At 64.5% G+C, this 112,564-nt stretch carries 105 protein-coding genes and 2 pseudogenes (2 of these 107 only partly in view); 53 read left to right on the forward strand and 54 right to left on the reverse strand.

Going from position 1 to position 112,564, the window contains the following annotated elements; genetic code table 11:
- On the forward strand, positions 1-310 hold the final stretch of the coding sequence (locus AB4Z51_RS07230; RefSeq protein WP_085403371.1) for a 16S rRNA (uracil(1498)-N(3))-methyltransferase. It extends 455 nt beyond the left edge of the window; the window shows 310 of its 765 coding nt (coding positions 456-765); its start codon lies off the left edge, out of view; its stop codon occupies positions 308-310.
- 51 nt (positions 311-361) lie between these two features.
- On the opposite strand, the gene AB4Z51_RS07235 is transcribed toward AB4Z51_RS07230, so the two are convergent.
- Positions 362-1,372 carry a helix-turn-helix domain-containing protein gene (locus tag AB4Z51_RS07235; protein ID WP_135214808.1) on the reverse strand — a complete coding sequence of 337 codons (1,011 nt, stop codon included), beginning with the start codon at positions 1,370-1,372 and terminating at the stop codon, positions 362-364.
- Between the two features lie 10 nt (positions 1,373-1,382).
- Positions 1,383-1,889 (reverse strand): hypothetical protein, encoded by a 507-nt coding sequence (locus AB4Z51_RS07240; RefSeq protein WP_063985619.1) that lies wholly within the window; start codon positions 1,887-1,889, stop codon positions 1,383-1,385.
- Positions 1,890-2,089: 200 nt separating this feature from the next.
- Between AB4Z51_RS07240 and AB4Z51_RS07245 the strand changes: the two genes are divergently transcribed.
- From AB4Z51_RS07245 to AB4Z51_RS07270, 6 genes are all read left to right on the forward strand, one after another.
- On the forward strand, positions 2,090-2,308 hold the full coding sequence (locus tag AB4Z51_RS07245; RefSeq protein WP_225048619.1) for a hypothetical protein: 219 nt from the start codon (positions 2,090-2,092) through the stop codon (positions 2,306-2,308).
- A 195-nt stretch (positions 2,309-2,503) separates the two neighbouring features.
- Complete coding sequence (locus AB4Z51_RS07250) at positions 2,504-3,655, forward strand: ATP phosphoribosyltransferase regulatory subunit (protein WP_441497194.1); 1,152 nt, start codon at positions 2,504-2,506, stop codon at positions 3,653-3,655.
- Positions 3,656-3,658: 3 nt separating this feature from the next.
- Complete coding sequence (gene hisG / locus AB4Z51_RS07255) at positions 3,659-4,636, forward strand: ATP phosphoribosyltransferase (protein ID WP_028153072.1); 978 nt, start codon at positions 3,659-3,661, stop codon at positions 4,634-4,636.
- A gap of 85 nt (positions 4,637-4,721) precedes the next feature.
- A complete protein-coding gene (locus tag AB4Z51_RS07260; RefSeq protein WP_063985621.1) occupies positions 4,722-5,768 on the forward strand; it encodes a glycosyltransferase family 2 protein in 1,047 nt (348 codons plus the stop codon).
- The gene (locus AB4Z51_RS07265; protein ID WP_085403374.1) at positions 5,765-6,610 is read left to right on the forward strand and encodes a ChbG/HpnK family deacetylase; all 846 of its coding nucleotides are present in this window, start codon (positions 5,765-5,767) and stop codon (positions 6,608-6,610) included. Before AB4Z51_RS07260 ends, AB4Z51_RS07265 begins: the two co-directional genes overlap by 4 nt.
- A gap of 125 nt (positions 6,611-6,735) precedes the next feature.
- On the forward strand, positions 6,736-7,596 hold the full coding sequence (locus tag AB4Z51_RS07270; RefSeq protein WP_085403375.1) for a DUF2076 domain-containing protein: 861 nt from the start codon (positions 6,736-6,738) through the stop codon (positions 7,594-7,596).
- A 73-nt stretch (positions 7,597-7,669) separates the two neighbouring features.
- On the opposite strand, the gene AB4Z51_RS07275 is transcribed toward AB4Z51_RS07270, so the two are convergent.
- On the reverse strand, positions 7,670-8,485 hold the full coding sequence (locus AB4Z51_RS07275; RefSeq protein WP_441497195.1) for a L,D-transpeptidase: 816 nt from the start codon (positions 8,483-8,485) through the stop codon (positions 7,670-7,672).
- Positions 8,486-8,799: 314 nt separating this feature from the next.
- Between AB4Z51_RS07275 and AB4Z51_RS07280 the strand changes: the two genes are divergently transcribed.
- Positions 8,800-9,579 carry a protein phosphatase CheZ gene (locus AB4Z51_RS07280; RefSeq protein ID WP_028157918.1) on the forward strand — a complete coding sequence of 260 codons (780 nt, stop codon included), beginning with the start codon at positions 8,800-8,802 and terminating at the stop codon, positions 9,577-9,579.
- A gap of 208 nt (positions 9,580-9,787) precedes the next feature.
- Here the strand turns inward: AB4Z51_RS07280 and AB4Z51_RS07285 are convergent, their stop codons facing one another.
- On the reverse strand, positions 9,788-10,309 hold the full coding sequence (locus AB4Z51_RS07285; protein WP_063985626.1) for a hypothetical protein: 522 nt from the start codon (positions 10,307-10,309) through the stop codon (positions 9,788-9,790).
- 329 nt (positions 10,310-10,638) lie between these two features.
- Between AB4Z51_RS07285 and AB4Z51_RS07290 the strand changes: the two genes are divergently transcribed.
- The 3 genes from AB4Z51_RS07290 to AB4Z51_RS07300 all read left to right on the forward strand — a co-directional run bounded on the left by AB4Z51_RS07290 (position 10,639) and on the right by AB4Z51_RS07300 (position 14,030).
- The gene (locus tag AB4Z51_RS07290; RefSeq protein ID WP_014491914.1) at positions 10,639-10,935 is read left to right on the forward strand and encodes a co-chaperone GroES; all 297 of its coding nucleotides are present in this window, start codon (positions 10,639-10,641) and stop codon (positions 10,933-10,935) included.
- Positions 10,936-11,043: 108 nt separating this feature from the next.
- The gene (groL, locus tag AB4Z51_RS07295) at positions 11,044-12,675 is read left to right on the forward strand and encodes a chaperonin GroEL (protein ID WP_071909505.1); all 1,632 of its coding nucleotides are present in this window, start codon (positions 11,044-11,046) and stop codon (positions 12,673-12,675) included.
- A 143-nt stretch (positions 12,676-12,818) separates the two neighbouring features.
- Positions 12,819-14,030, forward strand: coding sequence for a hypothetical protein (locus AB4Z51_RS07300; protein ID WP_135214806.1), 1,212 nt, complete (start codon positions 12,819-12,821; stop codon positions 14,028-14,030).
- Between the two features lie 135 nt (positions 14,031-14,165).
- Here AB4Z51_RS07300 and AB4Z51_RS07305 read toward each other — a convergent pair whose 3' ends face one another.
- Together AB4Z51_RS07305 and AB4Z51_RS07310 are read right to left on the reverse strand one after the other, a co-directional pair.
- Positions 14,166-14,564, reverse strand: coding sequence for an META domain-containing protein (locus AB4Z51_RS07305; RefSeq protein WP_063985629.1), 399 nt, complete (start codon positions 14,562-14,564; stop codon positions 14,166-14,168).
- A 242-nt stretch (positions 14,565-14,806) separates the two neighbouring features.
- Positions 14,807-16,471: an L-lactate permease gene (locus tag AB4Z51_RS07310; protein ID WP_441497196.1), complete on the reverse strand. Its 1,665-nt coding sequence runs from the start codon at positions 16,469-16,471 to the stop codon at positions 14,807-14,809.
- Positions 16,472-16,778: 307 nt separating this feature from the next.
- On the opposite strand from AB4Z51_RS07310, the gene AB4Z51_RS07315 reads away from it, so the two are divergent.
- Positions 16,779-18,542 (forward strand): ABC transporter ATP-binding protein/permease, encoded by a 1,764-nt coding sequence (locus AB4Z51_RS07315; protein WP_085403379.1) that lies wholly within the window; start codon positions 16,779-16,781, stop codon positions 18,540-18,542.
- 255 nt (positions 18,543-18,797) lie between these two features.
- On the opposite strand, the gene AB4Z51_RS07320 is transcribed toward AB4Z51_RS07315, so the two are convergent.
- From AB4Z51_RS07320 to AB4Z51_RS07335, 4 genes are all read right to left on the reverse strand, one after another.
- Positions 18,798-19,829, reverse strand: a complete 1,032-nt coding sequence (locus tag AB4Z51_RS07320) for a TorF family putative porin (protein WP_071909500.1) — start codon at positions 19,827-19,829, stop codon at positions 18,798-18,800.
- Between the two features lie 450 nt (positions 19,830-20,279).
- Positions 20,280-20,654, reverse strand: a complete 375-nt coding sequence (locus tag AB4Z51_RS07325; protein WP_071909499.1) for a histone — start codon at positions 20,652-20,654, stop codon at positions 20,280-20,282.
- A gap of 68 nt (positions 20,655-20,722) precedes the next feature.
- Positions 20,723-22,045, reverse strand: a complete 1,323-nt coding sequence (glcF, locus tag AB4Z51_RS07330) for a glycolate oxidase subunit GlcF (RefSeq protein ID WP_085403380.1) — start codon at positions 22,043-22,045, stop codon at positions 20,723-20,725.
- Complete coding sequence (locus AB4Z51_RS07335; RefSeq protein WP_085403381.1) at positions 22,042-23,280, reverse strand: FAD-binding protein; 1,239 nt, start codon at positions 23,278-23,280, stop codon at positions 22,042-22,044. Before AB4Z51_RS07335 ends, glcF begins: the two co-directional genes overlap by 4 nt.
- A 221-nt stretch (positions 23,281-23,501) precedes the next feature.
- Here AB4Z51_RS07335 and AB4Z51_RS07340 point away from each other — a divergent pair, with 221 nt between their 5' ends.
- The gene (locus AB4Z51_RS07340; RefSeq protein ID WP_094184315.1) at positions 23,502-23,987 is read left to right on the forward strand and encodes a putative quinol monooxygenase; all 486 of its coding nucleotides are present in this window, start codon (positions 23,502-23,504) and stop codon (positions 23,985-23,987) included.
- 45 nt (positions 23,988-24,032) lie between these two features.
- Here AB4Z51_RS07340 and AB4Z51_RS07345 read toward each other — a convergent pair whose 3' ends face one another.
- From AB4Z51_RS07345 to AB4Z51_RS07355, 3 genes and pseudogenes are all read right to left on the reverse strand, one after another.
- Entirely contained in the window at positions 24,033-24,662 is a 630-nt protein-coding gene (locus AB4Z51_RS07345) for an acyltransferase family protein (RefSeq protein WP_441497224.1), read from the reverse strand.
- Positions 24,602-25,195, reverse strand: a pseudogene (locus AB4Z51_RS07350) (acyltransferase family protein); the annotation flags it as partial. The gene AB4Z51_RS07345 and the pseudogene AB4Z51_RS07350, both read right to left, overlap by 61 nt.
- A gap of 26 nt (positions 25,196-25,221) precedes the next feature.
- A complete protein-coding gene (locus AB4Z51_RS07355; RefSeq protein WP_441497197.1) occupies positions 25,222-26,715 on the reverse strand; it encodes an FAD-linked oxidase C-terminal domain-containing protein in 1,494 nt (497 codons plus the stop codon).
- Between the two features lie 264 nt (positions 26,716-26,979).
- Here AB4Z51_RS07355 and cycA point away from each other — a divergent pair, with 264 nt between their 5' ends.
- A complete protein-coding gene (cycA, locus tag AB4Z51_RS07360; RefSeq protein WP_014491900.1) occupies positions 26,980-27,375 on the forward strand; it encodes a cytochrome c-550 CycA in 396 nt (131 codons plus the stop codon).
- Between the two features lie 118 nt (positions 27,376-27,493).
- On the opposite strand, the gene AB4Z51_RS07365 is transcribed toward cycA, so the two are convergent.
- Positions 27,494-28,450 (reverse strand): alpha/beta fold hydrolase, encoded by a 957-nt coding sequence (locus tag AB4Z51_RS07365; RefSeq protein ID WP_085403384.1) that lies wholly within the window; start codon positions 28,448-28,450, stop codon positions 27,494-27,496.
- 329 nt (positions 28,451-28,779) lie between these two features.
- Between AB4Z51_RS07365 and AB4Z51_RS07370 the strand changes: the two genes are divergently transcribed.
- The gene (locus AB4Z51_RS07370; RefSeq protein ID WP_063986707.1) at positions 28,780-28,962 is read left to right on the forward strand and encodes a hypothetical protein; all 183 of its coding nucleotides are present in this window, start codon (positions 28,780-28,782) and stop codon (positions 28,960-28,962) included.
- A gap of 7 nt (positions 28,963-28,969) precedes the next feature.
- Here the strand turns inward: AB4Z51_RS07370 and AB4Z51_RS07375 are convergent, their stop codons facing one another.
- The 3 genes from AB4Z51_RS07375 to ykgO form a co-directional block, all read right to left on the reverse strand.
- A complete protein-coding gene (locus AB4Z51_RS07375; protein ID WP_028147974.1) occupies positions 28,970-29,230 on the reverse strand; it encodes a hypothetical protein in 261 nt (86 codons plus the stop codon).
- Between the two features lie 124 nt (positions 29,231-29,354).
- Positions 29,355-30,002, reverse strand: a complete 648-nt coding sequence (locus AB4Z51_RS07380) for a tetratricopeptide repeat protein (RefSeq protein WP_441497198.1) — start codon at positions 30,000-30,002, stop codon at positions 29,355-29,357.
- A 106-nt stretch (positions 30,003-30,108) separates the two neighbouring features.
- Positions 30,109-30,234: a type B 50S ribosomal protein L36 gene (gene ykgO / locus AB4Z51_RS07385; RefSeq protein WP_006611362.1), complete on the reverse strand. Its 126-nt coding sequence runs from the start codon at positions 30,232-30,234 to the stop codon at positions 30,109-30,111.
- A 330-nt stretch (positions 30,235-30,564) separates the two neighbouring features.
- On the opposite strand from ykgO, the gene AB4Z51_RS07390 reads away from it, so the two are divergent.
- Entirely contained in the window at positions 30,565-31,449 is an 885-nt protein-coding gene (locus tag AB4Z51_RS07390; RefSeq protein ID WP_028147972.1) for an amidohydrolase family protein, read from the forward strand.
- A 98-nt stretch (positions 31,450-31,547) separates the two neighbouring features.
- On the opposite strand, the gene AB4Z51_RS07395 is transcribed toward AB4Z51_RS07390, so the two are convergent.
- The 3 genes from AB4Z51_RS07395 to AB4Z51_RS07405 form a co-directional block, all read right to left on the reverse strand.
- Entirely contained in the window at positions 31,548-32,045 is a 498-nt protein-coding gene (locus AB4Z51_RS07395) for a GlcG/HbpS family heme-binding protein (RefSeq protein WP_085403385.1), read from the reverse strand.
- Between the two features lie 38 nt (positions 32,046-32,083).
- A complete protein-coding gene (locus AB4Z51_RS07400; protein WP_085403386.1) occupies positions 32,084-32,677 on the reverse strand; it encodes a hypothetical protein in 594 nt (197 codons plus the stop codon).
- Between the two features lie 71 nt (positions 32,678-32,748).
- Positions 32,749-33,345: a superoxide dismutase gene (locus tag AB4Z51_RS07405; RefSeq protein ID WP_441497199.1), complete on the reverse strand. Its 597-nt coding sequence runs from the start codon at positions 33,343-33,345 to the stop codon at positions 32,749-32,751.
- A gap of 533 nt (positions 33,346-33,878) precedes the next feature.
- Here AB4Z51_RS07405 and AB4Z51_RS07410 point away from each other — a divergent pair.
- From AB4Z51_RS07410 to AB4Z51_RS07420, 3 genes are all read left to right on the forward strand, one after another.
- A complete protein-coding gene (locus AB4Z51_RS07410) occupies positions 33,879-34,610 on the forward strand; it encodes a haloacid dehalogenase type II (RefSeq protein ID WP_085403387.1) in 732 nt (243 codons plus the stop codon).
- Between the two features lie 41 nt (positions 34,611-34,651).
- Complete coding sequence (locus AB4Z51_RS07415; RefSeq protein ID WP_441497200.1) at positions 34,652-35,119, forward strand: YbaK/EbsC family protein; 468 nt, start codon at positions 34,652-34,654, stop codon at positions 35,117-35,119.
- Between the two features lie 193 nt (positions 35,120-35,312).
- The gene (locus AB4Z51_RS07420) at positions 35,313-35,675 is read left to right on the forward strand and encodes an adenylate/guanylate cyclase domain-containing protein (RefSeq protein ID WP_441497201.1); all 363 of its coding nucleotides are present in this window, start codon (positions 35,313-35,315) and stop codon (positions 35,673-35,675) included.
- A 218-nt stretch (positions 35,676-35,893) separates the two neighbouring features.
- Here the strand turns inward: AB4Z51_RS07420 and AB4Z51_RS07425 are convergent, their stop codons facing one another.
- Complete coding sequence (locus tag AB4Z51_RS07425; protein ID WP_085403389.1) at positions 35,894-36,247, reverse strand: hypothetical protein; 354 nt, start codon at positions 36,245-36,247, stop codon at positions 35,894-35,896.
- Between the two features lie 95 nt (positions 36,248-36,342).
- On the reverse strand, positions 36,343-37,329 hold the full coding sequence (locus AB4Z51_RS07430) for a tripartite tricarboxylate transporter substrate binding protein (RefSeq protein ID WP_085403438.1): 987 nt from the start codon (positions 37,327-37,329) through the stop codon (positions 36,343-36,345).
- A 150-nt stretch (positions 37,330-37,479) separates the two neighbouring features.
- On the opposite strand from AB4Z51_RS07430, the gene AB4Z51_RS07435 reads away from it, so the two are divergent.
- Entirely contained in the window at positions 37,480-37,737 is a 258-nt protein-coding gene (locus tag AB4Z51_RS07435; RefSeq protein WP_085403390.1) for a hypothetical protein, read from the forward strand.
- A 128-nt stretch (positions 37,738-37,865) separates the two neighbouring features.
- Here AB4Z51_RS07435 and AB4Z51_RS07440 read toward each other — a convergent pair whose 3' ends face one another.
- A complete protein-coding gene (locus tag AB4Z51_RS07440) occupies positions 37,866-38,387 on the reverse strand; it encodes an REP-associated tyrosine transposase (RefSeq protein WP_085403391.1) in 522 nt (173 codons plus the stop codon).
- 129 nt (positions 38,388-38,516) lie between these two features.
- Entirely contained in the window at positions 38,517-39,455 is a 939-nt protein-coding gene (locus AB4Z51_RS07445; RefSeq protein WP_085403392.1) for a LysR family transcriptional regulator, read from the reverse strand.
- 118 nt (positions 39,456-39,573) lie between these two features.
- Between AB4Z51_RS07445 and AB4Z51_RS07450 the strand changes: the two genes are divergently transcribed.
- From AB4Z51_RS07450 to wrbA, 3 genes are all read left to right on the forward strand, one after another.
- Positions 39,574-40,326: an SDR family NAD(P)-dependent oxidoreductase gene (locus AB4Z51_RS07450; protein WP_028147961.1), complete on the forward strand. Its 753-nt coding sequence runs from the start codon at positions 39,574-39,576 to the stop codon at positions 40,324-40,326.
- 50 nt (positions 40,327-40,376) lie between these two features.
- Complete coding sequence (locus tag AB4Z51_RS07455) at positions 40,377-41,075, forward strand: pirin family protein (RefSeq protein ID WP_085403393.1); 699 nt, start codon at positions 40,377-40,379, stop codon at positions 41,073-41,075.
- A gap of 165 nt (positions 41,076-41,240) precedes the next feature.
- Entirely contained in the window at positions 41,241-41,840 is a 600-nt protein-coding gene (gene wrbA / locus AB4Z51_RS07460; protein ID WP_441497202.1) for an NAD(P)H:quinone oxidoreductase, read from the forward strand.
- A 265-nt stretch (positions 41,841-42,105) separates the two neighbouring features.
- On the opposite strand, the gene AB4Z51_RS07465 is transcribed toward wrbA, so the two are convergent.
- Positions 42,106-42,990, reverse strand: a complete 885-nt coding sequence (locus AB4Z51_RS07465; protein WP_441497203.1) for a protein-L-isoaspartate O-methyltransferase family protein — start codon at positions 42,988-42,990, stop codon at positions 42,106-42,108.
- A 113-nt stretch (positions 42,991-43,103) separates the two neighbouring features.
- The gene (locus AB4Z51_RS07470; protein WP_014491880.1) at positions 43,104-43,580 is read right to left on the reverse strand and encodes an Lrp/AsnC family transcriptional regulator; all 477 of its coding nucleotides are present in this window, start codon (positions 43,578-43,580) and stop codon (positions 43,104-43,106) included.
- 122 nt (positions 43,581-43,702) lie between these two features.
- On the opposite strand from AB4Z51_RS07470, the gene AB4Z51_RS07475 reads away from it, so the two are divergent.
- Positions 43,703-44,242 (forward strand): RBBP9/YdeN family alpha/beta hydrolase, encoded by a 540-nt coding sequence (locus tag AB4Z51_RS07475; protein ID WP_085403394.1) that lies wholly within the window; start codon positions 43,703-43,705, stop codon positions 44,240-44,242.
- A gap of 21 nt (positions 44,243-44,263) precedes the next feature.
- On the opposite strand, the gene AB4Z51_RS07480 is transcribed toward AB4Z51_RS07475, so the two are convergent.
- The 3 genes from AB4Z51_RS07480 to AB4Z51_RS07490 form a co-directional block, all read right to left on the reverse strand.
- Complete coding sequence (locus tag AB4Z51_RS07480) at positions 44,264-45,406, reverse strand: GNAT family N-acetyltransferase (protein WP_441497204.1); 1,143 nt, start codon at positions 45,404-45,406, stop codon at positions 44,264-44,266.
- A 117-nt stretch (positions 45,407-45,523) separates the two neighbouring features.
- Complete coding sequence (locus AB4Z51_RS07485; RefSeq protein WP_441497205.1) at positions 45,524-46,876, reverse strand: O-antigen ligase family protein; 1,353 nt, start codon at positions 46,874-46,876, stop codon at positions 45,524-45,526.
- A gap of 39 nt (positions 46,877-46,915) precedes the next feature.
- Positions 46,916-47,983, reverse strand: a complete 1,068-nt coding sequence (locus AB4Z51_RS07490) for a glycosyltransferase (protein ID WP_441497206.1) — start codon at positions 47,981-47,983, stop codon at positions 46,916-46,918.
- A gap of 248 nt (positions 47,984-48,231) precedes the next feature.
- Here AB4Z51_RS07490 and AB4Z51_RS07495 point away from each other — a divergent pair, with 248 nt between their 5' ends.
- Positions 48,232-49,218 carry a glycosyltransferase gene (locus AB4Z51_RS07495; protein ID WP_085403441.1) on the forward strand — a complete coding sequence of 329 codons (987 nt, stop codon included), beginning with the start codon at positions 48,232-48,234 and terminating at the stop codon, positions 49,216-49,218.
- A 6-nt stretch (positions 49,219-49,224) separates the two neighbouring features.
- Here AB4Z51_RS07495 and AB4Z51_RS07500 read toward each other — a convergent pair whose 3' ends face one another.
- On the reverse strand, positions 49,225-50,253 hold the full coding sequence (locus AB4Z51_RS07500; protein WP_085403397.1) for a glycosyltransferase family 2 protein: 1,029 nt from the start codon (positions 50,251-50,253) through the stop codon (positions 49,225-49,227).
- Between the two features lie 396 nt (positions 50,254-50,649).
- On the opposite strand from AB4Z51_RS07500, the gene AB4Z51_RS07505 reads away from it, so the two are divergent.
- The 5 genes from AB4Z51_RS07505 (at position 50,650) to AB4Z51_RS07525 (ending at position 56,487) form a co-directional block, all read left to right on the forward strand.
- Complete coding sequence (locus tag AB4Z51_RS07505) at positions 50,650-51,450, forward strand: class I SAM-dependent methyltransferase (RefSeq protein WP_085403398.1); 801 nt, start codon at positions 50,650-50,652, stop codon at positions 51,448-51,450.
- A gap of 282 nt (positions 51,451-51,732) precedes the next feature.
- Positions 51,733-54,111, forward strand: coding sequence for an exopolysaccharide transport family protein (locus AB4Z51_RS07510; RefSeq protein WP_441497207.1), 2,379 nt, complete (start codon positions 51,733-51,735; stop codon positions 54,109-54,111).
- On the forward strand, positions 54,104-54,910 hold the full coding sequence (locus tag AB4Z51_RS07515) for a WecB/TagA/CpsF family glycosyltransferase (protein ID WP_085403400.1): 807 nt from the start codon (positions 54,104-54,106) through the stop codon (positions 54,908-54,910). Before AB4Z51_RS07510 ends, AB4Z51_RS07515 begins: the two co-directional genes overlap by 8 nt.
- A 19-nt stretch (positions 54,911-54,929) precedes the next feature.
- Complete coding sequence (gene galE, locus AB4Z51_RS07520; RefSeq protein WP_085403401.1) at positions 54,930-55,922, forward strand: UDP-glucose 4-epimerase GalE; 993 nt, start codon at positions 54,930-54,932, stop codon at positions 55,920-55,922.
- Positions 55,923-56,145: 223 nt separating this feature from the next.
- Entirely contained in the window at positions 56,146-56,487 is a 342-nt protein-coding gene (locus AB4Z51_RS07525; protein ID WP_063985656.1) for a hypothetical protein, read from the forward strand.
- On the opposite strand, the gene AB4Z51_RS07530 is transcribed toward AB4Z51_RS07525, so the two are convergent.
- On the reverse strand, positions 56,461-60,576 hold the full coding sequence (locus AB4Z51_RS07530) for a bifunctional diguanylate cyclase/phosphodiesterase (RefSeq protein ID WP_441497208.1): 4,116 nt from the start codon (positions 60,574-60,576) through the stop codon (positions 56,461-56,463). The two genes, AB4Z51_RS07525 and AB4Z51_RS07530, sit on opposite strands and share 27 nt — an antisense overlap.
- Positions 60,577-60,871: 295 nt before the next feature.
- Between AB4Z51_RS07530 and AB4Z51_RS07535 the strand changes: the two genes are divergently transcribed.
- The 3 genes from AB4Z51_RS07535 to AB4Z51_RS07545 are packed head-to-tail and all read left to right on the forward strand — an operon-like array spanning position 60,872 to position 64,111.
- On the forward strand, positions 60,872-61,924 hold the full coding sequence (locus AB4Z51_RS07535; RefSeq protein WP_085403403.1) for an Ldh family oxidoreductase: 1,053 nt from the start codon (positions 60,872-60,874) through the stop codon (positions 61,922-61,924).
- Positions 61,925-61,943: 19 nt separating this feature from the next.
- The gene (locus tag AB4Z51_RS07540; RefSeq protein ID WP_085403404.1) at positions 61,944-63,311 is read left to right on the forward strand and encodes an LLM class flavin-dependent oxidoreductase; all 1,368 of its coding nucleotides are present in this window, start codon (positions 61,944-61,946) and stop codon (positions 63,309-63,311) included.
- 14 nt (positions 63,312-63,325) lie between these two features.
- On the forward strand, positions 63,326-64,111 hold the full coding sequence (locus AB4Z51_RS07545) for a fumarylacetoacetate hydrolase family protein (protein ID WP_085403405.1): 786 nt from the start codon (positions 63,326-63,328) through the stop codon (positions 64,109-64,111).
- Positions 64,112-64,356: 245 nt separating this feature from the next.
- On the opposite strand, the gene AB4Z51_RS07550 is transcribed toward AB4Z51_RS07545, so the two are convergent.
- The gene (locus tag AB4Z51_RS07550; protein WP_014491864.1) at positions 64,357-64,812 is read right to left on the reverse strand and encodes an Lrp/AsnC family transcriptional regulator; all 456 of its coding nucleotides are present in this window, start codon (positions 64,810-64,812) and stop codon (positions 64,357-64,359) included.
- 152 nt (positions 64,813-64,964) lie between these two features.
- Here AB4Z51_RS07550 and AB4Z51_RS07555 point away from each other — a divergent pair.
- Both AB4Z51_RS07555 and iaaH read left to right on the forward strand, forming a co-directional pair.
- Positions 64,965-68,206 (forward strand): annotated as a pseudogene (locus AB4Z51_RS07555) (indolepyruvate ferredoxin oxidoreductase family protein).
- Between the two features lie 76 nt (positions 68,207-68,282).
- A complete protein-coding gene (gene iaaH, locus AB4Z51_RS07560; protein ID WP_085403407.1) occupies positions 68,283-69,701 on the forward strand; it encodes an indoleacetamide hydrolase in 1,419 nt (472 codons plus the stop codon).
- A 250-nt stretch (positions 69,702-69,951) separates the two neighbouring features.
- Here iaaH and AB4Z51_RS07565 read toward each other — a convergent pair whose 3' ends face one another.
- The gene (locus AB4Z51_RS07565; protein WP_085403408.1) at positions 69,952-70,860 is read right to left on the reverse strand and encodes a LysR family transcriptional regulator; all 909 of its coding nucleotides are present in this window, start codon (positions 70,858-70,860) and stop codon (positions 69,952-69,954) included.
- A 141-nt stretch (positions 70,861-71,001) separates the two neighbouring features.
- Between AB4Z51_RS07565 and AB4Z51_RS07570 the strand changes: the two genes are divergently transcribed.
- The 3 genes from AB4Z51_RS07570 to AB4Z51_RS07580 all read left to right on the forward strand — a co-directional run bounded on the left by AB4Z51_RS07570 (position 71,002) and on the right by AB4Z51_RS07580 (position 74,387).
- The gene (locus AB4Z51_RS07570) at positions 71,002-72,153 is read left to right on the forward strand and encodes an HlyD family secretion protein (RefSeq protein WP_085403409.1); all 1,152 of its coding nucleotides are present in this window, start codon (positions 71,002-71,004) and stop codon (positions 72,151-72,153) included.
- A gap of 115 nt (positions 72,154-72,268) precedes the next feature.
- Positions 72,269-73,885, forward strand: a complete 1,617-nt coding sequence (locus AB4Z51_RS07575) for an MDR family MFS transporter (protein ID WP_085403410.1) — start codon at positions 72,269-72,271, stop codon at positions 73,883-73,885.
- A gap of 40 nt (positions 73,886-73,925) precedes the next feature.
- Positions 73,926-74,387, forward strand: coding sequence for a carboxymuconolactone decarboxylase family protein (locus AB4Z51_RS07580; RefSeq protein WP_007615070.1), 462 nt, complete (start codon positions 73,926-73,928; stop codon positions 74,385-74,387).
- Between the two features lie 143 nt (positions 74,388-74,530).
- Here the strand turns inward: AB4Z51_RS07580 and AB4Z51_RS07585 are convergent, their stop codons facing one another.
- The 6 genes from AB4Z51_RS07585 to AB4Z51_RS07610 form a co-directional block, all read right to left on the reverse strand.
- On the reverse strand, positions 74,531-75,391 hold the full coding sequence (locus AB4Z51_RS07585) for a D-amino-acid transaminase (protein ID WP_063985665.1): 861 nt from the start codon (positions 75,389-75,391) through the stop codon (positions 74,531-74,533).
- Between the two features lie 186 nt (positions 75,392-75,577).
- On the reverse strand, positions 75,578-76,309 hold the full coding sequence (locus tag AB4Z51_RS07590; RefSeq protein ID WP_014491857.1) for an amino acid ABC transporter ATP-binding protein: 732 nt from the start codon (positions 76,307-76,309) through the stop codon (positions 75,578-75,580).
- 12 nt (positions 76,310-76,321) lie between these two features.
- Positions 76,322-77,014 (reverse strand): amino acid ABC transporter permease, encoded by a 693-nt coding sequence (locus AB4Z51_RS07595; protein ID WP_063985666.1) that lies wholly within the window; start codon positions 77,012-77,014, stop codon positions 76,322-76,324.
- Positions 77,015-77,018: 4 nt separating this feature from the next.
- On the reverse strand, positions 77,019-77,750 hold the full coding sequence (locus AB4Z51_RS07600; RefSeq protein ID WP_085403411.1) for an amino acid ABC transporter permease: 732 nt from the start codon (positions 77,748-77,750) through the stop codon (positions 77,019-77,021).
- A gap of 112 nt (positions 77,751-77,862) precedes the next feature.
- On the reverse strand, positions 77,863-78,774 hold the full coding sequence (locus AB4Z51_RS07605; RefSeq protein WP_063985668.1) for an amino acid ABC transporter substrate-binding protein: 912 nt from the start codon (positions 78,772-78,774) through the stop codon (positions 77,863-77,865).
- A gap of 100 nt (positions 78,775-78,874) precedes the next feature.
- On the reverse strand, positions 78,875-80,260 hold the full coding sequence (locus tag AB4Z51_RS07610) for a M20 family metallopeptidase (RefSeq protein WP_085403412.1): 1,386 nt from the start codon (positions 80,258-80,260) through the stop codon (positions 78,875-78,877).
- 284 nt (positions 80,261-80,544) lie between these two features.
- Between AB4Z51_RS07610 and AB4Z51_RS07615 the strand changes: the two genes are divergently transcribed.
- Positions 80,545-81,924 carry an LLM class flavin-dependent oxidoreductase gene (locus AB4Z51_RS07615; RefSeq protein ID WP_085403413.1) on the forward strand — a complete coding sequence of 460 codons (1,380 nt, stop codon included), beginning with the start codon at positions 80,545-80,547 and terminating at the stop codon, positions 81,922-81,924.
- Between the two features lie 229 nt (positions 81,925-82,153).
- Here the strand turns inward: AB4Z51_RS07615 and AB4Z51_RS07620 are convergent, their stop codons facing one another.
- Complete coding sequence (locus AB4Z51_RS07620) at positions 82,154-83,815, reverse strand: thiamine pyrophosphate-binding protein (protein ID WP_085403414.1); 1,662 nt, start codon at positions 83,813-83,815, stop codon at positions 82,154-82,156.
- 151 nt (positions 83,816-83,966) lie between these two features.
- On the opposite strand from AB4Z51_RS07620, the gene AB4Z51_RS07625 reads away from it, so the two are divergent.
- Complete coding sequence (locus AB4Z51_RS07625) at positions 83,967-84,398, forward strand: TfoX/Sxy family protein (protein WP_085403415.1); 432 nt, start codon at positions 83,967-83,969, stop codon at positions 84,396-84,398.
- On the opposite strand, the gene AB4Z51_RS07630 is transcribed toward AB4Z51_RS07625, so the two are convergent.
- From AB4Z51_RS07630 to AB4Z51_RS07645, 4 genes are all read right to left on the reverse strand, one after another.
- Positions 84,352-84,858, reverse strand: a complete 507-nt coding sequence (locus AB4Z51_RS07630) for a GFA family protein (RefSeq protein WP_441497209.1) — start codon at positions 84,856-84,858, stop codon at positions 84,352-84,354. The genes AB4Z51_RS07625 and AB4Z51_RS07630 overlap by 47 nt on opposite strands.
- Before the next feature lie 226 nt (positions 84,859-85,084).
- Positions 85,085-86,212 carry an alkene reductase gene (locus AB4Z51_RS07635; RefSeq protein WP_085403416.1) on the reverse strand — a complete coding sequence of 376 codons (1,128 nt, stop codon included), beginning with the start codon at positions 86,210-86,212 and terminating at the stop codon, positions 85,085-85,087.
- Positions 86,213-86,369: 157 nt separating this feature from the next.
- Positions 86,370-87,233 carry an outer membrane protein gene (locus tag AB4Z51_RS07640; RefSeq protein ID WP_441497210.1) on the reverse strand — a complete coding sequence of 288 codons (864 nt, stop codon included), beginning with the start codon at positions 87,231-87,233 and terminating at the stop codon, positions 86,370-86,372.
- A gap of 207 nt (positions 87,234-87,440) precedes the next feature.
- The gene (locus AB4Z51_RS07645) at positions 87,441-88,937 is read right to left on the reverse strand and encodes an aldehyde dehydrogenase family protein (protein WP_135214800.1); all 1,497 of its coding nucleotides are present in this window, start codon (positions 88,935-88,937) and stop codon (positions 87,441-87,443) included.
- 183 nt (positions 88,938-89,120) lie between these two features.
- On the opposite strand from AB4Z51_RS07645, the gene AB4Z51_RS07650 reads away from it, so the two are divergent.
- Positions 89,121-89,966: an SDR family NAD(P)-dependent oxidoreductase gene (locus tag AB4Z51_RS07650; RefSeq protein ID WP_441497211.1), complete on the forward strand. Its 846-nt coding sequence runs from the start codon at positions 89,121-89,123 to the stop codon at positions 89,964-89,966.
- Positions 89,967-90,125: 159 nt separating this feature from the next.
- On the opposite strand, the gene AB4Z51_RS07655 is transcribed toward AB4Z51_RS07650, so the two are convergent.
- The 6 genes from AB4Z51_RS07655 to AB4Z51_RS07680 form a co-directional block, all read right to left on the reverse strand.
- Complete coding sequence (locus AB4Z51_RS07655) at positions 90,126-90,332, reverse strand: hypothetical protein (protein WP_014491844.1); 207 nt, start codon at positions 90,330-90,332, stop codon at positions 90,126-90,128.
- Between the two features lie 73 nt (positions 90,333-90,405).
- Complete coding sequence (locus AB4Z51_RS07660; protein ID WP_441497212.1) at positions 90,406-90,819, reverse strand: Rieske (2Fe-2S) protein; 414 nt, start codon at positions 90,817-90,819, stop codon at positions 90,406-90,408.
- A gap of 21 nt (positions 90,820-90,840) precedes the next feature.
- Positions 90,841-91,953 (reverse strand): amidohydrolase family protein, encoded by a 1,113-nt coding sequence (locus AB4Z51_RS07665; protein WP_167768044.1) that lies wholly within the window; start codon positions 91,951-91,953, stop codon positions 90,841-90,843.
- A 71-nt stretch (positions 91,954-92,024) separates the two neighbouring features.
- Positions 92,025-93,086 (reverse strand): amidohydrolase family protein, encoded by a 1,062-nt coding sequence (locus tag AB4Z51_RS07670; RefSeq protein ID WP_085403420.1) that lies wholly within the window; start codon positions 93,084-93,086, stop codon positions 92,025-92,027.
- Positions 93,087-93,347: 261 nt separating this feature from the next.
- Positions 93,348-93,623: a YiaA/YiaB family inner membrane protein gene (locus tag AB4Z51_RS07675; protein WP_014491840.1), complete on the reverse strand. Its 276-nt coding sequence runs from the start codon at positions 93,621-93,623 to the stop codon at positions 93,348-93,350.
- 40 nt (positions 93,624-93,663) lie between these two features.
- Positions 93,664-94,359 carry a PspA/IM30 family protein gene (locus AB4Z51_RS07680; RefSeq protein WP_085403421.1) on the reverse strand — a complete coding sequence of 232 codons (696 nt, stop codon included), beginning with the start codon at positions 94,357-94,359 and terminating at the stop codon, positions 93,664-93,666.
- Between the two features lie 103 nt (positions 94,360-94,462).
- On the opposite strand from AB4Z51_RS07680, the gene AB4Z51_RS07685 reads away from it, so the two are divergent.
- Positions 94,463-95,071: a TetR/AcrR family transcriptional regulator gene (locus AB4Z51_RS07685; protein WP_085403422.1), complete on the forward strand. Its 609-nt coding sequence runs from the start codon at positions 94,463-94,465 to the stop codon at positions 95,069-95,071.
- A 114-nt stretch (positions 95,072-95,185) separates the two neighbouring features.
- Positions 95,186-96,640 carry a dihydropyrimidinase gene (gene hydA, locus AB4Z51_RS07690; protein ID WP_085403423.1) on the forward strand — a complete coding sequence of 485 codons (1,455 nt, stop codon included), beginning with the start codon at positions 95,186-95,188 and terminating at the stop codon, positions 96,638-96,640.
- A gap of 3 nt (positions 96,641-96,643) precedes the next feature.
- Here hydA and AB4Z51_RS07695 read toward each other — a convergent pair whose 3' ends face one another.
- Positions 96,644-97,321 (reverse strand): peroxiredoxin-like family protein, encoded by a 678-nt coding sequence (locus AB4Z51_RS07695; RefSeq protein ID WP_085403442.1) that lies wholly within the window; start codon positions 97,319-97,321, stop codon positions 96,644-96,646.
- A 97-nt stretch (positions 97,322-97,418) separates the two neighbouring features.
- Between AB4Z51_RS07695 and AB4Z51_RS07700 the strand changes: the two genes are divergently transcribed.
- Both AB4Z51_RS07700 and AB4Z51_RS07705 read left to right on the forward strand, forming a co-directional pair.
- Positions 97,419-98,309, forward strand: coding sequence for a LysR family transcriptional regulator (locus AB4Z51_RS07700; RefSeq protein ID WP_071909447.1), 891 nt, complete (start codon positions 97,419-97,421; stop codon positions 98,307-98,309).
- A 108-nt stretch (positions 98,310-98,417) separates the two neighbouring features.
- Positions 98,418-100,040, forward strand: coding sequence for an ABC transporter substrate-binding protein (locus AB4Z51_RS07705; RefSeq protein WP_085403443.1), 1,623 nt, complete (start codon positions 98,418-98,420; stop codon positions 100,038-100,040).
- Here AB4Z51_RS07705 and AB4Z51_RS07710 read toward each other — a convergent pair.
- The gene (locus tag AB4Z51_RS07710) at positions 100,016-101,380 is read right to left on the reverse strand and encodes a glycoside hydrolase family 3 N-terminal domain-containing protein (RefSeq protein WP_085403424.1); all 1,365 of its coding nucleotides are present in this window, start codon (positions 101,378-101,380) and stop codon (positions 100,016-100,018) included. The two genes, AB4Z51_RS07705 and AB4Z51_RS07710, sit on opposite strands and share 25 nt — an antisense overlap.
- A 189-nt stretch (positions 101,381-101,569) precedes the next feature.
- On the opposite strand from AB4Z51_RS07710, the gene AB4Z51_RS07715 reads away from it, so the two are divergent.
- The 3 genes from AB4Z51_RS07715 to AB4Z51_RS07725 are packed head-to-tail and all read left to right on the forward strand — an operon-like array spanning position 101,570 to position 105,370.
- Positions 101,570-103,066: a DUF4153 domain-containing protein gene (locus AB4Z51_RS07715; protein ID WP_085403425.1), complete on the forward strand. Its 1,497-nt coding sequence runs from the start codon at positions 101,570-101,572 to the stop codon at positions 103,064-103,066.
- A gap of 16 nt (positions 103,067-103,082) precedes the next feature.
- Positions 103,083-103,787, forward strand: a complete 705-nt coding sequence (locus AB4Z51_RS07720; protein WP_085403426.1) for a response regulator — start codon at positions 103,083-103,085, stop codon at positions 103,785-103,787.
- The gene (locus AB4Z51_RS07725; protein ID WP_085403427.1) at positions 103,784-105,370 is read left to right on the forward strand and encodes an ATP-binding protein; all 1,587 of its coding nucleotides are present in this window, start codon (positions 103,784-103,786) and stop codon (positions 105,368-105,370) included. The genes AB4Z51_RS07720 and AB4Z51_RS07725 overlap by 4 nt, the downstream gene beginning before the upstream one ends.
- Here the strand turns inward: AB4Z51_RS07725 and AB4Z51_RS07730 are convergent.
- A complete protein-coding gene (locus tag AB4Z51_RS07730; protein WP_007597071.1) occupies positions 105,367-105,507 on the reverse strand; it encodes a hypothetical protein in 141 nt (46 codons plus the stop codon). The genes AB4Z51_RS07725 and AB4Z51_RS07730 overlap by 4 nt on opposite strands.
- Before the next feature lie 79 nt (positions 105,508-105,586).
- On the opposite strand from AB4Z51_RS07730, the gene AB4Z51_RS07735 reads away from it, so the two are divergent.
- The 5 genes from AB4Z51_RS07735 to AB4Z51_RS07755 all read left to right on the forward strand — a co-directional run bounded on the left by AB4Z51_RS07735 (position 105,587) and on the right by AB4Z51_RS07755 (position 111,325).
- A complete protein-coding gene (locus AB4Z51_RS07735) occupies positions 105,587-106,156 on the forward strand; it encodes an alpha-ketoglutarate-dependent dioxygenase AlkB (protein ID WP_085403428.1) in 570 nt (189 codons plus the stop codon).
- A 328-nt stretch (positions 106,157-106,484) separates the two neighbouring features.
- Positions 106,485-108,107, forward strand: a complete 1,623-nt coding sequence (locus tag AB4Z51_RS07740; protein WP_135214797.1) for a flavin monoamine oxidase family protein — start codon at positions 106,485-106,487, stop codon at positions 108,105-108,107.
- Positions 108,108-108,127: 20 nt separating this feature from the next.
- A complete protein-coding gene (locus AB4Z51_RS07745; protein ID WP_094184312.1) occupies positions 108,128-108,643 on the forward strand; it encodes a hypothetical protein in 516 nt (171 codons plus the stop codon).
- 143 nt (positions 108,644-108,786) lie between these two features.
- On the forward strand, positions 108,787-109,719 hold the full coding sequence (locus AB4Z51_RS07750; RefSeq protein WP_085403430.1) for an alpha/beta hydrolase: 933 nt from the start codon (positions 108,787-108,789) through the stop codon (positions 109,717-109,719).
- Between the two features lie 382 nt (positions 109,720-110,101).
- Positions 110,102-111,325, forward strand: a complete 1,224-nt coding sequence (locus AB4Z51_RS07755) for an ABC transporter substrate-binding protein (protein WP_135214796.1) — start codon at positions 110,102-110,104, stop codon at positions 111,323-111,325.
- A gap of 353 nt (positions 111,326-111,678) precedes the next feature.
- On the opposite strand, the gene AB4Z51_RS07760 is transcribed toward AB4Z51_RS07755, so the two are convergent.
- Positions 111,679-112,564: the 3' portion of an adenylate/guanylate cyclase domain-containing protein gene (locus AB4Z51_RS07760; RefSeq protein WP_085398767.1), read on the reverse strand. It continues 677 nt past the right edge of the window; the window shows 886 of its 1,563 coding nt (coding positions 678-1,563); the start codon falls outside the window, past its right edge; it ends in the stop codon at positions 111,679-111,681.

Below are 112,564 nucleotides of genomic sequence, written 5' to 3' on the forward strand. Positions count from 1 at the left end.
GCTGGACCGGTATCTCAGTCAGCGCCCTGCCGACCGGCTGCTCATCTTCTGCGATGAGGCGGCGGAGGTCCAAAACCCCATTCAGAGCCTGCAAGACGCGCGCGAAGCCGGACATGACCAAGGCAGAATTGGCATCGACGCGCTGATCGGCCCCGAAGGCGGCTTTGCCGAAGAAGAGCGCGCCCTGCTGCTGCGGCAGCCGAAAATCCTGCGGCTGGCGCTGGGACCCCGGATCATGCGGGCCGACACGGCCGCGGTGGCGGCGCTGGCGCTGGTGCAGGCAGTGCTGGGCGATTGGGACGGCACCTAACCAAGCGAACCTAACGTCGATTCGCGCGCGGCGGCTCTACAGGTTCGCGCTTCAGATGACCTCTCGCTTCGACCGATGCAGGGTCTCGGACGGCAGCTCTCCGAAAGCCGCCCTGTAGCTCGCTGCGAACTCGCTCAGATGCCAGAAGCCATGGCCGATTGCGCAGGCCTTCACACTGCGACGAGCCGGGCCGGTGCGCAGCTGCTTTCGTACCGACCAGAGGCGCAAGACCCGGCTGTAGCGATGAGGGCTCATGCCGCAGATGGCCTGCGTCGCACTCTGGAGGGTCCGAACGGACACGCCCACCCGCTCTGCCAGTTCGGTCGTTTTGTGCCAGATCGCGAGATCGTGGCGGATCAATCGTTCCATCTCTGCGACGATCCGCTGATAGCTGTCCGTCGTGGAGTGCATGGGCCCGCGCTTCACGTTGGACCGAATGGCAGCATCCATTGCGGCGAACAGGGATTGTTCGACCGCCGTTCGCGACGTCGGCTCGTTCAGGAAGTCTGGATCATGTGCCGCGGTTTCAAGCGTCGTGGAAATCGAGCCATGCAGGGAGGCAAGTACTTCCGATGCCGGACTCAGCAAATGATAGCCGTCATCCAGCTGAGACCAGGGCTCGCGCTCGGGCGGGCTGAAATAGGCGACAGCCCACAAACGCCCCGCCGGCTCATAGACCAGGCAATCGGATCTCCCCTTGAGAACGAGTATGGAGCTGCCAATTGATTGCCCGTTGATGCGGGTGGAGGTCACATGGTCCATCGGCACCGCCACCGCGATGGCGTGCGCCAGATCATAACCGCGGATGATCCGCGGGAAGGTCTTCACCAGAGACAGCGTCAGGACCGGCAGGCTGAGCTGGGCACGCTTGATTGCAGTCGCCCCGGCCGACAGCGGCATGCTGGATGCGCCGACATATCTCTCACTCTCTCCGAAATGATCGATGTCGTACGATCGGAGCTCGAGAGCCGCGGATGGCTTGAGACCCTGGAACGACAGCAAGCCGTCTAATGCTGTTCTTTGCGTTCCATCGCGAGCAGTATCGAGAAGGCTTTGATCCATATCCTGCCGCTTACTTCGCCTTCCTTGTCGATGCAGCGCCCTTGGGGGCACGCAGATCATCCGGCCCGTTGATGCCGGCGCGCTTGAGATCGCGAAGCAGTTTTGTGAGCAGCAGCATATTAGTCTTCTGCAGTTCGTGATTGTTTCCAAACCTGAATGCGTTCTGCTCGGTCACGATGAGCCCGGCCTTGGTTTCGGCGAGAATCTTTCGTCTCTTAAGTCCCGTCACGCGACGGCGAACCGTCTCGAGCGGCAGGCTGAGGAAGCGAGAGAGCGCCGCGCGGGACACCCCTTGCTTGATCGCATCCGGCTCGACCGCGTGAATGCTGGAGAATCTCTCGTCCAGCGACGGATCGTTCATCACATTGATGACGTTCGCGTTGAGAATCGCATGAACGATCAGTAGGTCCAGCGGATCGAATTCGTCGTAGTGCCGGAACAGCTCGCTGATCGAAAACAGCATATAGGCCAGCGTGTGCCGCGAGACCGTCCGGATAGCGTCTGATGCATTGCGCATGAATCGAAACCAACATTCACATTGTAAGCGAAGGCAGCAGCGAACGGGTCATCCGCCATACCCAATATGAGTATGCGACGACTTGCCTGTCCTCCTCAATTTCTCAATGTGACGTTGAGCTTGCGGTTGCTGCATTGAGTCGCATGCGCGGACAAAAATCAGCGACGGGCAATGAGGCTGTCGCGCAGGACGACATGGCCATGGACGACGATGTTGCATCGGACAGGCGGCGACGCGAGGAGCTCGGGCTCATCAAGGCATTTCTCGGCATAAGGGACCCGAGCAGGAGGCAGAGAATTCTCGAGCTTGCCGAGGAGCTCGCAGATCACGCCGCGTCCGAAACCGCAGGGCTTGCCTTCGCCTCGACCGATGCATCGCTTGGCGATGCGCCCAGAGATCTCCCTGGCCAGACTGAGTGAAAACCAAGCCCTTCCCGCCCTAGGTATTAAAATACCCAAAATACCTTCTGACAGATCGCTGCGTTCCGCCTCCAAAGCCGTTAAGCGATTGATCCTTTGGAGGTCGAAACCGCTTTCGCGCCATGCTAAGGCCTGCGCCAATTCGCCTCCCTTCTTTCGCCCTGCCCGGTTCCACCGGGACGATGGACCCCTGTTATGACCGCGACTGCCACCTCAAATGCTGCCGGCTCCGCCGCCTGGGCGGATACGCTGCTCTTGTCGTTCGCGCAGGCCGGCTATGTCAGGGCCGAGCCCGCGATTCTGCAACCGGCCGAGCCGTTCCTGGACCTCTCCGGCGAGGACATCCGCAAGAGCCTGTACCTGACGACGGACCTGTCCGGCGAGGAGCTTTGCCTGCGCCCGGACCTGACCATTCCCGTCGCCCGCGACTACCTCACCTCGAGCCGCGCCGGCCAGCCGGCCGGGTTCAGCTATCTCGGCCCGGTGTTCCGCTACCGCAGCGGCCAGGCCAGCGAGTTTCTTCAGGCCGGCATCGAATCGTTCGGCCGCCAGGACCGCGCTGCGGCCGATGCCGAGATGCTGGCGCTGGCGCTGGAAGCGACCGCGGCCTTCGGTGTCCGCGATGTCGAGATTCGCACCGGCGACGTGGCGCTGTTCAACGCCCTGCTCGATGCGCTCGACCTCTATCCGGTGTGGCGCCGCCGCCTGGTCAAGGATTTCAACCGCAAGATCAGCCTGGAAAAAGATCTGGAGAAGCTGGCGGCCRCGACCACCGCGACCCGCAGCGAATATGAGGGTGTGCTGGCCGCGCTCGCCGGCTCCGACCGCAAGGCTGCGCTCGCCTTCGTCACCGATCTGATGTCGATCGCCGGCACCACCAATGTCGGGGGCCGCACCACGGCCGAGATCGCCGACCGTTTCCTGGAGCAGTCGACGCTGAAGGGCGGCGCGCTGCCGCGCGAGGCGATCGCCGTGCTCAAGCGCTTCCTGTCGATCGCGGGCAATCCCGACGATGCCGTCGCCGAACTCCGCGCGCTCACCACGGACGCGAAGCTCGACCTCAGCGCTGCCGTCGACCAGTTCGAAAGCCGGGTCGGCTTCATGGCCGCGCGCGGCATCGACGTGAAGCAGACGCGCTTTTCGACCGCGTTCGGACGCGGCCTCGACTATTACACCGGCTTCGAATTCGAGCTGCATCACAGGGGCAACGGCGCCGAGCCGCTGGTGGCCGGCGGCCGCTATGACGGGCTGATGACCCAGCTCGGATCGGCCGAGCCGATCCCCGCGGTCGGCTTCTCGGTCTGGGTCGACGCGCTGACCCGGATCGGCCGCAAGGTGGGAGCTTAAGTCATGAGCGCGCCATTCGTCCTGGCCGTTCCCTCCAAGGGCCGCCTGCAGGAAAACACCGAGGCGTTCTTCGCCCGCGCCGGGCTCAAGCTGTCGAAGGCCGGCGGTGCGCGCGACTATCGCGGCACGCTCGCAGGCCTCGACAATGTCGAGGTCGCCTATCTCTCGGCGAGCGAGATTGCTTCGCAACTGTCGCGCGGCTTTGCGCATCTCGGCGTCACCGGCGAAGACCTGGTGCGCGAGAACATCGCGGATGCCGACAAGCGCGTGTCCCTGATCGACGGGCTCGGCTTCGGCTATGCCGACGTCGTCGTCGCGGTGCCGCAGGCGTGGATCGACGTCCGCACCATGGCCGACCTCGACGACGTCACCACCGGCTTCCGCGAGCAGCATCACATGCGGATGCGGGTCGCGACCAAGTTCATCAACCTCACCCGCACCTTCTTCCAGAGCCACGGCATCACCGACTACCGCATCGTCGAAAGCGCGGGCGCGACCGAAGGCGCGCCCGCGGCCGGCAGCGCCGAGCTGATCGTCGACATCACCACGACCGGTGCGACGCTCGCCGCCAACGGCTTGCGGGTGCTCGACGACGGCGTGATCCTGCGCAGCCAGGCCAATCTGGTCGCCTCTAGGGATGCCGACTGGTCGCCGCAGGCGCGGGAGACCGCGCGCGTCATCCTCGATCACATCGCAGCAAGGGCGCGGGCCAACAAATACCGCGAGGTCCGCACCCGCTTCCAGCAATGCGACGCCGCCCTGCTCGGCGAAGCCCACGAGCGCTTCGGCGTCGAGGCCCCGTTCGGAGGGCCGACCTCGTCGGGCATGCTGACGCTGCACTGTCCGCCGGGTCAGCTCTATGCGCTGGCGAGCTTCCTGCGCGAGCATGGCGCCGAGACCGTCTCGGTGGTTTCGCTCGACTATGTGTTCGACCGGGAGAACCCGCTGTTCGCCAAGCTCGAGGCATTCCTGCGGCAGTGAGCCTCAGGTCCGTTCAGCGTAGCGACAGCAAACGGCAGCTACCATATGCTGTTGAGAACCATGGACGCCTCTGGAACCTTGATCAATGACGCTGGGCTCTGACGTTTCCGGCATGACGACCACCGCGGCCAGTGCCGCCGCGAAGGGGTTGTCGATTGTCGTCCCCGTCTACAACGAGGCGGCGGGCCTCGCCGCCCTGCACCAGCGCATCTGCGATCTCGCCAAGACCTTGCAGCAGCGCTATCGCTTGCGTTGCGAAGTCGTCTATGTCGACGACGGCAGCGCGGACGCGACGCTCTCGATCGCCCGGTCGCTGCCGGCCGACGCGGTCGACGTTCAGGTGGTGTCGCTGTCGCGCAATTTCGGCAAGGAAGCCGCGCTGATGGCCGGCCTCGACCATGCCCGGCTCGGCGCCGTGATGTTCATGGACGGCGACGGCCAGCATCCGCCGGCCCTGGTCGAGCAGCTGGTGCGGCACTGGATCGAGGACGGCTATGACGTCGTCTATACCGCCAAGGCGCATCGCGACAACGAGCCCTTCCTGCGCCGCGTCGCCGTGCGCGGGTTCTATTCGCTGATCAATTGGGGCGCGCGCCAAAAGATTCCTGAAGACGCCGGCGACTTCCGCCTGCTGTCGCCGCGCGCGGTCGCAGCGCTCAGGCAGCTGCCGGAGCGTAACCGCTTCTTCAAAGGCCTCGCGAGCTGGATCGGCTTCCGCCAAATCCGCGTCGATTACGAGCCCGCGCCGCGCACCCATGGTGTGACGACCTTCAGCGCCGCGCGCCTGCTCGGTCTTTCGATCGAAGGGGTGACCTCGTTCTCGGTGGCACCGCTGCGCTTCGCCAGCCTGCTCGGCGTCATCCTCGCCGGCGGCGCCTTCCTGTTCGGCCTCTCGATCCTCTGGGAAGTCTGGACCACGGGCAAGCAGGTGCCCGGCTATCCCTCGCTCGTGATCGGCCTGATGACCATCGGCGGCGTGCAGCTCATCATGATCGGCATCGTCGGCGAATATATCGGCAAGATCCTGTCCGAGCTGAAGGCGCGCCCGATCTACTTCGTCGCCGAGCACAGCGAAAAGCATTTCGAGACCGGGAAGGCCGACGACGCCTCGAAGAGGACGGCCGCCGAATGAGCGCGGCCGCGGGCCTGCGGCGGATCTGGCTCTGCGCCGACGATTACGGCATCAGCCCGGGCGTCAATCGCGCCATCCGCGACCTGATCGAACGCGGCCGTCTCAATGCCACCTCGGTGATGATGGTGGGACCGGCGATCGAGCGCGGCGAGATCGAGGCGCTCCAGACGGCGGCGAAAGCGAGCCCGCGCTGCGCGATCGGCTTGCACGTGACCTTGTCGGCGCCGTTCCGGCCGCTCACCATGCATTTCCGACCGCTGGACGGCGACATGTTCATGCCGTTCCCGAAACTGCTGCGCGCCGGCCTTGCACGCCGGCTCGACCGCGAATTCTTTCGCAATGAGGTCAGGGCGCAGCTGGCGGCGTTCGCGGAAGCGTTCGGGCGCGCGCCTGACTTCGTCGACGGCCATCAGCATGTGCAGCTCTATCCGCAGGTGCGCGACGGCTTTGTCGATGCGGTCAGCGAAGCCGCGCCGAAAGCCTGGGTCCGCCAGGGCGGGCGCGACCTGCCGCTCGTGCAGCGGCTGGCCTCACCAAAAGCCATGGTGCTCGATATCCTGAGCGCGCAATTCCGCCGCCGCGCCGCCAGCGCCGGCCTCAGCTTCAATCCCGGCTTTGCCGGCGCCTATGATTTTGCGCGCGAGGCCGATTTCGGCGCGCTGATGCGGCAGTTTCTGGAAGGCCTCCCCGATGGCGGCCTCGTGATGTGCCACCCCGGCTTCGTCGACGATGTCCTCACCGGCCTCGATCCGATGACCGACGTCCGCGAACGCGAGCATGCTTATCTTTCAGGCGATGGGTTTGCGCGCCTGCTGGCCGACAGCGGCGTCACGCTGGGGTGAAACCGGCGGAAAGCAAGCCGCTGGGCAGCTTGTCGCATACCGAAATTTAATCCGGCCGGCACTGTTGGGGCCACAATGGAACCCTACATCTGCCTCGCGCTTGGTTTGAGCGAGGGAGACTGATCATGACGCCGCAGGAACGCCAGCTCGTCGACGAGCTTTTCGACCGGCTTTCGAAACTGGAAAATGCACCGCGGGATCCCGACGCGATCGCCGCGATCTCCGACGGGCTGCGCAAGGCCCCCGGCGCGGTCTACGCACTGGTGCAGACCACGCTATTGCAGGACGAAGCGCTGAAGCGTGCTCATAACCGCATCCAGGAGCTGGAAGCGGCCCATGCGCCCGAGCAGGCGCAGTCCGGCGGCTTCCTCGATACCATGCGCGACTCGCTGTTCGGCGGAGGCCCCTCGCGCGGCTCGGTTCCGAACGTGCCGCCGCGTGACGCGCGGCCGGTCTGGAACACCGGTCAGGCGATGCCGCAGGCACAGCCCGGTTACGGCGCGCCGCCTCCTTATGGACAGGCCTACGGCCAAGGTCCAGGTCAAGCTCCGGGTCAGGGCTATGGCGCTCCGCCGATGGGCGGTGGCGGCGGCTCGTTCCTCGGCACGGCGGCGGCGGCCGCGGCCGGCGTCGTCGGCGGTTCGCTGCTGCTCTCCAGCATCCGCGGCATGATGGGCGGATCGCACCAGCAGGCCTTCGGCGACACCAACGCGCTCGGCGACCGCAGCGCTGGTGGAAGTCCCTGGGGCGGCAGCGACCAGTCCGGCGGCTCGCTCTCGCGCGATGCCGGTCTCAACGACATTGGCTCCAACCGCGACCGCGACGACGGTTCCCGCCAGGGCCTCACCGACCAGGCGTCGAACGACCGGGACAACAACAACGATCAGAACTACGACGACAACGACCACGACAACGGCAATATGGACATAGCCGACGACGACAGCGATTTCGGCGGCGGAGACGATGGCGGCAGCGACTACGCGTGAGGCTGCCCGATCAGCGCGACAAACAAAAACGGCCGCCCGGGAGGCGGCCGTTTTCATGTCGAGCGTCAGACGCTCACATCACCACGACCTTGGTGCCGACATTGACGCGGCCGTAGAGGTCGATGACGTCCTCGTTACGCATGCGGATGCAGCCTGAGGAGACGTTGGTGCCGATGGTCCAGGGCTCGTTGGAGCCGTGGATACGATAGAGCGTCGAGCCCAGATACATCGCGCGCGCGCCGAGCGGATTTTCCGGGCCGCCTTCCATGTGCCGCGGCAGGTCGGGCCGGCGCGCGATCATTTCCGCCGGCGGCGTCCAGTCCGGCCATTCGCGCTTGGCCGTGATCGACTTCACGCCGGACCAGGTGAAGCCGGGACGGCCGACGCCGATTCCGTAGCGCATCGCCCGGCCGTTGCCCTCGACCAGATAGAGGAACTTGTTCGGCGTATCGACCACGATGGTGCCGGCAGTTTCCTTGCCGCTATAGTCGACGGATTGCTTCTCGAATCTCGGATCGAACGGACGCTGGCGCGGATCGACCGCCTCCTGCTGGAGACCTGCGCCTTGCTGATATCCACCCTGCATCTGCGGCTCGCCCATCGGTGGCAGGCGGCGCTGGTCGTAATAGCCGGGCTGCTGCTGATAGACCGGCTGTTGCGGCGCGTAGGCCGGGCCGCGGCCGGGACCGTCACCGAACAGGAACTCGATGAAGCCGCCGCCCATATTCGCATTGGAGGCGACACGCACCGGCGCCGGCTGCACCTGCGGCTGGTAGAGCACCGCGGGCGGATTGTTCGGCACACTATTGTCGAAGGCGCTGGCGCTGTTCGCGCCGGCAATGAAGGTGCAAGCGCTGCCGAGCAGCGCGACAGACATTTTCTTGAACATCGACGTACTCTGTACTGTTTCGTCTAGATCCCATGCGTCGTGCAGAGCCGATGGCTGACCGGCGACCGCGACGTGGTCAATAAAGAGCAAAAGCCGTTTTGTTTGGTAAACGTATCAGCCGTTTCGATTCACCACGTCGCGAGCGAGGGTGCAATTTGRCGATCAGCGTTTATTTTCGATGAACGCCGCAGGCCCATGGTTAATCGCTTCCTTTCGCGCCGTCGCGTGCGGCCGCGCAACAGTTCCCGCTGTGAACCTCGTGTTAAATTGCTTCTGTCTACAAAGACGCGTGAGTGAGGTGGGGGGAGTTCCTGATGGCTATTCACCGCAAACGTTTTCGTGTCGAGGAGGCTATTGTCGGCGAGATGCCCAGCCCCGAAATGATTGAGGAGGCTGCGCCGATGCATAACGAGATCATGGCGGAGCTGCGTGCGATCCGCGCACAGATGGCGAAGGGCACCGTGCCCTTGTCCGGCAGCGCGGCCATGGCGGCGATCGACGCCTCCACCGCCCACGAGCTCTCTGAAGCTCGTACCATGCTCGATACCTACCGGGCGCAGATCGAGCAGTGCGAGAAGCTGAAGGTCGAGCTCGACCTCATCCACGACGCCATCGATCGCACCAAGCGCGAGATCGCGACGCTGCACGGCAAGAGCTTCGACGGCGGCGAAATGGCCAAGGTCAATGGCGAGCTCGGCGCGGTCGTCGGCGGCACCGAGCAGGCGACCCAGCAGATCCTCGAAGCCGCCGAATCGATCGACCAGGCGGCCAGCGCGATGTCCAAGGTGCAATCGGCCGATCAGCAGAAGCGGCTCGCCGACGACATCCAGGAACGCGTCATCTCGATCTTCGAAGCCTGCAACTTCCAGGACCTGACCGGCCAGCGCATCAGCAAGGTCATGACCACGATGAAGTTCATCGAGCAGCACATCAATGCGATGATGGAGATCTGGGGCGGCGTCGACGCGATCAAGGCCCATGTGCCCGCGCCGGCCGACACCCGCAGCGAGGACGAAAAGCTCCTCAACGGCCCCAAGCTCGCCGGCGACGTCGGCCACGCCTCGCAGGACGACATCGACGCGCTGTTCGACTGATCGGGCGCGGCATTACGGAAAAACAAAACGCCGGCGAGAGCCGGCGTTTTTTGTTTTTGGAGCATCCCCTCCACTGTCATCGCCCGGCTTGATGTTCAGCCCGGGACATGACCGGGCGATCCAGTATTCCAGAAACTGCGAGGCTAGAACCGAAAAGCCGCGGCGTACTGGATGCCCCGCCTTCGCGGGGCATGACGAAGTAGAGAGACTACGCCCTTGGCGCGCAGCGGACGTAGACCATGTTGCCGTAGCGGGTGGCGGCGTCCTTGTCGATGAAGCGGGTGATCAGGACGCGGCCGTCGAAGGAGACGATCTCGCGGTCCTGCTCGCCGGGGGTGGGCCCCGCCGGGCCGATGTAGTTCTTGCCGCTGGGCGAGCCCTTCAGCCGCAGCTCCTGCGGCGTCGCCTGGTCGGCGAGATGCATGATCACGCCGCCGGAGGAACCGGCGGTGATCACGTAGGGATTCTTGCACTGCGCCCGGGCCGCGGCCTCGGTGCGGGCACGGTCGGCCGGGTTCTGGAACGAGGCGAGACCCCAGCGGCCGACGATCTCGTCGGCGCGGATGCTCGCCGGCATTTCCGGGCCGGTGCCGGGCTCGGCCTCGGGCGGCGGCGAAGACGACGAGAACGACGGCAGGCTCATACCGCCGCCACAGGCGCCAAGCAGCAGCGCCAGGCAGGAGGCGGCCGCCAGATTGGCAACCGTGCGTGCGTGAGCTGACCTGATCATGACATTCCCCCGAGCAAACCGTCCCCCAAATGAGACCCCGACCGCATCCCTCCTGCAGCCAAGCGCAAAACCGCTGTCGGAGCAATGACGTCCTTTATACGCCAGCGCGACCAATATGTTTCTATAGACACGATCCTATATCCGCCTCACCAATCGCTTAACCACCCTTGCTTGACAGGATCGCGGCCAAGCCATATTTCCGGGCGCACTATTAGCACTCGGAAAGCCCGATTGCTAAGCGCGCCGTTCGATCCTCGGCAAGAGGGTGGACGGACGCCGCCCCTACCCACTTCCATTCCTTCCGAAGCGAGCCTCCAAAGGGAAACGTCATGGCTAAATCCAAATTTCGTCCGCTGCATGACCGTGTCGTGGTCAAACGTATCGACGCCGAGGAAAAGACCAAGGGCGGCATCATCATTCCGGACACCGCCAAGGAAAAGCCGTCCCAGGGCGAGGTCGTCGCCGTCGGCCCCGGCGGCCGCGACGAGGCCGGCAAGCTGATCCCGATCGACCTCAAGGTCGGCGACCGCGTGCTGTTCGGCAAGTGGTCGGGCACCGAGGTCAAGATCGACAACGAAGAGCTCCTGATCATGAAGGAGTCGGACATCATGGGCGTCATGGCCTAAAGCCGCCAGCCTGAACAGCCGCTGAATGTCATGCCCGGATCGCGCGATCCGGGCATTCGGTCATTCCGCAAGCGGCAGACACATCACGAAACACGAGGGATTGAAGAAATGGCTGCCAAAGACGTCAAGTTTTCCGGAGACGCGCGCGAACGCATGCTGCGCGGCGTCGACATTCTCGCCAACGCCGTCAAGGTGACGCTCGGTCCGAAGGGCCGCAACGTCGTCATCGAGAAGAGCTTCGGCGCACCCCGCATCACCAAGGACGGCGTCACCGTCGCCAAGGAGATCGAGCTCGAGGACAAGTTCGAGAACATGGGCGCGCAGATGCTGCGCGAAGTCGCCTCCAAAACCAACGACACCGCGGGTGACGGCACCACCACCGCGACCGTGCTGGCCCAGGCCATCGTGCGCGAAGGCGCCAAGGCTGTTGCCGCCGGCATGAACCCGATGGACCTCAAGCGCGGCATCGACACCGCGGTTACGGCTGTCATCAAGGACATCGAGAAGCGCGCCAAGCCGGTCGCCGCCTCCTCCGAGGTCGCCCAGGTCGGCACCATCTCGGCCAACGGCGATGCCGCCATCGGCAAGATGATCGCCCAGGCGATGCAGAAGGTCGGCAACGAGGGCGTCATCACCGTCGAGGAGAACAAGTCGCTCGACACCGAGGTCGACATCGTCGAGGGCATGAAGTTCGACCGCGGCTATCTGTCGCCCTACTTCGTCACCAACCCCGAGAAGATGACCGCCGAGTTCGAGGACGCCTACATCCTCCTGCACGAGAAGAAGCTGTCCGGCCTGCAGGCCATGCTGCCGGTGCTGGAAGCCGTGGTGCAGTCGGGCAAGCCGCTCGTCATCATCGCCGAGGACGTCGAGGGCGAGGCGCTGGCCACCCTGGTCGTCAACCGCCTCCGTGGCGGCCTCAAGGTCGCCGCCGTCAAGGCGCCGGGCTTCGGCGACCGCCGCAAGGCCATGCTCGAGGACCTCGCGATCCTCACCGGCGGCCAGCTCATCTCCGAGGACCTCGGCATGAAGCTCGAGAACGTCACGGTGAAGATGCTCGGTCGTGCCGGCAAGGTCGTGATCGACAAGGAGAACACCACGATCGTCAAGGGCGCCGGCAAGAAGCCGGAGATCGAGGCCCGCGTCGGCCAGATCAAGGCCCAGATCGAGGAGACCACCTCGGACTACGACCGTGAGAAGCTCCAGGAGCGTCTCGCCAAGCTCGCCGGCGGCGTCGCGGTGATCCGCGTCGGCGGCGCGACCGAGATCGAGGTCAAGGAGAAGAAGGACCGCGTCGAGGACGCGCTCAACGCCACCCGCGCCGCGGTGCAGGAAGGCATCGTCCCCGGCGGCGGCGTCGCGCTGCTGCGGGCCAAGAAGGCGGTGGGCCGTCTCACCAACGCCAATGCCGACGTCCAGGCCGGCATCAACATCGTGCTGAAGGCGCTGGAAGCCCCGATCCGCCAGATCTCCGAGAACGCGGGCGTGGAAGGCTCGATCGTGGTCGGCAAGATCCTGGAGAACAAGTCCGAGACCTTCGGCTTCGACGCCCAGAACGAGGACTATGTCGACATGGTCGAGAAGGGCATCATCGATCCCGCCAAGGTGGTCCGCACCGCGCTGCAGGACGCCTCGTCCGTGGCCGGCCTGCTGGTGACCACCGAGGCCATGGTCGCCGAAACGCCGAAGAAGGAAGCTCCGCCCGCCATGCCGGGCGGCGGCGGCATGGGCGGCTTCTAAGCCTCCGTTCCGTTACAATGTTGCGAAGGCCGCCTCCGGGCGGCCTTCTTTTTTGCCGACCCTGCCCCTTCTGCTTTCCAATTCAACCGGCGGCCAAAACCCACTACGGTGGCGCGCCGATTCGATTGCGCGAGGATTCATCGATGCGTGCGCTTCTGGTTTGTTCGACAGCCCTTTTGGCGGCCCTGCTTGCCGTCTCGCCCGATGTCGCATCGGCCCAGATGAAGCTGTCGCCGAAGGCCACGGCGCCGGGCGGGACGGAGACCCGCTATTTCACCTCGATTGACGGCCTGATGGACGGCAATGCCGACGTGATCCTGAAGGAGACGCGGCAGGGCAAGACGGTGACGGCGGCCGTGCTCGACGTCTGCTATCCCGTCGCAAAGAATTCCGACCGCAAGGACCGCTTCGTCGTCAATCTCCAGGTCGCGGGCCAGAACCTGACGGGCACGACCCAGAGCCTCGGCGAGAAGGCGCCCGTCACCGTCAAGCTGCTGCGCAAACAGTCCGGCGACACGTTCGAGTTCCGCGGCCAGATCGCGATCGGCCAGGCCGTGACCGAGGTCACCTCGCCCGACAATTCCGATCTCAGCGAGAAGGAATTTCAGGACAACCAGACCTCCGACGACGGCATCACGCCGCAGCCGAAGGATTTCACCGACGTCTCTCCGGAAGCGATCGCGGTCAAGGTCAAGCTGGATGCGGCGACCGAGTTCCTGAAGAGCCTGAAGGGCCAGGACGTCGAGGTGACGCTGGCGAGCCTGACCGTCGGCTGCGACGCGCTGCGTGCCGGCGAGCAGACCATCAACATGTCGGTCGATCCGGAACGCGCCGGCGCGCTGCTGGCGAAGTTCAAGGCGATGCCCGGCGTCACCGCGGCGGGCTGGACCGCGGGCATGACCGAGATGGACCGCACCATCCGCTTTCCCGCGGCCGACTGGCGCGACGGCGACAAGATCAGCCGGGACAAGCTCGCCTCAGCCGTCGCCGGCGTGATGAGCCGGACGCTTGCGGCAAAGCAGGTCTCGCACAGCTTCAACCCGGCCACCGGCAAGCTCAAGCTCGTCTTCAAGCGGCCGAACCAGGATTTTCCGGCACTCGAGCTCACCGACACGATCGAGGTTGCAGGCCTCATCTCGCCCGACAAGCCCGGCACGACCGACAAACTGATGCTTTGGATCGGCAGCCCCTCGACCACGACCGCCGATGAGAGCAGCGGCGCCAAGCTCAATCTCTCGGACGACGCTTCGGCCGACGAGGAAGGCGATCAGCCCGACGACAACGGCTCGATCGAAGCGCTCGCGAAAGAGCTGAAAGGCCAGCGCTGGGACGCCGACAAGTCGGTGTGGAAGTAGGCGTAGACACCCACTCTCGCCGTCATCGCCCGGCTTGACCGGGCGATCCAGTACTCCGAGACAGTTGTGGTTGAATCGAGAGGCCGCGGCGTACTGGGTGCCCCGGTCAAGCCGGGGCACGACAGCGATCGCGCCTCAATTCCCCGTCGTGCGAAAGCGCAGCGGCTTGGGACCGATCAGTGTCAGTACGTCGCCCTGACGCTTCCAGGTCTCGACGCTGCTGAGCGACGCGACGAGTTCGTCGTCGGCCTGCGCCCTGGCCGGCGGACAGGAACGGTCCTGGATCTGGCCGGGGACGAAGATCACCGTGTTGCCGGCGACCGAGAACTGGCCCTTGCCACCCTTGCACCAGAGCTCCAGCACGACTTCGCCATTGTCGCCGATCTCGATGTTCGGAATCCGCTTCGAGCCCGGCTGCGGCAGGGCCTCCAGCGTCATCTCGGTACCGAACGGAAAACCGTCCTCGGCACGCGCGAGCGTGGACATCGCGAGCATTGCAACCGCCAAACACGCCATCTGCTTGAGCGAAACCATGAGACCTCTCGACCGACCTGATTTGCGGCACGTTCTATAAGACGGCGGCGCTGTTGAGAAGGTTCGCGGAGGCTAAAGCGCGATGAGATTGGGACGAATCGTCATCGCGCTTCAGGTTGTTGTTTGAGCGTGATCTTTTCGGAAAACCGCTTCGCACTTTTCCGGATCATGCTTTAGATGCAAAAATCCCCGCAAGGCAGCGAAGCCCTGCGGGGATTTGCGTTGAAGCGAGGCGTGACCTGCTACTTCAGCACCATCGCCGTGAACGGCCAGACATAGGCCTGCAACGTCACGAACAGGCCGACCAGGGAGGCCAGCACGATCGAGTGCCAGAACACGAAGCGCAGGATCGTGCCCTCATGGCCGTACCAGTTGGTGGCAGTGGAGGCGACGACGATCGATTGCGCGTCGATCATCTTGCCCATCACGCCGCCGGACGAGTTCSCCGCAGCCATCAGGATCGGCGACAGGCCGAGCTGCTCGGACGTAATCTTCTGCAGATTGCCGAACAGCACGTTGGAAGCGGTGTCCGATCCCGTCAGCGCCACGCCCAACCAGCCGAGCAGCGTGCCGAAGAAGGGATAGAGCACGCCGGTTGCGGCAAAGGCGAGGCCGAGCGTTGCGTCGACGCCGGAGAGCCGCGTGAGCGTACCGATCGCGAGCATCGCCGAGATCGTGATCAGCGAGATCGCGCAGAGCCGGATGGTGCGGCCGTATTGGATCAGCAGCCTGCCGGGACCGACACCCATCAGGAAGCCGGAGATGATCGCGGCAATCAGCATGCCCGTGCCGGTGAAGGACAGGTAGGTGAAGCCGAACACCGCGCTCTCTTTGGTCGGCCCTGGCGCGACCGGCGGCATCTTGTTGATCATCTGATGCAGCTCGGGAACGGGATAGTTCCAGGTGAAGATCGAGTTCGCCCAGGTCTTGAAGCCGCCATTGCCCCAGACCAGCATCACGATGCAGACGATGATCCACGGCAGCAGCGCGCTGAACAGCTCGCTCTGCGTCAGCGGCGTCTTGTCGAGCGGCTTGGCCGCAGCCATGGTGGAGGCCGATTCATCGTTCCCGCGCAGCGCCGGCGACAACCAGAGCTGCCTGGGTTGCCACACCTTCAGGAACAGGATCAGCGCGCCCATCGAGATCAGCGACGCCCCGATGTCGACGATCCAGGGATTGATGAAGTTCGAGATCACGAATTGCGGGACCGCGAACGACACGCCGGTGACGAGGATCGCCGGCCAGACGTCCTTCATGCCCTTCCAACCCGCAAACGCCCACACCACCCAGAACGGCACGATCAGAGAGAAGATCGGCAACTGCCGTCCGACCATCGCGCCGAGGATGTAGGGATCAAGCCCGGTGACCGAGGCAAGACCCTGGATCGGCGTGCCCAGCGCGCCAAAAGCGACCGGCGCGGTATTGGCGATCAGCGACAGGCCGGAGGCCGCGAGCGGCGAGAAGCCGAGCCCGATCAGCACGGCGCCCGTGATGGCGACCGGCGTGCCGAAGCCCGAGGCTCCCTCGAAGAACGCGCCGAAGGAGAACGCGATCAGCAGCAATTGCAGCCGCCGGTCCTCGGTGACGCCGCCGACCGCGCGCTTGAGCAGCTCGAAGCGCCCGGTGGTGACCGTCACCTGGTAGAGGAAGATGACGTTGAGAACGATCCAGCCGATCGGGAAGAAGCCGGTCACGATGCCGAGGATCGAGGCGCGGATCGACATGTTCGCCGGCATGGTGAACACGAAGATCGTGATCAGGTTGGCCACGATCACGGCGATGATTGCAGCAATATGGGCCTGGACGCGACCGCTCGCGATCAGGATCAGCAGCGTGACGACGGGTATTGCCGCCGCGATCGTCGACAGCACCGGGCTGTGCAGCGGGTCATAGACTTGATTCCACATGGTCTTCCTCCCCCACGCCTGTTGCGGCAGGCGGCCCGCGTGGACAGCCGAACCTGCTTGACGCTGGAAGCGATAACCCCCGAGCTGGACGCGAATTCCTCGCGAGTGCGGCGGTTCCCGTCCGCTCACAAGCCCGCGAAGTCCCGGAGGCCCCCACCCCGCGCCGTTGTACCCATGCTAGGGTTGCAAGCTGCGACAAGCCAACGCAAATTGATGAACTTGCGACTTTAGTCTAAGCGCTTTCTGCCGTTGCCACAGCCATTTGGCCTATGGCCGTTGTGCACATCCCCTCAGGAGACAGAGCTCTGTGAAGAACATCAGCGCCACGCTCGCGATCGTCTGGCGAATCGCCGTCCCCTATTTCCGCTCGGAGGACAAGTGGGCAGGCTGCGGCCTGCTCGCCGCCGTGATCGCAATCGAGCTGGCGCTGGTCGCGATCGACGTGCTGGTGAACCAGTGGCAGAACCGGTTCTACAGCGCGCTCCAGAACAGCGACTGGGACGCCTTCGTCACGCAGATCTGGATCTTCATCGGCCTCGCCTTCACCGCGATCGCGCTGGCGGTCTACAAGCTGTACCTGAACCAGTGGCTCCAGATCCGCTGGCGGCAGTGGCTCACCCAACACTATCTCCGCGAATGGCTCGACGGCTCCACGCATTACCGCATGCAGCTCAAGGGCGATGCGGCCGACAACCCTGACCAGCGCATCACCGACGACGTCAAGAACTTCGTCGAGCAGACCCTGACGATCGGACTGGGCCTGCTCTCGGCGATCGTGACGCTGTTCTCCTTCGTGATCATCCTCTGGGGCCTGTCCAACGCCGCGCCGCTGCACCTGTTCGGCACCGATCTCATGATCCCCGGCTATTTGTGCTGGGGCGCGTTGATCTACGCGATCTTCGGCACCGCGCTGACGCACTGGATCGGAGCGCCGCTGGTCAATCTCAATTTCGAGCAACAGCGCTATGAGGCCGACTTTCGCTTCAACCTCGTCCGCGTCCGCGAGAATTCCGAGCAGATCGCGCTGCTCAAGGGCGAGGGCGCCGAACGCGGCGGTCTCTTCCGTCGCTTCGGCTTCGTGATCGGCAACTGGTACGCCATCATGAGCCGGACCAAGCGCCTCACCGCGTTCACGGCGAGCTATCAGCAGGCTGCCGTGATCTTTCCCTACGTGCTGGTGGCGCCAGCCTTCTTCGCCAAGAAGATCCAGCTCGGCGACATGATGCAGACGGCATCGGCCTTCTCGAGCGTCCAGGGTGCGCTGTCGTTCTTCGTGGTGGCCTACCGGGCGCTGGCGGAATGGCGCGCGATCGTCGCCCGTCTCGACGGCTTCGAGATGTCGGTGGCCTCGGCCGCACACCCGCCGACGCATGAGCCGACCATCGGCCTTGCACCATCCGGCAGCACGACGGCGATCGCGCTCAAGCAGCTGCTCGTGAAGCTACCGAACGGTGCGCCTCTGGTCGCAGCCGATGCCTTCACGATCCAACCGGCGGAGCGGGTCTTGGTGACCGGGCCGTCGGGCTCCGGCAAGTCGACGCTTTTCCGGGCCATCGCCGGCGTCTGGCCGTTCGGCACCGGCACCATCGCCATACCCGGGAAATCGAAGCTGATGATGCTACCGCAGCGCCCCTACTTCCCGATCGGCCCGCTAGGCGACGCGGTCATCTACCCGGCAGAACATGGCGCCGTCGCACCGGAGAAAATCCGGGACGCACTCATTGCGGTCGGCATGCCGAAGCTGGCCGAGCGACTCGACGAGGACGGTCATTGGAACAGGACGCTCTCGCTCGGCGAGCAGCAGCGCCTGGGGCTCGCGCGCGCCCTCCTGCACGTGCCGGATTATCTGTTCCTCGACGAGGCCACGGCGTCGCTGGACGAACCATCGGAAGCCCGGCTGTACCGGCTGCTGGCGGAGAAGCTGCCGCAGGCCACCATCGTCTCGATCGGCCACCGCTCGACGCTCGACGCCTTCCACACCCGCAAGGTGGCGTTGGTGAAGGACGGCGAGATCCACGTTCTCGGCAAGGACGGCGAGCCGGCCCAGGCGGAGCCGACCGCGGCGAGCTGAGGTGACACAACCAAGCCTGAGGCTAGCCTCGGTAGGACCTTCGTTGCAGCCACCCTTCGAGACGCCGCCTCCGGCGGGCTCTTCAGGATGAGGTCTGTAATCGCGGCAAGATCCTCGACCCTCATGGCGAGGAGCGCCGCCTGGCGGCGCGTGTCGAACCATGCAGGCCGAGCGCTCTCACAGACGAGCCCAAGCCCAAAGCAAAAGGGCGGCAGATTGCTCTGCCGCCCTCGTTAGGTCGTCTCGGGAAGAAACTTACTTCAGGTTGGTCATCGCCGTCAGGTCGACCGAGAGCTTGGCGACGCCGGCCGCGCTGCACCAGTTGGAGCCGAACGCCGTGGCCGCGTTCGCGCCGCCATTGATCGGCGTCACGAAACCGGGGCTGGAGTTGGTGGCCGAGAAGTCGCTGGTGAAGGCGTTGCAGTTACCCTTCGAGAGGTCGGTGTCGTAGTAGCGCAGATCGAGCGTGAACACCTTGTAGGTGAAGCCGACGCCGACGTTCCAGGTGTTGTAGCTCGGCTCCTTGATGCCGTTGGAGTACAGCGGGTCGCCGGCAATGCCGTAGAAGATGTCGGAGGTGCCGAGCCACTGACGGCCGAATTCACCCGACACATACATGCCGACGCCGCTGGCACCGAACGTGGTGCTCGGCGCGGTCCACTTGGCGGTGATCGAGGCGTAGTTACCCCAGGCGCCGAGGTTCAGGAAGTTCGGCGAATAGTACTCGTTGAAGCCAACGACCCACTGGTCGTTGATGTTGAGATTCAGCTTGGCATAGACTTCGTAGAAGCTTGCGTCCTTCTTGGCGAAGTTGCCGTTGATCGGAAGGCCGATCGCGCCCTGCGAATTGTCGAGGCCGGTGCCGCAATTGCCCTGGGCGAGGGTGCCCTGCGAACCGAAGCAGCTTCCGCCCGGATAGAGGTAGCCCCAGATACCGAAGTCGAAGGCGAACATGCCGAAGGTCGGGCGGATACCGCCGTAGATGTCGACTTCAGCCGCGGCGCGGTTCGGGAACGAGATGCTCTCCGCGGACGCACCGACGTAGAGCTGGAGGTCCTTGTTGACGTTGTAGCGCGGCTCGAAATAGGCGGCGACCGACGGGTTGTGGTTCGACTGAGTAACGCCGCGGAAGATGTAATCGCTCATGATGCCGGCGCCGAAGGCGACATCCCAGGGGTCAAAGGCGGGCGGCGGCGGGGCCTTCAGAGCCTTGACCGGCATGTCTGCCGCGAAAGCCGAACCCGTCACCATTGCCAGCGCCGTTGCCAACAAAGCCACTTTTTTCATTTCGATCCCCATCACCAGTTCTACCCAGTCGGTTTCCCGGAAGCCCCCCGGGCGTACGACGTGTCTGCAAAATTTCGTTACCGCGACAATCTGGATGGGAGGATGCGAACCGTGAAGCAAAAATCACGAGCATCTGCCGACTTTTTAGGCGTTCTGACGATTCTACAGAAGGTTGTCCGCCTGTGTTGCTTCTCGATCACATTATTTTCATTCCAAAGTGCACAGAGCCGCCCGGATTAATACGGGAGCCGCCGGTGCAGTGGTGCCTGTGCCACGAATCGGACTGACGCGAGAAACGACAACCGGGCGGCGACCATTGTGCCGATGCAAAAAGGCCGCAGCATCACCGCYGCGGCCTTCCTGTTGTCGGTCGTTGTCGTCGGGATGGACCCAGCCTTGGCCCTCACCTTGGACCTGACTTGGACCCTAACCGTGGGAGCCCCTCGGGGCCTAACCCTGCCCTTCGGCCGGCGTCGGCTCCGCAGAAGACGAAGGCATCGCCCAGCTTGTCTCGGCGGCGGGCTCCGGAGCCGGAGCCGCCACCGGCGCTGAGGGCTTCGGCGCAGGAGCTGCCTTCGCCTTCTTCGGCGCCGCTTTCTTTGCGGCCTTCTTCGGTGCAGCCGGCTTGGCAGCCTTCTTGGCCGACTTCTTCGCAGCCTTCTTGGCGGCCTTCTTCGGGGCGGCCTTCCTGGCAGATTTCTTCGCAGACTTCTTGGCAGACTTTTTCGCGGACTTCTTGGCTGCCCTCTTCGCGGTCTTCTTCGCCGCTACAGCCTTCTTGGCCTTTTTGGCCTTCTTGCTTTTTTTCTTCTTCGCTTTCGCCATCGTGGTCCTCCTGTTGCCGCCGAACAATGGTCGATCGGGCGTCTTCAGCCGTCACCTCCGGACGAAGGCTAGCTCGAGGCATTCAATGCCGGCCGCGACCCGCCCGTAGCCCAATCGAGAAGCTCAATCGTGTGTACGACCGGAACTGACGTGCCACTGGCAATCTGCACCATGCAGCCGATATTGCCCGCGGCAATCATGTCCGGCTTGACGCTTGCGATGTTGGCGACCTTGCGGTCGCGCAACCGGCCCGCAAGCTCGGGCTGGAGAATGTTGTAGGTCCCCGCCGAGCCGCAACACAAATGGCTCTCCGGCACATCTTTCACCACGAATCCATTCTTGGAAAGCAATTCTTTCGGAAGGCCCGTGATTTTCTGCCCGTGCTGCAACGAACACGCGGAGTGATAGGCGACGACGATATTGTCCTGTCGCGTAGTGGTCGCGAGCTCGAGGCCGGCAACGAATTCGGTGATGTCCTTGGCGAGCGTGGACACCTGCGCTGCATCGGCGGCAAACGCCGTGTCCTCGCGCAGGAGATAGCCGTAGTCCTTGATCACCGTGCCGCAGCCGGAGGCCGTCACCAGGATGGCGTCGAGCCCCTCGCCGGCCGCTTCCTTTCGCCACGCCGCGACGTTGGCGCGGGCCCGCGCCAACGCATCCTGGTCGTTGCCCAGATGGTGGGTCAGCGCGCCGCAGCACTGCTCGTCCCGGACCAGGACAACCTCGATGCCGTGGCGGGTGAGGAGGCTGATGGCGGCCTGGTTGATGCGCGGCGCCAGCACCTGCTGGGCACAGCCTTGCAGCAGCGCGACCCGGCCGCGCTTCTTGCCGAGTGCCGCGAATACGCTGCCGGGGAGCGGGCCGGGCGACGGCAGACGGTTCGGCGCCAGCGCCAGCATCGCCTTGAGGCGCTGGATCAGGCCGGGCGTCGCCGACGGCCGCGGCGTCGGCAGGAATACGGCAAGCGGACGGGCGAGGCGCGCCAGCCACATGCTGGTGCGGAAGAGCTGCGGATTCGGCAGGACAAAGGCCAGCACCTGGCGCAACAGCCGCTCGGTCAGCGGCCGCTGATAGCGCTGCTCGATCCTGACCCGGGCCTGGTCGACGAGGTGCATGTAGTTCACCCCCGAGGGGCAGGTCGTCATGCAGGACAGACACGACAGGCAGCGGTCGACATGCTTGACCACCTCGGCCGTCGGGGTCTGGTCCTTCTCCAGCATCTCCTTGATCAGGTAGATGCGGCCGCGCGGGCTATCGAGCTCGTCGCCGAGCAGCACATAGGTCGGACAGGTTGCAGTGCAGAAGCCGCAATGGACGCAGGCGCGCAGGATCTTGTCGGCTTCCGCGATGTCGGGGTCGGCGAGCTGCGCCAGTGAGAATTCGGTCTTCATGCCGCAGCGCCCCGCGTCAGCCGCCCCCGGTTGAGAATGGTTTTCGGATCGAAACTGGCGCGGACCCGATCGCTCAGCGCGGCAATGCCGGGCGCCTGCGGATGGAATACGTCGACACCGCGCCTGACGTCCTCGGCCGCCCGGATCAGCGTGGCGTGCCCGCCCACAGCATCCGCACGCTGGCGCACGGCCGGGGCATGCGCGTCAGCCTTCGGCGGCAGCGCGGCCCAGATCAGGCCGCCGCCCCAATCGTAGATGATGTCGCCGCCGGTCTCGCGCGCCAGCTGGGTCCCGAGCACCGCGCCGGAAGCCGGCGGACAAACGATCCGCCACACCGGCCAGGCCCCAACTGCACCGCCGGCCGCGAACGGCAGGACGTCGCGGATCGTGGCCCACAATGCGGCGGAGGCCACATCCTCGACCAGCGTCGCGGTTCCGAACGGCGCCAGCAATTCGCGCAGCGAGCCGGCGCGGTGCGCGGCGGACGCCGTGATGCCCTCGAGCCGCAGCACGGTTAGCGCTTCGCCCTGGCTGGCGATGTCGCCCAGCCCGTCGGTCTTCGCCCGGAAGGCCGATTTCGGCAGATGCGCGGCGGCGGAGACGTCGAAGGGCGAGCCGAGCGCCGCGGTCATCGCCTTGTTGGCGACGGCATCGTCGAGCCCGCGCAGCAGCAGCGTCCGCTCCGCTTCGGGCTTCGGCATCACCTTGAGCGTCACCTCGGTCATTACCGACAGCGTGCCCCAGGACCCCGCCAGCAGCTTGCAGAGGTCGTAGCCGGTGACGTTCTTCACCACCTTGCCGCCGGTCTTGAAGCTGTCGCCGAAACCGGAGACGGCGTGCGCCCCGAGCAGGTGATCGCGCGCCCCGCCCGCCTTGATCCGCCGCGGACCGGCGAGACCGGCCGCGATCATGCCGCCGATGGTACCCAACGCGGGCGTGCCGAGCAGCGGCGCGGTGTTCATCGGCTCGAAGGCGAATTGCTGGTTCTTGGCGTCGATCAGCGACAGCACGTCGGCCAGCGGGGCGCCGGCCTGGAGCGTGACGATCAGCTCGTTGGGTTCGTAGGAGGTGACGGCATTCAGCGCGGAGAGGTCGAGCACGGCGTTGGTCGCCATTGTGTGGCCAATGCTGCGCTTGCTGCCATGACCGATGATCTCGAGCGGCTGCTCGTTGGCAATCGCCGCGCGCACCACCTCTTCGACGTCTTTGGCGTCTCTGACCCTGAGCGTATCCACGGGAAAAGGCGGTAGCGAAATTCGCCGCCAAAATCAAATGCGGCGTGACGCCGGCGATCAGCGCCGGTGCAGTCGGGGATCCGGCACGGGCGACCACGACGCTTCGATCATGATCGAAGCGTTCACGACATCGACACTTCGACCAGCGGCGAACCAAAGCCGGCAGGCCCTCGCTACAAGCTTGCGCCGATCGCGATCGAGGCCAACCGATGGAGACAAGCATGCGATCGACACATCAGCGGCTGGTGCCGCGCGTCCACGAAGCGTTCAGCCGCAGGTCGGTGATCCGGGCCTTCGGAGCCGTCCTGGCGATCTATCTCTCGCCATGGGCGGCGGCGTCATCTCAAGCCCAGCAGCAAGGAGCAAGGACCATGAACCACTATGCCACGCAGAAATCCCTCAGCGACGCCGTCGACGGCGGCGGCCTGCTCGTCGTCGCGCAATGGGAGGCCAAGCCCGGCGAGGCCGACAAGGTCGCCGCGATCCTCGACCGCTTCCTGCCGGAGGCGCAGCGCGAGGAGGGCGTCAAGCTGTTCCTGATCTCGCGCGCCAGGGACAATCCGGCCCAGTTCCTGTTCTACGAGCTGTTCCGCGACGAGGCCGCGTTCAAAGCGCACCAGGAGAGCGCGCATTTCAAGACCTGCATCGCCGGCGAAGCCCTGCCGCTGCTGGCGAAGCGCGAACGGGCTCAATACGCACTCATGTAAACACCAGCTCGTATGCCGCGGTTCGATCTGGACCGCGGCATACGACTATATGATCGCGCGCAGCGGCGATCTGCGCAGGATCAGTGCCGAGACGGCCAAGCTGCCGATCGCGGCCAACATGGTCAGCAGGAGCGCCTTCGTGAGTGCGAAGAGCGGCAGTGCGTGCAGAAGCAGGGCAAAGCCGACCAGGATCGGCGGATGGATCAGGTAGACGCCGAAGGCGTTGTCCGAGAGCCATTTGGCGACCGGCCCTTGCGCGTCGAAATAGCGGCGGTAGACGGCCAGCATCAAGAGACCCATGCCGACGCAGACCAGCGCCTCCCACAGGCACTTCCCGGCACTGACGACGTTGAAGCCGCCTGCATAGAGCGCGGTGTCCCCCTGCAGGCCTCCCCCGAACAGCACGAGCGCTGCAAACAGCGGCACAGAGAGCGACAGCGCGAGCAGTCCCCAGCGGATACAGGAGCGCTCGGCAAGCCCAACCATCCAATTGCTGCGATAGCCGACGGCGCCGGCTGCGAACATGAGAGCGTATTGCGGAGATCGCCGGGGTGAACGTTGAGCACGGAGGTATCGGCGTGGATGGCGATGCGAACGGCGAAGGTGAACGCCGCCATGGCCGCAACGAACAGAACAATCCCCGTGCCGCACAGCGCAACCTCGGGCTCCCGCCATCCGGTCTGGCGGATCAGGCCATAGAGGAGCGAGACCAGCAGCAGCACCGCGCAAAACCACATCGGTCCCGTCTCGGAAAGCCATTCGCCGTCCATCAGATGGGTCAGCCATTGATGGCCGAAACCGCCCTTGCCCCAAGTCCATGACAGAAAATACTGCGTCAGCGGGCCGATCACCAACATGTAGAGCAAAGTCGGCAAGCCGAGCCTGATCAGCCGATCACGCGCAAATTTCGAAAGTCCTTTCCGATCGAAGGCGCCGACGGCGAAATAGCCGGCGATGAAGAACAGCGCGGCCATGAAGAAGGCCTGGAGGAAGCTCTGATAGATGCCGAAGAAGAGGGCCGTGCCGAAGCCGGTCTCCCGCCGGTCGACATAGTACCAATTGCCGAACGGACTGTAGGTGTCGGCTGCGTGCATGCTCAGCACGAGAATGATCATCGACCAGCGGATGTTGTCGATGAACAGCAGGCGCGACTTCGCCAGCGGCCTGCCCGGCGCTTCTTTCGTCACACTGATCCGAACGTCCGCCATGTCGCCGCCATGCCGGGTATCGACCGTCAGAACCGCGGAATGTCCGGAAACGCCACCTTCCCGGYGTGCACATGCATGCGGCCGAGCTCGGCGCAGCGATGCAGGGTCGGAAACACCTTTCCGGGATTGAGCAGGCCCTGCGCGTCAAAAGCGCATTTCAGGCGCTGCTGCTGGTTGAGGTCGATCTCGGTGAACATCTCCGGCATCAGGTCGCGCTTCTCGATGCCGACGCCGTGCTCGCCGGTGAGCACGCCGCCGAACTCGACGCAGGCGCGCAGGATGTCGGCGCCGAAGGCCTCGGCGCGCTCGATCTCGCCGGGCTTGTTGGCATCGTAGAGGATCAGCGGATGCAGATTGCCGTCGCCGGCGTGGAACACATTGGCGCAGCCGAGCTGGTACTTTTCCGACAGTTCGCGGATGCGGGCGAGCGCCTTCGGCAGCGCGCCGCGCGGGATCGTGCCGTCCATGCAGAGATAATCGGGCGAGATGCGGCCAACGGCCGGAAACGCCGCTTTGCGGCCGGCCCAGAACAAATTGCGCTCGGCCTCGGAGGTCGAGATCTGGCAGGTGGTCGAGCCGCAAGCATTCGCAATGGTCTCGACGCGCGTGATCAGCTCGTCGACCTCGATCTTGGGACCGTCGAGCTCGATGATGAGCAGCGCTTCGACGTCGAGCGGATAGCCGGCATGAACGAAGGCCTCGGCGGCGTGGATCGCCGGCTTGTCCATCATCTCCATGCCGCCGGGAATGATGCCGGCGCCGATGATGCGCGCCACGCATTCGCCGGCCGCCTCAACCTGCGCGAAGCCGACCATCAGCGCCCGCGCCGTCTCCGGCTTTTGCAGGATGCGCACCGTGATCTCGGTGATGACCCCGAGCAGACCTTCCGAGCCGGTGATGACGCCCATCAGGTCGTAGCCGGTGTTCTCCGCCGACTTGCCGCCGATGCGCAGGATCTCGCCGCTCATCAGGACAATCTCGCAACCGAGCACGTTGTTGGTGGTCATGCCGTATTTCAGGCAGTGCACGCCGCCGGAATTCTCCGCGACATTGCCGCCGATCGAGCAGGCGATCTGCGAGGACGGATCGGGGGCGTAGTAGAAGCCGGCATGCGCGACCGCCTGGCTGATGGCGAGATTGGTGACGCCGGGCTCGGTGACGACGACGCGGTTGTCGAAATCGATCTCGCGGATCCGCTTGAACTTGCCGAGCCCGAGCAGCACGCCATCTTCCAGCGGCAGCGCGCCCCCGGACAGCGAAGTGCCGGAGCCGCGCGGAACCACCTTGATCCCCTGCCCGGCACAATATTTCAGGACGAGCGAGACCTGCTCGGTGGTGTCGGGCAGCACCACGACCATCGGCGGCTGCCGATAGGCCGTCAGCCCGTCGGATTCGTAGGCCCGCATCTCGGAGGCGCTGTCGATCACGCCCTCGCCGGGCACGATTGCGCGCAATGCAGCCACGATCTCAGCGCGGCGCGCCAGCACGGCCTGGTCGCTCGCGGGCATCATGATGGCCATAACATATCCTTCCGACTCGTAGCCCACGATCAAATTATCGCGGCAAATCAACCACGTCCGCGCCTGTTTGGGTAGGCCATCCGAAAGTCGGAGCGGCCATCTTCGGCGAGTTCGCTCTGGGACAAGTAGGGCAGCATGAAACCTGTCATGGTTTCGCGGCTTGTCCAAGCCGGGCGGGCCTGCCAAAACCGGCGGGTCCGTCGTTTGCCGACCAGGCAAGACCGACCAGCCTAGACCCACCAGGGAAGAGACGAAGAGCACCCGATGACAAAACTGACTTTTGGCGCACTGATGATCCTCACCGTGACTGCCACCGCACCCGCCGCGATGGCGCAGGATGTTGCGGCCGGCAAATCGTCGTTCAACAAATGCCTGGCCTGCCACGCCATCGGCGAAGGCGCCAAGAACAAGGTCGGCCCCGAGCTCAACGGCCTCAACGGCCGCAAGTCAGGCACCGCACCGGACTACAATTATTCGGATGCGAACAAGAATTCCGGCATCACCTGGGATGAAGCCACGTTCAAGGAATACATCAAGGACCCCAAGGCCAAGATCCCCGGCACCAAGATGGCGTTCGCGGGCATCAAGAACGAGAACGAGATCAACAATCTCTGGGCCTTCGTCGCGCAGTTCGACAAGGACGGGAAAATCAAGCAGTAAGCGCGTGAACGGCGGCCGCCCGAGCTTCGGTTCTGATTGAGTCAGAACCGAAGCTCGGGCTTCTTGTTTCGACGCGTTTTCTTCACGCGAACCGGTATCCACTTCGCTCGAAAACGCCTTAATCGGCGGCCGCCTGCGCAGGGACGATTTTCCCGATCATCGTCTCGATTTCCGTCTTCACCAGATCCGGCACAGCGTTCTGCACCATGTGGCCGAGATCGGGCAGCACGATCAGCTTTGCACCCGGCACCATCGCGGCGAAGGGACGCGCGTGGATGGCGGTCTTCACCGTCTTGTCGGGCTCGCCGGCGATGATCGTGACCGGCGCCTTGATCTCGCCATAACGCGCAGCCTGCGCCGTCACCGCTTCCTTCAGCGTCACCAAATCATAGGCATTGGCGATGAACTCGCGCGGGCGCAGCAGCAGCGGCGTCGCGGAGTCCTGCACGAAACCATCCGGCATGGTCTGCGGCAGGAAGACGCTGCGCGCGCCGGCCTCGGCAACGAAATACCCCATCGGCAGCGTGATGGTATAGGCGAGCAGCCGGCCGATCACCGGCGTTGCGATGATCTCGTTGTAGCGGCCGACGCCGCCGCGCCAGGGATGGGTCACCGGCGCCAGCATGACGAGACCGGCGACGCGGCCGGGATGATCGAGCGCGATCCGCGCGCCGAGCGCACCGCTCCAGGAATGCACGACGAAGACCGCGCGATCGATCCCGAGCTTACGAAGCGCCTCGTCAATCATCCGGGCCTGGATCTCTGGCGTCGAATCCTGCCGCCGCATCCGCGTGCTCCAGCCGTGACCGGGACGGTCGATCAGGATGACGCGATGGTCTTTGGCAAGGAGGTCGCCGAGCGGACGCCGCATCGCTTCGAGATTGGAGCTCGCGCCGTGCAGCATCACGATCGGCATGCCTGAACCGCGCGGACCGATATCGACGACGTGAAGCACAGCGCCGTCGACCTCGACCATCCGGCCCTGGGGCGGAAAGGCGCGTTGCACGGCGAGGACGCCGGCCTGCGTGGCCAGCGCCAGCAGAACCAGCGCGGTCACGACTGACATCACAATCATGGGGAGAATCCGGGCGATCCAGGGCACCTGGCAGTTACGAGACTAGCGGGCGGCAGTTTCGCGCCGTGAGATCCCGCGCTCCACTTGAAATGCCGGGGCTGTGGATATGTGCATAATTCCAGCAGGAAAAAACGCAATAAAATCAATGGAATTCCTCGCAGCGCGCAAGCCTCGGGCCAGCTTCATGCAGTCGTCATCGCGGCTTCCATATAATCGCCACGGTCGGTTCCGCCATCTAGGCGCGGGTGGGCGCCGATCCTCCTCGCAAACTCCAAGGGGATGCGGGAAAGGCCGGCAGGATTTGTCCTGATTTGAACCGGAGAATGTCGATGAGCTTCAGATCCAAAGACACTGCGATCGACGAGATCGTGGCGAGCTGCAACGGTGACCTGCGCGGTGCAGTGCGGGCACTGCTTCTGATCAACGAGCATCTCGAGACGGAGCTTGCAAAGGCTTACGCCGCGGCCGCCGATCACGGCCTTGTCGAGCGCGCCGGTAGCGTCCTGCACTAAGTGCAGGCTAGTTCGTTCCGTCCTCGTCCTTTTCCTCGTCGGGTGTGACCGCAGGGCAGGCGCGGATCGTCGAACGGGCAAGCTTGGCATCGGCCCTGGATTTGTAGGGACCGTCGCCGAACCAGATGTCGCCGATGATCACGGGATTGCTGGTTACGATGTTGCATTTGCCGGTGGCGCGATTGCCGACCACCCAGAACAAGCCGTCGGCGAGGCTCACCGAGCCCGACGCGAGCAGCAATACACCTGCAAAGATCAAACGCTTCATGGCCGTGCTCCTGCCATGCAGGTAGGCCTGCGCGCGCTTCAACAATACCCCTGAGAACGCCGCACGTGTGATCGTGGTTAATCCGCGCACGCTGCAATCACTCGGGAAATGATCAACTTGTCCGCTAGATGTCGCGGCCTTCGACCTTCTCGGTCAGCGCCTTGACCTGCTCGGGGATCTTCTCGAGGTGCGGATTGACGGCCAGCGCCTTGCGGTAGGCCTCGAGCGCACGTTTCTCGTCACCGACCTCCTGCATGATCATGCCGAGGCCTGCGAGTGCGCCGAAATGGCGAGGCTCCCGGATCAACACCTCGCGGATGTCGGCAAGCGAGCGGCCGTAGTCATTCTGCATGTAGTAGAGCGTGGCGCGCCGGTTCCAGGCCTCGATGTAGTCGGGCCTGAGCTTGATGACCGAATCCAGCAGCTTGATCGCGATGTCGATCTTCTGCGCGTCGACCGCGGTCTTGGCCCGCGCCATCAACAGCGATGCGGTGTCGCTCGGGGTCTGGATCCAGATCGCCCAGATCYGCGCCTCGACATGCTTGGCGCTGGCCTCGTCGGGCGCGGCCTTGAGCGCGCCGAACAGGAAATCGAGATTCTTGCTGCGGTCGACCTTGGGCAGCTTGGCCGGCGCCTCCGGCAGCTTCTTCTGTTCCTTGCCGGGAGGGGCAGGCAGCTCTTTCTGCGCCAGGGCTGGCGTGGCGCCCAGCACAAGGGCCAGACACAGGGTGCGTGCGAAAGGGAAGCTCACTGCCAGGAATCTCACTGCCATGCGCAAAGTCTAAACGCGCAAAGCCGCCCTTGCAAAGCAAAGGCGGCGTCAAACTCGTGTGAGCCGTGGTCTTGCGGGGCGCGCGGAGGCGACCGCGAGGGCAATATCAGCCCTGGCGAGCCTTGAAGCGGCGCTGCACCTTGTTGATCACATAGACTCGGCCCTTGCGGCGGACCAGGCGGTTGGCGCGATGGCGACCGCGCAGCGATTTCAGCGAGTTACGGACCTTCATGGCAGAATCCTGAACGTTCGAAAGGCCGTGTTCGGCACTACCGTTTCGGCACGCGCGAATGTGGCAAAATGAGATCTTTCCCGCTGGCGGACCGACCGCCCGGGACGGGGCGGTTCTTAAGGCATGGGAGGACCGGATGTCAATGTTAACTGCCCGGTTCCGGGCCAGCAAATTCTGGAAAACAACCCCATGCAAAGTAGAAAGCAAAGTAGAAACGGCCGGATCGGCCCGATCTACGCATTTGTCGACTAGGGGCTTCGCTTCGACGACGTGCCTTGCCAAATTCGTTATATCATATAATCAATTCGTCAACCCGTCGGGAGGAAACCAATGCCGAAGCTGAAGCTGCCCAACATCGACGATGTCGTCGCCATCGACATCCACACCCACGCCGAGGAGCCCTGCGGCACCCATCCCGACGACGGCTATGACGATTTCCAGGCGCAGATGGCGGACTACTTCAAGTCGCCGCACAAGCATCCGCCGACCGTGCCGGAGACCGCGGCCTACTACCGCTCCAAGAACATCGCCGCGGTGATCTTTCCGGTCGATGCCGAGCGCGAGACCGGCTTCCGCCGCTACAAAAATGAGGAGATGCTGGAGATCGCCTCCGACCATCTCGACGTCCTCATTCCCTTCGTCTCGATCGACCCGCACAAGGGCAAGCTCGGTGTGCGCGAGGCGCGCAAGCTGATCGAGGAATACGGCGTGCGCGGCTTCAAATTCCATCCGACCATGCAGGGCTTCTACGCCAACGACCGCATGGCCTATCCGCTCTACGAAGAGATCAACAATGGCGGCGCGATCGCGCTATTCCACACCGGCCAGACCGGCGTCGGCTCGGGCATGCCCGGCGGGATGGGCATGCGGCTGAAATATTCGAACCCGATGTACATGGACGACGTCGCGGCAGATTTCCCCGACCTCAAGATCATCCTCGCCCATCCCTCCTTCCCCTGGCAGGAGGAAGCGCTGTCGGTCGCGACCCACAAGCCGAACGTCTACATCGACCTCTCGGGCTGGTCGCCAAAGTATTTCCCGCCGATCCTGGTGCGCTACATCAACTCGATCCTTCAGGACAAGATGCTGTTCGGCTCGGACTGGCCGGTGATCACGCCGGACCGCTGGCTGTCGGACTTCGCCAAGATCGAGATCCGCGACGAGATCCGGCCGAAGGTACTGAAGGCCAACGCGCGCAGGCTGCTGGGGATCTAGCCGCGTACTCATCGCCACGGCGCATTGAGGGCTTCGACCGGTTGCCGAAGCCCTCACGCTCAGGCGCTCAAGGCCTCGCTGAGGCGGGCAAGGCGGCCCTAAAACTCCAGCTTGTCGCGTATAGCGTCGATTCCGGCCCTGGCGCAGGCTTCGTCAGCATCACCGCCGGGCGCCCCAGACACACCGACGGCTCCGACCAGTGAACCGCCCGCTTCGACAATCAATCCGCCACCTATAATGACCGTGCCGGGGAGATTGCGGATACCGGCCTGCAGCATGCCAGGTTGGCTGACGGCATTCAGTTCGGTGGTGCTGGTACGGAATGTTGCTGCGGTCCACGCCTTGCCCGAGGCCGTTGAAACGGTGTGAGCACCTGCGAACCTGTCACGAAGGATCACCTGTGTCCCCCCGAAGCGATCGACGACCGCGACGGCGACCTGGTACCCGCGTGATCGGCAATCACCAAGCGATGCCCGGGCCAGATCAAGCGCCAGCTCGGGACTCAGGGATTTGTAGGTCGCGAGCGGCTCCTGCGCCATTGCCGGGTGCGCGAGCATCAACAGGACGGTGGCCGCAAGCAGGGTTCGAGCGAGCATGGTTTCTCCGACGTGAGAGGGTCGACGCCGATGTTAACCTAGTTCAGCGCACCGTATGTCAGGTCGTCGAATACGGTGACACTGTCGGCCTTGGTCCACAAGCCGATCATGCCGGCGTCCCTGATCGATTCGTCCTCGACCTCGAACATCGGCTTGCCGTCATACGTCACCTTGAATAGCTTTCCCGCGAATTCGCAACGTAGGGAATGCCATTGACCTGACGGCACCGATACCTTGACGCCATAGCCGCCTTTCCGGCCGACAATATCGAGCGCGCTGCGAACACCCTTGATCGTCTTGTAGAGCACAACATTGTCTTCAAGCGCGTTGGCCCGCACGACATAGTAATTGTCGGCATCCTTTGCGCGCCAGACAATACCGGCCGCACGATCCTCGGAGCCTGCGATCGCCTTGAACTTGACCTCGACGAACCCGTCCAGGATGCTGGTGCCGCTCCTGAGCGCCACTGGAAACGTCGCCTGACCGGATTGTTTCAGGACGTTCGGCTTGCTTGGCGCCGTCGACTCCACCTCGACCGTCCATTTGGGCTGGCCACGACCCGTCATCGTCAGCGTCCAGCCTTCGGGCGCTGCGCCGGTTGCTGCGTTGTCAAAATTTACAGTTTCTGCCATCGCGTTTCCTTCAACCAACAATAGGAACAACGCCGCCCCTAAGAGCGCTACGCTCGTTTTTTGCACGACGTCTAAGCTTCCCGCCTGTATTGATCGTACAGTGTTGCAGCGTTGTCCCATTTGATCGCTTCCATGTAGATGTCGACATACTTCGCGGCCGCCGCGCCATAATCCATGTGATAAGCGTGCTCATACATGTCGAGCACCAGTACTGGGCGTCCGCCGGCCAGCGTCGTCGTGTGGTCGGCGGCCCACTGATTGACCAGCCGCTTGTCGCGCGGCGAGTAAGAAAGAATCACCCAGCCGGAGCCGCCGCCTTCGGCCTTGCCCACGGCGGAGAACTCCGCGCGCCACCGCTCCATGCTGCCGAAATCGCGCGCGATCGCGTCGGCAAGTGGTGTGCTCGGCTTGCCGGCACCGCCGAGCCCGTCGAAATAGATTTCGTGGAGGATCATCGAGTTTGACGCGACGAGTTCCTCGCGCTTCAGGCCGTTGATGACGAAGTTCGGAGCTTTCGCGAAGTCGAGCTCGGCGAGTTGCGTTCCGATCGCGTTGAGTCGCTTTACGGCACCGACATAGTTGTTCTCGTAGTGGCTGACGAGCACCTTCTCCGAGATGCCGGCAATGGATTTCGGATCGAACGGCATCGGCTTGGGCTGGTATGTCATTGGCCTGGCTCCTGTTGGCTGATTGGCTTGCGCAAGGGCTTGCGTCCCCGCGAGTATTGCGGTCGATGCCGCGGCGGCCCCCACGCACCTGATGAAGTCTCGGCGGTCGGTATTCGTCGTCATGGAGCCCTCCACGTCATCGTCGTCCCCGACTTGCCCCGTGTGCTCGCTAGCTCTTGGTGCTCGCCGTCTTGTCGAGTGCGCAAATAGACCGCGCGGTCCTTGTCGATACGGACATCGACGAGGGTCGGCGCGCTGGCGGCACCAATTGACGGGACAATTTCTCTGATGAGATCGAGATGAAAGAAGACATGCGGCGTCCTTGGTGACCAGGACGCGATACTTGGGCATGTCGCCTCGCGGGGAGATCGCAAATCCCCGTACCCTGAATTAAACGCCTGCCGGCGGCAGTGTCAATCTGCTGCGCGAGGTCGACGGGGTGACGATTGTTTGAAGAAGGTTCCGACCTTGTCGAGTACCGGGCCGTTTCGGTATTGTCCGTGCGCCACCGCAAAGTCCCAAAGGAGCGAGCCATGAGCATCAAGGCCGTCGTCTTCGACGCTTACGGAACGCTCTACGACATCCAGTCCGTCGCAGAGATCACCGAGGATGCTTTTCCGGGCTATGGCGAGATCATCACGCAGGTCTGGCGGATCAAGCAGCTCGAATACACCTGGTTGCGCTCGCTGATGCGGCGCTACCAGGATTTTGCCGCCGTCACGCGCGACTCGCTCGCCTATACGCTGCGCCTGCTCGGCCTCGCCTATGAAGGCGAAGCGTTCGAGCGGGTGATCGAGAAATATCTGGATCTCGATCTCTATCCGGATGCAGCCGCCGCGCTTGCGGCGCTGAAGCCGCGAAAACTCGCCATCCTCTCGAATGGCAGTCCGGACATGCTGAATGCGCTCGTGCGCAATTCCGGGCTCGACCGTCTGCTCGATGCCACCATCAGCGTGGATGCGAAGAAGGTCTTCAAGCCGTCTCCAGAGGCCTACACGCTGATCGGCGAGGTGTTCGGCACCAGGCCGGATGAGGTTCTGTTCGTCTCGTCCAATCCCTGGGATGTCGCGGGCGCGAAGTCGTTCGGACTGAACGTCGCCTGGATCGAACGTGTGACGCCCGAGGCGATGGCGCTGGCTTGCGTCGAGAACGAACTCGTGGCACCGCTGACGATGTATAAGGCGATCCGGACCCAGATGGACGAGCTAGGGTTCGCGCCGGATCATCGTGTCCGCGCGCTCTCGGAACTGCCAACGGTCGCCTAAGCATCGCCGCCCGCCCATGAGTCTGGAATGAGCTGTTTGGAATGAGCCTTCAATCCGTTCGCGCCTTCTTCGCCGAGAAAGCCCCCGACATCTCCGTCATCGAATCCCCGATCAGCTCGGCCACGGTGCCGCTGGCCGCCGAAGCCTATGGCGTCGAGCCCGGCCGGATCGCCAAGACCCTGTCGTTGCGCATCGGCGAGCGTGTGATCCTGATCGTTGCCGCCGGCACCTCGCGCATGGACAACAAGAAGGTCAAGGCTGCGTTCGGCGGCAAGCCGAAGATGCTGGGGCTGGAGGAGGTTGCCGAGATCACCGGCCACGAGGTCGGCGGCGTCTGCCCGTTCGGACTGAAGTCACCGCTGCCGATTTATTGCGATGTGTCGCTGAAGRCGTTCGACGTGGTGGTGCCGGCCGCAGGCTCGACCCACAGCGCCGTGCGCATCACGCCCGAGCGGATGGCGGAGCTCACCGCGGCCGAATGGGTCGACGTCTGCGAGCACAGGCCTTAAGGCGGCTCCGGCCTGTCCTCGTGAACCACGGCGCGGAGGGCGACCTCACGCCAGGTCGGTTTTGGCACCTGGCTGGCTGCATTCGTTGCACGAGTATGACGGTTTCGGGACTGGACGACCGGTCGTTGAGCCGCGATGGGGCCAGATGCGATGCCTGATGCAATTGCCGGTCAGGGAGGCTACCATATGGACCATGACCGACGACAAGGTGAAACGACGATTGACCACCGTCCTGTGCGCTGACGTGCAGGGCTATTCTCGCCTCATGGAGGCAGACGAGACCGGAACGTTGGAGACGCTGCGCCGCTACCGCACTGCCTTTGCGGGACTGGTGGAGCGTCATGACGGCCGGATCGTGAATACCTGGGGCGATGCTGTGATCGCCGAGTTCGCCAGCGTCGTCGAGGCCGTGCAATGTGCGGTCGAAATTCGGAAACTGGCGCGCGATGGATTGACAGCAGGCACGAGCCATCCACCTGGATGGGCTTCGTCTCGGATTGGCTGGCGAAGCTGCCCCGCCCGGTTGCAGTGGCCCTCACGGTTTCGGGCTTTCTGATTCTGATCAACGTTTTCACCGGCATGCACAAGATCTGGTTCCATTGGCCGGTCGCAGCATTGCTCTTCGGTGCCCTCTTGCGGACAGCACTCCGGCAGCGACCCGAGCCGAACAGCAAGCGGGATCGCTAAACGAGTCGGGAGTGAGGCGGTCGCTTCAGGTCATGACTTGAGCATGACCTTTTCGGAAAATCGCATCACACTTTTCCGGATCATGCTCTAGTCGTTGTCATCATCATAGGGACGTGGTGGCGCGGCGACAGGCGGCGGCGCATTGTTGTAGCGCGGCGGCGGCACAGCCCGGCCGCGCGGGACCGGCTGCTGCGGCTGGGCCTGGTTGTTCGACTGGAACACCGCCCGGCATGCGCTCGAAAGCTGCGGCGTGTTCTGCTGCAGGCAGGTCACAATGCGGTTCGTGTCCGGAATCTGGTCGCTGCACAGGCGCCAGACATCCGGCGTGCACGCCATCTGCTGTTCCATTGTGCCGCGATAGTCCTGGGCTGATGCCGCGCCCTGCGCGACGATGCCGCTGACTGCAAGCGCCAGACCCATCGCAATTCGCTCTGTTCGCATGTCCCGATCCTTCTCGCTTTCCTTGATTTGTCTTCAATCAATGAGACGCGGTCAGGTTCTGAACCAACAAAAAAATGTGAAAATGCGGCGGGAACCTATTCCACCTTGCCGATCTTCTTCACCGCCGCGATCAGCCGCGCGCTGTCCGTCGCCACGAATTGCGAGAATGCCGGCGCGTCCTGATAGGCGGCCAGACTGCCCGAGGCCTCGAAGCTCCTGAGCACATCCGGACTCGTCATCACCTTCGCCATCGCTTCGCGCAGGCGGCTCGCGACCGGCGCAGGAAGAGCGCTCTGTGCAAAGAGCCCGGCCCAGATGTACATCTCGACGTCCTTGTAGCCGAGCTCCTGAAAGGTCGGAACGTCGGGGAAGCTCGCGATGCGCTGTGCGCCGCAATTGCCGAGCACGCGCAGCTTGCCGTCGTCGACCTGCGGCTTCAGGGTGCCGGGCGCGGCTGCTATCGCCTGCACGGTGCCGCTGAGCAGCGCGGTCAGCGCCGGGCCCGCGCCGCGGAACGGAACATGCAGCAACTTGATCTCGGCGCTGCTCGCGAACATCTCCATCGCGACATGCAGCGTCCCGTAAGGACCGGACGAGCCGTAAGTGATTTGGCCCGGCCGCTTCTTCGCATCCTCGACAAAATCCTGCGCCGTCTTCCACGGCGCCGAGGCCGGCACCGCGAGCAGCGTGGGATCGGCGAGGACGCGCGCGATCGGCATGAACTGCGAGACTTCGTACGCAACGGGTCGGTCGAACAGGCGATCGGCCTCGGGGAGCACCGCGAGCGAGGACAGCGTCATCAGCAGCGTGTAGCCGTCGGGCTCCGCGCGCGCCGCCGCAGCATTGCCGACCGATCCGCCGCCGCCACCGGCGCGGTTGTCGACAATGACGGGCTTGCCGAGGACCCGCTCCAGCGCCATCGCGACCGGACGCGCGGCAAGATCGGCCTGACCGCCCGCCGGAAACGGCACGATCATGGTGATGTTGCGCACCGGATAGGCTTGCGCGAAGGCCTTGTCAGGTAAAGCAGCCCGCAACAACGGCAATGCCGCAGCCGCGCGCAAGAGATCGCGTCGATCCATCATAGTCCCCTCGCCCCCGATTTTCTTTGTTTCGCTGGCAGCCTAACCGGCCGAGCGGCAAGAACAAGGCGTTTACGAAGTATTGACCATGTTCGGCCCGGCCCGGAACGCTTCCCTGAACCCGCTGTTGCCCTCTTGAGGGAGTGGGTGATGCGGAATCTTGCGACCATCGACGTCGCCCTGGACGAGATGCTGGTGAATCTCGCAGCGATCGTCTTGCGGCTTTCAAAGCCCGAATTGACGCGAACGCCGGAAGCGCGGCGCGCGCTGGCGCAATCGGTCCATCAATACGCCGCCTGCGCGGCACGCTCGAACGACCCACGTGTGCACGAATTGAAGACGCAGCTGGAAGGGACGCTGAAGCCAGCCTTGCGCATTGTCGCAATCGACGGCGTGAAGGTGTCGTGATCGGAAGTCGTAATCTGAAATGGTGGGCACGCTTCGCTTTGCCCACCCTACGATAGTTGTGCGGAGGATCGACGAGCGAGATCTCGTAGGGTGGGCAAAGGCGCGCTCTTCGCGCGCCGTGCCCACCATCATTCTCCGAACTGCCCCGCGATATCCCGCATATCCCCTCCCCAATCCACGGGGAGAGTGCCTTGGTCGACGTAGCGATGGAAGCTGCTGAGCGACCAATCGCGCACACGCGTGACGAGGCCATGCTTCACTGGATTGAAGTGGATGTAATCGACGTGGCGCTCCAAGTCCGCGTCGTCTCGAATCGCGTGCTCCCAGTAGCGGCGCTGCCAAATTCCCTTCTCGCGCTTGAGTGACTTGCTTGCCGAGCGCTCCTGCGCTTCCAATCCTCGCGAGAAACCGCCCTTGATCAAATTCCAACGCGACGAAAAGTCGGAATCATTCTCCGGGAGCGACCAAATGGCATGGAGATGGTCGGGCAGGATACAGATCGCGACGGTCTCGAACGGTCGGCGCTGCTGAACGGTTTGGTAAATTCGTCTTAGGCGATCAACATGATCCGCGAGCAGAGTGCTTGAACGATCGGCGAGCACGACCGTAAAGAAGAATGTGCTGCCTTGTGTGCGCCGATATCGAGACATCTGCGATCCCATCAGGCAAAGGCGTGGGCACGCTTCGCTTTGCCCACCCTACGATAGCCGTTTGCAGGATAGACTAGCGAGATCACGTAGGGTGGGCAAAGGCGCAACGCGCCGTGCCCACCAAGGGATCTACCCCGCTTTGTTGACACCCTTCTTCGGCCGCCGCTTGCACGTGCCTGGCAGCTTCGCCGCGAGAAAATCGCCGAGCGCCTCGACGCGTGCGGGGCGCGGGCCGCCGGGTGGCGTCACCAGATGCACGGCGCCTTCGGCCTGCTTCCAGTCTTTCAGGATCACCTCAACCTCGCCGGACGAAATCGCCTCGCCGACGATGAACTCGGGCAGCTCGGCGATGCCGAGACCGGCGATCAGCGCCGGCATCACGGCTTCACCGTTGTTGACGCGAAGCTGTCCGCCCGGACGGACGCTCGCCTGCTCGCCTGCCGAATTGGTGTAGTTCCAGACATTGGGCGTCGAGAGATAGGCGTAGCTGAAGCATTTGTGTTCGGCGAGATGCATCGGATGCGTGGGCCGTCCATGGCGCTTCAGATAGGACGGCGCGGCCACCGTGAAGCGCGGCATGGTGAAAAGCCGCCGCGCGATCAGCGAGGAGTCCGGCAGCCGCGCGATCCGCACCGCCATGTCAAAACCCTCGCCGATCAGATCGATGGTCGCATCGCTCAGATGCAGATCGACCGAGACCTCCGGATAGGTTTCGAAGAACTCCGGCAGCAGCGGCGCCACCGCCTTGATCCCGAACGTCATGGGCACGGCGAGCCGGACCAGGCCGCGCGGCGCCACCGATTGCGCCAGCGCCTCGTTCTCGGCCGCCTCGCCGTCGACGAGCAGACGCGTGGCGCGTTCGGCGAGCTTGTGCCCGGCATCGGTCAGCGCCAGCCGCCGCGAGGTGCGGTTGAACAGCCGGGCACCGAGCCGTTCCTCCAGTCGCGTGACCGCCTTGGACACCGTTGCCTTGGACATCGCGAGCTCGCTCGCGGCCCCTGCAAACGACCGTAATTCCACGACTTTTGCGAAAATCGCGAGCGCCTCGAAATCGGGAAGTTTTGCCATGTGCGCCGGTCCAATTGGGGTATTCTGGGAAACAATGCGTTTCAACAGTTTCTATTTCTATACCACAGGCGGAGGCTTATCCAAGGGGCATCAGACATTCAGGAAATGGAGAAATCCAATGACCAAGAAGCTCTCAGGCAAGGTTGCCCTCGTCACCGGCGGCTCGCGCGGCATCGGCGCGGCCTCGGCCCGCGCTCTCGCCGATGAAGGTGCGGATGTCGCCATCAGCTATGTCGCCTCGCCCGAAAAGGCCGAGGCGGTCGTTACCGAGCTCAAGGCCCGCGGCGTCAAGGCCCGCGCTTTCAAGGCCGATCAGGCCTCGGCCAAGGACGTGACGCAGCTCGTCAATGACGTCGCCAGGGAATTCGGCCATCTCGACATCCTCGTCAACAATGCCGGCGTTGCCGCCGGCGGCGCGATCGACGATGCGAAGGCTGACACGGCCGCGCTTGAACGGCAGGATTCCATCAACGTACACGGCGTGATCGCGGCGATCCGCGCTGCTTCGCAATTGATGGGCGAAGGCGGCCGCATCGTCACCGTCGGCTCCATGCTCGCCGACCGCGCCTCGTTCCCGGGGCTTGCCGACTACGTCGCCACCAAGGCGGCCGTCGTCGGCTACACCAAGGGCGCGGCACGCGACCTCGGCCCGCGCGGCATCACCGTCAACGTGGTGCAGCCCGGCTCGATCGACACCGACATGAACCCGAAGGACGGCGGCGAGTTCGCCGAGACGCAGCGCAAGCAGCACGCGCTGCAGCGCTTCGGCCGCCCCGAGGAAGTCGCCGCCGGCGTCGTGTTCCTCGCAAGCCCGGAAGCCTCCTTCGTCACCGGCACGGTGCTCAACGTCGACGGCGGGTTCGGCGCCTGATCAAGGCGGCAGCCGTTCAACCCAAAGGATCACACAAAGGAATTACGCAGATGATCGAACTCAGACCTTTCGCAAAGCTCGGCGGCGCCGATCACGGCTGGCTCAAGGCCAAGCACCATTTCTCCTTCGCCAGCCACTACGATCCGAACAACATGGGCCACGGCGCCTTGCGGGTGTGGAACGACGACGAGATCGCGCCGAACACCGGCTTTCCCGCCCATCCTCACGCCAACATGGAAATCATCACCTATGTGCGCGAGGGCGCGATCACCCATCAGGACAGCCTCGGCAACGAGGGCCGCACCGAAGCGGGCGACGTGCAGGTGATGAGCGCCGGCAGCGGTGTTCGCCACTCCGAATACAATCTCGAGCCGACCAAGACCCGGATCTTCCAGATCTGGATCGAACCGACCGCGCGTGGCGGCCAGCCGACCTGGGGCTCGAAGCCGTTTCCGAAGGCGGACCGCACCGGCAAGCTCGTCACCATCGCCAGCGGGATCGAAGGTGACACCGATGCGCTGCCGATCCGCGCCGATGCACGGGTGCTCGCCACCACGCTGAAGGCCGGCGAGAGCGCGGAGTATGAGCCCGAGAGGTCGCGGCATCTCTATCTCGTGCCGGCGGCAGGCGCGGTCGAAATCAACGGCGTGCGCGTCAACGCCCGCGACGGCGCCGCGATCCGCGACGAGGACAAGCTGAAGATCACGGCGCTCGAAGACTCCGAGCTCGTGCTCGTCGACGCGGCTTAACAACGCGCTTCGTCATGGCCGGGCTTGTCCCGGCCATCCACGCCCCACCATGGGCGCACAAGAACGTGGATGCCCGGGACATCTAGCGCGAAGACGCGCTTCGCGCTTCTGCCCGGGCATGACGTCCCCCACAAACAGTCAACATCGATCCCAACGGAGACCACCATGACCAAAGTTCTCGTCCTCTATTATTCCGCCTATGGCCACATCGAAGCGATGGCCAACGCTGTTGCCGAAGGCGCGCGCGAGGCCGGCGCCACCGTCGACATCAAGCGCGTGCCCGAGCTGGTGCCGGCCGAAGTCGCCAAGGCGTCCTATTACAAGGTCGATCAGGCAGCACCCGTCGCCAAGATTGAGGACCTCGTCAATTACGACGCAATCATCGTCGGCACCGGCACCCGCTTCGGCCGCATGGCCTCGCAGATGGCGAACTTTTTGGACCAGGCCGGCGGGCTCTGGGCCAAGGGCGCGCTGCACGGCAAGGTCGGCGGCGCCTTCACCGCGAGCGCGACCCAGCATGGCGGCCAGGAGACGACGCTGTTCTCGATCATCACCAATTTGCTGCATTTCGGCATGGTCGTGGTCGGTCTGAACTACGGCTTCGCCGGCCAGATGAAGCTCGACGAGGTCACCGGTGGCGCCCCCTACGGCGCCACCACGATCACCGGCGGCGACGGCTGCCGCCAGCCCAGCGCCAACGAGCTCGCCGGCGCGCGCTATCAGGGCCGCCAGATCGCGGAGACCGCCAGGAAACTTCACGGCTGAGCCTCGCAGTTAGGCTTGGCGAACGACCGCATGGCTGATGCGACGGGGGCGGCGTTCTCATTCGGGAATGCCGCCCCATCTACGTGGTCGGGATATTTGACCAAAAGCGATACGAATGGCTTTCGAACTCTTGTTGATCGCGCAGATGATCCGCAGGCCTGCGCAAGCATTGGCGCGGCGCTGGTATTGCCGCAGCCTGTTCCGCGCCTCGCGCGGCCGGCTGCATTGCGCCGGGTGCGCGAAATCGTAAGGCGCGAGCGATCAGTCACGCCTGCGTGAGGTCGGCGTGCGGCTTGATTGAATTCGTCTGGACGGGTGCCGCAGCCGTCGAAAGCCACCAGCCCTCACCGGCAAACCAGCACATCTCGTCCGGAGCGCCCTCTCTGCGCAGCGACTGCACGCTCTCCCATCCTTTGGCGAACGCCTCGGCCAATCGCCGGCCGGCATCTGCGTCCTGCAGTCCCGCGCAGCCGATGAACTGGGCTCGACTCAGGAATTTCGCCGGCCAGACCTCGCCCTCGTCCGGGCGCGTGATCATCAACATGCCACCGAGCATGCCCTCCGGCGCCAACGGAAACACCAGCCGGCCGCCGGGCCGCAGCGCATCGAGCCATTCCGTGGCCGGCTGCGCCGCGCCCGCACAGACGTAGATCACATCCGCTCCCGGTAAATCGGACGCGATGCCCGAGCGATCTTCCAGCTCGACATGCGGGATGTGCTTCAGATTTTCGCGCGCGAGTGCCGCCAGGCGTTCGTCGATCTCATAGGCATGGACACGGCCCGAAGGTCCCGTGAGCTCGGCCAGAATGGCCGTGTAGTAGCCGCTGCCGGCACCGATCTGGATCACCGTCTCGCCTTCCCGCACGCCGCAGCCGCTGAGCCAATAGGCGTGCGCGCCCGGCATCCCGATATTGAGGCCGCGCGCCGGATCCAGCGCCAGAAGCGTGTTTTGATAGAGGAAGGCGGGGTCATCGTCGGGCGTCACGACATAGGGATGACCACCGACGGAGATCGACCACGGTCCGGGCCCAACGAAGGGTTCGCGCCTGACCGTGCGAAAGGCCTGTTCGATACGGGGATCCGTCGTCTTGGCTGCGGCGCAGATCAACTGCGCATAGAATGCGCGATATTTTGCCGAACGATCTTCCATGTCGCCTCCGGAAAGCGGAGGCGACGATAGCACAAAGCGCGCGATCATCGAAGCTCGGCGCAATCGAAGGCTTTGTGACAGCCCGGTGACATGTCGATCGCGCGGGCCACGCCTCAACCGCGTTCGGTCTTCTTCCTGATGAGGTCTTTACCGATCGGTCGCGCCGGCTCGCTCCGCAGCACGAGCGAGGTCGTCACAGCGCCGAAGCCGGCGATACGATCCACGATCGTCTCCAGATCTTCCGGCGCCGGAACCAGCACCTTGAGCACGAAGCAATCATCGCCGGTCACGCGATGGACTTCGACGATGTGCGGAATCTCGCTGAACCGTTTGAGGCAGGTCTTGATGTGCTCATGCGAGGTGCGCAGGCGGACCAGCGCCATCAGGCCGAGCCCTAGCGCGCGCGGATTGATGCGGGCGCCGTAGCCTTCGATAATCCCGGCTTCCTCGAGCCGCTTCACGCGCTCGGAGATGGCCGGCTGAGACAGCCCGACGGAACGGCCGAGCTCGGACAGCGGCACGCGCGCATTGGCCTGCAATGCCTCCAGGATCTTCAGATCCTTGGTGTCAATGCTTCCGAAGCGATCCAAGACAATTCTCCATTCCACCTTGAGATCATCGGCAGATGATCTCCTTCGCCGATGACTTGCCATGTGACGCAGCACCAAGACCGGCCACACTGCACGTGCATCTCAGATATCACGGGACGATCATGCACGACATCATCACCTTGCCCGGCCTCGGCGGCTCCGCAGAGACTCATTGGCAGACACTCCGGGAGCGCAACGATACACGTTTCACGCGGTTTCAGCCGGCGAGCTGGGACCGGCCGGAGCTCGCCGATTGGGAGCAATCGCTGGAACAGGTGGTCGGGCGCTGCGCGAAGCCGCCGGTGCTGGTCGCACACAGCCTCGCTTGCCTGCTGGTGGCGCACTGGGCCACGCGCTTCCCATCCACGATCGCGGGTGCTTTTCTGGTCGCGGTGCCCGATCCCGATGGCGCCAATTTTCCCGCGGAGGCGGCTGCGTTCAAGCCGGTACCGGACCGTACGCTGCGCTTCCCCTCGCTCATCATCGCCAGCACCGACGATCCCTTTGGCAGGCTCGATAAGACGCAGCAGCGGGCGCGTGCCTGGAAGTCCGGTCTGATCGTGCTGGGCGCCCTTGGCCACATCAATGCGTCGAGCGGGCTCGGCGACTGGCCGCAGGGTCGCGCGCTGCTGGACGCCTTCAGTGCCGGCCTTTCGAGATGACGCGGGTGCGGGCGGCCTCCGTCACCGCATCTTGCGTATCGCCCGGCTGGCGAAGGCGGCGAGCCTGGGATAGCGACGCAGGTTCTGCGCGGTATGGTCGCGCCATGCATAGGGAGCGCCGCGCCAGGACAGTGCGATGCTGACATCGGTCAATGCGACCTTCGCGGCGCCGAAGCGGCGCTTGTAGTCCTGGTTGCCGATGCTGAGATCGAAACGGCGCACGCCCTCTGCATGCAGCGCCGCCATGGTCCGTTCGGTGACGAGCAGCCCCGGCGAGCAGTTCGACCATGAATCGCCGGCGTGGCTGATGCGCAGGAGGAAATAGCTCGCACCAGACCTGACGCCGAACGTGGTGGCGACGACGGCCTCGTCGCAGACCAGCGCCGAGATGACGGCATAGCCCTCCGCGATACCCTGACGGGCGACCTCGCGATAGAATCGGGCATGAGCGTCGTCGTTGAGGACGAAGCGCGAGCCGAGCTTTCGCATGCGGGCCTGCTGCTGGACATCCATCACGTCCAGCAGCTCGCGCGCACGCGCGACATCCGCCGCGATCTCGAGCCGCGCGCCGGCATGACGGCTGAAGACCCGCCAGCAGCGCGGCATCTGCATGCGCTTGATCGAGGCCCGGTAGGCCTCATAGTCGTCGCCCGTCAGCACGAGATTGCCGTTGAGCGAGCAGGATCCGATCCGTCCGAGCGACACCAGTGGGTTCGGCTTGYCACCGACATGGGCCGGCATCTTCTTCAGCCGCAGCAGATCGAAGCGGTCGGGCAAGGCGCGCACCGCGTCGATCAGCGCCTTGCCGATCGCATCCGTCGCCGCAGCGTCCAACGCGGCATCGAGCGCCAGGATCGGCGCGTTGTTGTCGGAGACGCCGAGATCGGCGAATTCGACGATGCGGATGCCGCGCCTGATGTGGCTGATCATCGGCACCACCGCGATGTCCTTGCCGGTCGCGGCATCGGAGATCAATGCGATCAGCGGTGCAAAGTCGTGAAACGCCTCGTACCATGCGCCGAGCCAGTAACCGTGCTGGAATGCGGTGCGCTGCCCCGCGCTCAGGCGCGATGCGGCCTGCCGCCAGTCACGCACGAAATCGACAGCGATTCCCGACGTGCTGGACGCAAGACCATCTGATTGCTCGACGCTGAGAAACGTCATCCGCGGGACATGCGATTACTGAATGTTTCCAGATAGATTATGTTTGTCGCAGACCACAAGTGACGTAACGGCTTATCGTTAAGCCAACATCACTATCGCTTCGGCTGCGACAAGCTGTCAGCGCTCCGGTTCCGTCTGTTCAACGCATTGGAACCTGGCGAGGAAATGCAGGCCAGCCACTGCAAGCGCGAACATGAACCAGATCGGATTCTGCCGTTCGAGCAGGAAGGTCTCGGTGGCGCCGTAATACAGGCCAAACAGCCATACGGTGAGGAACAATTTTGCCAGCGCGCGACTATGGTTGTGAGCCTGGGCCGACTGGAAATTGCCGAGCGGTGCGAGCACGAAGACGAGAATCACCAGCAACAGCCCCGGCAAGCCGATGGTGACCGCGAGGTCGAGATAGCTGTTGTGGCTGTGCGCGGCGGACGTCGCCCATTCGGACCCCTGGGCAGTCTGCCGCGCGGTCACGTCGTCCCAGAACGCCGCATAGCCGTGACCGATGATCGGCTTCTCGGCGACGGCCGCGAGCGCGAATTCCCAGATCGCGGAACGGCCGGTGAAGGTGGGATCGAGCGGAAGCAGCCGCGTCAGCGCCCCGAGTGCCGGGCTCAAGACGCTGCCGACCGTCAGCAGGTTCATCACGATCAGCGGCACGAAGCAGATGAGCCGCTTCAGCCACAGGCCTGGCGTGACATAGACCAGCGAGGCGAGCGCGTAGATCGCAAGGCACAGCACCGTCGATGTCTTGCCGCCGGTGAAGATCAGGAAGATGCCGGCAAGCGCGGCGATCGCGGGCCCCATCACGAACGAGCCGACGCCGCAGAGATAAATACCGACATAGACCAGGATGGTCATCACCGGCGAAGCGATGTTCTTGTGGCCGAAGCTGCCGCGCCAGTCGCCGGCAAGCTGCGGCTCGGTGAGATCGAGCGCGGTGTGCATCGAATATTGCGGCGCGAGGAAGACGCCGAGATAGCACAGCACCAGCAGCACGAGCGCGGCGCCGCCTAGGCACAGGTTGAAAGTCCGCTGTGTCGGCGGCAGCAATGGCAACAGCATGGCGAGCGACGTCACGCTGACCGCCAGCACGAAGCGCTGGATCGAAACGCCGCGACTCTCGGAGAAGACGATGTTGATCAACAGCCAGCCGACCAGGCAAAGATGCAGTGGCGTCACCAGGCTCTTCAGCGCAGGCGCATCGGTGCCGGCGACGAACAGCATCGCGACCGCAGCCAGCAGACCCCAGGAGATATAGGTGAGCGCCATGYGCCCGCCGACGACCGTGGTCACATCCTCGTTGCGAAGGTCAGGAAACGGATCGAGCGTGATCAGCACCAGCAGCAGCGCCGCAACCGCGACGAGACAGCGCGCCGCCTGCGCGGCATTCAGCCCCGCGAGCCCATCGTGCAGGACGTGGCCCAGCGTTCGGGTCTCCACGTCGGTCATGTCAGCGACGCTGCGATCCATGGCTCGAGGCAAATGGTGAAGCCGGGGAAACTCGAAGTGTTAGCCCGTCCCTGTTAAGCATCCGTCAACCAGCACGCCCGAGGCCCGCGACGCCGTCTGCGGCCCCACGATGCTGCGCGCGATCTCGTAATATTGCAGCGCCCGCTGCTCCAGCGTGAGATTGTCGAGCACGAAGCCGCGCGGATCGAACGCATCAGCGGTGCACCCGGCCCAGAAACAATCCCAGCCCGCCTCGAACCCCGCGATGTCGATGAACTTGGCGCCGCAGCGGTCATCCCAATACGGCACCGACGACACCGGCGCGAACTGGACGCGGTGCGGATAATAATCCGGGTCGCGCCACGGGCCGCCGGGGTCCCAGGCGAACACCGGCACGCCGCAGGACAGAGCCTGCTGATAGGCGATGCCCTGGCTCTCGTTCTGGCACAGGAAGATCATCGCGCGCGAGCGCGCCAGCGCGGCCTGATAGTCTTCTTCCTTGTAGCTGCCGTAGCGCAATTCCGTGAACGAGCGGCCCTCCTTGAGGAGGCGGGCGCGGACGGGCTCGATCAGCTCCGGCGCGTAGCGCTCGCGGTCCCAATGGACCTTGTCGTAGATCAGGACGTCGACGGTCTTTTGCGACGGCGCCGATGGCGCCCAGAGATCCGTGTCGATGCCGATCGGCCAGGCCTCCGTGTCGGGCCAGTACGGCCGGTACATGTCGACGTACCAAGGGCCGGGCACCACGACCTTCTTCACCGGCAGCCGCTTGAACAGATCAGGATCGTCCAGCGGATGATTGTGGGCGGCAACGCCGAGCAGGATCGGATTCTTCCACGCGAACTTGTCGAGCAGGARGGTGCGGCCGATGATGCAGGCGAGTTCGTCGGGATGCTGCGCGATGTAACCGTAATCGTTGACGCGGTAGCGGATACCGAGCCGGTCGAGCCCTGCGCAGAGATTGAGGAACACGCGAAGCTGCCCGCTCATGCGCGGCTCACCGAGCAGCATCCGGCGCGCCATGCGCCGCAGATGCCGGTCGCCGGGAAACCAGCGATCGTCCTTGTCCTCGTAGAAGAGGTTGAGGACGATGGCATCGGGGTCGTGTTCGAACGTCTTTGCGGGCACTAGATCCATCCGCGGCAAACAGGTCGGCATTCTCGCATGGGACCGGCTGTCGCACTCTTCCAAATTTGCGACAGGCTTAATGCCCGCGGCTTAACGCTAATCTACGAAACCAGAAACACGCAGGCCTTCGCGACAACGATTTGGCCGTAATGCGAGTATCATTCGCGGCGGGCCAATGTTGCGATTGATCGCAATGCCAGTCGGCAGATGCGCCCTGGTTAACAGACCCCTAAAGGCGAGCCGTGGCTCTGATCACCGCCGAAGATGTTCTCGATTTACCGGCTACCTCGCGCGTCGTTCCGGCGCCGCGTCTCCCGCTGCCGGCCGGCTCAACCACATCGGTGTCCGTCGTCATTCCCGCCAAGAACGTTGCGGCCTATATCGGCGAAACCCTCACCAGCGCGCTGGCGCAAGGCGAGATCACCGAAGTGATCGTCGTCGACGACGGCTCGAGCGACACCACCACGGCCATCGTCCGCGCCATTCGTGACCCGCGGCTGCGCCTGATGACCAACGAATCCGCCGGCGTATCCGCCGCGCGCAATCTCGGCGCACGATATGCGAGCGGCGAATGGCTGCTCTTCCTCGATGCCGACGACCGCCTGCGCCCCGGTGCGGTCGCGGCGCTGCTGGCGGCGGCCCGCAATGCTCCGCGCGCGGTTCTCGTCTACGGCGACTACAACACGATCGACAGCGAGGGACGGCAGATCGGCCGGCGGGGCCTGCTGAAGGGACGCCGCAAGCCGTCCGGCGACGTGCTGGCGCGGCTCGCGGCCGGCAATTTCATCGTCAATGGCGGCATCGCGCTCGCACGTGCGGAGGCCTTCCGCGCCATCGGCGGCTTCGACCCTTCCCTCAGATATTGCGAGGACTGGCATTGCTGGTGCCGCCTCGCCGCCATCGGCGAGTTCGAGTTCGCACCAAAGCTTCTGCTCGACTATCGCCTGCACACCGCCAACACCATGAATGCGGCCGTGCGGACGCCGAAGGACTTCTTCCCTGCGATCGCGCGGGTGTTCGACGATGGGCTGATCCTGGCGAGACTGCCCGAGGGTACGGCGGCCGGGCTGCGCCAGGCCGCCGAGGTCCATCTCGTCACCTATTCGGCGATGCAGGCCGTCCGCTTCGGCAGATATCGCGACGCCTTGGCTTATCTCGGGATGGTCGGCCGGCGCTCGCTCAAATCGCTGCCCCGCGCCGCGGTCAGGGTCGCCCTCGCCCGTTTGGGCATCTAACCCGCGTCAAGATACGATTTTCGACGCTTCGTAGGGCTTCGGTGCGAAGCCGAATGCTGCGAGCATGGAGCCAAGCGCGACCAGCGCGGGATGCATGGCGACGACGGCCTTCGATGTCGCGAGAAGACGAGCGGAACGCGCCAGCGACAGCGGCAGCCGTCCGAGCATCTGCGCGAACACTCGCGCCCGCGCGCCCGCGCCCTGTGCGGCCTTGTACTGCACGCGATAATTGATAGCGCCAATACGCAGGCCGCGCTTGGCGATCCAGCCGAGGCTGGTGCGGCTTTGCGGCACGGTCTCGGTGATGACCGCCTCAGCCGTCCAGTGGAAGATCATGCCGGCATCGCGGCACCGCACGAAGAAATCGCAATCGCCGCCGCCGAGGAAATTGAAGCGCAGGTCGAACGCGGGACGATCGAACCGCTCGAACGCCGCACGCGTGATCAGGCAGTTGCCACAGCCATAGATCAGCGGCACCGCGCCGCTGTAATCATAGGCGGGGCAGAAGGCGGGATGATGTGCGAGCCAGGGCTTGCTGTCGTCGTCGAAGACCGGCAGCACCGGCCCGCCGACCACGTCGGCGCCGGTCGCCTCCGCGGTGCGAACCATCAGCTCGAGCCAGTCGGGCGAAGCGATCTCGTCGTCGTCGATCATCAGGAAGCGGGTCGCGGCGGGAAACAGCGCCTGCGCCGTCTCGAAGGCGGCGTTGATCGCCTGGCAATTGCCCTGCCGCTTCTCGACCAGGCAAACGCCCTGGAGCCGGCCGTCGGCCAGATACTCCGCGGCAACCGGCGCGCTTTCGCGCCCCGCCGCGTCGTTCTCGACCATGACCACCGCGAAGGAGCGCGGGGTGCGCTGGCTCACGAGCGAGTCCAGTGTCAGCCGCAGATGGTGCGGGCGGCGGAAGCAGGGAATGCAGACGACGATGCCGACCGACAGGTCGATGACGCGGGAGCTCGCCGCGATCTCCCGGTTGGGATCGCGCACGGCATCCGAGATCCGGCTGGCGGAAAGGTCTGTCGGGATCAGCGTCATGGCATCCTAGATGTCCGATATGTATTGAAAAAGCCCTGCGTCAATCACGCAGTAATCGGCGCTGTCCTGCGACGGCACATCGCCGCGGGACAGATCAGTCCCAAAATGAACGGCGGGCCCGAGGCTCGCGACGGCGCAACGCCGCGGATCTCCCGCCCTTCATACGCTTAACCGCTTTTGCGCGTTTCTCCTGCAAGTCCCCGCATACGTGATAGTGCAATTCGCAGTCCATCACGCGCACGACAGCGCAACATGGACAATGCCGTAGTTAACGCCTGCCCGCATTAACCCGACCGTAAGCACCGCGACCGGTGAAGCGGCGCGGCATCGGATTTGCTCTTCGGGCATGCGAGATTTTTCCTGTAAATTTGAGTCGAACAAGCGCGGTCAGAAAAAATGAACAAGCCAGCCTCGATCGATTTCGCGACAGCCACGGCGATTCAAATCCCAGCGGCCGGTGCACGCACCCAGGCGCTGCACGATCTGGTCCCCGGCGAAGCCCGCGACAGCCTGCTCGCCGTCCACGACGTGCTACGCCGCGAGCTGCCGCAGGGCCAGCTCGCCACCTACGAGGCCGGCGGCGGCTCGTGCAGCGTCCTGCCACCGGAACTGCTCAACCGCAGCAAGGTCACCGTCGTCGACATCGACGAGGACCAGGTCCGCAACAACACCTACGCGGACGAGGCGATCCTCGGCGACGTGCAGACTTACAGCTTTGGACGCGAAACCTTCGATCTGGTGATCTGCTACAACGTGATCGAGCATCTGCCCCATGTCGATGCCGCGCTCCTGAATTTCCGCGACGCGCTCAAGCCCGGCGGAATGATCCTGATCGGCGCACCCAATCCGCGCTCGCTGTCGGGCGTCGTCACCAAATACTCGCCGCACTGGTTTCATGTCTGGTTCTACCGGAATATCCGCGGCATCAAGGATGCCGGCCTGCCCGGCGAGCCGCCGTTCCCGACCTTCTTCCATCCGCTGGTGACGCTGCCGCGGCTCGAAGCATTCGCCGCGGCCAACGGCCTCGAGACGATCTACCGCCGCGAGGTCGAGAGTCCGCGCTATCCCGAGATGCGCCGGCGCAAGCCGCTGTTCGCCGCTCTGGTCGATGCCGGCGCCGCCGTGATGAACGCCGTGCTGCCGGACAGGATCGACGTTCGCCGCGGCGATTACCACGTCATCCTACGGAAGCGCTGACAATCATGACACGCGCGCGGTCCATCGCAGGACGAGCGAAGCCTGGCGGCCTCGCTGCGCGCGGTAACGAACCGTTAATTCCTTGGGGACCTCAGCGTCACCGCGACGCGTCGAAGAGTGGCATGCGCTTAAACGCTTTGTTTGCCATTTCGGTGAATAGTCCCTCAATGAGTATGGTTAATTTTCCCTGTTGCGTTGATTGGGCACCTATATCCCGGGTGCGTGGCGTAAAGCGAAGAGTAACCCCTCAGCCCGCGGTCGTTGGAATGAAAGCTGGGGACTATGCTTGACTACAACCAGCCGATAGGTCGGGCCGGACCGGAGGCCCCGCAGCAGAGGTCTCAAGCCGGCTTCAACGTGCTGGAGCTCGTCAATCTGCTCTGGCGGCGGAAGATCGCGATTGCCGCTGCCGCGCTCCTCGGCGCGACGCTTGCCGTCACCGCGGGCAAGAGCGTGACGCCCCGCTACACCGCCACCGCCCAGCTCTATGTCGACCCGCGCGAGCTTCAGCTCGTCGATCGCGAGCTCACGCCGCGTGCCCAGGACGTCTCCGGCATGGCCATGGTGGTGGAGAGCCAGGCGCGCCTGATTACCTCGAACAGCGTGCTGCTCCAGGTGATCCAGCAGGCCAATCTGGACAAGGATCCCGAATTCGGCGGCGGCGGTGATGCCAGGAGCCTGCTGTCGTCGCTGCTCGGCCTGATCGGCCTTCAGCCCCGCGCGCCCTCCGCCGCGGAGACGAAGGAAGTGCAGCTCGCGGCGCTCGACGCGCTGAACAGGCACATCACGGTCCGCAAGACCGAGAAGAGCTTCATCGTCGACATCGAGGTCTGGTCGACCGATCCGGCGAAAGCGGCGATGCTCGCCAACACGCTGACAAATGCCTACCTCGCCGAATCCCGCAACTCGCAGGCTTCGGCCGCGCGGCGCGCCACCAACGATCTCTCCGGCCGCCTCAAGGAGTTGCGCGAGCGGCTGCGCAGTGCCGAGACCGCGCTCGCCACCTACAAGGCCCAGAACAATTTCGTCGGCACCCAGGACGCGCTGATCAGCGACCAGCAGCTCTCCGCCAGCAACCAGCGGCTTTCCGCGGCCCGCGCGGCGACGATGGACGCACAGGCGCGGCTCGACCAGATCGAGGCGAGCCGGCGCACCGCTGCCGATGCCGGCGCGAATTCGGAAGCGCTGCAATCGCCGACCATCGCGAACCTGCGCGCGCAATATGCCGACGCGCGCAAGAAGTATGCGGAGCAGGCCGGCGAGCTCGGCCCGCGGCATCCGGCGCTGCGCCAGACCGAGAAGCAGGTCGAGGATCTCAAGCGCACCATCAACGAAGAGATCGATCGCTTCGCGCAGTCCGCCAAGAACGATCTGACGCGCGCCCGCGACTTTGAAGCCTCGCTCAACCGGGCGCTGGAAGCGCAGAAGCGGCAGAGCGTCCAGCTGAGCCAGGCCGCCGTGCGCCTGCGCGAGCTCGAACGCGAGGCCGATGCCAGCCGCGACGTCTATCAATCCTTCCTCAAGCGCTCGCGCGAGACCGAGGAGCAGGAGACCCTGAACACCTCGGCGGCCCGCGTCATCGGCGAAGCCACCGTGCCGCAGCGGCGCTCGTTCCCGCCGGCGATGAGCATGTTCGCCATGATCGGCTTCATCTTCGGCGCGCTCGCTGCTGCAAGCTGGTTCGTCGCGGCCGAGCTGCTGTCCGCCGGTGCGACCGCGCCGGCAGCGCCCACACCGGCCCGTCGTGAGCGCACGCCGGCACCGCGGCCTCCGCGCGCGCCGGAGGTTTCACGGACACCGGAGGTAGCCCAGCCGCAGCCGGCTCCGCGAGCTCCGGAAATTGCGCAATCTCTACCGGAGCTCGCCGCGCCATCGCTGCAGCCGGAGATGGACGAAAATACGCTGATCGGAAAGCCGCTGATCGCGCGCCTCCAGGAGGCCGACGTCATTCACACGCTCGGCGCCATCCTCGCCACCGGCGGCGGTGTCGATCTGACCCGGCTTGGCTGGCCGACGCTGCGCTCCGGCTTTCCGCTGACGACGCTGCTCAACGCCTGGCGCGACATGCGCACTGCTGTGGCCCGGCGTGCCGGCGGCAAGGCCATGCCGGTCATCGCGCTCGTCGGCGCGGGCGAGACCACCGGGCGCAGCGTGACCGCGCTGAATTTCGCACTCGCGGCCGCGCGCGACGGCGCCCGCGTGCTGATGATCGATGCCGACCATCAGGCACACTCGCTCTCCAACAAGGTGAGCCGCCCCGGCAAGAGCGAGCCGAGCCGACTCGGCTGGCTCTCGATCGGCAGCAAGGCCTCGCGCGAGATCAAGACGGTCAACGGCATCTCGGTGCTGCCGGCCGCCGACGGCGATGCCGGCAAGGCGACTGAAGCCATGCGCAAGGCCATCGAGCAGGCGCGCGCCGCCGGCGGCTACGATCTCGTGATCCTCGACGGCCCCGTGACGCCGCTTGGTGCGGCCAGCCGCAAGCTGCTCGACGACGCCGACGCGCTGGTGGCGGTGCTGCCGACCAGCCTCGACATCAACGACGGCCTGGAAGAAATCCTGAACACGCTCGGCCGCGCCGAGCGCAAGCTCGTCGGCGTCGTGCTCGACGAGCTCACCCCCGCAACTCAAGCGCGCCAGCGAGGCAGACAATATGCTTGAGCGCCGCGTCAATCTGGACGGCCGGGCCGCAACCGCCGACGTGCCGCGGATCACTATCGGCGGCCTTCGCATGGCCGCGCTCGACCTGGAAGCAACTGCCGATTTCATGATCGAGGCGACCGATCCTGACAATCGCATCGGCCGTCCGCTGCACCTGACCTCGGCCAATGGCGAGGTGTTGGCGCGCTGCTCGACCGAACCGGAGACCGAACGCCTGTTCCGCGGCGCCGACCTCATCAACGCCGATGGCCAGCCCCTGGTCGCGGCGTCAAAGCTGCAATCCTGGTTTCCGCTGCCGGAGCGCGTCGCCACCACCGATTTGTTCCACGTGGTCGCGCGCAAGGCCGAAGCCGTSGGCCGCACTTTCTACATGTTCGGTGCCAGCGAGGAAGAGAACGCCGCGGCGGTCGCGAATGTCCAGCAGCTGTATCCAAACCTCAAGATCGTCGGGTACAGCCACGGCTATCTGCGCGGCGACGCCCTGCGCGCGAAAGTCGAGGAGATCAACGCGCTCGCGCCGGATTACCTCTGGGTCGCGCTCGGCGTGCCCAACGAGCAGGCATTCGTCGAGCAATACACGCCGCTGCTGACCAATGTTGGCGTTATCAAGACATCCGGCGGCTTGTTCAACTTTTTATCGGGCAGCCGGTCCCGCGCGCCGCAATGGATGCAGAAGATCGGGCTCGAATGGGCCTGGCGCACAATGCTCGAGCCACGCCGCCTGCTCTGGCGCTATTTGACCACCAACCCTCGCGCGCTCTATCTTCTCTTCAGCCGCAAACGGCCTTCCAATCGCTGAGAGAAGAGTAGAAGACGACATGACCGACCGACCGACCGTCCTCGTCACCGGGGGCGCGGGCTATATTGGCTCGCATGCCTGCCGCGCACTGTCTGCCGCCGGCTATCAGCCCGTCGTTTATGACAATCTCTCGACAGGTCATCGCAGCTTCGTCGCGGGTCCGCTGGTGACGGGCGACCTGCTCGACGGCGCCGCGCTGGCGCGCGCCTTCGCCGACCACAAGGTCACGGCGGTGATGCATTTCGCGGCGGCAAGCCTCGTCGGCGAGTCCATGACCGACCCGCAGAAATACTACATCAACAACGTCCAGGGCACGCTGTCGCTGCTGCAGGCGATGCGCAACGCAGGCTGCCAGCGCATCGTGTTCTCCTCGACCGGCGCCGTCTACGGCAACGCCGATTCCAAGGAGCTGCCGGAGGACTTCCCCTGCGCACCGATCAATCCCTACGGCGCGTCGAAATGGATGATCGAGCGCATGCTCGCCGATTATCGCGCAGCCTATGGCTTCGGCGCGTTCTGCCTGCGCTATTTCAACGCCAGCGGCGCCGACCAGGCCGGCGGCATCGGCGAGTTGCGTGACAACGAAACGCATCTCATTCCGCGCGCCATGATGGCGCTCCAGGGCCATGTCGACTTCGCCGTGTTCGGCGACGATTACGACACGCCCGACGGCACCGCGATCCGCGACTACATCCACGTCACCGACCTCGCTGCGGCGCATGTCGCAGCACTGAAGCTCCTGGAAACGGGACATGCCGGCGGCAGCTTCAATCTCGGCACCGGTTCCGGCTTTTCGGTCCGCGAGATCCTGAACGCCATCAGGCAGGAGACCGGCCGCGAGGTGCCGCACACCATGAAGCCGCGTCGCGCCGGCGATCCCACTTATCTGGTCGCCGATGCCTCCGCCGCGCGAAAAGTGCTGAACTTCGTGCCGCGCCATTCCGATCTAAAGACGGTGATCCGGACTGCCTGGGCCTGGCACCAGACAGCGCATCCGCTCAGGACGCGCTAGACACCCGTATTACGGCTTGCCGGTCGGGCCCCCGAGCGGCTAAAGAGATGATCACAGCCGGCGGCGGCGCATGTCCCGACCGCCGCATGTTGCTCTTATGGCCGCCAATGGAAGCGGCATGTGAGGCTCCGCCAATAGCGCGAGCCTGTTCTTCACAGCGAAGGCCACGATCGAGTCCGGGCATCGGCCTGCTTTCAGGCGCGGCCCAGGGAGCACGGAGCGAATGCATCAGGCCGCAAGCCTGCAATTCGAGCGCGTGATGGACGAGCTCGTCCTATGGCACGCCGTGCCGGAGGACGAACGCTCGCCCGCACCGGCCTGGTGGTGGGGACCGGCGATGGCGGTGGTCGACGCGCACGAGCCGATGCGACAGGTGTGGTGTTGTGAGCTGGGCCTCGGCGACGGCTCGAGCTTTGCCGAAGGTGCGCATGCCCTCCTCGAGCTGTTCGCCGAGCAAACCTCGCAGCCCTGGCCGGATGATTTTCCGCGCAAAGCGGACATCAAGCAAGACAACGTCCGCGAGCTGCACCCGCAGCCGTCAGATGACAGCGCGTTTCAGCCGTAACGCCGCGGCTTCGGTCGCAGCGAGGTCAGGCTCCGGCTGGAGCGGCGGCGCGACAGGCAGCTCCATCGGCCGCAGCAGCTCGGCCATCTGCCGCGCCGGCACCGGTTTGGAGATGAGGAAGCCCTGCATCTCGTCGCAGCCATGGGCGCGCAGGAACGCCTCCTGCTCGGCGTTCTCGACACCTTCGGCGACCACGGTCATGCCGAGCGCCTTGCCCATGCTGATGATCGCCTGCGCGATCGCCTGGTCCTCCGAATCCTGCGGCAGGTCGCGCACGAAGGAGCGGTCGATCTTGATGGTGTCGATCGGAAAATGCTTCATCAGCGACATCGACGAATAGCCGGTGCCGAAATCGTCGATGGCGAGGCGGATGCCGCGGCTCTGGATGGCGTCGAGCACCTTCAGCGCGCGACCGACATTGCGCATCATCATGCTCTCGGTGACCTCGAGCTGGAGCAGCACCGGCGACATGCCGGAGGCCGCCAGCGCCTCGTCGACGTCCTGCAACAGATGTTCGTCGACAAACTGTCGCGGCGACAGGTTGACCGCCATCGACACCGGCAACAGACCGCGGCGCTGCCAGGCCATGGCCTGCGCGCAAGCCTCTTTCACGACCCAGCGGCCGATCGGAACGATCAACCCGGTCTCTTCCGCAAGCGGAATGAATTGCGCCGGCGAGATGCTGCCGAGATCCGGGTGCGTCCAGCGCAGCAGCGCTTCCACGCCGGTGATCTGGCCGGTCTCCATGTCCACCTTGGGCTGGTAGTTCAGCGAGAACTGCTCGCGCTCCAGCGCCCGGCGCAACGCGCTCTCGAGCGACAGCCGCTCGATCGACTGCGTCTTCACCTCCTTGGAGAAGAAGCGATAGCCGTTCTTGCCGTCTTCCTTGGCGAGATACATCGCCATGTCGGCGTTCTTGGTCAGCGTCTGAACGTCGGAGCCGTTGGCCGGATACATCGCGATGCCGATCGAGGCCGTGGTGTGGCACTCGTGGCCGGCCAGCTCCATGGGCTCGGCGAGCGCCACGAGCAGTCCGGTCGCGATGCGCTGGACGTCGTCGATCTCACCGCACTGGTCGAGGATCACCACGAACTCGTCGCCGCCGAGGCGTGCGACAACGTCGGTTTCCCGCAGCGCGCCGCGCAGCCGGCTCCCCACTTCGAGCAGGAGCAGATCGCCGGCCTCATGGCCGAGCGAATCGTTGATGACCTTGAAGCGGTCGAGATCGATGAACAACACCGCGAAGCGGTGATCGTGGCGCTGAGCTTCGTCGATCGCCTCCCGCAACAGCCCGTTGAAGGTCTCGCGGTTCGGCAGGTCGGTCAGGCTGTCATGCGAGGCGAGGTATTCGATCCGCTCGTCGGCCTCGTTCTTCTCGTCGGCGCGATCGAAATTCTCCATCGCGAAGGAGACGTTGTCGGCGAGGCGCTGCAACAGCTCGACGAACTCGGCCGTGAAAGTCTCCTGCTCGGTCGACATGTAGATCATGACGCCGACGGGCTGATCGTGCGTGATCAACGGGAACGCCGCGCCGGAGCGCGCGCCGTCGCCTTGCAGGACGGCGTGGAAGGCGCTCACACGGCTGTCGTTGACATAGTCGTTGCTGACACAGGGCTGCCGGGTGCGGAACGCGGTGCCGCTCATGCCGCGCCCCTCGGGCCGGTCGGCGTCGATGGAGAGACGAACGTTCCTCGTGGTCTCGGCGGACGGCCCTGCGGCCGCGACGATCGCGAGCTGGTCGCTGTCGGCCTTGGCGAGCGCAATGGTCGTCGAGGTGAACTTGCCGCCGGTGGACGCGGCCTGACACACCAGCTCGAACAGCTCGGTGCGCGACTTGGCCCGCACGATCGCCTCATTGGTGGCGCTCAGCGCGGCGAACATGCGCGTCAGGCGCTCCTTCTGCGCCTCGGCCCGTGACCGCTCCTCGGCCCGGGCGAAATTGTCGAGCGCAAAAGAGACGTTCTCCGCGAGGCGCCCCAGCAACTGGATGAGGTCGGGCGTGAATGTGCCTTCGTCCGGCGAAAGGAACAGAAGGACGCCGACGGCATCGGTGCCGTTCTTCAGCAGCGGGAAGCAGCCGCCGGATTTCGTCCCTTGATCCCGCGCGATGCGACGCCGGTGCGTCGCACGAACGTCCGTGAGGAGCTCGTTCGCGACGCAAGGGGCCTTGGTGCGAAATGCGGTGCCGGCGAGCCCGCGTCCTTCGGGCTCGTCGGCAGACGTTCCGAAACGCCAGTTCTCGACGTGACTGCGACACTCGCCCTTGGTGACGACGATGTCGAGATAGCGCCCCGTCGGATCGACCATGGCGATGGTGGCAGACGTGAACGTGCCGCCGAGCACGGCGGCCTCGCACACGGCTTCGAACAACTCGGCGCGGGACTTCACGCGCATGATCGCTTCGTTGGTCGCGCTCAGCGCCTCCAACATGCCCCGAAGACGGTTGCGCTGCATTTCGGCCTTCGCCTTCTCGTCGGCGCGATCGAAGTTCTCGAGCGCGAAGGCGACATTGGCCTGGAGCCGTTGCAGCAGCTCGACGAATTCGGGCGTGAACGTGCCGCGTTCCGGCGAGTTGAAGAGGAAGACGCCTTCGACGCTGTCGCCATTGAACAGCGGCAGCGCCGCGGAGGAGCCGATGCCGTTCCGACGAGCGTTGGCCGCCCAGGGCGCGATCCGGTCGTCGGACTGCACATCATTGCTGATGCAAGGCTGGCGCGTGCGGAAAGCGGTTCCCGTCAGCCCTCGGCCTTCAGGCACCTGGTCGGACGTGGAGAATTTGAAATTTCGGACCATATCCGCGTTCGGCCCGTAGCAAGCAACGACGCGAAGCAGCTCGGCATCGTGATCGACGAGCGCGATGTTGGCCGAGGTGAACTTGGCGCCTTTCGYCGTCGCTTCGCAAACGAGGTCGAACAGCTCGGCCCGCGAGCGTGCGCGCAGGATCGCCTCATTGGTCGCGCTCAGCGCCGCGTACATGCGCGCCAGGCGGTCTTCCTCCTCGGCGATCCGCGCCTTCTCGGCCTCACGGTCGAAATTGTCGATCGCGAAGCAGACGTTCTCGGCGATGCGCAGCATGAGTGCGACGACCCCCTCGTCCTTCGCCCAGGACTTGCTGAGGAAGGACAGGATGACGCCGATGCTCTCGCCGTTCCGGATCAGGGGGGCCGCGATGCAGGCGGCAACACCCGTGTTGAGATTGGCCTGCTCCCACGGCGTTCCCCTGGTGCGACGCGCGAGATCGCGTTCGACATGGGGCTTCTGGGTTCGAAACACCTCGCCGGAAATGCCGCGACCATAGGGATTCTCGGGGTCGACGGAGTAGTGGGTCCGGGCCACGATCTCCAGATTCTCGCCGGTGCCGGCGACAGGCTTCAGCCAATGCGAGTCCTGCTCCTTCAGCAGAACGAAGGTCGCCAGCGACTTGCCGCCGTGCACCGAGGCGTCGCACACGAGCTGATACAATTCCCGCTCGGTCTTCGCACGCAGGATGGCTTCGTTGGTAGCGCTGAGCGCGCCAAACATGCGGTTGAGCCGCCGCGTCGCGAGCTCGCTGGTCTGCCGCGCGGTCTCGCGCGCGAAATTGTCGAGCGCATAGGAGATGTTGGCCGACATCCGCTCGAACAGCGACACCATCTGCTCGTTCAGCGAGCCGGCTTCCCTGCGGGTCACATACAGCACGCCGACGCTCTTACCGCTGCAGAGCAGCGGCAGCGCAGCCGCCGCGCCGATGTGGGCCTTGGCTGCGCCCTCGCGCCACGCCAGCGAGCGAGGATCATTCAGGTAATCGTTGCTGATGCTCAGCTTCTGATTGCGAAAGGCTTCGCCGCCGACACCCGCTCCCTCGGGCGTGACGGAGTCGGTCGTGATCTCGAGCGAACGCAGCCGCGCAACGTCATCGCCGCAACCGGCCGCAAAGCACAGCCGCCGGCCATCCGGCCCCACCAGGAAAACCGCAACGGCCAAAAAGTTTCYGCTCGAAAACCCGGCGTCGCAGACCTTCTGGTACAGCTCGTCCGGCGATTTCGCGTAAAGGATCGCTTCGTTGATGGCGCTCAACGCTGCAAAGGTGCGCGCGAGGGTCGTCTGCACGGTCTCAGCTCCCGGGCATTTCTGCCTAATTCTCCCGGGTGCTTTATGAACGGCGACGGCCTAAGTGGTCGTTATTGCGCGCTGCAAACCCTCGATCAAAGTGAACGAGCTGCGAACGGCCGGCGCCAAACTGTCGGGAATGCCGCCGCACGGGAGGATTCTTCGACGAAAGGCGCGCTCTCTTTACGATTTTGCAGCCCTGTATTGGTTTACGGGAGATTGATATCGCTCCCACGCTTTGAGACGATGGCTCCCAACAAGCAGCCCGTTAAGGGCACAATGCCGAGGGAACGCCATGCCCGTCGTCAAGACCGACCGCCTCACGCTCATCAGCGCCGCGCTGCTCCGCGCCGCCGGAGCTTCCGACGAAGAGGCCGATGCGGTGGCCACAGGCTGCGTCAACGCCAACCTCGCCGGTCACGACTCTCACGGCGTGATCGCGGTTCCGACCTACATCGATCGCATCAAGGCCGGCCACATCGTGCCCGGCGCCAAATGGACCATCGTCCAGGAATCGCCGACCACGACCGTGATCGACGGCCAGTGGGGGTTCGGCTTCCACGTCAACGCCAAGGCGATGGCGCTGACGATCGAGAAGGCGAAGACGGCGAACGTCGCCGCCTGCACCGTGTTCCGGCAAAGCCATGTCGGCCGCCTCGCCGCCTATCCGTTGATGGCGATGCGCGAAGGCATGATCGGGATTGCGACGGCGGATTCCGGCCGCTCGCCGAAGCACGTGGCGCCGTTCGGCGGCAAGGAGGCGCGGCTCGGCACCAACCCGATCTCGATCGCGGTGCCGTCCGATCTCGACGCGCCGTTCTATCTCGACATGGCAACCTCGGCGGTTGCGGCCGGCAAGATCCAGCTCGCGGTCGCCCGCGGCGAGGAGATTCCGACGGGCTGGATCATCGATGCCGAGGGACGGCACACCACCGACCCCACGCAATATCGCAAGGGCGGCGCGCTGCTGCCGCTCGGCGGCACCGAGGGCTACAAGGGCAGCGGTCTCGCCGCGATGGTCGAGGTGCTGTGCGGCCTGCTCACCGGCCTCGGCTTCGGCGTCGAACCGACCGGACGTCACAATGACGGCTGCTTCATGGCCGTGTTCAACGTCGCCGCGTTCCGTCCGCTGAAGGATTTCAAGCGCGAGGTCGCCGAATTCGCGCGCTATCTGAAATCGACGCCACCCTCCGAAGGGAGCAAGGGCGTGTACTATCCCGGCGAGATCGAGGGGTTGCGCGAGCAGCAACGCCTGCGCGACGGCATCGAGATCGAGGATGCGACCTGGGAAAAGCTGCGCGCGCTGGCGGGCGAGTACCGGCTCGACACCGTCCTTGATCTGGCCTGACGGAATTTGGGAGAACAGCATGACGCGGCAGATGGTACTGGTCGGCTTCCTCCAGGCGCAGAACTGCACGAATTTGCCGAGCTCGTGGCGGCATCCGGACTCGCGCGACGATTCGATGTCGGCGGACTATTATCAAGAGATCGCGAAAATCCTCGAAGCCGGCAAGTTCCACATGGCGTTCTTCGACGATCGGCTGGCGATGCCGGACCGCTACGGCAACGATCATGCCCACACCGTCGAATACGGCATCCGCTGCGTGAAGATGGATCCGCTGATCGTGCTGACCACGATGGGCATGGTCACCGACAAGCTCGGCCTCGGCGCCACTTGCTCGACCACCTATTACGAGCCCTTCGACGTCGCCCGCCGCTTCGCGACCCTCGATTTGATGTCCGGCGGGCGCGCGGGCTGGAACGTCGTCACCTCGCTCAATGACGGCGAGGCCCTCAACATGGGTCGCGATTCCCATCCCGAACATGATTCGCGCTACGACCGCGCCGACGAATTCATGGAAGTCGTGCTCGGGCATTGGGACACTTGGGAAGACGGCGCGCTCATCATGGACAAAAAGAGCGGCCGTTTTGCCGATCCGGCCAAGGTGAAGCGGCTCGATCACAAGGGGGCGGCCTTCAAGTCCCGCGGACCCTTCACCGTGCCGCGCTCGGACCAGGGCCATCCCGTCATCATCCAGGCCGGCGCATCCGGCCGCGGCCAACGCTTTGCCGGCCATTGGGGTGAGGTGATCTTCACGGCTGCGCGCAATCTCGCTGGTGCCAAGGAAGGTTATGCCGCCGTTCGAAACGAGGCAGCCAAGGCTGGCCGCGATCCCGATCAGATGCGCCTTTGCAATTTGACGACGCCGGTCTGCGCCGCGACCAGGGCCGAGGCTGAGGACAAGATGGCGCTGATCAACAAACTGCCGCTCGAGATCGACGCGCTGTCGCTGCTGGCCGAAGCGCTCAACTACGATTTCGCCTCCAAGGACCTCGACGAGCCTTTGACGACGGACGATCTGAAGAGCATGCAGGGCATTCTGGGCCTCCGCGACGGTGTGCTGAAGAATTCCGGCAAGAGCAATCCGAGCGCGCGCGACTTCGTCACCTTCTCCGGCCGCGGCCAGGTCCACGACGCCATGGTCGGCGGTCCCAAGGAGATCGCAGACAGGCTGGAAGAGATGTTCGTCGAGCGTGGCTGTGATGGGTTCGTCATCGCCGCGACCTATGTGCCCGGTTCCTACGCCGATTTCGTGCAACATATCGTACCGGAATTGCAGCGCCGCGGCCTGTTCCAGAAGGACTATCGCGGCAAAACGCTGCGGGAAAATCTCGGGCTGAAGCGGCCCGTGGCCGGCGCCTGGAAGGTACAGCCGCGCGATGCCGCGGAATAACTGGAGGATCCGACATGCGCTGGCTGAAATTCACTGCCTCGGACAAGACCTCCTGGGGAATTGCCGAGGGCGACCAGGTGATCGCGGTCGACGGCGATCCCTTTGGCGAATGGCAGCGCACCTCGCGCACGCATCCGCTGGCGCAGGTTCGGATCGAGCTGCCGCTGATCCCGCGCACCTTCTATTGCGTGGGCTTGAACTATCTGAAGCACCTGAAGGAAGCCGCCGACAAGCGCGGCGAGGTGCCGGCCGTCCCTGATAGACCCGAGATCGGCTACCGCGCCCAGAACGCGCTGATCGCGCATGACGAGGACGTCGTGATCCCGTCCTTTGCGACGGACAAGATCCACTATGAAGGCGAGCTCGTCGTCGTGATCGGCAAGAAGGTGAAGCATCTCACCAAGCAGAATGCGATGGATTGCGTGTTCGGCTACACCATCGGCAACGACGTCAGCGAACGCAGCTGGCAGAAGGCCGACCGCAGCCTGTGGCGCTCGAAGAATGCCGACACGTTCAAGCCGATGGGCCCGTGGATCGAAACCGAGGCCAATCTGGCGAAAATGGAAACCGTCGTCCGGGTCAACGGCAAGGAGACCAACCGCTTCTACACCAACGACATGATCTTCGGCGTCGTGCCGTTCCTGGTCGAGCTGACCAAGTACTTCACGCTGTGGCCCGGCGACGTGATCTGGATGGGCACGGACGGCGCCTCGCCTGACATCGGGCACGGCGACGTGGTGGAGATCGACATCACGGGCGTGGGGACGTTGCGGAACAGGTTTGTGCGGGAGCAACGGTAGTCCTCATCCTGAGGAGCTTGCGAAGCAAGCGTCTCGAAGGATGAAGGCCCGGCTCTCGGCCTCGCCCTTCGAGACGGCCGCTGCGCGGCCTCCTCAGGGTGAGGAGATAGAGTTGTATACGCCGCGAGATCAACGGTGCCGTAGGGTGGGCAAAGCGAAGCGTGCCCACCACCTTCGCAAATCGAGGCGAGATGGTGGGCACGGCGCTATGCGCCTTTGCCTACCCTACGGCACTTCCCGCGCAATCAAAACGGCAGCGCCACACTCGTCTTGATCTCCTTCAGCACCACGTTGCTGCGCACGTAGCGGATGCCGGGAATGCGGAACATGAACTCGTCGAGGAACCTGTTGTAGGCCGCCATGTCCTGCACGACGACGCGCAAATGATAGTCGGCGTCGCCCGTGGTCGCGAAACACTCCAGCACTTCGCGCCGCGTGGTCACCCGCGCGACGAACTCGTCGACGAATTTGGCATCGTGCCGCTCCAGCGAGACATGCAGGATGGCTGACATCGCAAAGCCCGCCTGCTCGCGCGCGATCAGCGCGGCATAGCCCTGGATGACGCCGGCCTCCTCCAGCGCACGCACCCGGCGCCAGCACGCCGAGGTGGACATGCCGACCTCGTCGGCGAGCTGCTGGTTAGTGGCGCGGCCGTCCGTCTGGAGATGGGCGAGAATCCGCGCGTCCTGCTCTTCAATCATGGAAGCCCCCGATTCGGTAACTTCTACCGAATCATGCCATTTTCCGCAAAATTTTACCGAATTATCGATCAAGACAGGGTGAATAGGCAAGACCTACCAGCCTCCCCGGCATACCCTACCGTCATCAGGCAGGATGCCGCACGAGGTCCGCCATGGACGCCGTTCCATCACTCGACAGCTACGAGCTCTCAGACCGCTACGACCGCGAGGAGGGCCGCGTCTTCCTCACGGGCACGCAGGCCATCGTCCGCATCACGCTCGACCAGGCGCGGCGCGACCGCGCCGCCGGGCTGAACACCGCCGGCTTCATCTCCGGCTATCGCGGCTCGCCGCTCGGCGGCGTCGATCTCGAGCTCTGGCGCATCCAGGAGCGGCTCAAGCGGGATCGCATCGAATTTCTCCCTGCGGTGAACGAGGACCTCGCGGCAACGGCAGTGCTCGGCTCGCAGCAGGTCGAGACGCAGGCAGATCGCGAAGTCGATGGCGTGTTCGGGCTCTGGTACGGCAAGGGCCCCGGCGTCGATCGCTCCGGCGACGCCCTCAAGCACGGCAACGCCTATGGCTCCTCGCCGCGTGGCGGCGTGCTGGTCGTCGCCGGCGACGACCATGGCTGCGTCTCCTCCTCGATGCCGCACCAGTCCGATGTCGCCTTCATGAGCTGGTTCATGCCGACGCTGCACCCCGCAAGCGTCAGCGAATATCTCGAATTCGGCGAATATGGTTACGCGCTGAGCCGCTTCTCCGGCATGTGGGTCGGCTTCAAGGCGATTTCGGAAATCGTGGAGTCAGGCGCATCCGTCGCGCTGCGCCCGCCACGCGTCTTCAACACGCCCGATTTCACTCCGCCGCCGGGTGGCCTGCACTATCGCTGGCCCGACCTGCCGGGCCCCCAGATCGAGGAGCGGCTGGAGGCGAAGAAGCACGCGGTTTACGCCTTTGCAAAAGCCAATCCGATCGATCGCCACATCTACGATATTCCCAACGCCACATACGGCATCGTCACGACGGGCAAGGCGCATCTCGACCTGATGGAGGCCCTGCGGCTGATGGGCCTCGATGAAGCGGCCTGCCGCAACATCGGGATCGACGTCTACAAGGTCGGCATGGTCTGGCCGCTGGCGCTGCATGACGCGATGGACTTCGTGAAGGGCAAGCGCGAGATCCTCGTGGTCGAGGAAAAGCGCGGCATCATCGAGAGCCAGTTCAAGGAATATTTTTACGACTATCCAGGCTCAAAGCCCGAGCGCATGGTCGGCAAGCACGACGAGCGAGGGGCGCGGCTGATCTCCTGGATCGGCGAATTGTCGCCGCGTGCGCTTGCTGGCGTGCTCGCACGCCGGCTCGATCCGATGTTCCCAGGCCTCAATCTCGCCGCACGCGCGGCCGGCTTGATGCCCGAGGCCGCGCGCGCGATCAACGTCAGCGGTGCGACGCGCACGCCGTATTTCTGCTCCGGATGTCCGCACAACACGTCGACGAAGGTGCCGGAAGGCTCAAAGGCACTGGCCGGCATCGGCTGCCATTTCATGGCGAGCTGGATGGACCGCGAGACCTCCTCGCTGATCCAGATGGGCGGCGAAGGCGTCAACTGGGCGGCGTCGTCTCGCTTCACCGGCCACAAGCACGTGTTCCAGAATCTCGGCGAAGGCACCTACTACCACTCCGGCTCGATGGCGATCCGGCAGGCGATCGCCGCCAGGGCCAACATCACCTACAAGATCCTGTTCAACGATGCCGTGGCGATGACCGGCGGCCAGCCGGTCGACGGTCCCATCAGCGTGCATGCTATCGCCCACAGCGTTCGCGCCGAAGGCGTGGGGCGCATCGCGCTGGTGTCGGACGATCCCGCGCAGTTCTTGCCTGCTCGGTCGAATCCAACTGCCTCAGTGTCGAGCCGAGGGAGACGCCGTTCGGTCGCAAGCGCCAGATCAATCTCTCGTCCTGCAACAAGGATTTTTCCTGCCTCAACGGCTTCTGCCCGAGCTTCGTCACCGTCGAAGGCGCGACGCGCCGGAAGAAGAGTGCGAGCGAGATCGACGTAGTCGGTCGCGCGGCTACGCTTCCCCTGCCCGCTCCCGCCACGCTCGATCGTCCCTACGATTTGCTCGTGACCGGCGTCGGCGGCACCGGCGTGATCACGGTCGGCGCGCTGATCGGCATGGCCGCGCATCTGGAGCGGCGTGGCGTCTCCGTGCTGGATTTCACCGGCTTTGCACAGAAATTTGGTCCCGTGCTGAGCTTCATCCGCCTTGCGTCAAGTCCGGACGCGCTGCACCAGGTCCGCATCGACCAGGGCGCGGCCGACGCGCTGATCGGCTGCGACCTCGTCGTCAGTTCCTCACCTAAGGCGTCCGGCACCTATCGCCGCGGCATGCGCGCCGCGGTCAACACCGCGGAGATGCCGACCGGCGACGTCGTCCGCTTCCGCGACGCCGATCTCGCCTCGCCTGCCCGCCTGCGCGCGATCCGGCAAGTCATTGGCAACGACAATCTCGACACCATCAACGCCAACGCGCTCGCCGAGCGGCTGCTCGGCGATGCCGTCTATGCCAACATCATCATGCTCGGTTTCGCCTGGCAGCGCGGGCTGATTCCGGTCGCGCTGCCGGCGCTGCTGCGCGCGATCGAGCTCAACGGCGTCGCGGTCGAGCGCAACAAGCAGGCCCTTGCCTGGGGCCGGATCGCCGTAGCCGATCCGGAATTTTTGCCGGGGGGCGACGAGGCGCCCGAAGCCGAGACGCTCGATCAGATCATCGATCGCCGCGCCGATTTCCTCGCCGCCTATCAAGACGCCGCCTATGCGATGCGCTATCGGGCGACCGTCGCGAGGGTCCGCCGGGCCGAAGCCGCTCTGAGCAGTGAGGTGCTGACCGAGGCGGTCGCGCGCGCCCTGTTCAAGCTGATGGCCTACAAGGACGAATACGAGGTGGCGCGTCTGCACATGCAGAGCGGTTTCCTCGGCGAGCTGAAGCGCGAGTTCGAGGACGGTTTTCGCGTCCAATATCACCTCGCGCCACCGTTCCTGCCGTCAAAACCTGACGCACGCGGCCGTCCGCGCAAGCGCGCTTTCGGCCAGTGGATCCAGATGCCGCTCGCGATGCTGGCGCGGTTGAAGGGATTGCGCGGGACACCGTTCGATCCGTTCGGCTACACGGATGAGCGGCGCACTGAACGGGAATTGATCGCCTGGTATGAAGGCCTGATCGAACGCATGCTCGGGCAGCTCGACGCAGCGCATCTACCCGACCTCGTTGCCGTCGCAAAGGCGCCGATGGAGATCCGCGGCTACGGACCAGTGAAGGACACCGCGATCGCCAAGGTGAAGCCCGAGGTCGCGCGGCTGCTCACGAATTTGACGACGTCGGTAACGCAAAAGATGCACGCCCACGGTTGACGCGGCACCAGTGAGGCCTCAGCCTCCGGACTTTAGGCGGCACCCTGTTGGCGCCCCTGCAATCGGATGACGCATCATGGATTTCGACCAGTTGACCCTGAGTCAGGCCGTCGTCGACCTGCGCGCCGGGAAAGTCACGAGCACCGCACTCACGACGGAAGCACTGAGCCGCGCCAAAGCCCATGCCGAGCTCAATGCCTTCGTCACGCTGGACGAGGCGGGCGCCCTGAAGGCCGCGGCTGCGTTCGACGCATCGGGCGACAAGACAAAACCGCTCGGCGGCGTGCCCATCGTGATCAAGGACAATATCGAGGTCGCGGGACTGCCCTGCAGCGCCGGCACACGGGCACTGAAGGACTACGTTCCGAAGGCCGATGCGCCCGTAGTCGCGAAGCTGCGGGCTGCAGGCGCCGTCATCATCGGCAAGACCAGCATGCACGAGCTCGCCTTCGGCATCTCCGGCTACAACACCGCGTTCAAGACCGGCGCGGAGTTCGGCGTGCGCAACGCTTATGACCGCACGCTGATCGCCGGCGGCTCCTCGTCCGGCACGGGCGCCGCGCTCGGCGCGCGGATCGTCGCGGGCGGGCTCGGCACCGACACCGGCGGATCGGTCCGGGTCCCCGCCGCGCTGAACGGATGCGCCGCGTTGCGCCCGACGGTCGGGCGCTATCCGCAAGCTGGCATCGCGCCGATCTCGCACACCCGCGACACCGCGGGGCCTATGGCCGCGACGATGGCAGATGTCGCGCTGCTCGATCGCGTGATCGCCGGCGGCGACGAGGTTACGCCGGCTGATCTGAAGCAGGTGCGGATCGGCATCGCAAGATCGATGCTGACCAATCTCGACGCCGATACGGAAGCCGCGTTCCACGCGGCGATCGCAAAAGTGAAGGCGCAGGGCGTCACGGTCGTCGAGATCGAGATGCCTGAGCTCGCCGAGCTCAACGGCCAGGTCAGCTTTCCCGTCGCGTTGTATGAGGCCTATGACGACATGGTCGCCTATCTCAAGCACACCGGGACCGGCCTCAGCGTCGAGGCGCTGGCAGAGAATATCTCCAGCGCCGACGTGAAAGGCATCTATGATGGCATGGTGATCCCGCGAAAACTGCCCGGACCCGACAACGCGCTGTTCGACGCGAGGCCGATCTATGACGCCGCGATCAAGACCGCACGCCCCGCGCTCCAGGCGCTCTACGGCAATACGTTTGCCAGCAACAAGCTCGACGCCGTCGCCTTCCCGACCACGCCGCGCGTTGCAATTGCCTCCAACCCGGACGCCAGCAGTCTCGAGAATTTCGGCCTGATCATCCAGAACACCGATCCCGGCAGCAATGCCGGCATTCCCGGCGTCCAGATCCCGATCGCGCTTGGCGCGACAAGCAAATTGCCGATCGGACTTGAGCTGGATGGCCCGGCGGGCAGCGATCGCCGCCTGCTTGGGATCGGCATGGCGCTCGACAGCGTGTTTGGGCGGCTGCCCGCGCCACACTAACGCTATTGTAGGGTGGGCAAAGCGAAGCGTGCCCACCATTGGTGCCGATTAGAAAAGATGGTGGGCACAGCGCTTCGCGCCTTTGCCCACCCTACAGTTCTGCCGCCGCCGCACTTGAGGCAAGCACATATCCACCTCCTCACCCTGAGGAGCTTGCGAAGCAAGCGTCTCGAAGGGCGAGGCCACCAGCGGGGCCCTCATCCTTCGAGACGCGCGTTCCGCGCTCCTCAGGATGAGGAACGATGACGTCTCACGCATACGGATTGATCAGCTTCTGCTGCTCGGCGCTGTGCTGGACGAGCATGTCGATGAAGGTCCTGACCTTCGCCGACAGATGATGCCGATGCGGATAGACCGCGTTCATCGACATCTCGACCGGCCGGTACTCCGGCAGGAGGCGCACCAGCCGGCCCGCATCGAGGTCATCACCCACCAGAAAGCCGGCCGCAAGACTGATGCCGGCGCCCTGCAACGCGGCCTCGCGCAGCGCTTCGCCGCTATTGGTGATCAGATTGCCTGAGACGCGCACCGAGGCCGGCGTGCCCTTGCGATCGAAGAAGCGCCACTCGTCGAAGGGATAGTTGATGTGGCGTACGCAATTGTGCCCGGCGAGTTCTTCGAGCGTCTGCACGCGCCCATGCGCCTCGATATAGCCGTGCGAGCAGCACAGCACGTGCCGCCAGGTCGCCAGGCTCCGCACGATCAGGCTGGAGTCCGGCGGCGCGACCATGCGCAGCGCGAGATCAAAGCCCTCCTCGATCAGGTCGACATTGGTCTCGCCCATGCGCAGATCGACCTTGACCTCCGGATAGGTCGCGAGGAATTCGGCCATCACGGGCGCGACGAACGGCACCATGTGGGTGGCGGTGTGAATGCGCAGCGTGCCGCGCGGCGTCGATTGCAGCGCGCCGGCGATGTCATCGGCTTGTTCGAGATCGGCGAGGATCTGGGTCGAGCGGTCGTAATAGGCCTTGCCGATTTCGGTGAGGCTCACTTTTCGCGTGGTGCGGTTCAGCAGACGAACCCCGAGCCGGTCCTCCAGCGCCTGGACGTGGTTGCTCACCATGGTCGTGGACATGTTGAGCCGGCGGGCGGCGGCGGAAAATCCGCCATTTTCGACCACCCGGACGAAGGCGGTGAGACTGGTGAAGCGGTCCATCGGTCTGGCTCCGGATTATCCGCTATGGGTGGATAATGCTTCCATTTCTTCCGGGATTATCACAAGCGGGAAGACAGCGCATCTTGCCGGCATCAACGGCGCACCGTTCGGATCGGGGCGGTTGGGAATTCCGAGGATGCCATGTCGAGCGCTTCTTATGTCACTGAAACCAATCAGAAACTCAGCTTTCGCCCGTCCCGGCAGGCGGTCAAGCGGGCGGCCATCGGCTTGGCACTGGCCCTCGGAATCGCCGCGGCCGGCGACTTCGGCTACAACTACCTGAGCACCGGCCGCTACCTCGAATCCACCGACGACGCCTATGTGAAGGCGGATTCCACCATCATCGCACCCAAGGTTTCCGGCTACATCGCGAAGGTGCTGGTTGGCGACAACGAGAAGGTCCGGGCCGGCCAGCTCCTCGCCAAGATCGACGACCGCGACTTCAAAGCCGCGCTCGACCAGGCCCGCGCCGACGTCGCCGCCGGCGAAGCCTCGGTGCGCAACATCGACGCCCAGCTCGAGCTGCAGCAGCCGATCATCGAGCAGAGCACGGCCGACGTGGCCGCGGCCGACGCCAATCTGAAATTCGCCCAGGAAGAACGCGCCCGCTACGACGACCTGATGAAGTCGGGCTCCGGCACGATCCAGCGTGCGCAGCAGACCGATGCGGCACTGCGCGCCAGCAACGCGCAATTGCAGCACGCCAAGTCGGGCCTGGTGGCCGCACAGCGCAAGGTCGATGTGCTCACCACCCAGCGCGCCCAGGCCACGGCGCAGCTCGACCGCGCCCGCGCGGTCGCACTGCAGGCAGAGCTGAACCTGTCCTACACCGAGATCACCGCACCGGTGGACGGCACGGTCGGCGCACGCTCATTACGCGTCGGCCAGTATGTGCAGGCCGGCACGCAATTGATGGCGGTGGTGCCGCTCGATGCGGTCTATGTCGTCGCGAACTTCAAGGAGACGCAGCTCACGCATGTGCGTGCGGGCCAGCCGGTCGAGCTGCAGGTCGACAGTTTTCGCAATCGCACGCTTCGCGGTCACGTCGACAGCCTTTCGCCGGCCAGCGGACTTGAATTCGCGCTGCTGCCGCCCGATAACGCCACCGGAAATTTCACCAAGATCGTGCAACGCGTGCCGGTGAAGATCGTGCTCGATGACCACAGCCTGACCGGCCTGCTCAGGCCCGGCATGTCGGCGGTGCCGACCATCGACACCAAGGCGACGGTGCTGGCCGAGCGCGAGACGGCCAAGCGACTCGCCGACAACACACCCCGCCCGAACGGCGGCTGAGGCGGGGAAGACCGGCAGATTATCAAGTCCTGCCGGACGATCCTTCCCACACTTCCTCGATTATCGAAACCAACCGCCTAATGCATCCTGTCTCCGTGACCGAGACGAGGCTTCCATGAGCACGCTCCAACCGACCGTCGACGCCGCCTCCACTGCCAGCATTCCCGCCCCTGCTGCGCCCGCCACGCCGGCCGTTTCCGCAAAAACCTGGATCGCGGTGATCGGCGCGACTCTCGGCGCCTTCATGGCAGTGCTGAATATCCAGATCGTCAACGCTTCGCTCGCCGACATCCAGGGCGCGATCGGCGCCGGCATCGACGACGGTGGCTGGATCTCGACCTCCTACCTGATCGCCGAGATCGTCGTGATCCCGCTCTCCGGCTGGCTCGCGCAGGTGTTCTCGATCCGCATCTATTTGCTCACCAATGCGGTCCTGTTCCTGGTTCTGTCCGCGGCCTGCGCGCTGGCGCAGGACCTGCCGCAAATGATCGTGCTGCGCGCGGTGCAAGGTTTCACCGGCGGCGTGCTGATCCCGATGGCCTTCACGCTCATCATCACGCTGCTGCCGCGCACCAAGCAGCCCGTCGGCCTTGCGCTGTTCGCGCTGTCGGCGACGTTCGCACCGGCGATCGGCCCGACCATCGGCGGCTATCTCACCGAGAATTTCGGCTGGCAGTACATCTTCTACGTCAACCTCGTGCCCGGCGCGATCATGGTCGGCATGCTCTGGTACGCGCTCGACGCCAAGCCCATGAAGCTTGCGCTGCTGCGCGAGGGCGATTGGGCCGGCATCATCACCATGGCGATCGGCCTGTCGGCGCTTCAGACCGTGCTGGAAGAGGGCAACAAGGACGACTGGTTCGGCTCGCCTTTCATCGTCAAGCTGTCGGTCATCGCGGCCACCGCGCTGACCGCCTTCCTGATCATCGAGCTCACGGCGAAGAAGCCGCTGCTCAACTTGCGCCTGCTGGTGCGTCGCAATTTCGGCTTCGGCATGCTCGCGAACTTCCTGCTCGGTGTCGCGCTCTACGGTTCGGTGTTCATCCTGCCGCAATATCTGGCGCGCATTCAGGGCTACAATGCCGAGCAGATCGGCATGGTGCTGGCCTGGACCGGACTGCCGCAACTCGTGCTGATCCCGCTGGTGCCGCGCCTGATGCAGAAGTTCGACGCGCGGATCATCATCGGCGTCGGCTTCGTCCTGTTCGCGGCCTCGAACTTCCTGAACATTTATATGACCAACGATTACGCTGCCGACCAGCTGTTGTGGCCCAATGTCGTCCGTGCGATCGGCCAAGCGCTCGTGATGGCGCCGTTGTCGGCTGTGGCGACCGCCGGCATCGAAGCGGAGAATGCTGGCTCGGCCTCGGGCCTGTTCAACATGATGCGTAATCTCGGCGGCGCCGTCGGCATCGCCCTGCTCCAGACCGTGCTGACCAAGCGCGAGCAATATCACTCCAACGTGCTGATGCAGTCGGTCTCGGTGTTCGAGCAGGCGACGCGGACGCGGCTGGAGCAGCTTACCCAATATTTCATCAATCACGGCGTGCTCGACCGCGCCGACGCCGCGCATCGCGCCTATGTCGCGATCGGCCACACCGTGCAGAAGCAGGCTTACATCTTCGCCTTCAGCGACACCTTCTACCTGCTCGGCATGGCACTGATCGTGGCCCTGATCGCCGTATTCTTCCTGAAGAAACCCGGCCAGACCTCGACCGGTGGAGCTCACTGAGATCAACCCAAGAGACTAACTCAAGCAAAGGAGAACGACCATGAAGCCCCGCATGAACTTCTACCAGGCCGCCCCCGACACGATGAAGGCGCTGATGGCGCTGGAGGAGCAGATCCAATCCACGGGACTCGAGAAATCGCTGATCGAGCTCGTCAAGATCCGGGCGTCGCAGATCAACGGCTGCGCCTTCTGCATCAACATGCACACCGAGGACGCCCGCAAGCGCGGCGAGACCGAACAGCGCATCTATCTGCTCAACGCCTGGCGCGAATCCCCGCTCTATACCGATCGCGAGCGGGCCGCGCTCGCCTGGACGGAATCAGTGACGCTGATCTCCGAGACCCACGCGCCGGACGACGTCTACGAGCAGGTCCGCGCGCAATTCTCCGATGCGGAGACGGTGAACCTGACGATGCTGATCGGGGCGATCAATGCCTGGAACCGAATCGCGATCGCGTTCCGCGCGGTGCATCCGGTGAAGGTGAAGGCGTCCGTGGCGTGAGGGGTGGTGTTTCCCCACGCACAACTGTCATGCCCCGCGAAGGCGGGGCATCCAGTATTCCAGAGGCCGTACTGATTCAACCGCGAGGCCGCAGCGTACTGGATCGCCCGGTCAAGCCGGGCGATGACAGCTGAGCGTGCGGCTCAGACCGCCGTCGCCTTGGCGAACTCGATATAAATCTCCCGCAGCCGCGTGGCCATCGGGCCGGGCTTGCCATCGGCGACCTTCTTGCCGTCGATCGCAACCACCGGCTGGACGAACAGCGACGCCGAGGTGGCGAAGGCTTCCTTGGCGGCGAGCGCCTCGGCGACCGTGAAGGAACGTTCCTCGACGCGAAGCTGACGCTCTTCGGCGAGCGCCACAACGGCCTTGCGGGTGCAGCCCGGCAGGATCGCGTTGGAGTTCTTGCGGGTCACGATGACGTCGTCCTTGGTCAGGATGAACGCCGAGGACGAACCGCCCTCGGTGACGTAGCCGTCTTCCAGCATCCAGGCCTCGCCGGCACCGGCTTCGGCCGCAGCCTGCTTCGCCAGAACCTGCGCGAGCAGTGCCACGCTCTTGATGTCGCGCCGCTCCCACCGGATGTCGGGCACGGTGATCACGTTGATGCCGGTCTTGGCCGAGGCGGCGTTGATGATGTCCTTCTCGGAGGTGAACATCACCAGGCTCGACTTGACGTCGCCCTTGGGGAAGGCGAAGTCGCGGCCCTTGTCGGCGCCGCGCGTGACCTGCAGATAGACGAGGCCGTTCTCGACCTTGTTGCGCGCGATCAGCTCCTTCTGGAGCTCGGTGATGCGCTCGACCGTCTCCGGCAACTTCAGCTTGATCTCGCCCACCGAGCGCTCCAGGCGCGTCAGGTGCGAAGCGTTGTCGACCAGCTTGCCGTCGAGCACCGCCGAGACCTCGTAGATGCCGTCGGCGAACAGGAAGCCGCGATCGAGGACCGAGATTTTGGCGTCCGAGAGCGGGACGAATGAGCCGTTGACGTAGGCGATCGAGTCCAAGGCAGGTCTCCTGGGGAGGGAAAGGGGGATTTGCCTGCCCGTATACGGGATTTGTTGGGGCCACGAAACCCTCAACCCGTCATTACGGGGCGGCGCGAAGCGACGAGCCCGGAATCCATAACCCCGGCCGGTGGTTATGGATTCCGGGCCCGCGCCAAGAGGCGCGTCCCGGAACGACAGCAGAGGTTAATGCGACAAAATCTTCGACAGGAACTTCTGCGCGCGGTCGCTGCGCGGCTTGCCGAAGAAGTCCTCCTTCGCCGCGTCCTCGACGATCTCGCCGCGGTCCATGAAGATGACGCGGTTGGCGACCTTGCGGGCAAAGCCCATCTCGTGGGTGACGACCATCATGGTCATGCCTTCGCGGGCGAGATCGACCATGACGTCGAGCACCTCGCTCACCATCTCGGGGTCGAGCGCCGAGGTCGGCTCATCGAACAGCATGACGATCGGGTCCATGGCGAGCGCACGGGCGATCGCGACGCGCTGCTGCTGGCCGCCGGAGAGCTGCGCCGGAAATTTCTGCGCCTGCTCCTTCAAGCCGACGCGGTCCAGGAGCTGCATACCCTTTGCCACAGCCGTGTCGGACGACCGTCCTAGCACCTTCTGCTGCGCGAGGCAGAGGTTGTCGATGATCTTCAGATGCGGGAACAGCTCGAAATGCTGGAACACCATGCCGACGCGCGAACGCAGTTTCGGCAGATTGGTCTTGGGGTCATTGACCTTGGTGCCGTCGACGCTGATGTCGCCCTCCTGGAACGGCTCCAGCGCATTGACGCATTTGATCAGCGTCGACTTGCCCGAGCCCGAGGGGCCGCAGACCACGACGACCTCGCCCTTGGTCACGCTGGTGGTGCAGTCGGTCAGCACCTGGAAGGTCGGGGTGTACCATTTGTTGACGTGGCTGATTTCGATCATGACCGATGCGCTCTATCGAATGATGGCGATGCGCGACTGGAGGCGGCGAACGCCGAAAGACGCGATGCAGGAAATGGTGAAGTAGACGACGGCGGCAAACAGATACATCTCGACCAGACGGCCATCGCGCTGCGCGACCTTGCTGGCCGCGCCGAGGAAGTCCGGGATCGACAGCACATAGACCAGCGAGGTGTCCTGGAACAGCACGATGGTCTGCGTCAGCAACACCGGCAGCATGTTGCGGAACGCCTGCGGCAGCACGACGTAGCGCATGGTCTGCGCGTAAGTCAGGCCGAGCGCGTTGGCGGCGGCCGGCTGGCCGCGCGAGATCGACTGGATCCCGGCGCGCATGATCTCGGAGAAGTACGCCGCCTCGAACATGATGAAGGTGATGAGCGAGGATGCGAACGCGCCGACGCTGATCGGACGCGAGGCGCCGGTCACCCACTGCCCGATATAGGGCACCAGGAAATAGAACCAGAAGATCACCAGCACCAGCGGCAGCGAGCGCATGAAGTCGACATAGACACCCGCGATGCGCCCGAGTGTCTTGTAGCCGGACAGCCGCATCAGGGCGATCGCCGTGCCGAAGATCAGGCCGCCGAAGGCGGCGAGCGCCGTCAGCGTCACCGTGAAGGTCATGCCCTCGTAGAACAGATAGGGCAGCGAGCGGCGGATGACCTCGAAATCGAGATTGCTGAACATGGTGCTATTTCCCCGTGATGTAGCCGGGGATCGCGACCCAGCGCTCGAGGAAGCGCATCGCCGTCACGACAATGGCGTTGACAAGGAGATAGAGCAGGGTCGCTGCCGTGAAAGCCTCGAACACCTGGAACGAGAATTCCTGCATCGAGCGCGCCTGACCAGTCAATTCGATCAGGCCGATCGTGATGGCGACAGCCGTGTTCTTGATGGTGTTGAGGAACTCGGAGGTCAGCGGCGGCAGGATGATGCGGAACGCCATCGGCAGCAGCACGTAGCGATAGCCTTGCATGGTGGTCAGCCCGAGCGCGGTCGCCGCCATTTTTTGGCCGCGCGGCAGCGAGCCGATACCGGCCTGCAATTGTATCGCGACGCGGGCCGACATGAAGAAGCCGATGCCGATCGCGGCCGTCCAGAACGGCGCGTTCGGCAGCTGCTTCAGCCAGAGGCCGGCGGCCTTCGGCAGCAATTCCGGCAGCACGAAGAACCACAGGAACAGCTGCACCAGCAGCGGCATGTTGCGGAAGAACTCGACCCAGCAGAAGCCGAACCAGTAGGCGCCCTTGGACGGCAGCGTGCGCATGACGCCGACGAGCGAGCCGAAGATCAGCGCGATGATCCAGGCGAGCGCCGCCGTCTTGAGGGTCAACACCAGTCCCGACAGCAGCATATCGAGATAGGTGCCGGTCCCCATCGGGTTCGGCTCGAAGAAGATTCCCCAGTTCCAGTGGTAGTTCACGTGTCCCCCGCGCGAACGCGCCAGCTATGGATGTCCCGGCGCCTATGCAAATGTCCGGCCACGTGTCAAGAGTGGCCGGACATGATCCCGATCCGGAGACCGAGGTTATATCTTACTTATAGTCGTCCGGGTTCGGCGAGTCCGAAGGTTTCGCGAACTCGTTCTTCAGCTCGGCCGAGATCGGGGTGTTGAGGTTGAGGCCCTTCGGCGGGATCTTGGCCGTGAACCACTTATCGTAGATTTTCAGGCCCTCGCCGGAGGTGTAGAGCGCAGCGGTTGCTGCATCGACCACCTTCTTGAACGGCGCGTCGTCCTTGCGCAGCATGATGCCGTAGGGCTCAGGCTTGGAGAACGCGTCCTTGGAGATGACATAGTCGTCCGGCGTCTTCGAGCCGGCAACGAGGCTCGCGAGCAGAACGTCGTCCATCACGAAGGCGACCGCGCGGTCGGTCTCGACCATCAGGAAGGCCTCGGCATGGTCTTTGGCCGGGATGATATTGGCACCCAGGCTCTTCGCGACATTGGCCTCGGTGAGCTGCTTGATGTTGGTGGTGCCGGCGGTGGAGACCACCGTCTTGCCCTTGAGATCGTCGATCGACTTCAGGCCGCTCGACTTCTTGAAGACGTAGCGGCTGGCAGTCAGATAGTGCGTGTTGGTGAAGGCCACCTGCTTCTGGCGGTCGGCATTGTTGGTGGTCGAGCCGCATTCGAGGTCGATCGTGCCGTTGGCCATCAGCGGAATACGGGTCGCCGAGGTCACCGGATTGAGCTTGACCTCGAGCTTGTCGAGCTTGAGCTCCTTCTTCACGGCGTCGACGATCTTGTAGCAGATGTCCATCGCGAACCCGACGGGCTTCTGGTTGTCGTCGAGATAGGAGAACGGGATCGAGGAATCGCGGAAGCCGAGCGTGATGGCGCCGGTGTCCTTGATGTTCTTCAGCGTGCCGGTCAGCTCCTGGGCCCCGGCCTGGCTGACGGCGAAGGTCGCGGCGAGCGCGAGGCCGATGCTACGGAAATGTCTCACTTTTTTATTCCCCTTTCAGGATGATGCGGCCCGGATGCAAGCACAGATTGGGCCGGATTAGAATGTGACTTTCGGCTGGATTGCGGCTCAGGTTAATGGCTCAGCCGAGTGGCTTGGGCAATTCCCCGAGATCCCAGAACAGCCCGGCCATCACCGTCAAGGCCTCTTCGGTCAATGGCAGCAGGATGTGCTCATTGGGCGCATGCTGGGAGCAGCCGGGATAGGAGTGCGGGACCCAGATCGTCGGCAGGCCCAGGATCTCGGAAAACACGTCGTTGGGCAGCGAGCCGCCGAAATTCGGCAAAACGGCCGGCGCCTTGCCGGTGGTCTCCTTCACCGAATCCGCCGCCCACGTGATCCAGGGGCTGTCGAAATCGGTGCGCGACGCCGCAAAGCTCTGGGCGGCCCGCACCTCGACCATCGGAAAGCCCTTTTGCACCAGATGCGCGCGGACCGCATCGATCAGGCCGTCGACCTTGGTGCCGACCACGAAACGCAGTTGCAGCACGGCATTGGCGTGGCCGGGGATGGCATTCGCGGGCTTCTCGATATTTCCGGACGACATCGCCAGCACTTCGAGCGTGTTCCAGGCATAGAGCCGCTCGGCGGCCGACAGCCCTTCCTCGCCCCAGTTCTCCGCGAGCGCCGGCTCGTCCTCGGTCGGCACCACCTGCACGTCGGCGAGATAGCTGCGGATCTGGTTGGTGAGCCGCGGCGGCTTCAGCGCGTCGAGTTGAAGCCGGCCATGGCCGTCGACCAGCGTCGAGATCGCGTTGACGAGAATGGTCGCGGGGTTGGCGAGCACGCCGCCCCAATTGCCGGAATGATGGCCGCCATCGCGCAGATTGACGTCGAGATGAATGCGGATGCCGCCGCGGCAGCCCAGGAACAAGGTCGGCCGGTCGGCCGACAGGCGCGGTCCGTCGGAGGCCATGAACAAATCGGCCTTGAGCGCATCGCGATTGAGGTCGCAGACCTTGCCGAGGTCGGGCGAGCCGATTTCCTCGCCCATTTCGACGATGAATTTTGCGTTGAAGCCGAGCTTGCCGCCGCGGGCCTCGCGCACTGCGCGGAGTGCTGCCATGTTGATGCTGTGCTGGCCCTTGTTGTCGGCGGTGCCACGGCCATAGAGCCGCGTGCCCGCAACCGTCGTGCGCCAGGGATCGCGGCCGTCGCGCCACTCCCCCTCCATGCCGTCGACGACGTCACCATGGCCGTAGATCAGCACGGTTGGCGCTGACGCGCTCTCGTGATGCTCGGCGAACAGGAACGGCGCCTTGCCGCTCGGGGATTCGACGATGCGGCTGGTAAAGTCGAGCGCAGCAAAGGAGGGCATCATCTCCTGTTCCAGATAGGAACGCAGTTCGGCGCCGCGCGACGGATTCTGGCTCTCGGTCTTGAAGGCGACGCGGCGGTCGAGTTCAGCGAGGAACGCGCCGGATTTGAAATCCTCACGGGCGCGGGAGATGGCGTCGGCTCTGGTCATGATTTGCTTTTCGGACTTCGAGGCGAAGGACCCTACCCGAGACAGGGTGGCCTTCGAAAGTGGCGGGGACTTGGACAGTTCTTGTAGTTCTCTTGCGATTTCGTTCTTGCTCTCTTGAGATTGGCTTGCCAAGAGCGGGAGCGCCGCTGATTTTGGCCTTGCCAAGCGCAAGCCTTTCTATTCTTGGCCCTTGCCAAGGGCCAAGAATATGCAAGAACTTCGCCAAGTTGAGGCGCACGTTTATCATTCGAAGAGCGCTCGGTATAGGGCGCCGGGGGATCATCATGGCCAAGCAGATCAGGCTCAACGCCTTTGCGATGAATTGCGTCGCGCATCAATCACCCGGGCTGTGGACCCACCCGCGCGATCGCACCGCCGAATATAACCGCCTGCCCTACTGGATCGATCTCGCCAGGACACTGGAACGCGGCCGTTTCGACGGTTTGTTCCTGGCCGACGTGCTCGGGGTCTATGACGTCTATGGCAACAGCCCTGACGCGGCCTTGCGCAATGCAGCGCAGACGCCGTCGAACGAGCCGCTGCTGCTGCTCTCGGCGATGGCGGCGGTGACGAAAAATCTCGGCTTCGGCGTCACCAGCAACCTGTCCTTCGAGCCGCCCTACCCGTTCGCGCGGCGGATGTCGACGCTCGACCATCTCACCGAGGGACGGATCGGCTGGAATGTCGTCACCGGCTATCTCGACAGCGCCGCGCGCGGCGCCGGCAAGGACAAGCAGACCGGACACGACGATCGCTACGACATCGCCGACGAATATATGGAGGTGGTCTACAAGCTCTGGGAAGGGAGCTGGGAGGACGACGCGGTGCTGCGCGACCGCAAGCGCGGCATCTTCACCGATCCGAGCAAGGTTCATCGCATCAATCATGAGAGCGCGAATTACCGCATCAACAACACCATCCATCTCAGCGAGCCATCGCCGCAGCGGACGCCCGTGCTGTACCAGGCCGGCACCTCGCCGCGCGGCCGGCAATTCGCGGCGAAGCATGCCGAATGCGTGTTCATGTCAGGACCGTCGGCCAAGATCATTGCGCCGCGCGTCTCCGCGATCCGCCAGGAAGCCGCCGCGCTCGGCCGCAATCCGGCGGAGATCCTGATGTTCAACATGATGACGATCATCCTCGGCAACACGGAAGCCGAAGCGGCGGCCAAGTATGCCGACTACCGGTCGCATATCAGTCCGGAAGGCGCGCTGGCCCTGATGTCGGGATGGACCGGCATCGACTTCTCCGGCTACGAGCTCGACCAGCAGGTGCGTCACGTCCAGAACGACGCCGGCCGCAGCGCACTCGATAACGTCACCCGCGGCGACCCCGACCGCGTCTGGACCGTCCGCGACGTCATCGAGCATGTCGGCATCGGTGGCGCCGGCCCGGTCGTGGTCGGCACGCCCGAGAGCGTCGCCGACAAGATCGAGGATTGGTTCGAGAAGACTGACGTCGACGGCCTCAACGTCGCCTTTGCGATCTCGCCCGGCGATTTCGAGGATATCGCCGACATGCTGGTGCCGGAGCTGACCAAGCGCGGCCGCTACAAGCCGGAATATGCAAAGGGCACGCTGCGGGAGAAGCTGTTCGGCGACGGCCGTGCGCGGCTCGACGCACCGCATCCGGCGGCGGGGTATCGGGTGGGGAAGAAGGGGTAGAAGCCGCTAGGTACGCTGTCATGCCCCGGCTTGCCGCCTTCGCCAAAAGGCTTCGGCGGCCGAGTACCCTTGTGGTCCCGGCGTAGCCTTGGCGGAGCCGGGACCGGGGCATCCAGTACGCCGCGGCCTATCGAGGAATCACAGCCGTCTCTGGAATACTGGATCGCCCGATCAAGTCGGGCGATGACAGCTGAGAACGTGGCGAGCACCGACGCGATGGCGCGCTGCCCTACACCTTCCCGTCCACCATTACCTCGATCAGCTTCGTCCCCGGCCGACCGAACGCCGACGCCAGCGTCGCCTTCAACTCGCGGGGATCACTCACCTTGATCGCCTCGCAGCCGAGCGCCTTCGCAATCCCTGCGAAATCCACCGGCGGATCGACGAAATCCATGCCGACGTAATTGTCGTCACCATGGAAGGCGAGCAGGCGCTGCTTGATGATGCGGTAGCCGCCATTGTTGGCGATGACGACGTTGAGCGGCAGCTTGTGATGCGCCGCCGTCCACAGCGACTGGATCGAATACATCGCGCTGCCGTCGCCGGAGAAGCAAACCACCGGGCGATCCGGATTGGCGATGCTGGCGCCGACGGAGGCCGGCAGGCCCCAGCCGATGCCGCCGGAGGCAAGCCCATGATAGCCGAAGCGGTCGCGGTGCGGACGCAGCGCCGTGATCTGGCGGCTCGAGGTGAGCCCTTCGTCGACGAGGATCGCATGATCGGGCATGGCCTCGACCATTTGCAGCACCAGGAAGTCGGGATCGATGGGGCTGCGGCCGGCGCTCTTGCCGATCTGCTCGACCAGCGCGGCACGCCGCGCGGTCCAGTTCTTCGGCGCGAGTTCGACGAGGCGCTGCTTTGCACGGCTTGCCAGCGCGGCGCCGCCCATCTCCTTCAGCATCGGGATCAGCGCCCGCAGCGTTTCCTTCAGATCCGCCTTCAGCGCGATTTCAGCCCCGTAGTTCTTGGCGATCTCCCAATCGACGAGGCCGATCTGCACGATGCCCAGGCCATCCGGCAGCGCATCGACTTCGCTGTAGACGGACATGCGCAAGGGATCGCCGCCAAGCGCGATCAGAAGATCGTAAGGTGCGAGTGTGTCGCGCGCGACCTTCTGCACGCGGGCCAGCGTACCGAGGAAGCTCGGGCTTTCCGAGAGGAAATGCGAGCCGTAGGGCGTCGAGGATTGATAGGCGGCCGCACCAAGCAGCTCGGCGAGTTCGGCGGCCTCCTTCAGTGCATCGCTCTTGACCACCTCGTCCATGGTGACGATGACGGGACGTTCAGCCTTGAGCAGCCGCGCGGCAAACGCCTTCAGCGCCTCGTCCGACGGCTTTACGCGAGCATCGATCCGGGTGGAGCGACCGAGATCGATGCCGGCCTCGCTGTTGAGGATGTCGCCCGGCAGCGAGATGAACACCGGCCCGGTCGGCGGCGTCATCGCGACCTTGGCGGCGCGGCGGACGATGCGCGGCAGATCTTCCAGCCGCGTCACCTCGACCGCCCATTTCACCAGCGGCTCGGCCATACGCACCAGCGGGCCATAAAGCACCGGCTCCATCAGGCCGTGGCCCTGCTCCTGCTGGCCGGCGGTCAGGATCATCGGCGTGCCCGTGAACTGGGCGTTGTAGAGCGAGCCCATCGCGTTGCCGAGCCCCGGCGCGACATGGACGTTGCAGGCGACGAGCTTGCCGGAGGCGCGGCTGTAGCCATCCGCGATCGCCACCACCAGGCTCTCCTGCATTGCCATCACATAGGTGAGATCAGGATGGTCCTTCAGCGCGTGCATGATCGGCAGCTCAGTGGTGCCGGGATTGCCGAACAGATGGGTGATGCCCTCGTCCTTGAGCAGCGCGAGAAAAGCGGAGCGGCCGGTAATCTTGTTCTTCATGTTTCCTCCAGGCCCCGCGGGCGCTGCCGCAAGGTGAGGCATGATGGCCGAACTTGGCCGAGGCACGCAAGGAAGCGCCGTCATGGCAGACTTGCGTCGGCGCGGGCAAGCTGGGAACATGCTCGGGCGTAAACCTGCACGGGGAGACGCGATGGCCTATGACGAGAACACCGCGGCGCGGGTGCGCAAATTGCTGGCGGGTCAGCGAGACGTCGCGGAAAAGAAGATGATGGGCGGCCTCTGCTTCATGGTGAACAACACCATGTGCTGCACCGTAAGCGGGCGCGGCGGCATGCTGATCCGTGTCGGCCCGGACGCGCATGCACGCATGCTGCAGGAGCCGCACGCCAGCCCGATGGAAATGCGCGGGCGCATCATGACCGGCTTTGTGCGCGTCGCGCCGGACGGCTATCAGAGCGATGCCGATCTGAAAAAATGGGTCAAGCGCGGGCTCGACTTCGTGGCGGCGAATGCGGCGGGACGCAAAGCGGCGCCGCGGAAGGCTGTTGCGGCGAAGACCAAGGTCGCCGCCAAGGCTAAAGCACCTCCTCGCGGCCGAGCTCGAAAGGGTCTTCGCCGCTAGCGCGCTTCTTCTTTTTCGAGCGCTGCCAGACCACGCCCGGAAAGCCCTTCAGCGGCACCAGCGGCTCGCCGGTATAGGCCCATTCCTGAAGCTCTTCGAGCGCGATGTGATAGAGCGGCTGGCGGCCGGTGCGCTCGTTGAATAGTGCGCGGGGGATGTTGACCATGTGCGGTCCGCGCGGCCGCTCGTACGCGATCGGCGTGCCGCAATGGGCGCAGAAGCTGCGCGCGGTCCTGGTGGCCTTGTCCTCGTAGCGGGCGAGCGCGGTTTTCCCCGAGGTGATGCGAAAGCGCTTCTTCCAGCTTCCGACATAGGTCGCATAGGCCGCGCCGTGGGCACGGCGGCTACTGGCCGAATGATCATGCCAGGCCCAACGCGCGGGGACGTCGATCTCGAAGGTGACCTTGCCGCAGAGGCATTGGCCGGTGGCGGTTCCTGCGGCGACTGCGGCTTTGGCCATGGTAGGTCCTTCCGTCGTCATTGCGAGCGCAGCGAAGCAATCCAGACTGCCTCTGCGGAAAGACTCTGGATGGCTTCGCTACGCTCGCAATGACGGAGTTTGTGGGCTCGTCGGAGCTACGAATATAGACCTGTAGCCCGGATGGAGCGAAGCGCAATCCGGGGAAGTCTATCGGCGAGGTGAGAAACCCGGATTTCGCTGCGCTCCATCCGGGCTACGAAGGTCTCTACGCCGTCGCGAGCTCGTCATACACCGGGTAATCCGTATACCCCTTCTCCTCGCCGCCGTAGAACGTCGCGCGGTTATACGGCGTGATCGGATAGTCGTGCCGAAGGCGGCGCGGCAGATCTGGGTTGGAGATGAAGATGCGGCCGAAGGCGATGATGTCGGCATGGCCGTCGGCGATCGCCGCATTCGCGGTCTCGCCGGTGAAGCCGCCGGCGGTCATCAGCACGCCGCTGTAGAGCGGACGAAACAGCACCATCGCCGACGGCACGTTCTCCCAGTGGACGTCGGCACGGCCAGCGCCGCTGGAGCGCGGCTCGATGAAGTGAAGATAGGCAAGGCCGAGCTTGTCGAGCGTCTTCACGACGTGGGTGTAGAGGGGCATCGGATCGGGCTCGCCGGAATCGTTGGCGATGCCGTGGGGCGACAGCCGCACGCCGACGCGGTTCGCGCCCCAGACGTCGATGGCCGCCTGCGTGACTTCCAGGAGCAGCCGCGCGCGGTTCTCGATCGAACCGCCATATTGATCGGTGCGCTGGTTGCTGCGTGATTGCAGGAATTGCTCGAGCAGATAGCCGTTGGCGCCGTGGATCTCGACGCCGTCGAAGCCGGCGGCAAGCGCGTTCTTCGCGCCCTGCCGGAACGCCTCAACGACGCCCTTGACCTCGTCGGTCTCCAGCGCGCGCGGGGTCTCGTAATCAGAAATCTTGCCGTCGGCGGTCATCGCCTTCATGCCTTCGGCCTTGATCGCAATCGCCGAAGCCGAGACCGGCGGCTCACCGCCGTGGAAGGACGAATGCGAAACGCGGCCGACATGCCAGAGCTGAAGGAAGATGATGCCGCCCTTGGCGTGCACGGCATCCGTCACCTTGCGCCAGCCGGCGATCTGCGCCTCCGAATAGATGCCGGGCGTCGCGGGGTTGCCGCGGCCATGCGAGAGCACGGGGGACGCTTCAGCGATGATCAAGCCGCCTTGCGTGGCGCGCTGACCGTAATATTCGGCGTTGAGCGGCCGCGGCGAAAAACTCGCGCGCTCGGCGCGCATGCGCGTCAGCGGCGCCAACGCGACGCGATGCGCCAGCTTGTACGGACCGACCTGCAACGGTTTGAACAACGCCTCGAATTTCATGTGATCCCCGGAATGATCGATGAGAGGACGGGGATCATATGAGAAAGAGTGGCAGCCCGGAAGTCGCTTGGGTGGATGGCTGGCCAGCCGAAAGAAGCGGCAGAAGCAAAAAGCCCCGGGCCGGGCCCGGGGCTTGCTGTCCGTCCAGAACGGCGGATCAGTATTTCGCGACGACCGGGCCCGAGCCGAACTTGTAGTTCAGGCCGACCCGCGCGATGTGGCCGGTGAAATCCGCGGTTGCGTCAAAGCCACGCGCGGGGCCCGGAGTGAACGGGAACAGCGGATTGAAGAAAGTGTATTTCTCGCTGCCGAGATCATAATAGAGATATTCGAGCTTGACGCTCCAGTTCGACGCAAAGCGGTACTCGCCGCCACCGCCGACGGCCCAGCCCGCGCGCCAGCTTTCCGRCGTCCCCGCCCCACAGATCACGTTGAGGCAGGGCGTGCCGGCCGCAAGCGTGGGATCCACGATCGACGTCGACGCCTTGACATGTCCATAGGCAAGACCGCCGGTCGCGTAGAGCATCAGGTCGGGTGTAACGGTGGCACCGATCCGGCCGCGCACGGTCCCCAACCAGTCGACCTTCTGCTCTTGCCTGGTCATGATGTCCGGAAAGACCGGCAGGGTTCGGGAGACCGTCGAACTGCCCTTGATGCCGGCGGCCGCGATATCGGCTTCGACGCCCCATACCAGGGAGCCCGTCTGCACATTGTAGCCGGCCTGCACGCCGCCCAGCACACCACGCGGGTTTGTTGCCAATGACGGCGGGACAAGGCCACCCGCGAGGGCCACGTCGAGCACACCCGCGGTGAAAACCGGGTCGTGCGGCACGAGCTTGATCGCATCATCGCTCCAGCCATATCCGACATTCACGCCGGCGTAGAAGCCCGACCAGTTGTAGGCGACGGGCAATTGCGGCGCCTTGTAGAGCGGCGCACGCGCGGCGATATCGGCTGCGACCGCGGGCTGCGTCGAGGCGACGCCCAAAGCCACAAGCATGATCGAAGTGAAGCGAAGCATTCTCGATATCCCAACCCGAACATTGACGTTGACCAGCAGTAACGGGCCGACGTTCGAAATGGGATAACAATCCTTGCGAGATCGCGGACAACAGCCGTTTCAAAACGCTTGTAGCGCCCGGGCAACAACTTCTGGTCGTCGCAAGCAGCCTCTCGTCGCCGCAAGCAAGATCAGCCGCTGAAACCCGGACGCGGCAGCAGAAACGCCCTACGCCGTCTTGATCCAGACGGCCTTCACGTTGAGATATTCCTCGACATGCTGCTTGCCGGATTCGCGGCCGTAGCCGCTCATCTTATAGCCGCCGAAGGGTACGGCCGGGTCCATCGCCTGGTAGCAGTTCACCCACACCGAGCCGGCGCGCAAGCTCTTCGCCACCGCATGGGCCTTGCTGACGTCGCGCGTCCACAGGCCCGAGCCGAGGCCGAAGGTGGTGTTGTTGGCGCGCTTGACCAGCTCGTCCATGTCCTTGAACGCGATCGCGGAGATGACGGGACCAAAAATCTCCTCCTGCGCGATGCGCATGTTGTCCTGCACGCCCGCGAACACCGTCGGCGAGACGAAGAAGCCCTTCGACAGCGCGCCTTCGGTGACGCGRCCGCCGCCGGCGAGCGCACGCGCGCCTTCCTTCTGGCCGATGTCGAGATAGCCGGTGACGCGCTTGAGTTGCTCCTCGGACACGAGCGGGCCGATCTGCACATTGGGATCGAGGCCGTTGCCGACCTGCAGCTTCTTGCCGAACTCGGCGACGCGGCCGACGAACTCTTCGTAGACCGACTGCTCGACGAACAGGCGCGTGCCGGCGCTGCAGATCTGGCCGGAATTGGCGAACACCGCCATCGCGGCGCCGGGGACGGCGGCATCGAGATCAGCATCGGCAAACACGATGTCCGGCGACTTTCCGCCGAGCTCGAGCGAGACGCGCTTGAGGTTGCCGGCCGAGGCGCGGATGATCGATTGTCCCGTGACATGCGAGCCGGTGAAGGCGACCTTGTCGACGTCGTGATGCGAAGCAAGCGCGGCGCCCGCGGTCTCGCCATAGCCGGGCACGACGTTGATGACGCCGGGCGGAATGCCGGCTTCCATCGCCAGTTCGGCGATGCGCAGCGAGGTGAGCGGCGCCTCTTCGGCAGGCTTCAGCACCACGGTGCAGCCGGTCGCGATGGCCGGGCCGATCTTCCAGATCGTCGCGGTAAGCGGGCCGTTCCAGGGAATGATGGCGCCGACGACGCCGATCGGCTCCTTCAGCGTGTAGGAGAAGATTTCGCCGGGCAGCGAGTTCTCGATGGTCTCGCCATGGATCGCGGTGGTCTGGCCGGCGTAATAGCGCAGCATGCCGACGGCGCGCAGACGATAGGCGCGGGTGCGGCTGAGGGGCGCGCCCATGTCGAGCGTGTCGAGCTGCGACAATTCGTCGAAATTCTTCTCGACGAGGTCGGCGAGCTTGAGCAGCAGGTTCTGCCGCTCGAACGGTTTGACTTTGCTCCAGGGGCCTTCGAAGGCACGGCGAGCGGCGGCGACCGCACGGTCGATGTCTTCCTTGTCGCCCTCGGCGACCGTCGCCAGCAATTCGCCGGTGGCGGGGTTGTGGGTCTCGAAGCGCTTGCCTGAGGCAGCATCGACCCACTTCCCGTCGATCAGCATCTGCTTGTAGGACCCGTTGGCGAACGGATGGCGCGTGATCGGAATAGCCTGCGACACAGCCATGGCTGCACTCCCTGTCAAATGATTGATTGGTTCGATCTGGGCGGGATCGTTAGGTCAAATAGAATACAGCGCCGCCGGAAAGGCGTAAAGGCGGCGTGGAACGAAGACCTCCCATGCCGACTTGTGCAGGGTCGCGCGAGTGCCATGTTATAGCTCGACCGAGCCCTTCCCCGGAGACCAACCATGCCACATTCCGCCATCGTCAAAGACAATGTCGCCGTGATCACGGGCGGCGCATCCGGTATCGGATTGGCTGCCGCGCTGGCCTTCGCGCGCGCCGGCATGAAGGTGTGCATCGCAGATGTGGATCAGGCGCGGCTGGCGGAAGCTGCAACAAAACTGTCATCCGTCACGCCTGCCACACATGTGATGACGTTCGCGGTCGATGTCAGCAAGGCCGAGAGCGTGACGGAACTGGAACGCGGCGTGCGCGAGCGCTTCGGCGGCACCGACATCCTCATGAACAATGCCGGCATCCAGCCGGGCAGCACGCTGTTCGGCGAGCCCGACAACTGGCAGCGGATCATCGGCGTCAACATGTGGGGCATCATCAACGGCTCGCGCATCTTCGCACCCGGCATGATCGCGCGCGGCAAGGCTGGGCTGATCATCAACACCGGCTCGAAGCAGGGCATCACCACGCCGCCCGGCGATCCCGCCTACAACGTCTCCAAGGCCGGCGTGAAGGCTTTTACGGAAGCGCTCCAACACGAGCTGCGCAACACGAAGGACTGCCGCATCACCGCGCATCTGCTGATCCCCGGCTTCGTCTTCACCGGCCTGACCGCGAAGGGCCGCACCGAGAAGCCGGCCGGGGCCTGGACGGCTGAGCAGACCGTGGATTTCATGCTGGCACGGCTGGAAGCCGGCGACTTCTACATCCTCTGCCCGGACAACGACGTGCCGCGCAAGCTCGACGAGAAGCGGATGCTGTGGGCGGCGGGAGACATCGTCGAGAACCGCCCGCCGCTGTCGCGCTGGCACCCGGACTATGCCGACGCGTTCGCGAAGTTCGTGAAGGGGGACTGACTATCAGACCCTCATGGTGAGGAGCGCGGAACGCGCGTCTCGAACCATGAAGGCCCCGCTGCGACAGCTCGGCCTCTATCCTTCGAGACGCCCGCTTTCAGCGGGCTCCTCAGGATGAGGAGCTAGAGCCTCGCGGCGCAGCAATACCGCGCAAGCGCCCTACAGCGTTTCCTGCTGATGCCCGCAATTCTTGCACGCGAATTTGACCCGGCTCTGGCCCTTTTCCGCCTGCACCCGGTTCGGGGCGCCGCACTTGCCGCAGACGGCCTCGATGCGGGTCGAGCCCTGCTTGACGACGATGGTCTTCTTTTCCATCGATTCGCGGATCAGGCGCTCGGCCTCCTCACGCAGGGATTGTTTCGACAAAGCTCATCTCCGCCTCTGGAAAGCGCGAGAGCCATAACGCACCTGCGTTGGAATCTCAATCGGCAATGCCGGCTCAGACCTCGACAATCACATAGCTGTCTTCGACATGCACCGGAAACGTCTCGGCGACATATGGGCCCTTCTGCAACTCTTCGCCACGTTCCACCGCGACCGGATAGGACCGGATCTTGACCCGTTTCGGATCGAACCAGGACTGGCCGTTGCGCATGTCGAATTCCCAGCCGTGCCAGGGACAGCGCAGCATCTCGCCGACGCGCGAGCGCTCATAGATTCCGGGCTCGGGCGAGGTCAGCCGCGCCACGCAAGCGGCCTTCTCCAGCCGCGCGCCCTCGTGCGGGCAGCGGTTCAACAGTGCGAAGAACTCGCCATTGACGTGGAACACGACGATGTCGCGGCCCGCGATATCGACGACCTTGTTGCCGCCGGGCGGGATCTCCGAGGTGCGCGCGACGATGTGACGGGCCATATCCGTTCAGAACTTCTTTGCTCAGAACTTGTAGACCGCGCGGGCATTGGTGCTGAAGATCTTCTTCCGCTCGGCTTCAGAGAGCGGCGTCTTGAAGGCGAAGCGCGGATCGTCGAAATCCCAGTGCGGATAGTCCGACGAGAACAACAGCCTGTCGATGCCGACCCATTCGATCAGCGAACGCAGATGCCGCGCCTCGTCGGGCTCGTCGATCGGCTGCGTCGTGAACCAGAAATGCTCGCGCACATATTCCGACGGCTTGCGCCTGAGATGCGGCACCTCACTGCGGAAGCGCTCGAAATGCTGGTCCATCCGCCACACCGCCGAGGGGATCCAGCCGAAGCCGCCCTCGATGAAGACGATCTTCAGCTTCGGAAACCGCTCCGGCACGCCTTCGATGACGAGGCTCGCAAGCTGCGCCGCGATGGTGTGTGCGTTGGACTGGTGCTCCTCGACATAATAGGACGGCCAGCCGCCGCCGGTCGGCGCATGCCCGCCATAGCCGCCGACATGGATGCCGAGTGGCAGGTCCAGCGCCTCGGCGCGCTCGTAGATCGGCCAGTAGCGACGGCGGCCGAGCGGCTCATTGGCGCGCGGCGAGACGTTGATCTGGATGTATTCGCCGATTTTGGCGCAGCGCTCGATCTCGGCGATGGCGAGATCCACGCCGTCCTGCCCGACCAGGATCGACGCCTTCAGGCGCGGATCGCGATGCGACCAGAACGCCAGTTGCCAATCGTTGATGGCGCGCTGGATCGCGGCGCCGAATTCCAGGTTCTGCTGCGAGAAGATGAAGAGATCGAGCACCTGCAAAATGCCGAACTCGACATCGAGCGGATCGAGATGCTGCTTCTGCATGAAGGCGAGATCAGAGCCGGGCGGCCCGCCGGTCGGCGGCCACGCATCACGCCGTGCGATCAAGGGCGATGACCGCGGATAGGGCGTGGTGAAGAGATAAGGCGTGCGCAGATGGCTGCCATACTCCTTCAGATGCTGCTGCCAGCGTTTCGGCAGGAACTCGTTGAGATCATCGGTCGAGCGCAAGCTCGGATGCACGTCGCAATCGACGATGCGCAACCGCGAGGCGGCGGGCTTTTCTTCGTCGAGCAGCGGGCGGTCGATGACGTCACTCATGCGATCCTCCAAACTTTTTGTTTGCGCATGATCTTATCGGAAAACCGGTACCCACTTTTCCGGATCATGCGTCAATTCAGCGACAACCGCGGAAACGTCTCCAGCGGATTGTCGACGCACATCTTCGCGATGATGCTCTTCGGCAGGTTCGGCGGAATCGGATCGTCGCCGTCGAACTGCCAGTGTGGATAGTCGGACGCGAACAGGAACATCTTTTCCGAGCCGATCTGGTCGATGATCTCCTCGACGCTTTTGGCGTCGCCCGGCGCATCGAAGGGCTGCATGGTGACGCGGAAATTGTCGCGGATGATTGCAGCCGGCTCGCGTTCGACCCAGGGAACCTCGACGCGGACGCCGCGCCAGGTCTTGTTGGCGCGCCACATGAAGGCCGGCAGCCAGCTCACGCCGGATTCCATCAGCACGACCTTCAGGTTGGGAAACTTGCCGAAAACGCCTTCATAAATGAGGCTCAGGATCTGCGCCTGAAACGCCTGCGCCTCGACGAAGTAATATTCGTAGCGGTGCGACGGCCAGCCGGCCGAGCTCGGCGCCTGACGATATTGCGTACCGGCATGGATCGCCAGCGGTAGCTGGTACTTCTCGGCGAGCCGGTACACCGGCCAGAAATGCGGCCGACCCAACAGCGTCTCGCCCTGCGCCAATACCAGGATGGAGACGAAACGATTGTCGCCGGCGCGGCGCTCGATCTCCTCGATCGCGAGATCCGGATCCTGCATCGGCACCACGATGGAGGCCCGAAGGCGCGGATCGCGCGACAGCCATTCGGCGGCGATCCAGTCGTTGATAGCCTTGCAGAAGTCTGCCGCCATGTAGGCGTCGAACACGGCCTGCGCGCCATAGAGCACGTTGAGGATCGCGTGGCTGGCGCCCAATTGATCAAAGGCGCCCTTCTGCACCATGGCGAGGTCGGAGCCGGGCTTGACGCCATTGGCCGGCCGCCAGTCGGCACGGCCGGTCAGCGGCATGCTCGGCGGATAGGAGGTGAGATCAAGCCCGTCGATGGCGCGGCTCACGACCTGCTCTTTCCAGTGATCGCTGAGATAAGGAAGCAGCGTCGTGCGCGTGCCACCAACCGCCGGGTGGATGTCGCAGTCGATCCGCGTCACCGCCATGGAGCTTCCTCGTGCAATCTTATTGGCGGCGTTCTTGTGCGCCGCTTGCGCAGAGTGCCCCTGCCCGTGCCGGCGCGCAAGGTCGCCCGCCCGCGCGATCCGTCATGGCTCGGTTGCATTTCGCAGGCGCGATATGAAGATCCGCGATTCGTCGCACGCGGCGACCGCTCGATGGTGGATGGTCTCACGGCGCGAGCGGTGGATGCTACGGCATCCGCCGCTCCATACTGCAGCTATTTCGCGCTTTTATGCGCTCTCGCCTCAAGCCGCCTTGGACACTTCCATCAGCAGTCGCTCGGCCTTGGCATCCTCGATCCGGTTCACCAGCCGGCTGCTCTCGTGATTGTCGCGCACCGTCTTGGTCAAGGTGATGCAGGTCTGGATCAGCATCACGATGCCCATGGTGAGATATCCCTTCATCCAGAGATCGATCGGCAGGAAGAAGATGCCGATGGCGACGAGGAACGCGGAGGCTGCGAAGGACGCGTAAGTGAAGGTCACCCAGGCGCTGCTGTGGGGCTGGCCGTTCTGGTTCATGATGGTCTCCTGTTGGTTCGAATGATGATTGGGTTTGGGATCAGGCGGTCGGCATGCGCTTGGACTTCAACCGCGCCAGCACGTCGTCCGCGGTCGTCTTGAGCCGGGGGCCAAAGCCCTGCTCGGCGAGCCGTTCGGCGGTGGCGAGCGGACCGCTGGCCGCATCGAGCTCGACCAGCGCGTCGTCAGCGGCCTGGGCTTCCATCTGCCGGTCGCGCAGGCGCCTCAAGGTGCTCTCCGCCTCCGGCAGCGTGGATTCGTAAGGGCGTGCCGCCTCAATGCCGCTGCGACGAAGCGAGCGCACCGCTTCCGAGGCACGGGCGACACGACGGCCGCGATCGAGCTCGGTGATGCGGGCCTGCGCGCTTGCGACGTGGCGCTTCAGCCTGATGATCTCGGTCGCGAACAATGCGCGTGCGGTCATCGCCGCATCGCGATCGGCCTCCAAGCCTGCGATGGCTTCGGCAGCATCCTTGGCGAGGTCCTCGCGGCCACCGTCGAGCGCCGCAACCGCGCGGGTCTCGAGGTCGGCGATGCGGGCCACGGTCGCCTCGAGCTTGCGGCCTTCCTGCTGGTCCTGGGCGATTGCCAGCGCCAGGGTCCGCTTGCTGCGCTCGACGGCGGCGGCCGCGTCGCGCATCTGCTGGTCGAGGATCAGAAGGGTCGTACGGTCTTCCAGTTCCTCGCCTGCGGCGGCCACGCTGCCGCGGAAAAGTGTCACTACGGTCTTGAACATTTGCTGCTCCCTGTTATGAGCGTTGCTCACAGATGGTTTGTAGCAGAAACCTTGAACATCGTTCAATAAATATTTGAGCGTCGCTCAAGAATTTGATTAATAAATGACTAAAGCCTTGGAACGTCGAGAGAAATTGCGGGCCGACCTGATCCAGGCGGCCGAGCGGATGATCGCTGAGCGCGGGTTGGCGGGTCTCAAAACCCGCGATCTCGCCCGCGAGATCGGCTGCGCCAATGGCGCGGTCTACAATCTCGTCGCCGACGTGGACGAGTTGGTCCTGCGCGTCGGCTCGCGCACGTTACTCCGGCTCGACAAGGTGCTCAGCGCGGCGGTGAGCGCGGGCAATCCGTCGCCGCAGGAGACGCTGGTCCGCATCGCGATCGCCTATTGCGATTTCGCCGCAGAAAATCTCGAGCTCTGGCGCGCAATGTTCGAGCATCGCATGGCGCCCGGCAAGGAAGTCCCCGACTGGTCCGTCGACGACCAGTTGCAGCTGTTCCGCCACATCTACGCGCCGCTGGCAGCGTTGTTTCCGGACAGAGGGACCGAAGAGCTCGGCATCACCGCACGCAGCCTGTTCTCGGCCGTGCATGGCATGGTGGCGCTGGGGCTCGAGCAGAGGCTGGTCGCCGTGCCGCTGCCGGCGCTGCGGAAGGAAATCGCGGGCCTGGTGCGGGCGATGATCGACGGCTTGATCGCGCGGGCGGCGTAGAAGCCGAGAGAGCGCAGCGAAACCGGCGGCGACGCCTGACTAAAATTTCGCCTGTCGCATCGCTGGCAGCACGCTTAGCTTTCGCCGCATCTCGTCCTCTCTCCGGAGTCTCCCATGCCCCTCCTCATCCGCGGCGGCACCGTCGTCAATCATGATCATTCGCGCCGTGCGGACGTGCTGATCGACGGCGAGACCATCGTCGCGATGGGAACATCGCTCGATGCACCGACGGGCGCGGAGATCGTCGATGCCGGCGGCGCCTATGTCATCCCGGGCGGGATCGATCCGCACACCCATCTCGAAATGCCGTTCATGGGCACGGTGACCGCCGACGATTTCGAATCCGGGACGAAGGCGGCGCTGACCGGCGGCACCACCATGGTGGTGGATTTCTGCCTGCCCGATCCCGGCCAGTCGATGCTCGCGGCCTATCAGGAGTGGCGGCACAAATCCGAGAAGGCGGCGATCGACTACGGCTTCCACATGGCGGTGACGTCGTGGTCGAAGCAGATCTATGACGAGATGGAGACCGTGGTCAAAACCTACGGCATCAACACCTTCAAGCATTTCATGGCCTACAAGGGCGCGCTAATGGTGAACGATGACGAGCTCTACAACTCGTTCGCGCGCTGCGCCCATCTCGGCGCCATGCCGGTGGTGCATGCGGAAAACGGCGACGTCGTCGCCTTGATGCAGGAAGCGCTGATCGCGCGCGGCGTCACCGGCCCCGAGGGCCACGCCTACTCGCGGCCGCCGGAGGTCGAGGGCGAGGCCACCAACCGCGCCATCATGATCGCCGACATGACGGGCACGCCGGTCTATATCGTGCACACGAGCTGCCGCGAAGCGCATGAGGCGATTGCCCGCGCACGGGCTGCTGGGAAACGCGTCTACGGCGAGCCGTTGATCCAGCATCTGCTGCTGGATGCCGGCGAGTACCAGAACAGGGACTGGGATCATTCCGCGCAGCGCGTGATGTCGCCGCCGTTCCGCGACAGATCGCATCAGGACAGTCTTTGGGCCGGCCTGCAATCAGGCTCGCTCCAGGTGGTCGCCACCGACCATTGCGCCTTCACCACCGAGCAGAAGCGGTTCGGGCTCGGCGATTTCAGGAAGATCCCGAACGGCACCGGCGGCCTCGAAGATCGGCTCGCATTGTTGTGGACCGCGGGCGTCGCGACGGGGCGGCTCACGAAGGAAGAATTCGTCGCGGTGACCTCGGCGAACATCGCGCGCATCCTCAATATCTACCCGCGCAAGGGCGCCGTCGCCGTCGGTTCGGACGCCGATGTCGTGGTGTGGGACCCCAGGGCGAGCAAGACCATCAGCGCGAAGCGGCAGATGAGCCGGATCGACTACAACGTGTTCGAAGGCTTTGCCTGCACCGGCGGACCGGCCGCGACGCTGTCGCGTGGCCGCATCGTCTGGAAGGCTGGCGATCTGCGCGCCGAGGCCGGCGACGGGCACTATGTCGAGCGTCCGGCGTTCTCGCCGGTGCATGTCGCCAACTCGACGTGGAAGCAACTGACCGCCCCGCGTGCGGTCACACGCGGAGCGGTGACGCCGTAACGATCAGGCCGCCTTGCCGGCCCGCAACCGGTCGAGCACCGGCAACAGTTCGGACGGATCGGGGCGTTGCGTATAGTCCGGGTTCACCTCCGCATAGGCGATGATGCCGTCGCGGCCGATGACGTAGCGCGCGGGCATCGGCAGCACCCAGGCCGGATTGTCGTTGAACGTCGGCAGGTCGTTCTTGAAGGACTTGTAGAGCGAGACGAGATCGGCCGGCAGCGCGAAGCGGATGCCGAAGGCGTCGGCGAGGCCGCTCGCGACGTCGCTCAGGATCGGGAACGACAGCTTGTTCTCGCGCTCCGACTTGCGGCTGTTCGGCGCTGTCTGCGGCGAGATCGCAACGAGGCTCGCACCACGCGCGGCGATCTCCGGCAGCGTCTCCTGCAGCGCCTGGAGCTCGAGGTTGCAATACGGGCACCAGACGCCGCGATAGAACGACACGACCAGCGGTCCCTTCGCGAGCAGGTCGCGCGACGCGACCTGCTTGCCGTCGGGATCCCTGAGGATGAATTCCGGCGCGGCGTCGCCGGCCTTCTTGGCGCGCTGCGCCTGGCCGCTCGCGATCAGTTCGGCGGTGGCGCGGTGCATGGTGTCGAGCGCCTCCTTGCTGGGCTTGAGCGGGAAGCGGCCGGCTTCGAAGTCGGCTTTGAAGGCATCGAGTTTGTCTTGCAGGGCCATGGGTAGCTCCATCTTTTGCTGTTGGCCCGTCCTATCTGGATCATTTGAAAATGAAGGGGTATACGGTCGATACGGACAACATTTATCTGGATTTCAAATGAGTGATCGACTGCAAGAATTGGCCGTGTTCGTCCGCGCGGCGGAGAGCGGCAGCTTTTCGAAGGCCGCACGCGAGCTCGGCCTGTCGCAGCCCTCGGTGTCCCGCATCATCGGCGAGCTGGAGGCCCGGCTGGGCGTCAAGCTGCTGCTGCGAACCACGCGCCGCATCACCGTCACCGACGCCGGCGCGCTGTTCCTCACCCGCGCACGCGAAGTGCTGGCCGATATCGAGGACGCCGAGGACGCCGCGCGCGGCATCGACTCGCTGCGTGGCACGATCCGCATCACGATGCCCGTCATGTACGGCGCCCGGAACATCATCCCGCGCCTGCCGAAATTCCTGGCTGCGCATCCGCTGCTGCGCGTCGAGCTATCCGTGGTCGACGAACGCCAGGACCTCGTCGCCGAGGGGACCGATGTCGCCATTCGGCTCGGCCTGCTCAACGACTCCGGCTTTGGCGCGCGAAGTCTCGGGATATTGCCGCGCCTCGTGGTGGCATCGCCGTCTTATCTTGCCATCTGTGGCACACCGAAAACGCCGGCGGACCTCGCGTCCCACGATTGCATTTTCGGACCAGGCCAGTCCGGCCGCACCAGTTGGTCGTTCACGCGGAACGGAACGGAGACATCGGTCGATGTCCGCGGCCGCATCACCACCGATTCCGGCCCCGGCGTATTCGCCTGTGTGCAGGCGGGGCTCGGCATCGCGATCACATCGCCAATCATGGCCGGACCCGAGATCGCCGCCGGCACGCTGGTCCCCCTGTTGAAGAGCTACAAGCTTTCGCCCATCGACGTCTACGCCGTCTTCCCGGGTGGCCGCCGCCCCTCGACCAAGGTGCGCGCTCTGGTGGACTATCTCGCGACCGACATGAAGCAGACGCCATGAGCGACGCGCCGGACCGTTCCGCGGGCACAGCGGGCTGCGACACCATGCGTCGCATTTACTGGCATGGCGCTTGCCTCCTTTGGTCGCAATTGGCTCAAGGAGGCATCGATGAATGCATCGTCTTTCGACATCAGCCGCCGCAATGTGTTGCTGGGAGGCCTTGGCGCAGCTGGATTGACCGCCATCGCACCTCGCTTCGCCACTGCCCAAGGGCGTAGCGAGACACTGCTGGTGGTGCAGGAGCTCGGGCCGAACTCGCTCGACATGCAGGGCGTCGGCTCCAACCAGACCGTGAACGGCCTGTCCTGGAACTGCTACGACCGCCTGCTGACCTACGCCTCCAAGACGTTGCCCGACGGGACCGCGTCCTATGATCGCGAGAAGCTCGCGCCTGAACTCGCCGAGAGCTGGGAGGTCGCAGCCGACGACATGTCCTGCACCTTCAAGCTTCGCAAGGACGCGAAATTCCACGACGGCACGCCTGTTACCGCCAAGGACGTCAAATGGTCGTTCGACCGCGCCGTGAAGGTCGGCGGCTTTCCGACCTTCCAGATGTCGGCGGGTTCGCTGGAGAAGCCCGAGCAGTTCGTGGTGGTCGACGATCACACCTTCCGTATCGATTATATCCGCAAGGACAAGATGCTGCTGTTCAACGTCGCCGTCGTCGTGCCCTTTATCATCAATTCCGAACTCGCCAAGAAGAACGCGACGGCGGAAGATCCCTGGGCGCTGGCTTGGCTGAGGACCAACGAGGCCGGTGGCGGCGCCTACAGGATCGAAAGCTGGAAGCCAGGAAGCGAGACCGTGCTGGCGCGCTTCGACGACTGGAAGAGCGGACCGCTGCCGAAGATCAGGCGCGTGATCGCGCGCGACGTCCCCTCGGCCGGCACGCGCCGCGCGATGCTGGAGCGGGGCGATGCGGATATTTCCAGCGGCTTTGCGCCGCGCGATTTCGAGCAGATCATTCGGGAGGGCAAGGTCAAGGTATCGGGGGTGCCGATCCCGAATGCGCTCTGGTACATCGCACTCAACACGGCGAAGCCGCCGTTCGACAATGTGAAGCTACGGCAGGCCATCGCCTGGGCGATGCCTTATGAGCAGATCCAGAGCAGCGCGTTCTTCGGCCGCGCCGTTCCTATGTATGGCGGAGCCGCCGAAGTCTCAAAGCCGGTCTGGCCGCAGCCGTTTCCCTATGTCACCGATCTCGACAAGGCCAAGGCGTTGATGAAGGAAGCAGGCTTTGAGTCTGGCCTGGAGACGACCTTGTCGCTCGACACGGGCACTGCGACCGTCGGCGAGCCGACCGCCATTCTGATCCAGGAGAACCTCGCCAAGATCGGCATCAAGGCGTCCATCGAAAAAATCCCCGGCGCGAACTGGCGCACGACGCTGAACAAGAAGGAGCTGCCGCTCGCGCTCAACCGCTTCAGCGGTTGGCTCGATTATCCCGAGTACTATTTCTACTGGAATTTCCACGGCAACAATTCGATCTTCAACATCTCGTCATACCAGAACAAGGCGATGGACGCGCTGATCGACAAGGCGCGCTTCACGGCGGATGCGGCGGAATACGACCGGTGCGTGAAGGATTTCATCGCGCTCTGCATGCGCGACGTTCCCGTCGTTCCGCTCAACCAGCCGATCCACGACGTCGCCATGCAGAAGGCCATCACCGGCTACGAGTTCTGGTTTCACCGCGAACCCGACTACCGCCAGTTCGCGAAGGGCTGATGCCGCTCGACAACGCGGACGACGTCCGAGGCGGCCCGCGCCTGCTCGGTCGGAAAGCCCAGCGCCAACCGTGCCGCGCTGGTGCGCAGCATCGCGGCGTCGAGCTTGCCCTGCCGCGCCCCATCCAGCGCACAGGCGAAGACCCGGTAGAATTGCGCGCCGTCATAGGCAACCAGCAGCAAATCGACGCCGGCGTTGATCGCCTCGACCACGGCTTTGCAGACGTCGTGCTGGTAGATCGCACCCATCACGAGGTCGTCGGTCATCACCATGCCCTGGTAACCCCACTTGTCGCGGATGATGCCATCAATAACGCGTTTCGAATGCGAGGCGGCGCGATCGGGATCGACGGTCGTGAGCGTCACGTGCCCAACCATGAGCGCGCTGCGCGAATGCGACAACACCTCGCGGAACGGCAGCCAGTCGGTGGCTTCGAGCTCTTTTACCGGCGTATCGAGCTTGGCGCTGAAATGATGCGTGTCCGTGCGGACGCGGCCGATGCCGGGAAAATGCTTCAGCGTAGCACCGACGCCTGACTCTTCCAGCCCGCGCACATAGGCGCTCGCGATCGTGCTGACGACGGCAGGGTCGGTCGCGATCGCGCGCTGACCGATCAGCGTGTGAAAATCGAGACGATTGCGCCGAACCGGCGGCTTGAGGTCGAGCACCGGCGCGAGGTTGAGGTTGACGCCGAGCCCGGCGAGCTCGCGGCCGTGGATACGGCCGAACTCTTGGGCCCTGGCCTGCTGTTCGTCGGGGGCGAGCCCGCTGAGCGTCGCCAGCGCCGGCACCTTCGTCAGCGGCGGCGCGAGATGTCCGACGATGCCGCCCTCTTGGTCTGCCGCAACGACCAGCGGCGGCAGGCCGGCGGCGCGCCGCTTGTCCTGGAGCGCCGCGATCTCGGCGCGCAACGTCTCGACGGTCCGGCCGTGGATGTTGCGCCGGGTCACGTAGACGCCGCCGATCAAGCCCTGCTCGGCAAGGCGCGCAACCTCGGGAAAGGAGGAATAGCCCACCATGAAGTGAGGTCCGAGCTGACGCGCCTCGGTGGCGCTCGCGGCGAGCACGTCGTGCTTGCGCAGCTCGAACTTCAGATGCGCCGCCGACATCAGGACCGGCGGCAGGCACCAGAGCACGACGAGCAGCTTGCCCGCGATGGTACGCCAACGCCCTTTGCGTAGCAGCAGGATGACGATCGCGAGGCTTGCGACGACAAGCGCGAGGTTTCCCGCGCCGCGCAGCGGGACCAGATAGGGATCGTTCTTGTTGGCGGCCGCGAATGCGACGAGAGGCGCGGCCAGCCAGAGCAGGACGAGACCGATACGACCGAGGAATTGCATGATGCGTCACACGCTATGAGTGGCGAATGCTTCGCACCTATCAAAGCGAATCACGCTGTGCGAGAGGCAAACGCGCGCCTGCACGAAAACTGCAAAAGACTCCTGAAACCGTGCAGACGATGGTCCCGCCTTCTGCACAAGCGCCGTTCAGACTTCGTGATGCCACCCATCACGAAAGGTCATTTGGACATGACGAGCCTGGCTTCGACGATAGCAGCGGAAATCCAGCCGATCAGGCATTCCTCGATCCCGGCCAAGGTCGGCCTCGCGCTGGTGCTGGCCACGCTCGCCGACTGGCTGTTCTACGGCCAGCGGATCGGGCTGTCGCTGACGCTCTTTGCGATCGCGATGGCCTGCGTGTCGGTGCTCTTCAATCATGCGGCCCTGGATCTGCGGCGCGCCATGATCGGCACGGCCATTCTCGTCGCCGGCCTCGTTCCGGCCATCGAGGAGCTCAACATGCTGTCCTTCCTGATCCTCACCATGGCGCTGGCCATTGCGCATTTGATCGCGACCAATCCGGAAACGACCGAGCTCACGGAGCGTGCCCGCGCGCTGCGCAACTTTGTCCTGTTCGGTCCCTTCAGGTTCTTCCTCGAGGCGCTCCAGGTCTTCAACATGTCGGCGTTCACCCGCGGCCTTGCACTCTGGCTGCTCCCGGCAACGCTCAGCACCGTCTTCGTCGCGCTGTTCGCTGCGGCCAATCCGGTGATCGAGCAGTGGGTGTCCCTGCTCAATCCAAAGCTCATCCTCGAATATATCAGCATCCCGCGCCTGCTGTTCTGGGCCATGATGCTGGCGCTGGTTTGGCCGTTCATCCATGTGCGCTGGCGGCGCAGGACGATTGTCACCACCGCCGTTGCCGACGGCCCCGTGCCGCCCCCGCTCCCGCCCTTGGTCTCGGCCGAATTTCTGAACCCCTCCACCATTCTGCGCTCGTTGATCCTGTTCAACCTGCTGTTCGCGGCGCAGTCCATCCTCGACGGCATCTATCTCTGGGGCCATGTGGCGCTGCCCGACAATTTGACCTATGCGGCCTACGCCCATCGCGGCGCCTATCCGCTGATAGCGACGGCGTTGCTCGCCGCTGCCTTCGTGCTGGTCGCGATGCGCCCGGGCGGGGCGGCCGAGAAATCGAAGGTGATCCGGCCGCTGGTCTATCTCTGGGTCGGGCAGAACGTGCTGCTCGTCGCCTCCTCCATCCTCCGCCTCGATCTCTATGTCGACATCTACATGCTGACCTATTGGCGGATCGCGGCCTTCATCTGGATGGGGCTGGTGGCGCTCGGGCTGGTCCTGATCTTGGCGCGCATCGCGCTCAACCGGTCCAACCAATGGCTGGTCGGTGCCAATCTGATCGCGCTGGCGATCGTGCTCTATGGCTGCTCGCTTGTGAACTTCGATGCGTTCATTGCCGACTACAATGTCACCCACAGCCGGGAAGCATCGGGCAAAGGCGTGCAGATCGACATCAACTATCTCCTGACGCTCGGGCCGCAGGCGCTGCCTGCCATCGACAAGGCCATCTTGCTCCGGCCCGGCGCCCCCGAGAGCTGCCTTGTGTCGCGCCGCGACCGCCTTGTAGAACAGCAGCGCCAGGATCTGGCCTGGCGGAGCTGGGGCTTTCGGAGCTGGCGGCTCCAGCGCAGGCTGGACGCGCGGGCGAAGGATCAGCAGGCAGGCTGAGGAAGCGGAGAGGTTCTTGGCGCATCGCATTCTCATCGTCGACGACGAGGGCCACATCCGCGAGGTCATCCGCGTCGCCTTGAAGAAGGCCGGCATGGACGTGATCGAGGCGCGCGACGGCAAGGAGGCACTCGCCCGCTTTGCCGCCGGCAGGCCCGATCTGATCGTGCTCGACATCGGCATGCCTGAGTTCGACGGTCTCGACGTCTGCCGCGAGATCCGCAAGACCTCCGACGTGCCGATCCTGTTCCTGTCGGCACGCGACGAGGAGATCGACCGCATCCTCGGCCTCGAGATTGGCGGCGACGATTACGTGACGAAGCCGTTCAGCCCGCGCGAGTTGGTGGCGCGGGTCAACGTCATCCTGCGCCGCCTCAGCCCGCGCAATGGCGAGGCCAAGGCCGGGCCGGGCGCGCTGTCGCAAGGCGGCCTGCTGATCGATCCCGAACAGCATGTCGCGACCTTCGCCGGCACGCCGCTAAAGCTGACCGCGATCGAGTTCGGCATTTTACGCGCGTTCCTGACCCGGCCGACCTCGGTGTTCAACCGCGAGCAGCTGATGCGGGCGGCCTATCAGCTCAACATCCAGGTCTCCGACCGCACCATCGACAGCCACATCCGCAACATCCGCGCCAAGCTCGCGGCGCTGGCCTGCGACAACGTGATCGAGACCATCCACGGCGTCGGCTTCAAGCTCGGCCGCTGCGAGAAAGAGGCATGAGCGCAGCGCCCGACAAATGGCGGCCGTCGCTCACCCTCGTGATCTTCACGGTGCTGGCGACCGTCGGCGTGCTGCCGCTGGTCGGCCTGTTCTTCTTCCGCCTCTACGACAACCAGCTCATCCGCCAGACCCAGGCCGAGCTGATTGCGCAGAGCCGCGTGCTCGCGACGATCTATGCGCAGGAGGTCACAGCGCGGCTCGACAGCGGCCTGACACTCGGCGCCGAGGTGCCGCCCAACGTGCTGCCCGACCCCGGCGACCAGGTCACCCCGATCCGTCCCGCGCTCGACCTCACCGCTAACGATCTCTTGCGGCGGCGGCCGGATGCGCAAGCAGCGCCCCAGCCGGCGCAGCCAGCCTATGTCGAGATCGGCGCAAGACTGACGCCGATCATCCGCGAGACCCAGAAGGTGACGCTGGCGGGCTTTCGCATCCTCGATCCGCAGGGCGTGGTGATCGCCGGGCGCTACGAGGTCGGGCAATCGCTCGCCCATATCGAGGAGGTCGCGGACGCGCTGCACGGGCAGTACCGCGCCACGCTGCGCAACCGCGTCCCGGATCGGCCGCCGCCGCCAATCTATTCGTTCAGCCGCGGCCTCGGCGTGCACGTGTTCTCGGCAATGCCCGTCATCGTCAACAACCGCGTCGCCGGGGTGATCTACACCACGCGGACGCCGAGCAACATCTTTGACCATCTCTACCAGGAGCGGGCCAAGTTCGTGCTGGCGGGGCTCGCCGTCATCCTCGGCACGATCGCGATCGGCCTCGTATTCTCGCGCACCATCACGCTGCCGATGCGCGAGCTGATCGACCGCGCCGCGCGCATCGGCCGCGGCGATCGCGAGGCGTTTCGGCCGCTCCGGCATTACGGCACCCGCGAATTCGCCCAGCTGTCGCACAGTTTTCTCGGCATGGCCGAGCAGCTGGCGCGGCGCTCGGACTATATCGCGACGTTCTCGGCCCACCTCACCCACGAGCTGAAATCGCCGCTGACCTCGATCAAGGGCGCGGCCGAGCTGTTGCAGGATTCGTTTCAAGGAAAGCCGGAAGGCCTGACGCCGGCCGAGCAGAAGACGTTCATCGCCAACATCCTGTCGGACACGCAGCGGCTGGAGGCGATGGCGCAGCGGCTGCGCGAGCTCGCCCGCGCCGAAAGCCTGCCGCAGAACGAACGCACCGAGCTTGCGCCCGTGATCGCCGACCTCAGGAGCCGGTTTCCGGCAAGCTCAATCGAGGCCAGCGGCCGCCTCGATCGGACGATCGGTATGTCCGGCGAGAAGGCGCTGATCGTGCTGTCGCATCTCGCCGACAACGCGATGCGGCACCGGGCGAGGACCATCAGGCTGGAGGCGGTGGACGAGCGGACGACCCTGCTTGTGACGGTCTGCAATGACGGCGAGCCGATTTCGGCGCCGAACCGCGACAGGATCTTTGATGCGTTCTTCACCACCCGCCGCGACCAGGGCGGCACCGGGATGGGGCTGGCGATCGCGCGCGCGGTGATGGCGAGCCATGGCGGCTCGATCAAGCTGAAGCCGACCGACGAGGGCGCGGCCTTCGAGCTCCAGTTTCCGATAGCCTAGATCGCGAACACCCAGGCGGCGACGATGGTGCCGATGGTGACCAGACCGGCGATGGTCCAGCCGGCGGCATATTCCAGCTCGGGATGACCGGTCGCCCGCATGATCTCTGCCGGATCGGCGGTATGCTTCTCTGCCATGACAGCCTCGCACGTTTTTTTCCGTGTCCTATGTAAGTCGCTTCAGCCGCCAATAGGTTCCATCACGGAAATGCGAGGAATGATGCAACTTGGTCTGTTCGCCGAACCGCAAGCCGGTCCTGGCGGGCTTCGCTATACCGATGACTTCGTCGAGGCCGCCGTCGAGCAGGACTTGATCGGCCGCATCGCAGCATTGCCGCTGCAGCGCTTCCAGTTCGGCGCCTTCGAGGGCAACCGCCGGGTGGCGTCGTTCGGCTATCGTTATGATTATTCGCTGCAACGGCTGGCCGAGGCCGAGCCGATCCCGGACTGGGTCCTGCCCGTGGTGCGGCAGGTCGAGGCCTGGGCGGGCCTCGCTGGCGGCAGCGTCCGGCAGGTGCTCTGCACCGAATATGACACCGGCGTCGGCATCGGCTGGCACCGCGACAAGCCGCATTTCAAGGAGATCCTCGGCCTGTCGCTGGGCTCGCCGTGCAAATTCCGCTTCCGCCGCCGCAGCGGCGACAAATGGAAGCGCCACGCGCTCGAAGCCCTGCCGCGCTCGCTCTACATGATGGACGGCGAGGCGCGGTCGCAATGGGAGCACAGCATCCCGCCGGTCGAGGCACGCCGCTATTCCATCACCTTCCGGACGATGAAGCGGGTGTAACGGCCGGTCCAAAACTAAAACTGCGAAAACAACCCCATGCACAGTAGAACGCGCGGCCGGCATGCGGCCGCGGTCGCGCGCCCCAAATGTTTGACACGTCGGACCAAAACAGCCGCACCGCGCAATCGCCGCGCGGTTCGCGGATTTTCCCTTCAATTGCCGGGCAGGGGCAAGATTTCGGGCGGAAGAGAAGCCGCCACTCGACTCTCCGCAAGATTGTAAGTTAGTCTCGATTCTATCGGCCGGTCCATTTTTAGCCGATGTTGCAGCATTTCAGGGCGCGGCACGGCGCCGTCCCGGCCGAAGACATTTTCAAGGGAAGCTCGCGATGCGTTCGCTGTTTGCGCGGCTGCACCGGCGTTACGGGCCCAGGATTTCGGGGGCGGAGCGCCAGCGGCGGGTCAAGGACAAGCTCGCCCTTCAACCCACCCCACCCACGATCCGCTCACCCACCGCGCTCCGCGCGCTGGCGGTGCGACGCCCGAAAGTCGCGATCATCGGCGGCGGCTTCGCCGGCCTGATGGCGGCCTCCGAGCTCGTCGCGCATTGCGAGGTGACGCTGTTCGAGGCCCGCGACCGCTTCGGCGGCCGGGTTCTCAGCAAGAAGAAGCCGAGCGGGATCGTCGAGGCCGGCGGCGAGCTGATCGGCTACAACCATCCGCTCTGGCTGAAATATGCCAAGCGGTTCGAGCTCGGCCTGTCCGTCATCACCTCGGACACCAATTTCGACGCGCTCGAGCTCGACATGCCGGTGTTTCTCGACGGCCACAAGCTCTCCGACGGCCAGATGAAGCTGGTCTATCACGAGATGGACGATGCTTTCGGCAAGCTCAGTCGGTGGGCCGGCAGGGTCAAGCCTGACAAGCCCTGGCGCGCCAAGGGCGCAAGGAAACTCGACGCCAGGACGATTGCGGAGTGGATCGCCAGCCTCGACTGCTCGAAGCTCACCAAGCACGCCATGGAGGAGCAGTTCTCCAACGACGCCGGCCAGCCGACCACCAAGCAGAGCCTTCTTGCTAATCTGGCCGTCGTCGCGGGCGGACGGATGAAGGACCAGATCGACGCCTTCTTCACCCAGACCGAGACTTTGCGCTGCTCGGAAGGCAATCAGGAGCTCGCCATTCGTCTCGCGCAGGACATCAAGGACAACGGCGCCAGCACCCACCTGTCGACGCCGGTGCGCGCCATCCGCATCGACAGTGAAGGCGTGACCCTGGAATTCAGCCCCTCCGGCAACGGAACGGCACGCGCGCCCTTCGCCGCCGACTATGCCGTGCTCGCGATACCCCCGAGCCTGTGGCCGGACTCACCCAACGCCAAGATCACGATCACGCCCCACCTGCCGCACGACTACTACGTCACGATGGGGACGGCGGTGAAATATCTCAGCCCGCTCAAGAAGCGCTTCTGGATCGGCGAGGGCCTCGCCCCGACCGCCATCTCGAACCAGTTCGGTGTCACCTGGGAAGGGACGGACAACCAGATCGCCCCGCCGGAGCAACCGGTCGAGCTCAGCCTGTTTGCCGGCGCCGACGTCGCGGCGGAAGCTCTCAAGCACTACCGGCCCGGTGACCAGACGCAGGTCGACTTGTTCTACGCGCAGCAGATCGGCAGCGTCTACAAGGGCTATGTCGCGCATCTGGCCGATCAGCCGGAGTTCATGGCTTGGCCGCGCGACGAATGGACCGCCGCCGGCTACTCCTGTCCCGCCCCCGGCGAGGTCTGCCTCGCCGGGCCGTTGCTGGCCAAGGGCTTCGAGGACCGCCTGTTCTTTGCCGGTGAGCACACCTGCTTTGCGTATTTCGGTTACATGGAAGGGGCTCTCCAGTCCGGCCAGACGGCGGCGGCTGCGATCATCAAGGCCATCGACAAGCAGCCTGAAGCGCATGGCTCTGCCCGGACTAGCAATTCTGTCATAGGTTCGGGGCGCCTTGCGGCGGCGAAGCCGTGACCGGAGAGGAAGCGACGCGAATGACATTCACGACAAGGGCCCGATCCAGGATTTGGGCCCGCATCGTCGCCGCGCTCGCTTTTGCCGGCGCGCTCAACGCCACCGGAGCCTCGGGGGCAACGCCTGCGAAAGTCTCGGGCTCGACGGCGCTGGCGCTCGCGGGCGTGATCGCGCCGCTGTCGCCGGACCTGACCGGCGCCGAGAGGAAGGCGGTGGCGATGCTGTTCGCCGCCAATGCCGAGATTCCCTACAAGAAGCCGATCGTGGTGACTGTGGACAGAATCGTCTGCCGCACCGGCAATGTCGACATCACGTTACGCAATTGCGAGCTGACCTTCGGCAAGAAGAGCAGGACCGTGAACGGCTCGACGGCCAATGAAATTTTCGCGACAGAAGCGCTCGCCGGCATTCCGCCCGATGGTGCGGCGGGATCGAACTTCGAGAGCCTGAGCAAGCTGAGCTGCACGATCGACCCCAATGCCATCCGCCGCAAGGACGGGAGCGGAGCCGACTGCACCTTCCAGCCGGGGAATTGAACCGCGCATGGGCAAGAACATGGGCAAGAAACCGGGTGCCGTGAAATCGCCTCAAGACCAACTAACTAATAAGGCGAATTGAAAAGACGGGCCAAACGCGCGAACCCATATCGGGCACGCAGGGCCGGCACCAACATACCAACATGAAGAATTATCTCGCTTTCTTTCTCATCCTGGGCATGACGGCAGCCTCGGCACACGGCCCATTGCCGGCGCGGCTCACGGGGCCGTCCAATCTCGTCCGGGTGGGCCTCACCGACAACGACACGACCGCCGGTGGCACCGCGCGGCTGTGCGAGCAGATCTCCTTCTCGCGCGGGCTGCGCTACGGCGACAGCGAGGCCAATGTGCTCGACGTCGCCACCAGCAGCGAGACCAAGGCGGATACGCCCCGGCCCGTGCTGCTGTTCGTGGGGGGCGACACCTTTACCGGCGATCGCGGCGCGCCGGACCTGTCCCGCGAGGTCCAGGACCAGGCGATGTGCTTTGCCGCGCGCAACGGCATGATCGGCGTGCGCGTCAACTATCGCTTTGCGCCTGCGGCGACCTGGCCGATGGGTGCAACCGACGTCGCGGCGGCGCTATCCTGGGTCCACGGCAATATCGACCTGTTCAATGGCGATGCCCGCGAGATCGTCGCGGTCGGCTACGGCGCCGGCGCCTTCCATGTCGCCACCTTGCTGGCGCATCCCGAGTTCCAGACCGACCGCGCCGATGTCGCCGCCGTCGTGCTGGTGTCCGGGATCTACCGCGCGGGCAAGGACGCGAGCGACAGCGAGAAGGCCTATCTCGGCACTGACCCCACCCAATATGACAAGCGGTCGGTCTTCCCCGGCATCCTCAACGTCGATGCGCCGATCGTGCTGGCCTGGGCCGCGAACGATCCCGCGAGCCTCGTGGCGCAGGGCGAGACCTTGAAGAAGACGCTGTGCGGCGCCGGCCACTGCCCGCGCAGCACGCTGCTGCGCAGCCGCGACGGCATCGCCGCCGCCTTCGGCCTCGACGGCTCCGGCGACAGCCTCGCCGAACCGACGCTGCTGCTGGTGCATCAGCTCGAGGCGCGGGAGCTGCCGTAGCGGCGCGTTGCGGGCGGCGCGACGACTTTCACCTTTTGCTGGGCCACCCCTCTCCCCCGCCCTCCCCCGCAAGGGGGAGGGAGCGCAGCGGAGCACGTGGCCACGCTGTGCCCTCATCGCCGACGCGCTAATGAATGGAGTCACTCGCCAAACGAAAGATGCGTTCCCTCCCCCCCCTTGCGGGGGAGGGTTAGGGAGAGGGGTGCCACACGGCACGCTCTGTCGATTGATGGCCCGTCAACACGGCTGTCGTTTCGTTCGCGATGCGTCGCCTTGAAGCGGGCGATCAAGCCACAGCTTTGACAAACGCTTGACGTAGATCAAGCGGACTTGGTGCGGATTGAGCCGACCTCTTGGAGGGGCCAATATCAAGGTATCGAGCATGCGCGTCATCGGCAGGATGCTGTTCGTTTCGATGATCGCTATCGCGTCGCTTGGCGCGATGTCCCAGCAACACGCCGAACAACCCGCGAGCGGCGATGAAATCCGCATCGGCAACGTGATGCCGTATTCGGGACCGCTCTCGGAATTCGGCGCCATCGGCCAGGCGGAGGCCGCCTATTTCGACATGGTCAACGCGCGCGGCGGCATCAACGGCCGCAAGATCCGCTTCATCACGCGCGACGACAATTCCGATCCGGCCACCGCGCTGGAGCTGACGCGCAATCTGGTCGAGAAGGACGACGTACACCTGATGTTCGGCTCGTTCGGCACGCCCGGCAATATCGCCACGCGCTGGTACCTGAACGAGAAGAGAATCCCGCAGCTGTTCGTCGCATCCGGCGACGAGGAGCTGAGCCAGGCCAAGGCGTTTCCCTGGACCATGGGCTGGCAGCCGTCGTTCCGGTCGGAGGGGCGCATCTATGCCAACTACATCCAGGCCTATTACCCCAAGAAGAAGATCGTGGTGCTCTGGCAGAACGACCAGTTCGGACGCATGCTCTACAGGGGCATCCAGGAAGGTCTTGGCGACCTGAACCGCCTTGTCCTCGTCGACATCGCCTTCGACATTGCCGATGAGCATCTCGAAGGGCATGTCTCGATCCTCAAGCGCGCGGGCGCGGACATCTTCGTCTTTCTCGGCGTGCCGTCGACGGCGTCCAAGGTGATCAAGCTGGCGGCGTCACTCAAATGGCGCCCGGTCATCATCGTCAACGACGCCTCCGCCTCGATCGCCAACGCGATGGCGCCCGCGGGCCTGGAGAATTCGTCCGGCGTGATCTCGGCGGCCTTCCTGAAGGATCCGAGCGACCCCGCATGGAAGAACGACCCCGCCATGAAGGACTGGTTCGCCTTCATGGACAAGTACCATCACGTCGAAAGCACCAACAACAGCGCCGCGGTCTACGGCTACGGCGCAGCCGAGGCGCTGACACAGGTGCTGAAGCAATGCGGCGACGACCTGTCGCGCGAGAACATCATGCGTCAGGCGGCTTCGCTGAGGGATCAGCAGCCCTCCGTTGCGTTGCCCAACATCAGGATGAGCACCTCGCCCAACAGCTATCTGCCGATCAAGCAGATGCGGCTTGTCCAGTTCGACGGCCGTTCCTGGCAGCCTTTTGGCGATGTGATCGAGACCGCGTTCACGGAGGGCGCGGCGCGGTGAGTCTCGCGTCGACGCTGGTTGGTGCAGCGCGGCGTTCAGGCACGCACCTTTTGCTGGGCCACCCCTCTCCCCCGCCCTCCCCCGCATCCGCCTTCGCCAAGGCTGCGGCGGACAAGAGGGGGGAGGGAGAGCACCTGTCGCGTTGTGAGAGGTCGGCCCTTACCCTCCCCTGGAGGGGTCCGGGACGAGCGTAGCTCGCCCGTGGGTCGGCTCATGTTGAGCGAAGCGAGACATGAGGCGGGGTGGGGTGACGGTCTCTCCGCATCGAACACTGCCCGTGTTGAGAGATCACCCCACCCCGCTCGCGCTGCGCGCGATCGACCCTCCCCCTCCAGGGGAGGGTAAGAGCACCTTCACGCCGGCTTCAGCGAAGCCAGCGCGTTTTCCAGCAGCGAGCGGACGCGTGCTGCATCGCCTGACTTCACCATGGCGGGGTCGAGATACAGCTCGAGGCCGGGCGCGCGCTCGGTGATGACACCGCTCTTCTCCGCCGCAGCGTCGTTGAGCGCGTCGACCGAATAGGGAATGATTTCGCGGCTGATGCCCTTCATCGTGATCGCGGGCAGCGCGTGCGCGCGGACGATGTCGCTGACCAGCGCGAAGGTCTCGTAGCTCAGCACGATTCCGCCGGGCTCGGCGATCGATTGCAGACGCGCGGCGAGGTTCGCTTCGGCACCGATGATGGTGTAGTCCATGCGGTCGCTGCTGCCGAAATTGCCGACATTGCAATAGCCGGAATTGATACCCATGCGCGAGCGGAACGGCTGCTCGATGCCGGAGGCGCGCCACTTCGCATTGAGTTCGGCAAGACGCTGCTGCATGCGCCAGGCCATCTGGAGGCAGGCCTCAGCGTCCGCACGGTCGCCCCTGGTCTCGGGGTCGCCGAAGAAGATCAGCATGGCATCGCCGATGAATTTGTCGATGGTGCCGCCATATTCATGGGCGATCGCCGACATCTCGGTGAAGTATTCGTTGAGGAGCTGGGTCAACAATTCCGGCTGCAGCCGCTCGGCGGTCGCCGTGAAATTCTGGATATCGGAGAAGAAGATCGTGAGCTTCTTGCGCTCGGTGTGGATGGTGACGTCCTTCTGGCCGCTGAAGATGCTCTTGTAGACTTGCGGCGGGATGTAGCGCGAGATCTTCATCGACAACGAAGCCAGAAAGTCGTTGGCGGATTCGAGCTCCTTGTTCATGCCCTTGATACGGCCGGCCTGGCGGCGCTGGAGCGAGAGGAACGAC

Origin of the sequence: Bradyrhizobium sp. 2TAF36 (assembly GCF_052114925.1) — a bacterium.
Lineage (GTDB): Bacteria > Pseudomonadota > Alphaproteobacteria > Rhizobiales > Xanthobacteraceae > Bradyrhizobium > Bradyrhizobium barranii.

Coding starts and splice junctions, on each gene's coding strand:
- AB4Z51_RS07235 (WP_135214808.1), bottom strand. CDS start 1,372: ATGGATCAAAGCCTTCTCGATACTGCTCGCGATGGAACGCAAAGAACA.
- AB4Z51_RS07240 (WP_063985619.1), bottom strand. CDS start 1,889: ATGCGCAATGCATCAGACGCTATCCGGACGGTCTCGCGGCACACGCTG.
- AB4Z51_RS07245 (WP_225048619.1), top strand. CDS start 2,090: ATGGACGACGATGTTGCATCGGACAGGCGGCGACGCGAGGAGCTCGGG.
- hisG (WP_028153072.1), top strand. CDS start 3,659: ATGAGCGCGCCATTCGTCCTGGCCGTTCCCTCCAAGGGCCGCCTGCAG.
- AB4Z51_RS07260 (WP_063985621.1), top strand. CDS start 4,722: ATGACGCTGGGCTCTGACGTTTCCGGCATGACGACCACCGCGGCCAGT.
- AB4Z51_RS07265 (WP_085403374.1), top strand. CDS start 5,765: ATGAGCGCGGCCGCGGGCCTGCGGCGGATCTGGCTCTGCGCCGACGAT.
- AB4Z51_RS07270 (WP_085403375.1), top strand. CDS start 6,736: ATGACGCCGCAGGAACGCCAGCTCGTCGACGAGCTTTTCGACCGGCTT.
- AB4Z51_RS07275 (WP_441497195.1), bottom strand. CDS start 8,485: ATGTTCAAGAAAATGTCTGTCGCGCTGCTCGGCAGCGCTTGCACCTTC.
- AB4Z51_RS07280 (WP_028157918.1), top strand. CDS start 8,800: ATGGCTATTCACCGCAAACGTTTTCGTGTCGAGGAGGCTATTGTCGGC.
- AB4Z51_RS07285 (WP_063985626.1), bottom strand. CDS start 10,309: ATGATCAGGTCAGCTCACGCACGCACGGTTGCCAATCTGGCGGCCGCC.
- AB4Z51_RS07290 (WP_014491914.1), top strand. CDS start 10,639: ATGGCTAAATCCAAATTTCGTCCGCTGCATGACCGTGTCGTGGTCAAA.
- groL (WP_071909505.1), top strand. CDS start 11,044: ATGGCTGCCAAAGACGTCAAGTTTTCCGGAGACGCGCGCGAACGCATG.
- AB4Z51_RS07300 (WP_135214806.1), top strand. CDS start 12,819: ATGCGTGCGCTTCTGGTTTGTTCGACAGCCCTTTTGGCGGCCCTGCTT.
- AB4Z51_RS07305 (WP_063985629.1), bottom strand. CDS start 14,564: ATGGTTTCGCTCAAGCAGATGGCGTGTTTGGCGGTTGCAATGCTCGCG.
- AB4Z51_RS07320 (WP_071909500.1), bottom strand. CDS start 19,829: ATGAAAAAAGTGGCTTTGTTGGCAACGGCGCTGGCAATGGTGACGGGT.
- AB4Z51_RS07325 (WP_071909499.1), bottom strand. CDS start 20,654: ATGGCGAAAGCGAAGAAGAAAAAAAGCAAGAAGGCCAAAAAGGCCAAG.
- glcF (WP_085403380.1), bottom strand. CDS start 22,045: ATGAAGACCGAATTCTCACTGGCGCAGCTCGCCGACCCCGACATCGCG.
- AB4Z51_RS07340 (WP_094184315.1), top strand. CDS start 23,502: ATGCGATCGACACATCAGCGGCTGGTGCCGCGCGTCCACGAAGCGTTC.
- AB4Z51_RS07345 (WP_441497224.1), bottom strand. CDS start 24,662: ATGGCGGGAGCCCGAGGTTGCGCTGTGCGGCACGGGGATTGTTCTGTT.
- cycA (WP_014491900.1), top strand. CDS start 26,980: ATGACAAAACTGACTTTTGGCGCACTGATGATCCTCACCGTGACTGCC.
- AB4Z51_RS07365 (WP_085403384.1), bottom strand. CDS start 28,450: ATGATTGTGATGTCAGTCGTGACCGCGCTGGTTCTGCTGGCGCTGGCC.
- AB4Z51_RS07370 (WP_063986707.1), top strand. CDS start 28,780: ATGAGCTTCAGATCCAAAGACACTGCGATCGACGAGATCGTGGCGAGC.
- AB4Z51_RS07375 (WP_028147974.1), bottom strand. CDS start 29,230: ATGAAGCGTTTGATCTTTGCAGGTGTATTGCTGCTCGCGTCGGGCTCG.
- ykgO (WP_006611362.1), bottom strand. CDS start 30,234: ATGAAGGTCCGTAACTCGCTGAAATCGCTGCGCGGTCGCCATCGCGCC.
- AB4Z51_RS07390 (WP_028147972.1), top strand. CDS start 30,565: ATGCCGAAGCTGAAGCTGCCCAACATCGACGATGTCGTCGCCATCGAC.
- AB4Z51_RS07395 (WP_085403385.1), bottom strand. CDS start 32,045: ATGCTCGCTCGAACCCTGCTTGCGGCCACCGTCCTGTTGATGCTCGCG.
- AB4Z51_RS07400 (WP_085403386.1), bottom strand. CDS start 32,677: ATGGCAGAAACTGTAAATTTTGACAACGCAGCAACCGGCGCAGCGCCC.
- AB4Z51_RS07405 (WP_441497199.1), bottom strand. CDS start 33,345: ATGACATACCAGCCCAAGCCGATGCCGTTCGATCCGAAATCCATTGCC.
- AB4Z51_RS07410 (WP_085403387.1), top strand. CDS start 33,879: ATGAGCATCAAGGCCGTCGTCTTCGACGCTTACGGAACGCTCTACGAC.
- AB4Z51_RS07420 (WP_441497201.1), top strand. CDS start 35,313: ATGACCGACGACAAGGTGAAACGACGATTGACCACCGTCCTGTGCGCT.
- AB4Z51_RS07425 (WP_085403389.1), bottom strand. CDS start 36,247: ATGCGAACAGAGCGAATTGCGATGGGTCTGGCGCTTGCAGTCAGCGGC.
- AB4Z51_RS07430 (WP_085403438.1), bottom strand. CDS start 37,329: ATGGATCGACGCGATCTCTTGCGCGCGGCTGCGGCATTGCCGTTGTTG.
- AB4Z51_RS07435 (WP_085403390.1), top strand. CDS start 37,480: ATGCGGAATCTTGCGACCATCGACGTCGCCCTGGACGAGATGCTGGTG.
- AB4Z51_RS07440 (WP_085403391.1), bottom strand. CDS start 38,387: ATGTCTCGATATCGGCGCACACAAGGCAGCACATTCTTCTTTACGGTC.
- AB4Z51_RS07445 (WP_085403392.1), bottom strand. CDS start 39,455: ATGGCAAAACTTCCCGATTTCGAGGCGCTCGCGATTTTCGCAAAAGTC.
- AB4Z51_RS07450 (WP_028147961.1), top strand. CDS start 39,574: ATGACCAAGAAGCTCTCAGGCAAGGTTGCCCTCGTCACCGGCGGCTCG.
- AB4Z51_RS07455 (WP_085403393.1), top strand. CDS start 40,377: ATGATCGAACTCAGACCTTTCGCAAAGCTCGGCGGCGCCGATCACGGC.
- wrbA (WP_441497202.1), top strand. CDS start 41,241: ATGACCAAAGTTCTCGTCCTCTATTATTCCGCCTATGGCCACATCGAA.
- AB4Z51_RS07465 (WP_441497203.1), bottom strand. CDS start 42,990: ATGGAAGATCGTTCGGCAAAATATCGCGCATTCTATGCGCAGTTGATC.
- AB4Z51_RS07475 (WP_085403394.1), top strand. CDS start 43,703: ATGCACGACATCATCACCTTGCCCGGCCTCGGCGGCTCCGCAGAGACT.
- AB4Z51_RS07500 (WP_085403397.1), bottom strand. CDS start 50,253: ATGACGCTGATCCCGACAGACCTTTCCGCCAGCCGGATCTCGGATGCC.
- AB4Z51_RS07505 (WP_085403398.1), top strand. CDS start 50,650: ATGAACAAGCCAGCCTCGATCGATTTCGCGACAGCCACGGCGATTCAA.
- AB4Z51_RS07510 (WP_441497207.1), top strand. CDS start 51,733: ATGCTTGACTACAACCAGCCGATAGGTCGGGCCGGACCGGAGGCCCCG.
- galE (WP_085403401.1), top strand. CDS start 54,930: ATGACCGACCGACCGACCGTCCTCGTCACCGGGGGCGCGGGCTATATT.
- AB4Z51_RS07525 (WP_063985656.1), top strand. CDS start 56,146: ATGCATCAGGCCGCAAGCCTGCAATTCGAGCGCGTGATGGACGAGCTC.
- AB4Z51_RS07535 (WP_085403403.1), top strand. CDS start 60,872: ATGCCCGTCGTCAAGACCGACCGCCTCACGCTCATCAGCGCCGCGCTG.
- AB4Z51_RS07540 (WP_085403404.1), top strand. CDS start 61,944: ATGACGCGGCAGATGGTACTGGTCGGCTTCCTCCAGGCGCAGAACTGC.
- AB4Z51_RS07545 (WP_085403405.1), top strand. CDS start 63,326: ATGCGCTGGCTGAAATTCACTGCCTCGGACAAGACCTCCTGGGGAATT.
- AB4Z51_RS07550 (WP_014491864.1), bottom strand. CDS start 64,812: ATGATTGAAGAGCAGGACGCGCGGATTCTCGCCCATCTCCAGACGGAC.
- iaaH (WP_085403407.1), top strand. CDS start 68,283: ATGGATTTCGACCAGTTGACCCTGAGTCAGGCCGTCGTCGACCTGCGC.
- AB4Z51_RS07565 (WP_085403408.1), bottom strand. CDS start 70,860: ATGGACCGCTTCACCAGTCTCACCGCCTTCGTCCGGGTGGTCGAAAAT.
- AB4Z51_RS07570 (WP_085403409.1), top strand. CDS start 71,002: ATGTCGAGCGCTTCTTATGTCACTGAAACCAATCAGAAACTCAGCTTT.
- AB4Z51_RS07575 (WP_085403410.1), top strand. CDS start 72,269: ATGAGCACGCTCCAACCGACCGTCGACGCCGCCTCCACTGCCAGCATT.
- AB4Z51_RS07580 (WP_007615070.1), top strand. CDS start 73,926: ATGAAGCCCCGCATGAACTTCTACCAGGCCGCCCCCGACACGATGAAG.
- AB4Z51_RS07590 (WP_014491857.1), bottom strand. CDS start 76,309: ATGATCGAAATCAGCCACGTCAACAAATGGTACACCCCGACCTTCCAG.
- AB4Z51_RS07595 (WP_063985666.1), bottom strand. CDS start 77,014: ATGTTCAGCAATCTCGATTTCGAGGTCATCCGCCGCTCGCTGCCCTAT.
- AB4Z51_RS07610 (WP_085403412.1), bottom strand. CDS start 80,260: ATGACCAGAGCCGACGCCATCTCCCGCGCCCGTGAGGATTTCAAATCC.
- AB4Z51_RS07615 (WP_085403413.1), top strand. CDS start 80,545: ATGGCCAAGCAGATCAGGCTCAACGCCTTTGCGATGAATTGCGTCGCG.
- AB4Z51_RS07620 (WP_085403414.1), bottom strand. CDS start 83,815: ATGAAGAACAAGATTACCGGCCGCTCCGCTTTTCTCGCGCTGCTCAAG.
- AB4Z51_RS07625 (WP_085403415.1), top strand. CDS start 83,967: ATGGCCTATGACGAGAACACCGCGGCGCGGGTGCGCAAATTGCTGGCG.
- AB4Z51_RS07630 (WP_441497209.1), bottom strand. CDS start 84,858: ATGGCCAAAGCCGCAGTCGCCGCAGGAACCGCCACCGGCCAATGCCTC.
- AB4Z51_RS07635 (WP_085403416.1), bottom strand. CDS start 86,212: ATGAAATTCGAGGCGTTGTTCAAACCGTTGCAGGTCGGTCCGTACAAG.
- AB4Z51_RS07650 (WP_441497211.1), top strand. CDS start 89,121: ATGCCACATTCCGCCATCGTCAAAGACAATGTCGCCGTGATCACGGGC.
- AB4Z51_RS07660 (WP_441497212.1), bottom strand. CDS start 90,819: ATGGCCCGTCACATCGTCGCGCGCACCTCGGAGATCCCGCCCGGCGGC.
- AB4Z51_RS07665 (WP_167768044.1), bottom strand. CDS start 91,953: ATGAGTGACGTCATCGACCGCCCGCTGCTCGACGAAGAAAAGCCCGCC.
- AB4Z51_RS07670 (WP_085403420.1), bottom strand. CDS start 93,086: ATGGCGGTGACGCGGATCGACTGCGACATCCACCCGGCGGTTGGTGGC.
- AB4Z51_RS07675 (WP_014491840.1), bottom strand. CDS start 93,623: ATGAACCAGAACGGCCAGCCCCACAGCAGCGCCTGGGTGACCTTCACT.
- AB4Z51_RS07680 (WP_085403421.1), bottom strand. CDS start 94,359: ATGTTCAAGACCGTAGTGACACTTTTCCGCGGCAGCGTGGCCGCCGCA.
- AB4Z51_RS07685 (WP_085403422.1), top strand. CDS start 94,463: ATGACTAAAGCCTTGGAACGTCGAGAGAAATTGCGGGCCGACCTGATC.
- hydA (WP_085403423.1), top strand. CDS start 95,186: ATGCCCCTCCTCATCCGCGGCGGCACCGTCGTCAATCATGATCATTCG.
- AB4Z51_RS07695 (WP_085403442.1), bottom strand. CDS start 97,321: ATGGCCCTGCAAGACAAACTCGATGCCTTCAAAGCCGACTTCGAAGCC.
- AB4Z51_RS07700 (WP_071909447.1), top strand. CDS start 97,419: ATGAGTGATCGACTGCAAGAATTGGCCGTGTTCGTCCGCGCGGCGGAG.
- AB4Z51_RS07705 (WP_085403443.1), top strand. CDS start 98,418: ATGAATGCATCGTCTTTCGACATCAGCCGCCGCAATGTGTTGCTGGGA.
- AB4Z51_RS07710 (WP_085403424.1), bottom strand. CDS start 101,380: ATGCAATTCCTCGGTCGTATCGGTCTCGTCCTGCTCTGGCTGGCCGCG.
- AB4Z51_RS07715 (WP_085403425.1), top strand. CDS start 101,570: ATGACGAGCCTGGCTTCGACGATAGCAGCGGAAATCCAGCCGATCAGG.
- AB4Z51_RS07725 (WP_085403427.1), top strand. CDS start 103,784: ATGAGCGCAGCGCCCGACAAATGGCGGCCGTCGCTCACCCTCGTGATC.
- AB4Z51_RS07730 (WP_007597071.1), bottom strand. CDS start 105,507: ATGGCAGAGAAGCATACCGCCGATCCGGCAGAGATCATGCGGGCGACC.
- AB4Z51_RS07735 (WP_085403428.1), top strand. CDS start 105,587: ATGATGCAACTTGGTCTGTTCGCCGAACCGCAAGCCGGTCCTGGCGGG.
- AB4Z51_RS07740 (WP_135214797.1), top strand. CDS start 106,485: ATGCGTTCGCTGTTTGCGCGGCTGCACCGGCGTTACGGGCCCAGGATT.
- AB4Z51_RS07745 (WP_094184312.1), top strand. CDS start 108,128: ATGACATTCACGACAAGGGCCCGATCCAGGATTTGGGCCCGCATCGTC.
- AB4Z51_RS07750 (WP_085403430.1), top strand. CDS start 108,787: ATGAAGAATTATCTCGCTTTCTTTCTCATCCTGGGCATGACGGCAGCC.
- AB4Z51_RS07755 (WP_135214796.1), top strand. CDS start 110,102: ATGCGCGTCATCGGCAGGATGCTGTTCGTTTCGATGATCGCTATCGCG.